Source organism: Streptomyces sp. NPDC102514 (assembly GCF_055584525.1).
Genome location: NZ_JBVJLW010000005.1, coordinates 57,451 through 170,083, shown reverse-complemented (window position 1 = coordinate 170,083; position 112,633 = coordinate 57,451). Strand labels below are relative to the sequence as shown.

The 112,633-nt window shown below is 71.1% G+C and carries 100 protein-coding genes and 1 pseudogene (2 of these 101 running past the window's edge); 50 read left to right on the top strand and 51 right to left on the bottom strand.

From position 1 onward, the window contains the following. Positions 1–698 carry the 3' portion of a PHP domain-containing protein gene (locus tag ACZ60E_RS15215; RefSeq protein WP_469440729.1) on the top strand. The gene continues 1,048 nt to the left of window position 1, outside the view, so the window shows 698 of its 1,746 coding nt (coding positions 1,049–1,746); its start codon lies beyond the left edge, outside the window; it ends in the stop codon at positions 696–698. Beyond that, positions 695–1,201, top strand: a complete 507-nt coding sequence (locus ACZ60E_RS15210; protein ID WP_469440727.1) for a hypothetical protein — start codon at positions 695–697, stop codon at positions 1,199–1,201. Before ACZ60E_RS15215 ends, ACZ60E_RS15210 begins: the two co-directional genes overlap by 4 nt. Here ACZ60E_RS15210 and ACZ60E_RS15205 read toward each other — a convergent pair. Further along, positions 1,176–1,376, bottom strand: a complete 201-nt coding sequence (locus ACZ60E_RS15205) for a DUF397 domain-containing protein (protein WP_469440725.1) — start codon at positions 1,374–1,376, stop codon at positions 1,176–1,178. The genes ACZ60E_RS15210 and ACZ60E_RS15205 overlap by 26 nt on opposite strands. After that, positions 1,373–2,200 (bottom strand): helix-turn-helix domain-containing protein, encoded by an 828-nt coding sequence (locus ACZ60E_RS15200; protein ID WP_469440722.1) that lies wholly within the window; start codon positions 2,198–2,200, stop codon positions 1,373–1,375. Before ACZ60E_RS15200 ends, ACZ60E_RS15205 begins: the two co-directional genes overlap by 4 nt. A gap of 113 nt (positions 2,201–2,313) precedes the next feature. Between ACZ60E_RS15200 and ACZ60E_RS15195 the strand changes: the two genes are divergently transcribed. Further along, positions 2,314–2,775 carry an ATP-binding protein gene (locus ACZ60E_RS15195; RefSeq protein ID WP_469440720.1) on the top strand — a complete coding sequence of 154 codons (462 nt, stop codon included), beginning with the start codon at positions 2,314–2,316 and terminating at the stop codon, positions 2,773–2,775. On the opposite strand, the gene ACZ60E_RS15190 is transcribed toward ACZ60E_RS15195, so the two are convergent. Further along, positions 2,750–4,048: a TolB-like translocation protein gene (locus tag ACZ60E_RS15190; protein WP_469440718.1), complete on the bottom strand. Its 1,299-nt coding sequence runs from the start codon at positions 4,046–4,048 to the stop codon at positions 2,750–2,752. The genes ACZ60E_RS15195 and ACZ60E_RS15190 overlap by 26 nt on opposite strands. A 300-nt stretch (positions 4,049–4,348) precedes the next feature. Here ACZ60E_RS15190 and ACZ60E_RS15185 point away from each other — a divergent pair, with 300 nt between their 5' ends. Continuing rightward, positions 4,349–5,344: an AraC-like ligand-binding domain-containing protein gene (locus ACZ60E_RS15185; RefSeq protein ID WP_469440716.1), complete on the top strand. Its 996-nt coding sequence runs from the start codon at positions 4,349–4,351 to the stop codon at positions 5,342–5,344. On the opposite strand, the gene ACZ60E_RS15180 is transcribed toward ACZ60E_RS15185, so the two are convergent. Further along, a complete protein-coding gene (locus ACZ60E_RS15180; protein WP_469440714.1) occupies positions 5,341–5,775 on the bottom strand; it encodes a hypothetical protein in 435 nt (144 codons plus the stop codon). The genes ACZ60E_RS15185 and ACZ60E_RS15180 overlap by 4 nt on opposite strands. 230 nt (positions 5,776–6,005) lie before the next feature. Between ACZ60E_RS15180 and ACZ60E_RS15175 the strand changes: the two genes are divergently transcribed. Continuing rightward, entirely contained in the window at positions 6,006–6,665 is a 660-nt protein-coding gene (locus tag ACZ60E_RS15175; protein WP_469440713.1) for a TetR/AcrR family transcriptional regulator, read from the top strand. A gap of 90 nt (positions 6,666–6,755) precedes the next feature. Here the strand turns inward: ACZ60E_RS15175 and ACZ60E_RS15170 are convergent, their stop codons facing one another. The 4 genes from ACZ60E_RS15170 to ACZ60E_RS15155 form a co-directional block, all read right to left on the bottom strand. After that, the gene (locus ACZ60E_RS15170) at positions 6,756–7,127 is read right to left on the bottom strand and encodes a hypothetical protein (RefSeq protein WP_469440711.1); all 372 of its coding nucleotides are present in this window, start codon (positions 7,125–7,127) and stop codon (positions 6,756–6,758) included. A 307-nt stretch (positions 7,128–7,434) separates the two neighbouring features. Beyond that, positions 7,435–8,526 carry a WxL protein peptidoglycan domain-containing protein gene (locus ACZ60E_RS15165; RefSeq protein WP_469440709.1) on the bottom strand — a complete coding sequence of 364 codons (1,092 nt, stop codon included), beginning with the start codon at positions 8,524–8,526 and terminating at the stop codon, positions 7,435–7,437. Positions 8,527–8,639: 113 nt separating this feature from the next. Next, positions 8,640–10,619 carry a purple acid phosphatase family protein gene (locus ACZ60E_RS15160; protein WP_469440707.1) on the bottom strand — a complete coding sequence of 660 codons (1,980 nt, stop codon included), beginning with the start codon at positions 10,617–10,619 and terminating at the stop codon, positions 8,640–8,642. A gap of 141 nt (positions 10,620–10,760) precedes the next feature. Beyond that, positions 10,761–12,026, bottom strand: a complete 1,266-nt coding sequence (locus ACZ60E_RS15155) for a HupE/UreJ family protein (protein ID WP_469440705.1) — start codon at positions 12,024–12,026, stop codon at positions 10,761–10,763. Between the two features lie 181 nt (positions 12,027–12,207). Between ACZ60E_RS15155 and ACZ60E_RS15150 the strand changes: the two genes are divergently transcribed. Next, a complete protein-coding gene (locus ACZ60E_RS15150) occupies positions 12,208–12,894 on the top strand; it encodes a type 1 periplasmic-binding domain-containing protein (RefSeq protein WP_469440704.1) in 687 nt (228 codons plus the stop codon). Here ACZ60E_RS15150 and ACZ60E_RS15145 read toward each other — a convergent pair. The 6 genes from ACZ60E_RS15145 to ACZ60E_RS15120 form a co-directional block, all read right to left on the bottom strand. After that, positions 12,891–15,818, bottom strand: coding sequence for a glycoside hydrolase family 2 TIM barrel-domain containing protein (locus ACZ60E_RS15145; protein WP_469440703.1), 2,928 nt, complete (start codon positions 15,816–15,818; stop codon positions 12,891–12,893). The genes ACZ60E_RS15150 and ACZ60E_RS15145 overlap by 4 nt on opposite strands. Positions 15,819–15,830: 12 nt before the next feature. After that, positions 15,831–16,691 (bottom strand): carbohydrate ABC transporter permease, encoded by an 861-nt coding sequence (locus tag ACZ60E_RS15140; protein ID WP_469440701.1) that lies wholly within the window; start codon positions 16,689–16,691, stop codon positions 15,831–15,833. Next, positions 16,688–17,713 carry a carbohydrate ABC transporter permease gene (locus ACZ60E_RS15135; RefSeq protein WP_469440699.1) on the bottom strand — a complete coding sequence of 342 codons (1,026 nt, stop codon included), beginning with the start codon at positions 17,711–17,713 and terminating at the stop codon, positions 16,688–16,690. The genes ACZ60E_RS15140 and ACZ60E_RS15135 overlap by 4 nt, the downstream gene beginning before the upstream one ends. Before the next feature lie 20 nt (positions 17,714–17,733). Then, positions 17,734–18,999: an ABC transporter substrate-binding protein gene (locus ACZ60E_RS15130; RefSeq protein ID WP_469440698.1), complete on the bottom strand. Its 1,266-nt coding sequence runs from the start codon at positions 18,997–18,999 to the stop codon at positions 17,734–17,736. A 252-nt stretch (positions 19,000–19,251) separates the two neighbouring features. Next, positions 19,252–20,544, bottom strand: coding sequence for an ROK family transcriptional regulator (locus tag ACZ60E_RS15125; RefSeq protein WP_384799709.1), 1,293 nt, complete (start codon positions 20,542–20,544; stop codon positions 19,252–19,254). 219 nt (positions 20,545–20,763) lie between these two features. Next, positions 20,764–21,249 carry a MarR family winged helix-turn-helix transcriptional regulator gene (locus tag ACZ60E_RS15120; protein ID WP_469440696.1) on the bottom strand — a complete coding sequence of 162 codons (486 nt, stop codon included), beginning with the start codon at positions 21,247–21,249 and terminating at the stop codon, positions 20,764–20,766. A gap of 93 nt (positions 21,250–21,342) precedes the next feature. Between ACZ60E_RS15120 and ACZ60E_RS15115 the strand changes: the two genes are divergently transcribed. After that, positions 21,343–22,248, top strand: coding sequence for an alpha/beta fold hydrolase (locus ACZ60E_RS15115; protein WP_469440695.1), 906 nt, complete (start codon positions 21,343–21,345; stop codon positions 22,246–22,248). A gap of 11 nt (positions 22,249–22,259) precedes the next feature. Here ACZ60E_RS15115 and ACZ60E_RS15110 read toward each other — a convergent pair whose 3' ends face one another. Next, entirely contained in the window at positions 22,260–23,504 is a 1,245-nt protein-coding gene (locus ACZ60E_RS15110) for a D-arabinono-1,4-lactone oxidase (RefSeq protein WP_469440693.1), read from the bottom strand. 271 nt (positions 23,505–23,775) lie between these two features. Here ACZ60E_RS15110 and ACZ60E_RS15105 point away from each other — a divergent pair, with 271 nt between their 5' ends. From ACZ60E_RS15105 to ACZ60E_RS15085, 5 genes are all read left to right on the top strand, one after another. Then, positions 23,776–25,131 carry a radical SAM protein gene (locus ACZ60E_RS15105; protein WP_469440691.1) on the top strand — a complete coding sequence of 452 codons (1,356 nt, stop codon included), beginning with the start codon at positions 23,776–23,778 and terminating at the stop codon, positions 25,129–25,131. Between the two features lie 245 nt (positions 25,132–25,376). Continuing rightward, the gene (locus ACZ60E_RS15100; RefSeq protein ID WP_384799695.1) at positions 25,377–26,903 is read left to right on the top strand and encodes a cellulose binding domain-containing protein; all 1,527 of its coding nucleotides are present in this window, start codon (positions 25,377–25,379) and stop codon (positions 26,901–26,903) included. A gap of 325 nt (positions 26,904–27,228) precedes the next feature. Further along, positions 27,229–28,359, top strand: a complete 1,131-nt coding sequence (gene rsgA / locus ACZ60E_RS15095) for a ribosome small subunit-dependent GTPase A (protein ID WP_384799692.1) — start codon at positions 27,229–27,231, stop codon at positions 28,357–28,359. Positions 28,360–28,469: 110 nt separating this feature from the next. Beyond that, complete coding sequence (locus ACZ60E_RS15090) at positions 28,470–29,858, top strand: bifunctional transcriptional activator/DNA repair enzyme AdaA (RefSeq protein ID WP_469441195.1); 1,389 nt, start codon at positions 28,470–28,472, stop codon at positions 29,856–29,858. Further along, on the top strand, positions 29,855–30,334 hold the full coding sequence (locus ACZ60E_RS15085) for a methylated-DNA--[protein]-cysteine S-methyltransferase (protein WP_384799688.1): 480 nt from the start codon (positions 29,855–29,857) through the stop codon (positions 30,332–30,334). Before ACZ60E_RS15090 ends, ACZ60E_RS15085 begins: the two co-directional genes overlap by 4 nt. 15 nt (positions 30,335–30,349) lie before the next feature. On the opposite strand, the gene ACZ60E_RS15080 is transcribed toward ACZ60E_RS15085, so the two are convergent. Next, entirely contained in the window at positions 30,350–30,718 is a 369-nt protein-coding gene (locus ACZ60E_RS15080; RefSeq protein WP_453793412.1) for a PPOX class F420-dependent oxidoreductase, read from the bottom strand. A gap of 113 nt (positions 30,719–30,831) precedes the next feature. Here ACZ60E_RS15080 and ACZ60E_RS15075 point away from each other — a divergent pair, with 113 nt between their 5' ends. Continuing rightward, positions 30,832–32,100 (top strand): SGNH/GDSL hydrolase family protein, encoded by a 1,269-nt coding sequence (locus ACZ60E_RS15075; protein WP_469440683.1) that lies wholly within the window; start codon positions 30,832–30,834, stop codon positions 32,098–32,100. 5 nt (positions 32,101–32,105) lie between these two features. Here the strand turns inward: ACZ60E_RS15075 and ACZ60E_RS15070 are convergent, their stop codons facing one another. Beyond that, complete coding sequence (locus ACZ60E_RS15070; RefSeq protein ID WP_469440682.1) at positions 32,106–32,588, bottom strand: DUF456 domain-containing protein; 483 nt, start codon at positions 32,586–32,588, stop codon at positions 32,106–32,108. Between the two features lie 59 nt (positions 32,589–32,647). Further along, a complete protein-coding gene (locus tag ACZ60E_RS15065; protein WP_453793414.1) occupies positions 32,648–33,673 on the bottom strand; it encodes a winged helix-turn-helix transcriptional regulator in 1,026 nt (341 codons plus the stop codon). 405 nt (positions 33,674–34,078) lie between these two features. Between ACZ60E_RS15065 and ACZ60E_RS15060 the strand changes: the two genes are divergently transcribed. Both ACZ60E_RS15060 and ACZ60E_RS15055 read left to right on the top strand, forming a co-directional pair. Beyond that, the gene (locus ACZ60E_RS15060; RefSeq protein ID WP_469440680.1) at positions 34,079–35,959 is read left to right on the top strand and encodes a protein phosphatase 2C domain-containing protein; all 1,881 of its coding nucleotides are present in this window, start codon (positions 34,079–34,081) and stop codon (positions 35,957–35,959) included. 63 nt (positions 35,960–36,022) lie between these two features. Further along, positions 36,023–37,765: a pyruvate dehydrogenase gene (locus ACZ60E_RS15055; protein WP_384799670.1), complete on the top strand. Its 1,743-nt coding sequence runs from the start codon at positions 36,023–36,025 to the stop codon at positions 37,763–37,765. Between the two features lie 31 nt (positions 37,766–37,796). On the opposite strand, the gene ACZ60E_RS15050 is transcribed toward ACZ60E_RS15055, so the two are convergent. Beyond that, positions 37,797–39,209, bottom strand: coding sequence for a helix-turn-helix domain-containing protein (locus tag ACZ60E_RS15050; protein ID WP_469440677.1), 1,413 nt, complete (start codon positions 39,207–39,209; stop codon positions 37,797–37,799). Between the two features lie 383 nt (positions 39,210–39,592). Here ACZ60E_RS15050 and ACZ60E_RS15045 point away from each other — a divergent pair, with 383 nt between their 5' ends. From ACZ60E_RS15045 to ACZ60E_RS15035, 3 genes are all read left to right on the top strand, one after another. Then, entirely contained in the window at positions 39,593–40,237 is a 645-nt protein-coding gene (locus ACZ60E_RS15045) for a hypothetical protein (protein ID WP_469440675.1), read from the top strand. A gap of 106 nt (positions 40,238–40,343) precedes the next feature. Continuing rightward, positions 40,344–40,868: a hypothetical protein gene (locus tag ACZ60E_RS15040; RefSeq protein WP_385836837.1), complete on the top strand. Its 525-nt coding sequence runs from the start codon at positions 40,344–40,346 to the stop codon at positions 40,866–40,868. A 695-nt stretch (positions 40,869–41,563) separates the two neighbouring features. Beyond that, complete coding sequence (locus ACZ60E_RS15035; RefSeq protein WP_469441193.1) at positions 41,564–41,980, top strand: ATP-binding protein; 417 nt, start codon at positions 41,564–41,566, stop codon at positions 41,978–41,980. 52 nt (positions 41,981–42,032) lie between these two features. Here ACZ60E_RS15035 and ACZ60E_RS15030 read toward each other — a convergent pair whose 3' ends face one another. Both ACZ60E_RS15030 and ACZ60E_RS15025 read right to left on the bottom strand, forming a co-directional pair. Further along, positions 42,033–43,064 carry a DUF2637 domain-containing protein gene (locus ACZ60E_RS15030; protein ID WP_384799658.1) on the bottom strand — a complete coding sequence of 344 codons (1,032 nt, stop codon included), beginning with the start codon at positions 43,062–43,064 and terminating at the stop codon, positions 42,033–42,035. Between the two features lie 322 nt (positions 43,065–43,386). Next, positions 43,387–44,289 carry a (2Fe-2S)-binding protein gene (locus tag ACZ60E_RS15025; protein WP_469440672.1) on the bottom strand — a complete coding sequence of 301 codons (903 nt, stop codon included), beginning with the start codon at positions 44,287–44,289 and terminating at the stop codon, positions 43,387–43,389. A 749-nt stretch (positions 44,290–45,038) separates the two neighbouring features. On the opposite strand from ACZ60E_RS15025, the gene ACZ60E_RS15020 reads away from it, so the two are divergent. Beyond that, entirely contained in the window at positions 45,039–45,875 is an 837-nt protein-coding gene (locus tag ACZ60E_RS15020) for a GntR family transcriptional regulator (protein WP_469441191.1), read from the top strand. Positions 45,876–46,129: 254 nt separating this feature from the next. Here ACZ60E_RS15020 and ACZ60E_RS15015 read toward each other — a convergent pair whose 3' ends face one another. After that, complete coding sequence (locus ACZ60E_RS15015) at positions 46,130–46,903, bottom strand: hypothetical protein (protein WP_384799649.1); 774 nt, start codon at positions 46,901–46,903, stop codon at positions 46,130–46,132. Positions 46,904–47,093: 190 nt separating this feature from the next. Beyond that, entirely contained in the window at positions 47,094–48,863 is a 1,770-nt protein-coding gene (locus ACZ60E_RS15010) for a PucR family transcriptional regulator (protein WP_469440671.1), read from the bottom strand. A gap of 356 nt (positions 48,864–49,219) precedes the next feature. Between ACZ60E_RS15010 and ACZ60E_RS15005 the strand changes: the two genes are divergently transcribed. The 5 genes from ACZ60E_RS15005 (at position 49,220) to ACZ60E_RS14985 (ending at position 56,462) form a co-directional block, all read left to right on the top strand. After that, positions 49,220–50,110 (top strand): FAD binding domain-containing protein, encoded by an 891-nt coding sequence (locus ACZ60E_RS15005; RefSeq protein WP_453793421.1) that lies wholly within the window; start codon positions 49,220–49,222, stop codon positions 50,108–50,110. Further along, on the top strand, positions 50,110–50,730 hold the full coding sequence (locus ACZ60E_RS15000) for a (2Fe-2S)-binding protein (RefSeq protein WP_384799640.1): 621 nt from the start codon (positions 50,110–50,112) through the stop codon (positions 50,728–50,730). The genes ACZ60E_RS15005 and ACZ60E_RS15000 overlap by 1 nt, the downstream gene beginning before the upstream one ends. 2 nt (positions 50,731–50,732) lie before the next feature. Beyond that, positions 50,733–53,156 carry a xanthine dehydrogenase family protein molybdopterin-binding subunit gene (locus ACZ60E_RS14995; protein ID WP_469440669.1) on the top strand — a complete coding sequence of 808 codons (2,424 nt, stop codon included), beginning with the start codon at positions 50,733–50,735 and terminating at the stop codon, positions 53,154–53,156. Positions 53,157–53,426: 270 nt separating this feature from the next. Next, positions 53,427–54,884: an NCS2 family permease gene (locus ACZ60E_RS14990; protein ID WP_384799634.1), complete on the top strand. Its 1,458-nt coding sequence runs from the start codon at positions 53,427–53,429 to the stop codon at positions 54,882–54,884. 414 nt (positions 54,885–55,298) lie between these two features. Beyond that, positions 55,299–56,462 (top strand): XdhC family protein, encoded by a 1,164-nt coding sequence (locus ACZ60E_RS14985; RefSeq protein ID WP_469440666.1) that lies wholly within the window; start codon positions 55,299–55,301, stop codon positions 56,460–56,462. Between the two features lie 35 nt (positions 56,463–56,497). Here the strand turns inward: ACZ60E_RS14985 and ACZ60E_RS14980 are convergent, their stop codons facing one another. Further along, positions 56,498–57,157 carry a TOPRIM nucleotidyl transferase/hydrolase domain-containing protein gene (locus ACZ60E_RS14980; RefSeq protein ID WP_469440665.1) on the bottom strand — a complete coding sequence of 220 codons (660 nt, stop codon included), beginning with the start codon at positions 57,155–57,157 and terminating at the stop codon, positions 56,498–56,500. A gap of 145 nt (positions 57,158–57,302) precedes the next feature. Next, entirely contained in the window at positions 57,303–58,397 is a 1,095-nt protein-coding gene (locus ACZ60E_RS14975; RefSeq protein ID WP_469440663.1) for a saccharopine dehydrogenase NADP-binding domain-containing protein, read from the bottom strand. Between the two features lie 90 nt (positions 58,398–58,487). Here ACZ60E_RS14975 and ACZ60E_RS14970 point away from each other — a divergent pair, with 90 nt between their 5' ends. Then, positions 58,488–59,087 (top strand): TetR/AcrR family transcriptional regulator, encoded by a 600-nt coding sequence (locus ACZ60E_RS14970; protein ID WP_384799622.1) that lies wholly within the window; start codon positions 58,488–58,490, stop codon positions 59,085–59,087. Positions 59,088–59,276: 189 nt separating this feature from the next. Here ACZ60E_RS14970 and ACZ60E_RS14965 read toward each other — a convergent pair whose 3' ends face one another. Together ACZ60E_RS14965 and ACZ60E_RS14960 are read right to left on the bottom strand one after the other, a co-directional pair. Next, on the bottom strand, positions 59,277–59,717 hold the full coding sequence (locus tag ACZ60E_RS14965) for an SRPBCC family protein (RefSeq protein WP_469440659.1): 441 nt from the start codon (positions 59,715–59,717) through the stop codon (positions 59,277–59,279). A gap of 52 nt (positions 59,718–59,769) precedes the next feature. Further along, entirely contained in the window at positions 59,770–61,209 is a 1,440-nt protein-coding gene (locus ACZ60E_RS14960) for a Gfo/Idh/MocA family protein (protein ID WP_469440656.1), read from the bottom strand. Between the two features lie 67 nt (positions 61,210–61,276). Between ACZ60E_RS14960 and ACZ60E_RS14955 the strand changes: the two genes are divergently transcribed. The 6 genes from ACZ60E_RS14955 (at position 61,277) to ACZ60E_RS14930 (ending at position 66,865) form a co-directional block, all read left to right on the top strand. Beyond that, positions 61,277–62,578: an ABC transporter substrate-binding protein gene (locus ACZ60E_RS14955; RefSeq protein ID WP_469440653.1), complete on the top strand. Its 1,302-nt coding sequence runs from the start codon at positions 61,277–61,279 to the stop codon at positions 62,576–62,578. Next, the gene (locus tag ACZ60E_RS14950; protein ID WP_469440650.1) at positions 62,575–63,516 is read left to right on the top strand and encodes a carbohydrate ABC transporter permease; all 942 of its coding nucleotides are present in this window, start codon (positions 62,575–62,577) and stop codon (positions 63,514–63,516) included. The genes ACZ60E_RS14955 and ACZ60E_RS14950 overlap by 4 nt, the downstream gene beginning before the upstream one ends. Beyond that, positions 63,513–64,406 carry a carbohydrate ABC transporter permease gene (locus ACZ60E_RS14945; protein ID WP_469440647.1) on the top strand — a complete coding sequence of 298 codons (894 nt, stop codon included), beginning with the start codon at positions 63,513–63,515 and terminating at the stop codon, positions 64,404–64,406. Before ACZ60E_RS14950 ends, ACZ60E_RS14945 begins: the two co-directional genes overlap by 4 nt. Beyond that, complete coding sequence (locus ACZ60E_RS14940; RefSeq protein WP_469440644.1) at positions 64,403–65,026, top strand: hypothetical protein; 624 nt, start codon at positions 64,403–64,405, stop codon at positions 65,024–65,026. The genes ACZ60E_RS14945 and ACZ60E_RS14940 overlap by 4 nt, the downstream gene beginning before the upstream one ends. A 171-nt stretch (positions 65,027–65,197) precedes the next feature. Continuing rightward, the gene (locus ACZ60E_RS14935) at positions 65,198–65,971 is read left to right on the top strand and encodes a hypothetical protein (protein ID WP_469440642.1); all 774 of its coding nucleotides are present in this window, start codon (positions 65,198–65,200) and stop codon (positions 65,969–65,971) included. 276 nt (positions 65,972–66,247) lie between these two features. Then, positions 66,248–66,865: a sigma-70 family RNA polymerase sigma factor gene (locus tag ACZ60E_RS14930; protein ID WP_469441189.1), complete on the top strand. Its 618-nt coding sequence runs from the start codon at positions 66,248–66,250 to the stop codon at positions 66,863–66,865. A 70-nt stretch (positions 66,866–66,935) separates the two neighbouring features. Here ACZ60E_RS14930 and ACZ60E_RS14925 read toward each other — a convergent pair whose 3' ends face one another. Next, on the bottom strand, positions 66,936–68,375 hold the full coding sequence (locus ACZ60E_RS14925) for a COG1470 family protein (protein ID WP_469440640.1): 1,440 nt from the start codon (positions 68,373–68,375) through the stop codon (positions 66,936–66,938). Positions 68,376–69,036: 661 nt separating this feature from the next. Here ACZ60E_RS14925 and ACZ60E_RS14920 point away from each other — a divergent pair. Together ACZ60E_RS14920 and ACZ60E_RS14915 are read left to right on the top strand one after the other, a co-directional pair. Then, entirely contained in the window at positions 69,037–69,714 is a 678-nt protein-coding gene (locus ACZ60E_RS14920) for a hypothetical protein (protein ID WP_469440637.1), read from the top strand. A gap of 490 nt (positions 69,715–70,204) precedes the next feature. After that, complete coding sequence (locus ACZ60E_RS14915) at positions 70,205–70,558, top strand: hypothetical protein (RefSeq protein ID WP_469440635.1); 354 nt, start codon at positions 70,205–70,207, stop codon at positions 70,556–70,558. Between the two features lie 215 nt (positions 70,559–70,773). On the opposite strand, the gene ACZ60E_RS14910 is transcribed toward ACZ60E_RS14915, so the two are convergent. Together ACZ60E_RS14910 and ACZ60E_RS14905 are read right to left on the bottom strand one after the other, a co-directional pair. Continuing rightward, positions 70,774–71,190: a hypothetical protein gene (locus ACZ60E_RS14910; protein WP_469440632.1), complete on the bottom strand. Its 417-nt coding sequence runs from the start codon at positions 71,188–71,190 to the stop codon at positions 70,774–70,776. 242 nt (positions 71,191–71,432) lie between these two features. Further along, on the bottom strand, positions 71,433–72,764 hold the full coding sequence (locus ACZ60E_RS14905) for a matrixin family metalloprotease (protein WP_469440629.1): 1,332 nt from the start codon (positions 72,762–72,764) through the stop codon (positions 71,433–71,435). 262 nt (positions 72,765–73,026) lie between these two features. Between ACZ60E_RS14905 and ACZ60E_RS14900 the strand changes: the two genes are divergently transcribed. Further along, the gene (locus ACZ60E_RS14900; RefSeq protein ID WP_469440627.1) at positions 73,027–73,935 is read left to right on the top strand and encodes a hypothetical protein; all 909 of its coding nucleotides are present in this window, start codon (positions 73,027–73,029) and stop codon (positions 73,933–73,935) included. A 21-nt stretch (positions 73,936–73,956) separates the two neighbouring features. On the opposite strand, the gene ACZ60E_RS14895 is transcribed toward ACZ60E_RS14900, so the two are convergent. From ACZ60E_RS14895 to ACZ60E_RS14885, 3 genes are read right to left on the bottom strand one after another with little or no spacing between them, the layout of a single operon-like run. Further along, the gene (locus tag ACZ60E_RS14895) at positions 73,957–74,631 is read right to left on the bottom strand and encodes a response regulator transcription factor (RefSeq protein WP_469440625.1); all 675 of its coding nucleotides are present in this window, start codon (positions 74,629–74,631) and stop codon (positions 73,957–73,959) included. Continuing rightward, positions 74,607–75,800, bottom strand: a complete 1,194-nt coding sequence (locus ACZ60E_RS14890; protein ID WP_469440622.1) for a hypothetical protein — start codon at positions 75,798–75,800, stop codon at positions 74,607–74,609. Before ACZ60E_RS14890 ends, ACZ60E_RS14895 begins: the two co-directional genes overlap by 25 nt. Then, complete coding sequence (locus ACZ60E_RS14885; RefSeq protein ID WP_469440620.1) at positions 75,797–77,011, bottom strand: sensor histidine kinase; 1,215 nt, start codon at positions 77,009–77,011, stop codon at positions 75,797–75,799. The genes ACZ60E_RS14890 and ACZ60E_RS14885 overlap by 4 nt, the downstream gene beginning before the upstream one ends. 251 nt (positions 77,012–77,262) lie before the next feature. Between ACZ60E_RS14885 and ACZ60E_RS14880 the strand changes: the two genes are divergently transcribed. Next, positions 77,263–78,123, top strand: a complete 861-nt coding sequence (locus ACZ60E_RS14880) for an esterase/lipase family protein (RefSeq protein ID WP_469440618.1) — start codon at positions 77,263–77,265, stop codon at positions 78,121–78,123. A 308-nt stretch (positions 78,124–78,431) separates the two neighbouring features. Here ACZ60E_RS14880 and ACZ60E_RS14875 read toward each other — a convergent pair whose 3' ends face one another. The 3 genes from ACZ60E_RS14875 to ACZ60E_RS14865 are packed head-to-tail and all read right to left on the bottom strand — an operon-like array spanning position 78,432 to position 80,868. Then, complete coding sequence (locus ACZ60E_RS14875) at positions 78,432–79,712, bottom strand: MAB_1171c family putative transporter (protein WP_469440616.1); 1,281 nt, start codon at positions 79,710–79,712, stop codon at positions 78,432–78,434. Next, entirely contained in the window at positions 79,705–80,307 is a 603-nt protein-coding gene (locus ACZ60E_RS14870; protein ID WP_469440615.1) for a ParH-like protein, read from the bottom strand. Before ACZ60E_RS14870 ends, ACZ60E_RS14875 begins: the two co-directional genes overlap by 8 nt. 60 nt (positions 80,308–80,367) lie before the next feature. After that, a complete protein-coding gene (locus ACZ60E_RS14865; RefSeq protein ID WP_314410503.1) occupies positions 80,368–80,868 on the bottom strand; it encodes a helix-turn-helix domain-containing protein in 501 nt (166 codons plus the stop codon). 235 nt (positions 80,869–81,103) lie between these two features. Between ACZ60E_RS14865 and ACZ60E_RS14860 the strand changes: the two genes are divergently transcribed. The 7 genes from ACZ60E_RS14860 to ACZ60E_RS14830 all read left to right on the top strand — a co-directional run bounded on the left by ACZ60E_RS14860 (position 81,104) and on the right by ACZ60E_RS14830 (position 90,236). Further along, entirely contained in the window at positions 81,104–82,993 is a 1,890-nt protein-coding gene (locus ACZ60E_RS14860) for an AfsR/SARP family transcriptional regulator (RefSeq protein WP_469440614.1), read from the top strand. A gap of 142 nt (positions 82,994–83,135) precedes the next feature. Next, positions 83,136–84,257: a radical SAM protein gene (locus ACZ60E_RS14855; RefSeq protein ID WP_469440611.1), complete on the top strand. Its 1,122-nt coding sequence runs from the start codon at positions 83,136–83,138 to the stop codon at positions 84,255–84,257. Next, on the top strand, positions 84,254–84,991 hold the full coding sequence (locus ACZ60E_RS14850; protein ID WP_469440609.1) for an iron-containing redox enzyme family protein: 738 nt from the start codon (positions 84,254–84,256) through the stop codon (positions 84,989–84,991). The genes ACZ60E_RS14855 and ACZ60E_RS14850 overlap by 4 nt, the downstream gene beginning before the upstream one ends. After that, positions 84,988–85,230 carry an aroma-sacti cluster domain-containing protein gene (locus tag ACZ60E_RS14845; RefSeq protein WP_384799559.1) on the top strand — a complete coding sequence of 81 codons (243 nt, stop codon included), beginning with the start codon at positions 84,988–84,990 and terminating at the stop codon, positions 85,228–85,230. Before ACZ60E_RS14850 ends, ACZ60E_RS14845 begins: the two co-directional genes overlap by 4 nt. Positions 85,231–85,308: 78 nt before the next feature. Then, entirely contained in the window at positions 85,309–88,815 is a 3,507-nt protein-coding gene (locus ACZ60E_RS14840) for an adenylate/guanylate cyclase domain-containing protein (RefSeq protein ID WP_469440607.1), read from the top strand. Next, positions 88,816–89,661, top strand: a complete 846-nt coding sequence (locus ACZ60E_RS14835; RefSeq protein WP_469440605.1) for a S8 family peptidase — start codon at positions 88,816–88,818, stop codon at positions 89,659–89,661. Continuing rightward, complete coding sequence (locus ACZ60E_RS14830) at positions 89,658–90,236, top strand: GAF domain-containing protein (RefSeq protein ID WP_384799550.1); 579 nt, start codon at positions 89,658–89,660, stop codon at positions 90,234–90,236. Before ACZ60E_RS14835 ends, ACZ60E_RS14830 begins: the two co-directional genes overlap by 4 nt. A 357-nt stretch (positions 90,237–90,593) precedes the next feature. On the opposite strand, the gene ACZ60E_RS14825 is transcribed toward ACZ60E_RS14830, so the two are convergent. The 14 genes from ACZ60E_RS14825 to ACZ60E_RS14760 form a co-directional block, all read right to left on the bottom strand. Next, a complete protein-coding gene (locus tag ACZ60E_RS14825; RefSeq protein WP_469440602.1) occupies positions 90,594–91,703 on the bottom strand; it encodes an MsnO8 family LLM class oxidoreductase in 1,110 nt (369 codons plus the stop codon). Positions 91,704–91,738: 35 nt separating this feature from the next. Beyond that, complete coding sequence (locus tag ACZ60E_RS14820; protein WP_469440600.1) at positions 91,739–92,245, bottom strand: flavin reductase family protein; 507 nt, start codon at positions 92,243–92,245, stop codon at positions 91,739–91,741. Beyond that, positions 92,242–93,327: an MsnO8 family LLM class oxidoreductase gene (locus tag ACZ60E_RS14815; RefSeq protein WP_469440598.1), complete on the bottom strand. Its 1,086-nt coding sequence runs from the start codon at positions 93,325–93,327 to the stop codon at positions 92,242–92,244. The genes ACZ60E_RS14820 and ACZ60E_RS14815 overlap by 4 nt, the downstream gene beginning before the upstream one ends. Then, a complete protein-coding gene (locus tag ACZ60E_RS14810; RefSeq protein ID WP_469440594.1) occupies positions 93,324–94,661 on the bottom strand; it encodes an MFS transporter in 1,338 nt (445 codons plus the stop codon). The genes ACZ60E_RS14815 and ACZ60E_RS14810 overlap by 4 nt, the downstream gene beginning before the upstream one ends. After that, positions 94,658–97,411, bottom strand: a complete 2,754-nt coding sequence (gene lanKC, locus ACZ60E_RS14805) for a class III lanthionine synthetase LanKC (protein ID WP_469440592.1) — start codon at positions 97,409–97,411, stop codon at positions 94,658–94,660. The genes ACZ60E_RS14810 and lanKC overlap by 4 nt, the downstream gene beginning before the upstream one ends. Before the next feature lie 103 nt (positions 97,412–97,514). Further along, a complete protein-coding gene (locus ACZ60E_RS14800; protein WP_267029434.1) occupies positions 97,515–97,709 on the bottom strand; it encodes a hypothetical protein in 195 nt (64 codons plus the stop codon). A gap of 240 nt (positions 97,710–97,949) precedes the next feature. Then, on the bottom strand, positions 97,950–98,777 hold the full coding sequence (locus ACZ60E_RS14795) for an SAM-dependent methyltransferase (RefSeq protein ID WP_469440588.1): 828 nt from the start codon (positions 98,775–98,777) through the stop codon (positions 97,950–97,952). A 112-nt stretch (positions 98,778–98,889) separates the two neighbouring features. Continuing rightward, positions 98,890–99,648 (bottom strand): enoyl-CoA hydratase/isomerase family protein, encoded by a 759-nt coding sequence (locus tag ACZ60E_RS14790; protein WP_469440585.1) that lies wholly within the window; start codon positions 99,646–99,648, stop codon positions 98,890–98,892. Then, positions 99,645–100,934 (bottom strand): cytochrome P450, encoded by a 1,290-nt coding sequence (locus ACZ60E_RS14785; protein ID WP_384799524.1) that lies wholly within the window; start codon positions 100,932–100,934, stop codon positions 99,645–99,647. Before ACZ60E_RS14785 ends, ACZ60E_RS14790 begins: the two co-directional genes overlap by 4 nt. Positions 100,935–100,994: 60 nt before the next feature. Next, the gene (locus ACZ60E_RS14780; RefSeq protein WP_469440582.1) at positions 100,995–102,368 is read right to left on the bottom strand and encodes a cytochrome P450 family protein; all 1,374 of its coding nucleotides are present in this window, start codon (positions 102,366–102,368) and stop codon (positions 100,995–100,997) included. An 8-nt stretch (positions 102,369–102,376) separates the two neighbouring features. After that, a complete protein-coding gene (locus ACZ60E_RS14775) occupies positions 102,377–102,937 on the bottom strand; it encodes a GTP-binding protein (RefSeq protein WP_384799518.1) in 561 nt (186 codons plus the stop codon). Positions 102,938–102,940: 3 nt separating this feature from the next. After that, positions 102,941–103,327: a DUF742 domain-containing protein gene (locus ACZ60E_RS14770; RefSeq protein ID WP_384799515.1), complete on the bottom strand. Its 387-nt coding sequence runs from the start codon at positions 103,325–103,327 to the stop codon at positions 102,941–102,943. Beyond that, entirely contained in the window at positions 103,320–104,165 is an 846-nt protein-coding gene (locus ACZ60E_RS14765; protein ID WP_384799512.1) for a roadblock/LC7 domain-containing protein, read from the bottom strand. The genes ACZ60E_RS14770 and ACZ60E_RS14765 overlap by 8 nt, the downstream gene beginning before the upstream one ends. After that, positions 104,162–105,349 (bottom strand): ATP-binding protein, encoded by a 1,188-nt coding sequence (locus tag ACZ60E_RS14760; protein ID WP_385837165.1) that lies wholly within the window; start codon positions 105,347–105,349, stop codon positions 104,162–104,164. The genes ACZ60E_RS14765 and ACZ60E_RS14760 overlap by 4 nt, the downstream gene beginning before the upstream one ends. A gap of 396 nt (positions 105,350–105,745) precedes the next feature. Between ACZ60E_RS14760 and ACZ60E_RS14755 the strand changes: the two genes are divergently transcribed. Both ACZ60E_RS14755 and ACZ60E_RS14750 read left to right on the top strand, forming a co-directional pair. Beyond that, a complete protein-coding gene (locus tag ACZ60E_RS14755; protein ID WP_469440575.1) occupies positions 105,746–106,726 on the top strand; it encodes a helix-turn-helix domain-containing protein in 981 nt (326 codons plus the stop codon). Continuing rightward, positions 106,714–107,175 (top strand): cupin domain-containing protein, encoded by a 462-nt coding sequence (locus ACZ60E_RS14750; protein WP_385837167.1) that lies wholly within the window; start codon positions 106,714–106,716, stop codon positions 107,173–107,175. The genes ACZ60E_RS14755 and ACZ60E_RS14750 overlap by 13 nt, the downstream gene beginning before the upstream one ends. Here ACZ60E_RS14750 and ACZ60E_RS14745 read toward each other — a convergent pair. After that, positions 107,174–107,299, bottom strand: a pseudogene (locus ACZ60E_RS14745) (CorA family divalent cation transporter); the annotation flags it as partial. The gene ACZ60E_RS14750 and the pseudogene ACZ60E_RS14745 overlap by 2 nt on opposite strands. A gap of 150 nt (positions 107,300–107,449) precedes the next feature. Here ACZ60E_RS14745 and ACZ60E_RS14740 point away from each other — a divergent pair. The 6 genes from ACZ60E_RS14740 to ACZ60E_RS14715 form a co-directional block, all read left to right on the top strand. After that, positions 107,450–108,220 carry a helix-turn-helix transcriptional regulator gene (locus ACZ60E_RS14740; RefSeq protein WP_384799494.1) on the top strand — a complete coding sequence of 257 codons (771 nt, stop codon included), beginning with the start codon at positions 107,450–107,452 and terminating at the stop codon, positions 108,218–108,220. 248 nt (positions 108,221–108,468) lie between these two features. After that, positions 108,469–109,518, top strand: coding sequence for an iron-siderophore ABC transporter substrate-binding protein (locus ACZ60E_RS14735; RefSeq protein ID WP_469440572.1), 1,050 nt, complete (start codon positions 108,469–108,471; stop codon positions 109,516–109,518). Further along, positions 109,515–110,558, top strand: a complete 1,044-nt coding sequence (locus ACZ60E_RS14730) for a FecCD family ABC transporter permease (protein ID WP_469440571.1) — start codon at positions 109,515–109,517, stop codon at positions 110,556–110,558. The genes ACZ60E_RS14735 and ACZ60E_RS14730 overlap by 4 nt, the downstream gene beginning before the upstream one ends. After that, complete coding sequence (locus ACZ60E_RS14725) at positions 110,555–111,616, top strand: FecCD family ABC transporter permease (RefSeq protein ID WP_469440569.1); 1,062 nt, start codon at positions 110,555–110,557, stop codon at positions 111,614–111,616. Before ACZ60E_RS14730 ends, ACZ60E_RS14725 begins: the two co-directional genes overlap by 4 nt. Further along, positions 111,613–112,479 (top strand): ABC transporter ATP-binding protein, encoded by an 867-nt coding sequence (locus tag ACZ60E_RS14720; protein WP_469440567.1) that lies wholly within the window; start codon positions 111,613–111,615, stop codon positions 112,477–112,479. Before ACZ60E_RS14725 ends, ACZ60E_RS14720 begins: the two co-directional genes overlap by 4 nt. Further along, on the top strand, positions 112,476–112,633 hold the 5' end (the start) of the coding sequence (locus ACZ60E_RS14715) for an MFS transporter (protein ID WP_469440565.1). The gene runs 1,141 nt beyond the window's last position; only the first 158 of its 1,299 coding nucleotides appear in the window; its start codon is at positions 112,476–112,478; the stop codon falls past the right edge of the window. The genes ACZ60E_RS14720 and ACZ60E_RS14715 overlap by 4 nt, the downstream gene beginning before the upstream one ends.

The following is a 112,633-nucleotide window of genomic DNA, read 5'->3' as shown; positions in this document are numbered from 1 at the left end:
ACTCCGACTCCCACCAGGTGTACGCGGACACCGCGGCGCGCGGCGGCGGCGACTTCAACACCGACGGCCGCTACGGCGACCCCGTCTACAACGGCCAGATCGACGTCACCCAGGGCGACTACTGGCCCGGCCAGTACAGCAGGACCCACGTCGGCGCCGAGGACTTCTCGTACGCCGCCGTGATGGACGGCATCCGCGCCGGACGTGTCTGGGTCGACCACGGCCAGCTCATCAGCGGCCTCGACGTCCGGGTCTCCGGCGGCGGCCGCTGGGCCACGCTCGGCGGCGCGCTGCACGTCAAGAAGGGCACGAACGTCACGCTGACGGTCGACATCGCGCTCGCCCAGGACGCCAACTGGGCCGGTTTCATCCCCAAGTTGGCCCGCGTCGACGTCATCCAGGGCGATGTCACCGGCCCCGCCGCCGACAAGGACACGCTCGTCGCGCCGACCACGAAGGTCGTCAAGTCGTACGAGGTGAACAAGACGACCGGCACGGTCCGGATCACGTACACCCTCGGCCGCGTCGACCGCCCGCTGTACCTGCGCCTGCGCGGCTCCGACGGCAACCGGTCCGCCGTCGGCGCGCGCGGTGCGGCCGTCGACCCCGCCGGTCCCGCCATCGACGTCGTCGGTGACGCGGACCCGTGGAAGGACCTGTGGTTCTACTCCAACCCGGTGTGGGTCCTCCCCGCGTGAACCGTCCGTCTCACATCAGCACGATCGACGCCGACGTACGCGAACTGCGCGCGGCCGACCACCTGCTGCTGGAGCTGGCAGCCGAACTCGTCCTCCCCGACGGCGCGTTCGGCTGCACGCACCTGATACGCGGGGAGCGGCCGAGGGTGGTCCTGTCGATCACGTCGGCCTCGGAGGACACCGCGCGACTCCTGTCGGCCAAGGGGTACGAGGTGACGGCCGGCGCACCCGACGAGGTGGGCCGGGCCGTCGTCTACCCGGGCTCGGCCGAGCTGACCGGCACGCTGACGATCGCGGAGCTGCTGGCACGCTCCGCGATCAGCCGGGTGGCGGTGCTGGGCTCGCCCGACGCACCCCCGCCGGGGCAGGCCGTGGTGACCCGGGATCACGTACGCCCGCAGTGGCAGGACGGCGAGCTGGTCCTGACCCTGCAGCCGGCGGTGGGCGGGGTGCTGGTCCCGTTCGAGGTCCCGGACCCTACGCCGTGCTGCGCGGACCACTGACCCGCTGGATGAAACTGCCCCAGGCGTCGGGGGAGAGGGCGAGCTGCGGCCCGCGGGCGTTCTTGGAGTCACGGACGTGGATGGTGGCGGCGGGGCAGACGGCGACTTCGACGCAGTCGTCACCATCGCTTCCGCTGTAGCTGCTCTTGAACCAGGTCAGTTCAGTGATGCTCATAGCGCTCCTAGCGTCCTCTGCAGCAGGCTTCGGGAATCGTCCGGAGTGAGAGCCTGTGAACGCAGTTTCGCATAGCGCATGTGGAGGACACTGATCGATTCAGGGTCGGCGATGAACTGGCCGGTTCGCTGTCCCTCGCAGTATCCGAACCATTCGTTCTCGGGTGTTTCGGACAGTCGGATGGGGCCGTCGAGACCGGCGTGAACGCTGGTGGTCACAGGCAGCAGTTGCAGTTCGACGTTGCGCAGTTCGCTGACTGCCAGTAGATGGTTGACCAGTTCTAACGTGACCTCCCGGCCGCCGGTCCCGCGCTTGATGACCTGCTCGTCGATGATGAAGTTGTACCCGGTGTTGGGTCGCTCGGTGAGGAGGCGCTGGCGCTCTGCTCGGGCGGTCAACTGGGCCTCGATCTGGGCGTCGGTGAGGACAGGCACCCGCGCGTTGAACAGCGTGCGCGCGTAAGCCTCAGTCTGCAGAAGTCCCGGCACCAGCCGATTCTCAAACGTATAGAGGCTGATCGCCTGCTCCTCCAGGTCCGCCCATCTGCGGAACCAAGAAGCCAGGCCCGGCTGCCTGGTCGCATACTTCGCTGCCGCCCGGAGCACTCCGAACGCATCCAACACCTCCTCCGCCCGCTCGACATACACCCTCGGCGGCAGCCGTCGCCCCTGCTCGATCGACGCCACCGTCCCCGGCTGGTACCGCACCAGCGGTGCGAACTCCTCCTGCGTGAGCCCCGCCCGCTTGCGGAAAGCCTTGTGGACCAGACCGAACGTCTTCAGACTGTCCGACGGTTCGGGCTCGTTCGCCGTGCTGTTGGTCATGACGCCATGGTCACGGAAAGTCACTCCGACTGTCCACAGAGTGAACTCGTACAGGGTGCACCGTACGAGTGTTGGTGCTGGTGGAGCGCCCGGCAGCCCGGGACCTTTGACCCATGCAAGGACGAATCGGGGTCCAAGTCCCCGTCACCGTACGTACGTTCACCCAACTCTTCAGCTGCACCCCGCGAGGGGCCCGGCTCGCGCGCCGACTGGTCGCGAACCGGATGGACGTGTGGGGTTACGCGTACGACAGCGAGGCGAGCGAATCCGTCACCCTGGTCGTCGCCGAGCTGGCGGCCAACGCGGTGACGCACGGCCGGGTCAAGGGCCGCGACTTCCGCGTACGGCTGCTGATGCGGGCCGGCGAGGACGTCGTACGCGTGGAAGTGGCCGACGGCCTGACCGAACGACTCCCCGTACTGCGGGAGTCACCAGGCCCCGACGAGGACGACGAGGGCGGACGCGGCCTGCTCCTGGTCGACGCGCTGTCCGAGCGGTGGGGGACAGCGCTCTGCACGGGAGGGACGTACAAAAGCGTGTGGGCGGAGATCAGGGTGCCGGGTCCACGGAGTTGATGGCCGCCCGGAGGCGCAGCCACATCGGATCTGTCCCGGCCGCGGTGACCACGGTCTCCAGATCGTCCGCTTCCCAGTCGCGGGCTCCGTCGGTGACGACGAGATGCGGCTCCGGGTCGCCGTCGTCGGGAACCTCGGAAGTGGCGTCCAGGAACGCGGTGACCGCGGAGATCGCCGTACCGCCGTACGTGGCAAGGGACTCCGCGGAGCCGGAACCACTGGAACGAACGGCCAGGAGCACGAGTTCGCCTCCGCCACCGGCGACGACCAGTTCGCCCGTGGCGGTCGCGCCCAGTGCGGAGACCCGCGAGCCGGTCAACGCGGCGTGCTCGACGGCGTGCTGCGCGTCGAGGTCGATCTCGACGAGCGCCCCCGTGGGCGTGCCGACCCAGAGCACGCCGGGCCGGGCTCCGAACACGATGTTGTGCCGCGACCAGGCGCGCTGCTGGGCGACCCACTCCGGCGGGTACGGGTAGCCGGGGCTGGGTTCGCCGAGAGTCGTCGCCAGCACGCGGCGCAGCGACGGGAACTCGAAGACCGCCAGCGAGTTGTCGTACGCGTTGCCCCGCACCGCGACATGGCGTCCGTCCGCGCTGAAGAGCGGCGTCTCGTAGCCGTCGGCGTCGAGGATCAGCGCCCGGCGCAGCACGCGCATCGCGGCGGGCGTGGTCTCCTGGTCGACCCGGGCGAAGAGGCCGTGTGTCGCGCCCTGGTCGCTGGAGAGTGTCATCACCAGCCCGCCGCCGGGATGCTCGGCGACCCCGGTGTCCCACCGAGGGCCGGTGCGGACGGCGCCCGAGGCGAGGTCGAGAGCGTCGGAACGCTCCCACGCGTCCTCGCCCCCGCCCGACGACGGCGTCGCCCACAACGTCCGCCCGTCCGGGCTGAACGCCAACCTGTCATAGGAGGCAGTCGGCGGAACACCTCCCGGATCGGCGATCCCGGCGACGCCGGTGAGCCCTGCGGCCCCGGCGGGAGTCCACCGCACCGTGCCGTCCTCGTTCGCCACCATGAGCAGCGGCTGGACCGGATGCCATGCCACGGCGGGTGTCCGCTTGTGCCGGTTCCAGCCGAAGGCATCGTCGTAGGCCTCCGACTCCGCGCCGACGGAGCCGAGTTCGCGCAGTTCCCTCGCCTCGCGACCCCAGACGCGGACCGCCGGGCGTTCCGCTTCCAGGCCGGCGATCAGGGGCAGCCGTGGATGGCATACGAGGCGCTCCACACTGCGCCCGTCGCCGACGCGTACCTGTGCCACGTTCTCAAGATCCGTCACGGCGGCAGCGTAGTTGTGCCCACTGACAACGCATGTCCGGTCCCGGTCCCGGTCCCGGTCCCGGTCCCGGTCCCGGTCCCGGTCCCGGTCCGGGCCGGGTCCGGTGGCGAGCAGTCGGCTGGAACTGTGGTGAGGGCTCCAGCCGACGTCGCTCCCCCAAGACGAAGGTAGGGGGGAGAGGGCGTGCGGAGTCTCCAGTTCCCGCCGAGGTCGTCGCCTCTTCGCGCCCCGTGTACCAAGTGACTTCCGCGTACACCGGTCGATATACCGTTACATGCCCGGCCAACAGGGAGCTGCCCCATGAACGGTGGCGTTTTACACGTACACCAGGCCAGTGTCGGCGAGTTGGAGACCGCCGCGTCGACGGTTCTCGCTCCGCTGGCCGTGACAGCCGTTGCGGGACCGGACGCCGAGGGGCACGGGAGGGCGTTCCGGGCGGACATCGACGCGGCGGCGGTCGGGCGCGCGGCGGTGGCGCGGATTCGGGGCTCCGCGCATGTGGTCCGGCGGTCGACCCGGGCGATCTCGTCCACGGACCCCGAACTGCTGAAGATCACCCTGCACGGGTCGGCGGAGCCCGCCGCGGTGGATCAGGGCGACATCTTGTCCCATGCCCACCTGGGTGACTTCGTCGTTCTCGACATGACGCGCCCCTACCGGCTGGCCGCCCCCGAGGGGTGTGACGTGCTGGCCGTCGGCATCTCGCGTGCCGAACTGGGGCCGCACGCAACGGCGGTGGCCGGCCGGGCGGGCCGGCGGCTGCCCGCCGGCAGCGGTGCGCAGGCGGTGTTCTCCGGGTTCCTGCGCGGACTCGGTACCCACCTCGACGAGCTGACCGGCCCCGCACAGGCCCATGTGGGCGACGCCCTGGTGTCCCTCCTGATCGCGGCCTTCACCGGGGCGGAGCCCGGCCGGGCGGACACGGCCACCGAACTCGTCGACCGCATCCGGGTCTACGCCCTGGCGAACATCTCCGACCCGTCCCTTTGTGTGGAATCGGTCGCGGCGGCTCACGGGATCTCCGGCCGCCAGCTCCACCGCCTTTTCGGGCGCTCCGGAACTCCGTTCGCGACCTGGCTGCGCGCCGAACGCCTAGGCCGCGTACGCCGCGACCTCCTCGACCCGGCCCACGACAGCCGCACGACGGCCGCGGTGGCCGCCCGCTGGGGCATCCACGACCCCCGCCACCTGGCCCGCGGCCTCAAGACCCACTACGGCCGAACGGCCCGGGAACTGCGCCGGGACCGCTGGCCCGAGACCGCTGAGCCGCGGCGCGCCGACCTGCGACCGGCCTAGGCACAGATAAGACTCCTGACCTCCTGGAAGGCCTCGTACTCGGCCTTCTGGTCCACCGGCAGCTGGTAGAAGCCCGCGGTGATCTTCGGGACCGACGGGATGACGGACAGCCGGAACTTCTGCCCGTCCGTCGTCTCGATGCGGAAGCGGCCCTGGAGGTCGCGCTTCTTCGTGGCACCCCGGTTCGCGTCGGAGATGGTGACCGGCGTGCCCGCCGTGACGCGGCCGTTGTTCTCGTCGACCGGGACTATGACGAGTTCGGTGCTGCCCGGTCTGAAGCCCACGGCGTAGTTGTAGACCGTGGTGCTGCGGTAGACGATGAAGTTCCGCTCCTTCATGTCCGAGGCGTAGACCTTGGTGTACGCCTCGCCGTCGGGTACGGCAGCGTCGAAGGCCGCGTGGATCTCCGCCTTGAGTTGTTCCTTGCTCACCACAGTGCGCACTCCTCGTTCGGTACCGGACTACGGGAATCGGCGTTGACTGTACAGCTAGCCAACAAAAAAATTCCAATCCTGACAGTCCTCAACTGCCTTGCTTGGGTGGGCAGTTACCGTCGACCCCCCGGCTGCCGAAGGGGCTTCGGGGCGCAGCGGTGACAATGGTCCTGCCGGGCCCGACCAGCCCGGCGCGGGACCAGGGACGAGCGGGAGTGGGGTGGCACGTGTCGCCACGGTCGGCGGAGGCCAACGAGGAGTTGAGGGCGCAGTCGCGGGAGAGGATTCTCGTGGCGGCCCTGGAGGTCTTCGCCGAGAAGGGCTACCACGACGCCACCATCTCGGACATCACCGCACGGGCAGGTGTCTCGCGCGGGCTGCTCACGTACTACTTCCCCGGCAAGCAGAACCTGGTCGACGAACTGCTCGACCGCTACCTCGACGGGGTCTCCGCGCTCGCGGACGTGACCGGCACCCCCGACGAACGGCTGGCCGCCATCATCGACGGGGTCATGGTCCTGGCCGCCGCGACGGTCCCGGTGCAGCGGATCACCCTGAGCCTGGTGATCAATCCGGCGACCCACCCCCTGTTCGCGGCGGCCGAGGCGCGCAAGGAGGAGCGGGTGGTGGCGCTGGAGGACGGGCTGCGGGAACTGTTCACCGCACGCGGGGCCGAGGATCCGGCGGTGGAGGAGGTCCTGCTGCGCAGCGTCCTGGAGGGCGTCATCTTCAAGACCGCCGTCTACGGCGGCCAGTACCCGACGGAACCGATCCGCCGCCGTCTGTACGCCCTCTACGGCCTGCCCGCGCCCGAAGCAGAACTGCCACTGCCCGCGGGCCCGCCCCGGTCGAACCGGATGCGGGCCGCGCGGGCTCTCGGCGACTGAGGCCGGCGTACACGACGGCGTAAGAACTCGGGCCGGGCTTCCCCCGTGGAGGCCCGGCCCGAGTGGTCTAGGCGTGACGCGACACGGGTCCTACGGCTGGAGCGTGATCGAGTTGATCGGCGTCATGTCCTTGTCGATCGACCATCCGCCACCCGGAAGGTTCCCCTCGCAGCCCGTGCCGTTGTAGCCGGTACAGGTGCTCATGGTCGCGCCACCGGTCTGGTTGTTCAGGATGCGGTGGACGCCGTACATGCCGCTGAGGTTGTAGGTCCCGTAGTTGTAGTAGACGTGCGACGGCTGATCGTTGTTCCAGCCCGCGTCCTGCGGATAGATGCAGACGTATCCGTCCTGGCAGCCGTGGTAACTACCCGCTGCGGAGGCGTTGGCGGCGGTCGAGCCGACCGTGGTCAGCACACCGAGCGCGAGTGAGACGGCTGCCGCGGCCCTGGCGATCCTGCGCATGAATGGTGATCCCCTCGTGAGTGACTGTGTTCACTGCGAAACGTACGAGGGACCTGGTGCATCGAGTACCTGACAGATGTCAGGGTCAGCCGCCGGGTCAGTCGGTCCGGCTGCGGACACCTCCTCCCGCTCCACCGATCGTCGTCGACCTCGACAGGCTGCGCCAAGCTTTTCAGGCTTGATTGAAACGCTTGACCCCGGTAGCCGCGTCACCTGTGGTGTCCACCCCGGCCTCGGCCGAAATCGACCCACTGGACCGGCACCCTTCACAACGTCATGTCCAGCCCGACCATGAGGCGAGCGGTACTCAAGCCCGCTGTTCGGCCCGGTCGCGCAGGGCCTGTTCGACGGCTTCCTGGACCCGGGCGTCCTCGCGCTGCTTGCGGTGGGCCCGGCTGCGGCGGCGTAGGACGTACGCGGCCGTGGCTCCGGCGAGCAGGACGGCGATCAGCAGGACCAGGGTCCAGGGGACGGCCCAGCCCGTGGTGGTGGCCTCCACGGGCTTGAGGGAAGCGGTGGAGCCGGCGGCGTCCGTGATGACGGGGGTGACGGTCGCCTTCGCGGTGAGGCGGATAGCGGCGGTCACGTCTGAGACCGGGACCGTGACCTTCCAGCGTTCGCCGGGGAGCAGTTCCGGCGGCGCGGCGACCTTCCCGGCCCGGGTCTCCAAGGTGCCGAACGGGCCCGTCAGCGTGACCTTCTGGGCGGCGGAGAGCAGGGCGTTGCCGGTGTTGTGGAGTGTGTACGTGACCGTCGTGTCGCCCTGGCCGAAGGGGTTCGCCGTGCCGTGGTAGTCGACGTGCAGGTTCTCCACGGCGAGCGTCGGCTTCAGGGCGCCGCTGACCCGCAGCTTGATCCGGATGCCGAGGCGGCGGTCGACCGCGATGCCCTCGGTGTCGTCGGGCTGCTTGAGCGAGGTGAGGATGCCGCCCACGTAGTCACCGGGGGTGGCGTTGCGCGGGACGGCGACGGTGAAGGGGATCTCGGCCGTCCTGCCGGGGGCGATGCGGACCGTGGCGTCGGTGGCGCGGACCCAGGCGCCGATGCCGAGGGACTTCTTCTCCCGTGTGAGGAGGTCGAGTTGGCCCTTCTCGGTCGTGTAGCCGTCGGCCGCGTACAGCGCCAGCGTGAGCGCGTTCTTGCTGTGGTTGGCGACGACCATGGCGTCCTTGACCTGGCTGCCGGGGTTGACGCCGTAGCTGAAGCTGGACCGGTCGTCCCCGTACCCGTTCGCGGCCGTGCGGACCGTCCAGGTCACGTCGCCGTCGGCCGCTCGGGCGGACCCCGTCGACGTACCGGCGAACGCGAGAGCCGCCAGCAGTACGAGGACCGCGTGACGCAGGATGACCTGGCGCGGGGCGGCGGACAGTGTGCGGCGGGGTGCTGGGGACGGGTGCATGGCGGGGCTCTCCGGGCTTGGGTGCTGCTGGAAGGGGCGGGGCAGGCGGCCAGGCGGTGCGGTGGCCGCCTGCCCCGCGGGTGGAGCTGGTCAAGCGGGTCGAACGGGTGCGATCAGCTGCTCAGCGCGGTGATCGTCAGGGTGGCGCGGTAGCCGCCCTTCTGGACGCTGTCCGGGATCTTGAGGTCCAGGTCCGCGCCCAGCTTGGCCTTGCCGCGGGCGTGACCCTGGTCGGCCGAGCCGAGGCCGCGCGAGACGGACAGGCCCTTGCCCTGGTCGTCCCAGCCCGAGGCCACGGAGGCACCGGCCTTCGCGCCCGCGCCCTGGTCGAGGATGTACGGCGACCAGCCCAGGTAGGAGCCAGGGAAGGTCTTGTCGGCGTCCTTGAAGTCGCTCACGCCGGCCGACACCGACCACGGGGAGAGCGAGCGGCGGGAGTCCGTCACGAGGATCGGGTTGATCTTGCCGGAGGCGGTGAAGTGGTCGCCGGTCTCCTCCTTGGCGGTACCGAGGTCCACCAGACCGTTGTAGCCGTCGATCGTCCAGCCGAACTCGCCCGGAGCCGCGTTCGGCACGTCGACCTGGAGGGACTGGCCGTCACCGTTGTACGGGTGGACGCTCACCTTGTCGACGATCGAGCCGACGGGCTGGCCGGCGGTGGTGTTGTTGCACCAGCTGCCGTGCTCCACCTCGGAGTTGGGGGCCGCGCAGGTGCCGCTGCGGATGTTCTCCACGACGAGCTTCTCGTTGCGGACCTGCACCTTGACGTAGCTGCGGACGTGCTCCTGGTTCTGGACGGAGTTGTACCAGTAGCTGTCCGGGTTCAGCGGGTCGGCGCCGTTGCCCGCACCGCTGGTGCCGCTGCTGTCGGGCTTGGTGATGTCGTAGTACTTCGAACCCGAGGCCGAGTTGGCGGTGACGTACAGGACGCCGCCGGGGCCGGGGTACACGTCGGAGGCGCCGGGCTGCTCGTCCTTGTCGGCCTTCTCACCGTTCTTGATGAGGTAGCTGCGCGAATAGCTGTGGTCGTGGCCCTGGAGCACGATGTCCACGCCCAGCTTGGAGAACGTGGTCGGGAAGTCCACGCGCCGCGCCTTGTTGTCGCCGTCCTTGGCGTGCGAGGCGGGGGAGTAGATCGAGTGGTGGTAGACGAGCACCTTCCACTTGGCCTCGGAGCCGTGCTGGTTGATGACGTCCGTGACGTACTTGGTGTGCGCCTCGTCGCCGCCGCCACCCTGCGAGGTGGCGTAGCTGTTGCTGTTCAGGTCGATGAACAGCACATCCTTGTAGATGTACCAGTAGTCGCCGCCCGAGGTGTTGGAGGCGGGGTTGCCGTTCGAGTAGTACGCGCCCGACCGGTCCGTGTTCGGCGTGGAGAAGTGCTGCTCGTACGCCTTGCCGCCGACGTCGTGGTTGCCGATGGTGGCCGCGAACGGCACCTGGCGCAGCTGGTCGGGGGCGAGGAACGCGTTCCACTGGGACTCGTTGTTCGCGCTCTCGACCTGGTCGCCGCCGGAGACGAGCAGTTCGGCGTCCTTGTTGGCCTTGGTGGCCACGTCGAGGGTGTCCTGCCAGCCCGCCTGGTCCTTGGCGGTGTCGCCGGAGGAGCCGATCTGCGGGTCGCCGAGGAAGAGGAAGTCGTACTCGCCCTCGAAGTCCTGCGTGCGGAACGCGTACGCGGTCGACCAGTTGCCCTCACTGCCGACGCGGTAGGAGTACGCGGTGTTCTCCTTGAGGCCGGTGATGGTGGCGTGGCGGTTGTAGCCGCCGCTGGTGGCGATGTTGGCGCCGCCCAGGGCGTCGAACGTGGCGGCGTCGGCGGGGAACACTCCGGCGCCGACCTGCGCGGTGGGAGCCACCTGGATCTTCTGCGTGGTGTCGGCCGAGGAGTACCAGCTGACGGTCCGCTGGGTCTCGTTGGCGCCGACACCGAGGACGATGCCGGTGAGGGTGGCGGAGTCGGCGGCGACCGCGGGGGTCGTGAGTCCGCCACCGCCGAGGGTCAGGATCAGGCCCACGGATGCCGCGACGGCGGTGCCTGCCACGCGGCGTCGCATCGGCCTGCCGGCCGGTGCGAAGAGCTTTGTTCTCATGACGTGTCGTTTCTTCTGTTCTGCTGTGTGCGTGCGGTGTGCACGCAGTGGAGATCGTCAAGCTTTCGGTGCCAGGTAAACCCCGCATAAATGCGGGTGCGGGGTCTGCTGAACATCCAGGTCACAGGCTGAATTTCCAGGTCACAGCCCGAACGTGCGCTGTACGAACCAGACGAGACCCATGGCGGCGACACCCGCGGAGATCGTGCCGGTCGCCCACAGTCCCGCCCGGCGGGAACGGCGCCGCAGGAGGAGAAGGAGCGGGAAGACCACGGCGATGATCGCCAACTGCACGGCTTCGATACCGACGTTGAAGACGAGCAGTGACCACAGCAGGGTCCACGACCAGGCCGCGTCGATACCGAGAGCGCCCGCGAAGCCCAGCCCGTGGACCAGGCCGAAGCAGAACACGACACCCAGCCGCGTCCATCCGGCGCGGTCCAGCGCGAAGTGGCCGCCATGGCCACCGTCCGGGGCCACCGCCAGGTCGGTGACGTGCACCCCGCGCTGCCGGATGCGCCACAGGTGCCAGCCCGCGACGACCGCGATGGACAGCGCGATGACGGGTTCCACGACGCTCCCGGGCACGTCCACCAGGCCCAGCGCGGCGAGCAGGAACGTCACCGAGTGGGCCAGCGTGAAGCTGGTGGCGGCCAGGACGATCTCGCGCGGGCGCCGCGATCCGGCGATCAGCGCGAGCAGGAACAGGATGTGATCGACGCCGGTCAGCAGGTGTTCGGCGCCCAGGCGGAAGAATTCCCAGAACCGCTCGGTCCAGGACTGGCCGAGGGAGAAGGACGGACGGGCGGCGTCGAGGGCCGCGCTGCCGCTGCGACCGCCGACGTCGTACGTGGCGATGGTCTTGGTGCCCTTGACGTACTCCTCGGCGTCCGGGAAGAGGCCGCTGCGGATCTCGTGGTCGACGGTGACGTGGCTGTCGCCCGCCTCCGCGCACGTCCAGTCGAGGGTCAGCAGGGCGTAGGGCACGCCCTCCTCCCGGCCCATGCGGAAGCCGCCGGCGGTCTGTTCCGGCCGGCAGGCGTCGCCGCCCGCGGTGACCGTGAAACGCCGGGTGACGTAGTCGACGGCCGTCGCGTGGTGGGCCTTGAGCGCCGCGGCCTGCGCGTCGGTGTCCCCGGCGTCGAACGCCTCGGTCCCGGCGCGGAAGAGCGGGTCGTCGTGCCCGGCGTCCGCGGCGGACACCACCAGGAGGTCGTACTCAAGTTTCAGCTCGGTCCGCAGCCGGCCGTCACCGTCATCGCCTCCGGCTGGGGCTGCGGCTTCGGTGACATGGACGTACACGGTCGAGGTGAAGCCGTGCGCGGAGGCGGGCCGGGCGGGGCCGAGCAGGATGAGGAACACCGCCACGGCGAGAACGGCCAGGGGGCGGCGAACAGGGTGTGACATGGGGCTCCTTGTGGTTGCCCGTGCACCGTCCTGGTCGGGGGTGAACCGATGGGGGCCGTTCGGCGAACCGTGGGGGAACACCTGATCGATCAAGCCCGCGCGGATGGAGATGCTGGTCGGAGGGGGCGCAGGATGTCGGCGTACCCACCCCTGTCACGCCCTGTCACGGAGGACGATCGACTTGCGCCGCCCGCTCCTGACCGCCGCCGCACTGGCCTCGACCGCGGTCGCGGTCGCCGCCCTCGCCACCGGATGCGGCGGCGACGGCGACGACTGGTCGCAGCCGCACCCGCGGCCCTCCGCCGTCGGCGCGCTGGGCGCGGGGTTCGTCGACCCGGCCGCCTCGCCCGCGCCGGAGGCGACCGTCACCCCGCGGCCCGGTTCGTGGTCGGCGGTCCGGCCCTCCGAGGGCTACCGGGTGGTCCTGCTGACAGCGGGCGACGACCGGCCCACGAAGAGGCTCGTGACCGCCGTACGGGAGTGGGCCGACCGTGAGCAGGTGGACCTGCGCACGGAGACCGTGACCGAGGCCTCCGACATGGTCCCCGCCGTCGACAGGGCGATCGACCTGGGCCCCGACCTCGTGGTGAGCGCGGGCAACGACCTGATCGACGCGCTGGCGACGGTCACCCCGAACCATCTCTCCCAGCAGTTCCTGGTGGTGGGCGCGGAACTGGCCGAGCCCACCCACAACGTGACCGCCGTCGACTGGTCCGGAGCGTCGTTCCGCGGGGAGGGCCTCGGCATGTCCTCGACCTACGACCCCGAGTCGTTCACCGCGGCCCGCTGCGCGGCGGCGGTCCGCGCGGGCACGGCCGCGGTGCTCTCCGGCTGGACCGGGATCGTGGTCTGGGTGGACGACTTCTAGTTGTTGATCTCGGAGAACACGAACGAGAACTCGGTCGGCCGTACCGCCAGTTGATACCGCGGCAGCGGGCCCGGACCGCAGGACTGGGAGCCGATGCCGTGCTGGCCGTGGTCGAGGTTGACCCACACCGTGTCGCCGGGCGTCAGGTCCGTCAGGTGCCGCGCGGCGTCCAGCTGCTCGCTCGTCCAGCGGCGGGCCGTGAACCAGAACGGCACCCCGCCCTCGACGCGCAGGGCCGGGAAGTCCGGCCCCCGGCCGATCTCCGCCCAGCGGACGCCGGCGCGGGCGCCGTTCTCCTGCGGCCGGACGTACGGCGTCTGCAGATCGTCCACCGTGGACTCCCAACGGCCCAGCATGGAAGCCGAGTCGGTGTCCGGGTAGCCCTCACCTGGGCCGCCGCCGTGCCACCTCACCCGGTCGGCCGCGGTCAGCCCGAAGCGGATGCCGAGCCGTGGCAGCGGCACCTGCCAGTCGCCCTCCGGCGTCACCGACACGGCCAGCTTCAGCCTCGTCCCGTCGGAGGTCCACCGGTAGACCGTGCGCAGAGCCAGGTCCGACGCGGCCGGAGCCACCCGGGTCCGCACCGTCAGGGCGTCGTCCGACAACTCCACGGCGTCCAGGCGGTGTTGCATCCGGTGCAGCCCGAGCTTGCGCCACAGCACGCCGTGGCGGATGTCCGGCTGCCAGGGCGCGCCCTCGTCGTTGTCGGTCAGGGCCCGCCACACGTCCAGCTTCAGGTCGCCGACGTCGATCCCCCCGACGGTCACCGGCTCACCCGTGCGGGCGGAGAACACGGCCGGTCCGAGCGTGACGCGCCCCCGGCCGTCGAGGACGGGACGCCTGCGGGCCGTGACACCGATCAACTGCCTCGGTGCACGCCAGAGTTGGACCCACGCCACCACATGCCCCTTCGGCCCCCAGGCCGTGTCCCCGGCGAGCACCGCCCGGACCGTCCACCTGGTCTCCGTCCCGCGCACGTCCACCGGGGGCTCGGGCAGCTTCACGTCGGCGGAGTCGCCCGGCGCGAGCGCGGGCACGCTCAGGACGCCCGTCCCCACCGTCTCGCCGTCGACCTCGTACGACCACTCGAAGGCCAGCGCCGACAGGTCCGCGAAGTCGTACCGGTTGGCGATCCGGACCACCCCGTCGACGCCGTCCCCCTCCATACGGACCGGCTCGACGACCTTCTTGTACTCCAGGAGTCCCGGCGAGGGCGTGCGGTCCGGGAAGACCAGTCCGTCGCAGACGAAGTTCCCGTCGTGCAGCTCCTCGCCGAAGTCACCGCCGTACGCGAAGCCGTACCGCTCGTCCTTGACGCCGTGGTCGATCCACTCCCAGACGAAGCCGCCCTGGATACGGTCGTGCGTCTCGAAGAGCCTCTGGTAGTCGGCGAGTCCGCCCGGTCCATTGCCCATGGCGTGTGCGTACTCGCACTGGATGAAGGGGAGTTGGCGCCGCTTGAGGGGGCCGCCGTCCTGGCCCCTGCCGATCCGGTCGACCTCCGCGTGGTCCGCGTACATCCGTGAATACACGTCCGTGTCACGGCAGTTCCAGTCGCCCTCGTAGTGGATGAGCCGCGATCCGTCCCGGCCGCGGATCCACTCGGCCATGGCCGTCAGGCCGCGTCCGGTGCCCGCCTCGTTGCCCAGGGACCAGAGGACGACCGAGGGGTGGTTCTTGTCGCGCTCGACCATCCGGGCCGCCCGGTCCAGGAGCGCCGGGGTCCAGCGGTCGTCGTCCACCGGGTTGTCGCGCCAGGCCTGTTCGGTGAACCCGTGCGTCTCCAGGTCGCATTCGTCGACGACCCACAGCCCGTACTCGTCGCACAGGTCGAGGAACGCCGGGTGGGGCGGGTAGTGCGAGGTGCGTACGGCGTTCAGGTTGTGCCGCTTCATCAGCAGCACGTCCTCGCGCATGGTCTCCAGGTCCAGGGCGCGGCCGTGCTCGGGGTGCCACTCGTGCCGGTTCACGCCCCGGAAGAGGATCGCCCGGCCGTTGACCTTGATCAGGCCGTCCTCCAGCGCGACCGTACGGAAGCCGATCCGCAGCGCGACCCGCTCCCCGGGCGTGACCAGCGTGGCGTCGTACAGGTGCGGAGTCTCCGCCGTCCACGGCCGTACCGGCACGGTGATGGCCTGGCCGGTCTCGACATCGATGTCCAGGCCCGGCACGACGATCCGGCCGTCGACGTCGGAGTCGACGCGCAGGGTCCCGGTGCCCTCGCGATGGTCGTACGAGGAGTGCACGAAGAAGTCCAGCGCGCTGCCCGCCGGCCGGTGCAGCAGGGTGACGTCCCGGAAGATGCCGGGCAGCCACCACTGGTCCTGGTCCTCCAGGTACGAGCCCGCCGACCACTGGTGGACCCGGACGGCGAGCACGTTCCCGGTGGGCTTCAGCAGATGCCCGACCGTGAACTCGTGCGGCAGCCGGGACCCCTTGAACTCCCCGATGTCCGTGCCGTTCAGCCACACCCGGGCGCAGGACTCGACCCCGTCGAACCGCAGGACCGCGCCCCCGGCGGACCCCTTCGCGTCCGAGACGTCGGGCCAGTCGTCCGGCAGGTCGAAGTACCGCAGATGGTCACCGGTCGGGTTCCGTGTCGGCACCCTCGGCGGGTCCACCGGGAAGGGATAGAGGTGGTTGGTGTAGATCGGCGCACCGAAGGCCCCGTCGCCCTGGAGGACCCAGTGCCCGGGTACCGCCACCTCCGCCCAGTCCCCGGAGTCGTACCCCCGCCCGGCGAAGGAGTCGTCCTCGGCGTCGGCCGTCGCGGACAGGCGAAAACGCCAACTGCCGTTCAGCGGGAGGGAGACGGCGTCGGAGGACGCGTACCACGCCCGGGGCGGCAGCGCGCCGCTCCCGGGCGAGACGTCCTCGACGTACGAGCACTCGGCGGACGGGGACGAGGTGGTGCGGACAGACATCGTTCTCCTAGGTCAGCCCTTGATGCCGGTCTGCGCGACCCCCTGCACCAGCCAGCGCTGGAGGAACAGGAACACGAGCACCAGGGGCAGGATGGACACTGCGGTGGCCATGAAGATCAGATGGAAGTTGACCGTCTGGTTCGTCATGTACGAGGAGAGCGCGACCTGCACGGTCCACGCCTCCTGGTCCTGGCCGATGACCAGGGGCCACAGGAAGGCGTTCCAGCCGCTGATGAAGGTGATGGTCGCGATCGCGGCGAAGAAGTTCAGCGAGTTGGGCACGACGATGCGCCAGTACGCACCCCAGTACCCGAGCCCGTCCACGCGCGCCGCCTCCTCCAGTTCTTTGGGGAACCCCAGGAAGTACTGCCGGAACAGGAAGCAGGTGAAACCACTGAAGAGCCCCGGAACGATGAGACCTTGCATACTCGACACCCAGCCGAGCGACGAGACGAGCACGAAGCTCGGTACGAAGGTGACGGCGGCCGGCACCATCAGGGTCACCAGGACAGCGTAGAAGATCTTGTTCGCGTGCCGGTACGGGATCCGGGCGAGGCCGTAGCCGGCGAGCGAGCAGACCAGCAGTGTGCCGAGGGTGTGCAGGATGCCGACGACCGCCGAGTTCCCGAGGGAGCGGCCGAACGGGACCGTCGTGTCGTCGAACAGCTCGGTGACATTGCCCCACCGGACGGTGGTGGGGAACCACTGCCAGTTCTCGCCGGTGATCTCGGCGTCCGTGGACAGGGCGTTGCGGACGATGAGGTAGAAGGGGACGAGGAAGAGCAGGGTGCAGACGGCGGTGGCGAAGTAGAGGCCCGCGGAGCCGAGTACGCCCCGTCGGCCGCGCTTGCGGGTCGGGACGGCGGTGGTCATCGGGAGTCGTCCCCCTTTCCGAAGCCGAGGAACCTGCCCTGGAGCAGGGTCACCATGCAGATCAGCAGGGTCAGGATGACCGCGCCCGCGCTGCCGGCGCCGTAGTCCTGGTCGTCGCCCAGCGCCGTGTAGTACAGCTCGACGAGCGGCGGCCGCCCCCACGTCGTCTTCGACAGCAGATTGAAGAACTCGTCGAACGCCTGGTACGCGGCCACGAGCAGCAGCAGGATCACGGCCGTCGAGGTGGCCCGCAGCTGGGGCAGGGTGATGTGGCGGAAGGTCTGCCAGCCGGGCTTGGCGCCGTCGATCGCGGCGGCCTCGTACAGCACGGGCGGGATGTTCTGCAGGGCCGCCAGGAACAGGATCATGTAGAAGCCGGCCTGGAGCCACAGGCGGACGGTCACGATGACCAGCCAGTACCAGGGCGGGTTCGGGTTGGCGAGCCAGGCGATGTTCTCGACGCCGAACCAGCCGAGGACGGTGTTCATCATGCCGAAGCGGACTCCGCTGAAGAGGGACATCTTCCAGATCAGCGAGGCGGCGACGAAGCTGCACGCCGTCGGCAGGAAGAACACCGACCGGAAGAACGCCTTCATGAAGCGCAGCCGGTGCACCATCAGGGCCAGGCCCAGCGACAGCGCCCAGGTGACCGGCACGATGATCGCGGCGAAGACGGTGAAGGTGACGAGGGAACCGGTGAAGTCGCCGTTCGTCAGCATCAGCTTGTAGTTGTCGAAGCCGATGAACTTGTCGGGGGTGACCGTGTAGCGCGCCTCGAAGAAGCTGAGCCAGGCGCTCCACCCGATGGGGATGTAGACGAAGATCACCAGGCCGATGAGGAACGGGCCCGTGAAGATCCAGAAGCTGAGCGTGCTGCCCCGCACGCCCTTTCGGGAGCGTCCGGCTGCCGGCCCGGGGGCCTTCGCGGAGGCGGGGCGGCCGGCGTCACGCGTCGGAGCGGTCGAGGCGGTCGAGGTGGTCGGAGCGGCCGGAGTGGCGGGAGGGGGCGGGGTGGTCGACATGGCGCTGCCTGTCCGCCGGCCTATCCGAACAGCTTCTTGAGTTCGCGGTTGACCTTCACGTCCGCCGCGTCGAGGGCCTTCTCCGGGTCCATGCCCTTGCGGACCGAGTTGGCGATCACTTCCTCCAGCGCCGTGATCATCGCCTGGGTCCAGGAGATGTTGTCGAAGCGGCCGTAGTCGGTGAAGAGCTTGACGCCCTCGGCGGGCAGCCCCGACTTGAGCTTGGTGGCGGACGCGGCGAGCGAGATGCGCGGCGGTATGTGGAAGCCGTAGCTGAGCGCCCAGTCCTCCTGGTACTTCTTCTGGTCGATCCACAGCCACTTCACGTACTCCTTGGCCAGGTCGACGTTCTTGCCCTTGGCGTTCACGAACATCGACCAACCGCCGTTGTACACAGCGGGTTTGGCGCCGGAGGCCGCCGAGGGGAAGGGGAAGATCCCGAGGTCGTCGCCGAGGGCCTCCTGCATCACGGGCATGGCCCACATCCCGCACCACTGGATCGCGGTGAGGCCCTGGACCAGGGCGGAGGGGTCCCAGTAGTCGGCGGGCGCGTCCAGGAGCAGATGCCCACTGGTGAACATCTTGCGGTACGTCTTCAGCGCCGCGGCCACGTCGTCGGTGTGGTACGCGATCTCGTTCCTGTCGTTCAGCTGGTCGGCGCCGGCCGCCCAGACCAGGGCGTAGTTCGTCGACACCATGTTGTTGCCGAGGAACAGGCCCTTCACCTTGTCGGTGGTGAGCTTGTCCGCCGCCTCGGCCAGCTCGTCGAGGGTCTGGGGCACCCCGAGACCGGCCTTCTCCAGCAGTGACTTCCGGTAGAAGAAGAACTGCGGGTCGTCGATCATCCGGACGCCGTAGACCTTGCCGTCGACCGTGTGGGACTTGATGTCCGCCGGATTGAAGTCGTCCTTGACCGGGCCGAGGATGTCGTCGAGCGGCGCCACCTGACCGCTCTTGATCAGCTGGAGCTGGGGGTGGAACTCGAAGACGTCCGGGGCGTTGTCGGTGAGCAGCGACGAGAACAGCTTGCTCTCGAAGTTGGTGCCGGTGATCCACTGGGTGGTCACCCGGGCCTCGTCGTAGGCCTTGGCGTACCGCTTGATCGCTCCCTGCGTGCCGTCCTCGCCGTACGCGTGGAAGTACTGCACGAGGCCCTTGCCCGAACTGCCGCCGCCCTCACGGCCGGTGTTGCCGCCACAGGCGGCCAGCGGGCCGAGGGCGGCGAGGCCCGCGGCGGCCCGCAGTACGGAACGACGATCCCAGTTACTGCTGCTCAATGCCGACATTGTGACGTCCTTGTCTCTTGTACGGCTGTGATCCCGGTACGGCTGCGGCTCGAAATCGCTGTGGGGTGCGGGACGTTAACCTTCGGCTAATGCTTCGGCAAGGGGTTGGACGAAGTCTGTTCGAAGCGTTGCGCGGCGTCCGGAATGCCGGACGCAAAGGTGTGCAGGCCATGCATCAATGGCCCCGGTGCCGCTGTTCCCCACTGTCCGGACCGGCCGGATCCGTACCGCCGTTGCAGCTGCACACGGCCGTCACGACGTCGGTGCGGTACGGCTCCTCGCGGGGGCGGTGGGACGCGGCGCGGTGGCCCGGCCGCCCGGGGGCCGGTCGGGGCCCGCGGACTTCGGGGGCTTCGGGCCCGCCGAGTTGAGGGTTCCTTCGAGTGCGAACGTCGCCGCGCCCAGGCAGACCGGGTCCGTGGGAATGGGGGAGAGGACGATCTCGGTGCCGGCCAGCGGCCGTTTCAGCGCACGCCGGGCCACGGCCCCGCGCACCTCCCGCAGCAGCGGCTCACCGAGCGTGGCCGCGACCCAGCTGCTGAGCACGACCACCTCGGGGTTGAGGAGGTTCACCAGGTCGGCGATGGCGGCGCCGAGAAAACGGGCGGTGTCCCGGACGACCTCGACGGCCACCGGGTCCCCGTCGGCGACCGCGCGGGCGAGCGCGTCGATCGTGGCCGTCTGGTCCTCGGGATGCAGCAGCGGGCTGCCGGGGCTCGACTCCCGCAGGTTCAGCATGATGCCGGGCGCCCCGACGTACGTCTCCACGCAACCGTGGTTGCCGCAGTGGCACGGCCGCCCGTCCAGGACGAGAGTGGTGTGGCCCCACTCGCCCGCGCTGTTGCTGACCCCGCGGTGCAGCCCGCCGCCCAGGACGAGCCCGGCCCCGACACCCGTGCCGAGGTTCACCACCACGGCGTCCCCGCGCCCGCGCGCGGCCCCGAACCACAGCTCGGCGACCGCGCAGGCGCGCAGCGGATTGTCCAGATAGAGGGGGTACGCGATGTGCTCCGCCAGCAGGTCGAGCAGCGGCACGTCGTGCCAGTCCCAGTTCGGCGCGTACTCCGAGACACCGGCCTCGCGGTCCACCTGCCCCGGCACGCTGACACCCACCCCGAGGACGCGCGCGCCCTCGATCCCGGCCTGCGCTACCACCGAGCCGACGGCCGAGGCGACATGCCCGACGACCTGCTCCGGACGGATCTCACCGGGGCGCATGTCCTCGTCCGCGCGGGCCAGCACGTCCAGTGCGAGATCGAACAGCTCGACACGGACGTACGTCTCCGCGATGTCGACGCCGATGAGCGCGCCACCGGACGCGTTGACGGCGACGAGTCCCCGCGGGCGGCCACCTGCGGAGTCCTCGAAGCCGACCTCGGTGAGCATCCCGAGATCGAGCAGCTCACCGACGAGTGTGGCGACCGTGGCGATGCTCAGTCCGGTCGCGGCGGCCAGTTCCTGCCGGGAGGTGGGGGAGTGGGCGATGATCTGGCGCAGCACCCCGTAGCGGTTCGCGGTGCGGATGTCGCGTGATGTGCGCTTCACCAGAACGTGCCCCCTCGATCCCTCCGCCCCGCGGCCGGCTGAAGGTTCGGCCCACGCGGGGACATGACGGAACCCGACGGGCCCCGGCGCCGCGCAAGGCTATGACCGCCGCGCCCTTTCGACAACCCCTTAGGAAAGGGGCTTTACAAAGTCCCTCATGGTCACGCGACCGCGTGAAGGGGCGGTGCCGACGGCGTCGCGGAGATCCCTGGGCGTCCCCTAGGTGTTCGGATCGCGCGCGATCCAGCCCGGTGAATCGAGGCGGATCGCGTTGTCCCCGACCAGTGCGCGCAGGGTCTCCTCGACCGCCGTGAGCGAGGCCGCGTCCGCCACGGCGCTCACCTGCTCCTCCCACTGCTCGCGCAGCTCGTCGAAGATCGCCTCGCCCTCCCGCAGCAGGGAGAGCCCGTGCTCGGTGACGCGGAGCCGCATCAGCCGGCGGTCGGCGGTGTCGGGCTCGCGCACGACGTACGCGCGCTCCTCCAGGACGGCGATCGTCTTGGCGGCGGCCTGTTTCGTGACCGACATCCTGCGGGCGAGTTCGGAGGCGTTGTCCGCGCCGGACAGGATCGAGTGGAGGGCGAAGTCGTGCACCGGCCGGACGTCCTCGTACCCGCGATCGGCGAGTTCGGTGGTCGCCCGATCCGCCAGGGTGCGGAAGGCGGCGAGCAGGAGCAGCGCGAGGTCGGCGCCTGATCTGGACATGTCGCCAGCATACGGCCACCTTTGACATCGACAACCTCGTTGTCTATCGTATTGGACAACGAGGTTGTCCATCTAGACGTTTCAGGAGCCCCCGTGACCACGACCCTGCCCTCCGAGCCCTCCGGCGCGACCCTGCCGGGCATCACCCACCACCTCGCCGACCTCAACGGCACACGCCTGCACTACGTCTCCGCGGGCACCACCGGTTCACCGATCCTCCTGGTGCACGGCTGGCCGGAGACCTGGTGGGCGTTCCGCAAACTGATACCGCTGCTCGCGCGGTCCCACCGCGTCCTCGCCCTCGACCTCCGCGGCTTCGGCGACTCCGGCAACGCGGCCGACGCGGCCTACGGTGAGAAGGTCTCCGCCGAGGACCTGCACCACCTCGTCGGCCACATCGGCGCGGGCCCCGTCCACCTCGTGTGCCAGGACATCAGCGGCGGCACCGGCTTCCGCTTCGCGGCCACGCACCCCGAGGACGTCCGCAGCTTCACCGGGATCGAGACGACCCTCGCGGGATACGGGCTCGAAGCCCTCGCCGACGTGAACCACTCCGGTTCCTGGCACGTCGGGTTCCTCGGCGCTCCGGGTGTCCCCGCGATGCTCCTGCCGGGCCACGAGCGCGAGTTCCTGGCCGACTGGGCCTTCCCGCTGATGAACGGCACGGAAGGTGCCATCAGTGACGCCGACGTCGACGAATTCGTCCGCACCTACGCGCGACCGGACGCCTGGCGGGGCACCGAGGGCCTCTACCGATCCGTCTTCGCCGACGGAGGCGCCATCAGGGCCCTGGCCGAGTCACGTCCGCTCACCGTCCCGGTGCTCACGGTCGAAGGCGCGAGCCACCCCTTCACGGAGAACGCCTTCCGCCAGGTGACCGCCGGTGAGATCACCGCGGTGCGCCTTGAGGGGGTCGGCCACCTCGTCGCACAGGAGGCTCCGGAAGCGCTCGCGACGGCGCTGCTGGAGTTCACCGGGCGGGTCGACGACCACACGTAGGGAGGCGCCGCTCAGGACCCGAGGACCGAACCCACGAAGTCGTTCCGGAACGTGCCCGTCGGGTCGAGGTCCTCCACCAGGGCCTTGAAGTCGGCCATCCGCAGATAACGTCCGCGCAGGTCAGAGGCCTCCGTCGTGAACACCTTCCCCCAGTGCGGACGCGCGTCGAAGGGCGCGAGGGCCTCCTCCAGCCGCCGCACCACGGGCAGCACGGCCGCCGTGTCCTCGACCCAGGTGAAGTGGAACGCCACCGTGTCCCGCCCGTACGCCGGGCTCAGCCACTGGCTGTCCGCGGCGACCGTGCGCACCTCGCAGATCTGCAGCACCGGCGCCACCGTCCCGCGGACCGCGTCGACGGCATGCAGGGCGTCGACGGCGTACGCACGCGGGAGCAGGTACTCCGACTGGAGCTCGGCGCCGCTGCTCGGGGTGAACTCGGGCCGGAAGTGCGGCAGCCGCTCGTGCCAGGGTCCCGGCACGCCGAACTGCTGCGTGCAGTTCACGGCGGGCATCCCCGGCACCGGATGCATCGCCTCGGTGGCGGGCTCGGCCCACGGGAAGCCGTCCCACGGCGCGTCCGTACGCCGCTTCACCCACGCCTGTACGAACCCCGACCGCTGCCAGTCGGTGAACAGACTCACGCTGTACGCCGACGCCGACACCGTCTCGAAGTCCAGCCCGGCGAGTGGCAGCGGGCCGAACACGTGCTGGGCGACCTCGAAGTCCGGCTCCAGGTGGAGGGTGAGCGCCGTGACGACACCGAGGGCGCCCAGCGAGGTCACGGCACCGTCGAAACGGGCGTCGTCGCGGTTGATGACCAGGACCGACCCGTCGGCCAGGACCAGCTCGACCTCCCGTACGGGGGAGGCCAGCGAGCCGTTCGCGTTGCCCGAACCGTGGGTGCCGGTGGCCACCGAGCCCGCCACGGAGATGTGCGGGAGCGAGGCCATGTTGGGCAGGGCGAGACCGTGGCCGTGGACCGTCCGTGCCAGCTCCGCGTACCGGACGCCGCCGGCCACCCGGACCGTACGGGTCGCCGTGTCCACGTCGATGGACGGGGGGAGTGCGGTGAGGGAGAGCAGGGTGCCCTCGGGGCCGGGGTCGGCGATCAGGTTGAAGGAGTGTCCGCTGCCGAGCACTCGGGCGTGGGGGCTGCGGGCGATCAGGGAGCGGAGTGCGTCCACGGAGCGGGGGTGCTGCAGTTCCTTGGCGGAGTACGTGATGTTCCCCGCCCAGTTCTTCAGGGCCTCAGCCATCCCTCATCCTTCCGGAAAGTCCTCCCTGGAACCTACCTCTCCGTGACCTGCGGCGTCGTCTGCGGCCCGGTGGGGGCCGATCGCGCAGTTCCCCGCGCCCCTGAAAGATGAAAGGCAGGGGCGCAGCCCCGCTTTTCAGGGGCGCGGGGAACTGCGCGGCCAGCCCCCACCGGCCCGCAGATCACCACCGCCGTGAAGGGGCCCCGGCACAGCCCCTCTCGGAGGCGGGGCATACCGTGAGGAGTCGAACACCGCACGCGAGGAGGACGGGATGGGCAGCCGAACCGCGCTGGTCGAGGATCTGATGGAAAGGTTCCCGCACGTACCGCGCGAGGCGGTCTTCAAAGAAGACCTGCTCCGCGGGGGTGTGGCCTTCGACGACTCCGCGCTCAGCGACAACGAGGGCGGGGACGTCAAACCGAAGTCCTACTTCATCTTCTCCTTCGACCACGGCACCCTGCCCGAGCTGGGCGAGGCCGCCCTGCGCCGCCCGCCGGAGGAGATCATCCTCACCGGCGGCCCGTACGACCTGCGACGGACCGTCGTGTCCGTCCGCGTGAACCCGGCCTCGCCCTACCGCGTCGCCGCGAGCCCCGACGGCATGCTCGGGCTGTACCTCGACGGGAAGCGGATCTCGGACGTCGGGGTGCCGCCGATGCCGGAGTACTACCGGCACAAGCTCTCCAACGGGAAGTCCGTCATGGAGGTGGCCCCGACGATCCAGTGGGGCTACCTGATCTACCTGACGGTCTTCCGCGTCTGCCAGTACTTCGGCGCCAAGGAGGAGTGCCAGTACTGCGACATCAACCACAACTGGCGCCAGCAGAAGGCGGCGGGCCGCCCGTACACCGGGGTGAAGGACGTCGACGAGATCCTTGAGGCGCTGGAGATCATCGACCGGTACGACACGGCGAAGACGTCCACCGCGTACACGCTGACCGGCGGCGCGATCACCTCCAAGCTGCAGGGCCGCGACGAGGCCGACTTCTACGGCATGTACGCCAAGGCCATCGAGGAGCACTTCCCCGGCCGGTGGATCGGCAAGGTCGTCGCCCAGGCGCTGCCCCGCGACGACGTGCAGCGGTTCAAGGACTACGGCGTGCAGATCTACCACCCCAACTACGAGGTGTGGGACGAGTACCTGTTCAAGATGTACTGCCCCGGCAAGGAGCGGTACGTCGGCCGCGACGAGTGGCACAAGCGCATCCTGGACTCCGCCGAGGTCTTCGGCGCGCGCAATGTCATCCCCAACTTCGTCGCGGGCGTGGAGATGGCCGAGCCCTTCGGGTTCAAGACGGTCGACGAGGCGATCGCGTCCACGACGGAGGGGCTGCGGTTCTTCATGTCGCAGGGCATCACGCCCCGCTTCACCACCTGGTGCCCGGAGCCGACGACCCCGCTGGGCAAGGCCAATCCGAACGGCGCGCCCCTGGAGTACCACATCCGGCTGCTGGAGGCCTACCGGGCGACGATGGACGACTTCGGGCTCGCCTCGCCGCCCGGATACGGCCCGCCCGGACCGGGCAACGCCGTGTTCTCGGTCAGCTCCTTCATGGACAGCCTCCCGGCGAACGCGCCGGTGGGCAAGGAGAAGGAAGCGGGTACGGACGAGGTGTCCGTGGCCTGAGTGGCAGGGTGGCCGACAGGGTTCGAAGGGTGGACCGAGGGGCTGATGGGGACGTACGGCTGAGGCCGATGGGCCTGGTGGGGCATGCGACCGGCGGTAACCGGATCTGGTGGTGCCGCTTGTCAGTTGTGCAGGAACCGTGAAAAACTCTGCCCTTCGCGAGACGTCCCCTTCAACTCCCGTATTAAACGGGTGAGTTGAACCCCACTTGAGCCCTCTTCTGGATGCAGGTGAAACCCCCACCCATGCCAGACCTGCCGACCCCTCAGGACGCCGCCGAGGCAACCTTGTTCTCGGAGTGCTGGGACGCGGTTCTTTCCTACGCCGACCTCTGCACCGGCGGCTCCGCCGACGCACGCCCCCTGGCCTCCGAGGCCTTCTCCCGCGGCATACGCGAAGCGCGTGCCGCGGAGGCCGAGACCGGCGGCAAAAGCTTCGGACGCCGGGCGCGCGCGCCCAGGCTGCCCCGCATACCGCTCCTCCTGACCGCCGTACGACAGACGACCATCGCCTGGGAGGCCCAGGGGATCGGTGACCGGCTCGTACCCGAACTGCGGCTGTGGCTCAACTCCGAGCAGGCCGAACGCTTTTCCGGCCCGCCCCTGCACCGGCCGCTCGCCCTGCGCGGGCTGCGGGACATGCAGGAACCGGACGCCGCGCTCCTGTGGCTGACCGAGGTCGAGGCCATGCCGACGGCCGCGGTGGCCCGCCGGCTCGGCCTCGATCCGGCCGGCGTCGCCGAGGAACTGCAGCAGGTGCGCGGCGTGTTCCGCGACCGCTGCCACCGCAACCACCTCGACACCCCGCTGTCCGAGGAGTGCCGCAGTTACGCCCGCCTGCTCGACGCGGTCACCCGCTCGCCCGCCGCCGACGTCCCGGACGACCTGTCCCGGCACCTGGCCCGCTGCGTCGAGTGCGCCGAGGCCGCCGCCTGTCTCAAGCACAGCGGGGGCGGGCTGCCCTCCGCGCTCGCGGGCGGAGTGATCGGCTGGGGCGGGCTCGCCTACCTCGAACGGCGGCGCAGGGCCGTCGAGTCGGGGCTCAGCCGCAGCGCGGCCGACGACACGGAGGAAGCCGCCGCCTGGATGAAGGACAGCGGCGGCCGGCCCCGGATCGGACGCGCCGGACTGCTGGCCGTGGCCGCCGGGGTCTCACTCCTCGCACTCGTCGTGACCCTGGTGCCCTTCGGCTCCGGCGACGACGGTACCGAGACCGCCGCGGAATCGGCGGGACGCCGGCCCGTGGGGGAGCAGGTGCCCTCGTTCGACGGCCTGCCGTCCGACTCCGGGTCCGGGTCGCTGGGCGAATCGACGTCGTCCACGGCCTCCCCGAAGACACCGAAGTCCAGCGCCGGGGAGGGCGCCGGTGCGGGGTCGAAGTCGGAGAAGGAGGCCCAGGGCGACTCCTCGTCCTCCGCCGAGGAGGACGACGTCGTGCCCAACCCCAGCGAGCCCGCGGTCTGCCACGCCCGGTACGACCTGGTCAGCGAGTGGCCGGACGGCTTCCAGGCCACCGTCACCGTCAAGTCCGACTACGCCCTCGACACCTGGCGCGTCGGCTGGACCTTCCGCGACGGCCAGAAGCTGACGCAGATGTGGGACGGCAGCTTCGACCAGAAGGGCTCCCGAGTGACGGCGAGCGCCGCCGACTACAACAAGTCCGTCGCCGCGGGCGGCTCACTCGCCGTGGGCTTCCTCGCATCATGGCGCGACGAGAACTCGGCGCCGGTCGACTTCACGTTGAACGGCCGCAGCTGCACGCACTCCAGCTGAGGCGTACCAGGCGTACGAGGCTGAGCTGAGCCGAGCGACGGGGCCGACCGGGTCGTGAAAACCGGTTGGCCCCGTCGCGAGAGCGGGCTAGGGTCACCTTGTTCGAGCGGCGGTTCCGTACCGCGCCGCCGATGTCGTGCCGATGGTGTCGTACCACCGGTGTCGTACCGATGTGATCAGGGAGGTGTGAACGATGGCTGTCTTGGCGATGGGCGCTGCCCGCATCCGGAAGTGCATCGAATCCACCTCTGTGGTCACCGGCTGACACCCTTCTTCTCCGCGCCCGAGTGCGCGCGGCCGGGGCCACCCTTCGAAGGGTCACCCCTTGTCTTCCTCCTCTTCACCCCTTTCCTCCTCCTCCGCTTCCGTGTCGTCCGGCCATCCGCTGGCGCCCTACGGCTGGGACGACGAGTGGGCCGCCGCGTTCGCGCCCCATCGTGAGCGCGGGCTCGTGCCCGGGCGGGTCGTGCGGGTCGACCGCGGTCAGTGCGATGTCGTCACCGCCGACGGGCCCGTGCGGGTCGACACCGAGTTCGTCACGCCGAACGACCCGCTCCGGGTCATCTGCACCGGCGACTGGGCCGTCGTCGACCCCGGCGGGGACCCCCGCTACGTACAGACGTATCTGCCGCGTCGTACCGCCTTCGTGCGGTCGACCTCGTCCAAGCGGTCGGAAGGGCAGATCCTCGCCGCCAACGTGGACTTCGCGATCATCGCGGTGTCCCTGGCGGTGGAGCTGGACCTCGGCCGGATCGAACGGTTCCTGGCGCTGGCCTGGGAGTCCGGGGCCCAGCCGCTGGTCGTGCTGACCAAGGCCGACCTCGTGCCGGACCCGGTGGGCCTGGCCTACCTCGTGCAGGACGTCGAGACCGCGGCGCCGGGCGTGCAGGTGCTGGCGGTCAGCTCCACGGACGGGGACGGGCTCGACGTGCTCGGTGCCGTCGTCTCCGGCGGGACCTCCGTCCTGCTCGGCCAGTCCGGAGCGGGCAAGTCGACGCTCGCCAACGCGTTGCTCGGGGAGGACGTCATGGCTGTCCAGGCGTCTCGTGACGTCGACGGCAAAGGCCGGCACACGACCACGACCCGGAACCTGCTGGTGCTTCCGGGCGGGGGCGTACTGATCGACACCCCCGGTCTGCGCGGGGTCGGGCTCTTCGACGCGAGCAGCGGCGTGGGGCAGGTGTTCTCCGAGATCGAGGAGCTGGCCCGGGGCTGCCGGTTCCTCGACTGCGCGCACGTGGCCGAACCCGGGTGCGCGGTGCTGGAAGCGCTCGAATCCGGGGTGCTGCCCGAGCGGCGGCTCGACAGCTACCGCAAGCTCCTCCGCGAGAACCAGCGGATCGTGGCCAAGACCGACGCGCGCGTCCGCAACGAACTGCGGCGGGAGTGGAAGCGCCGGGGCGCCGAGGGCCGGGCCGCGATGGAGGCCAAGCGCGGCAACCGGGCCTGGCAGTGAGATGTGCGGGGGCGGGCGAAACCGCCCGCCCCCGCACACCGGGGTACCGGGAACGTGGCGTCCGAAATCCGCCAGCCCGCAGGTCGGCGGGGGCGCAGACTGGAAGGGTGATCGACGAGGAGACGGGATACGGAGCCGTACGCAGCCGGGACGCCCGGTTCGACGGGGCGTTCTTCTTCGCCGTGCGGACGACGGGCATCTACTGCCGTCCGAGCTGCCCGGCGGTGACGCCGAAGCGGCAGAACGTGCGGTACTACGCCACGGCCGCCGCCGCGCAGGGCTCCGGCTTCCGCGCCTGCCGCAGATGCCGCCCGGACGCCGCGCCCGGGTCCGCCGAGTGGAACGTACGCGCCGACGTCGTGGGACGCGCCATGCGGATGATCGGCGACGGGGTCGTCGACCGCGAGGGCGTCGCCGGGCTCGCCGTCCGCCTCGGCTACAGCGCCCGCCAGGTGCAGCGGCAGCTCACCGCCGAACTGGGCGCGGGACCCGTGGCCCTCGCCCGCGCCCAGCGGGCCCACACCGCACGGGTGCTCCTGCAGACCACGGAGCTGCCCGTCACCGAGATCGCCTTCGCGGCCGGCTTCGCGAGTGTGCGCCAGTTCAACGACACGATCCGGACCGTGTACGCGTCCACACCGACCGGGCTGCGCACCTCGGCGCACCGCGGTGGCACACGTCCGGCGGCCACCCCCTCTGCGGGCATCCCGCTGCGCCTCGCCCACCGCGGCCTCTACCAGGCCGCCGCCGTCTTCGACCTGCTCGGCGCCGAGGCCGTACCGGGCGTCGAAGAGGTGACGGGCGTCCCCGGGTCCCGTACCTACCGGCGGACCCTGCGGCTGCCGTACGGGACGGGCGTCGTCGCCGTCGGGGAGCGGCCTGCGGACGCGTCCGCCCACAGCGGCGGCTGGCTCGACGCCCACCTGCACCTCACCGACCTGCGCGACCTCACCACCGCCGTGCAGCGGCTGCGCCGCCTCTTCGACCTCGACGCCGACCCGTACGCGATCGACGAGCGGCTGGCCACCGACCCGCGGCTGGCCCCGCTGGTCGCCGCCAGGCCGGGGCTGCGTTCGCCCGGCGCCGCCGACCCGGAGGAACTGGCCGTACGCGCGCTCGTCGGCCCCCGCGAGGCCGAACGGCTCGTGCGGACGTACGGGAAGGCGCTGGACCCGCCCTGCGGGACGCTCACGCACGTCTTTCCCGAGCCCGCCTCTCTTGTGGGGGCGAGCGGCACCCTGGGCGCCCTCGCCGCGGCCCTCGCGGACGGCACCCTGCGGCTCGACGCGGGCGCCGACCGGCAGGCCGCGCGGGCCGCCCTGGACGCCCTGCCCGGCCTCGACGCCCCCGTCGTGGCCGTCATCCGTACCCGTGCGCTCGGCGACCCCGACGTGGGCCCGCCCGGAACGCCGGTCCCCGACACCTGGCGGCCGTGGCGCTCCTACGCCCTGCGGCACCTCGAAGCGGCTGCCCGGCAGCCGGGAAGCGAAGACAAGTGACCACGTACCACACCTCCCTCGACAGCCCCGTCGGCGAACTCCTGCTCACCGCCGACGAGTCCGGAGCGCTGACCTCCCTGTCCGTGCCCGGCCAGAAGGGCGGACGCACGGTCGGGCCCGACTGGCGGCACGCGCCGAAACTCTTCACGGAGGCCGAGCGGCAGCTCGCCGCCTACTTCGCCGGTGAACTCACCCAATTCCGGCTGCCGTTGCGGACGAGCGGCACCGAGTTCCGCGAGAAGGTCTGGGACGCCCTCGACTCGGTCCCCTACGGCGAGACCACCACGTACGGCGAGATCGCCGCGCGCATCGGCGCCTCGCGCATCGCCGTACGGGCCGTCGGCGGAGCGATCGGCGCCAACCCGCTGCTGATCGTCCGCCCGTGCCATCGCGTGATCGGCGCCGACGGCTCCCTCACCGGATACGCGGGCGGGCTGGAACGCAAGGTCCGGCTCCTCACCCTCGAAGGCCGCTGAGAGATAGGTCCCCGGTCAGTCCTCCAGGCCCCAGCTGTGGATCCGGCGGGGACGGACGCGGATCAGCTCCTCGCTGAAGTGCGGGCCCAACTCGTGCGGTCCGGTCAGGAGTTCGGCGTCCCCACGGATGTCCACCCCGCGTACCTTCCAGGGCCGGAGGCTGACGATGTCGTCGACGACGAGACCGACCTTCGGATTCTTCTGGAGGTTGCGCCACTTCTTGGTGGTTCCCATGGCATAACCGCCGATGAGGATCGTCCCGTCGTCCTGCGGAAAGAAGCCGACGGGGTTCGCCTGCGGCTGGCCGTGCTGGTCGACGGTGGCGAGGCGGCCCAGCCGCTGGGACTTTAGGTACGCCCGTTCGGCTTCACTGAATGCGGTCATGTCAGCAGCCAAACACGGTTTTCCCGCCCTCCGCACCGGATCCTGACCCCGGGCCCCCGGCACCTGTACCCCGCGGGCCCCATTCGGGCTCCGTCGGTGGAAGGCAGGAACGCATGGTCGAGGTCGGACGAAGAGGCGCCTGCCGGGCCCTGACCGCCGTGGCCGGTGTGCTGGCGCTCACCCTGATGGGCACGGCAGCCGCCCACGGAGGACCCCCGGCCGCCGCCGACCGCACGGGCGCGCGGGCCGCCCCCCAGCACTGGACCGGCACCTGGGAGGCCGCCGCCTCCGGCACCGCGGCCCCGCTCCCCGGCGCCTCGATCCGCAACGTCGTCCGTACGAGCGTCGGCGGTACGGCCGTCCGCGTACGGATCTCCAACCGGCTCGGCACCCTGCCGCTGGTGCTCGGCGCGGCCACCCTGGCCAGACAGCAGCCGAACGCGCCCAAGAGCCCGAAGGCCCTCTCCGGCACCATGCGCACCCTCACCTTCGGCGGCCGGAAGAAGATCACCGTGCCGGCCGGCAAGGACGTCGTCAGCGATCCCCTCACCCTGAGCGTCCCCGCCGCCACGAACCTCCTCGTCACCCTCCACACCCCCGGCGACTCGGGCCCCGCGACCTACCACCGCGACGCGCTGCAGACCAACTTCCTCGCCCTGGACGGCAATCGGGCCGCGGAGGCGGGCGGCGCGGCCTACAAGGCCACGACCGGCTCCTGGTACTACGTGACCGGCGTCGACGTGCTCCGTCCGCAGACACCCGGCAGCGTGGTCGCGCTCGGCGACTCCCTCACCGACGGCTCCGGCTCGACACCGAGCGCCAACCGCCGCTGGCCCGACCGGCTTGCCGAGCGGCTCCGCGCCCTGCCGGCCGAGCGGCGGCAGGGCGTACTGAACGCGGGCGTCGCCGGCAACCGGCTGCTGCTCGAAGGACGCGGGCCCAGCGCGCTGGCCCGGCTCGACGCCGACGTGCTCTCCCGCACCGGGGTGCGCACCCTGATCGTGATGGAGGGCGTCAACGACATCAAGAGCGCGCCCAACCAGACCGACCCGGCCGCCCTCGGCGCCGCGTACCGCGAGATCGTCCGGCGCGCCCACGCCCGCGGGATCCGGGTCGTCGGCGCCACCGTCACCCCGTTCGGCGGCCACGGCAGCCACACGGCGGCCCGCGAGCGCGTACGCAGGTCCGTCAACCAACTCATCCGTACCGGCGGGCTGTTCGACGCGGTCGCCGACTTCGACGCCGTCGTCCGCGACCCGTCCCGACCGGACCGCATGAGGGCCGCCTACGACCCCGGGGACCATCTCCACTTCAACGACGCGGGCATGCGCGCCCTGGCCGACAGCGTCGACCTCACGGCCCTCGCCGGCCTCTCCCGGTGACCCGGTCAGCCCCAGATGACGGCTCCCAGCCACGCACCCGCGATCAGCAGACAGGCGAACAGCTCCACCAGCACGCTCGTCCCGCCCCGGCGCATCACCCTGCGTACGGAGGCCATCGCGTCCCCGTGGCCACCGAGCCGCAGACGTTCGGCGAGGTAGACGCCGCCGAGGCAGCCGGGTATCGCGCCGAGCACCGGCACCAGGAAGAAGCCGAGGAGCGCGCCGACGCCCGCGTACACCGCCATCCGGGGGGTGGCGCCGCTCGCACGCAGCGTGCGCGGCGGCAGCCACCAGCGGATCACCTGGACGACGGGGAGAAGGGCGGTGGCGCCCACGAGCACACCCCAGGAGAGCGCCCGCGGCTCCTCGAACGCCCACCACAGGACAGCGGCCCACACGAGCCACGACCCCGGCGCGCCGGGCACCAGCACCCCGCTCAGGCCGAGCAGCAGCACCACACCGACCAGCAGGAGTTCCCACGCTCCCATCTGCCCAGGGTGCCCCAGGACGGGGGAACGCGCAGGTCAGACCAGGCCGGTACCGCGGTCTAGCCCTCCTCGCCGCGGGCCACCCAGCCCTTCTCGTACGTGTGCCAGCCGAGCTGGAGGCGGGTCGTGACGCCCGTCAACTCCATCAGCCGCTTCACCCGGCGCTGCACGGTCCGCAGCCCCAGGTCGAGCTGTTTGGCGACGCTCGCGTCGGTCAGCCCGGCGAGGAGCAGGGAGAGGATCTCCAGGTCGGTGCCGTCGGGCCCGTCCCGTTCCTCCTCGACGACGGTGGCGGGCGCACCGGGCGCCGCGGGCACACCGAGGCGCAAGGGCAGCGCGTCCCGCCACACCGACTCGAACAGACCCGACAGCGATTCGAGCAGCCCGCTGGCGTGCACCACGAGCGCGGCGGGCTCCAGGGCCTGGGAGGTCAGCGGCACCATGGCGAGGGCCCGGTCGACGATCACCAGCTTGGTCGGCACCTCGTCCACGACCCGTACGCGCTCGTCACGGCCGAGCGCCGCGGACAGTTCGGCGATGCCGCCCGGCAGATGCAGGACCGACCGCTCGACGACCACGCGGTAGCGGACGCCCCGGTCGGCGGCCTGCTCCTCCGCGTCGTTGTCCGTGCCGGAGACGACCACGGGGTTGCCGGTGACCAGCGCGCACACCTCGTCGCTCGCGCCGAGCTGGAGTTGCAGGAACCGCTGGGCGACCGCGGCGGCGCCGGTCACCACCTCCACCAGGTCGACGGCGGCGGGTTCGGTGGCCTGCGCGCGGTACTCCTCGGCGAGCAGCGCGGCCGTCAGCTCGGCCTGGTCCAGTTCGTGGCGCCGCTGGGTGAGCAGCGCGCCCAGTGCGACGCCGGGCGGCGCGGCGACCCAGCGGCCGGAGCGCGCCGACGACTGGGCGGCCAGCCCGTGCCGCTCCAGTCTGCGCAGCGCGCGTTCGGTGTCGTGCTCGCCGAGCGTGAGCCGCCGCGCGAGATCGGGCACGTCGGCGGCGCCCACGGACACCAGGGCCCGGTACGCCGACTCGTGTGTGTCGTCCAGCCCCAGTGCTGCCAGACCTGTCGCTCCGAGCATGCGGCGCCGCCCCTCCCCGAACACCGGCCGTGGCGGAAAACGGCCACGGCGTGAAACCGCCTCCGCACATCATCGCCGTACCGTCCGTGTCTCTGCCAAGGTGGCGCCGGGACGGTACGGGGCGCCGGCCCCGGCGTGGACGGGCGAGGACCGGCCAATGACCGGGAGTACGGGGCTCCGGCGGATATCCCGGACGGCAGGTGGAACCCGTCCGGTGCACACAGCTCGGTCTCGGGTGAGCAGGTCGCACCCGGGGCCGGAAGGGCCGGTTCCGTGAGGGATCCGGTCATACAGGCGCCGCCGGGTGGTTCTCCCGTGGGGGGTGGGACTGCCCGGCGGTCCCGTATCGCTGGTTTTTCCCGATGCCCCGTTTTCATCTGGCCTCAGCGGTGGACAATTACGGGCATGAGCCAGCAGGGGGAGAGGCCGACCGGTCAGCAGGACGACTGGTGGGGGCAGCTGTACGACGACTCCACGGGGGACACCGGGCCGACGCCCGCAGCACCGGACTCCGTGGACGACCGCTTCGCCTCGGCGACAGACACACTGGGCACACCACCACCCCAGAGCCCCGGCGTCCCACCGCCCCGTCAGGGGCGCGGGGAACTGCGCGGCGAGCCCCCACGGCCGGCACCCGACGCACAACCCGGCGGTACGCCCGCTGACGGCCCCGCGCCCGCGCCCCCTCAGGGGCGCGGGGAACTGCGCGGCCAACCCCCACGACCCGCACCCGACGCACAACCGGGTCCGCCCCCGACCGGCTCGTCGGGCCCGAGCACAGGGCCCCGTGAGGGGCGCGGGGAACTGCGCGACGAGCCCCCACGACCCGCACCCGACGCACAAGGCGGTACGCCCCCGCCCTGGTGGCCTCCGAACACCCCCGCGGTGGAGAGCCGCCCCGCCGCCGACCCGCGCACCCCCGCCGAAGCCGCAGGCTCGGAGACCGACCCCCTGTGGCGCAGCGGACTGCAGCGCCAGCGCGCCCCCTGGGAGGCCCCTCCCGCCAACCCCCCGGGCCCGGCCACCTTCCCACAGGACCAGGGCCAGGCCATGTCCACGGAAGTACCTCCGCCCGCTGCGGAGGCGCAGGCGCGTGCGGAGGCGACGGACCCCGGCAACCGTCCCACCACCTGGCCCCAGCCCCCCGGCGGCCCCCCGACCATCGGCCCCCCACCCACGGTCGGCACCCCATCCGTCCGCCCCGACACCCTGCTCGACATCCCCGCCGACAAGCCGTCCGCCCAGGGAGACCAGGGCGACCTGCGCGTGCCCGAGACCCCGACCCCTCTCGACCACGTCGGTTCCGGCCCGCCCACCTACGACGCCGAACCCACCGCGCTCCCGCCCGCCGACCCGGACGACCTCGACGACCTCGTGGCCGACACCGTGCTGGACGGGGCGTCGTACGGCACGCACACCCTGCGGGCCGTGTCCGTGCGCGGGGACTCCGCCCGGTTCCGGGGTGAGCCGCGCAGGGACTCCCTGCTCACCGCCCGCTTCGGCACCGGCGACGACGCGCTCGTCCTGGTCGCCATGGCGACCGGCGCGCGCGCCACCCCCGACGCCCACCGCGCCGCCGCCGAGGCCTGCCAATGGATCGGCAGGGCCGTCGGCCGCAGCCACGCGCGACTGGCCGAGGACATCAGGGCGGCCCGCCGCGGCGACCTGAAGTCGGGCCTGCACCGCCTCACGGACCGCAGCCTCGGCAGACTGCGGGCCAGCGCGGTCGAGCGGGGCGTCGAGCCCGAGGAGTACACCGCGAGCCTGCGCTGCCTGCTCCTGCCCGCCGACCCCGAGTGCCGTACACGCGTCTTCTTCGGCGTCGGAGCGGGCGGCCTGTTCCGCCTGCGGGACGGCGAGTGGCAGGACATCGAACCGCGCGTCGCCGACACCACGGGCGAGGCCGTCGTCGGCTTCGGATCACTGCCCCACGGAGCGCCCCACGAGACACCGCGCGACGCGCCCCACGAGACGCCCGACGGCGACCGTCTCACCATGGACCTGGGCATCACCACACCCCCGAGCCCGTACGAACCGGCCCCCGAGCCGCCGCCCCGCGACCCCTTCCGCTTCCGTGCCTCCGTCGCCCGCCCGGGCGACACGCTGCTGCTGTGCAGCGGCGGGCTCGCCGAACCCCTGCGCGGTGAGCCGCGCCTGGTCGAACACCTCACCTCCCGCTGGTCGGGCGGCGAGCCGCCGGGCGTCGCCGCGTTCCTCGCGGACAGCACGGTCCGGGTCAAGGGGTACGCCGACGACCGGACGGCCGCCGCCGTTTGGGAGGCGTAACCGCGCCCGTTGTGAACAGATGGGACCTGAGGGGATCCCGTGACAGCGAAGGGCGTGTGACTCATGGCCAAGCAGAACGTCGCCGAGCAGTTCATCGACATCCTCGTCCGCGCCGGCGTCAAACGCCTGTACGGAGTCGTCGGCGACAGCCTCAACCCCGTGGTCGACGCGATCCGGCGCAACTCCGCCATCGACTGGATCCATGTCCGGCACGAGGAGACGGCGGCCTTCGCGGCGGGCGCCGAGGCCCAGATCACCGGCGGCCTCGCCGCCTGCGCGGGCTCCTGCGGCCCGGGGAACCTGCACCTCATCAACGGCCTGTACGACGCCCACCGCTCCATGGCCCCCGTGCTCGCCCTCGCCTCGCACATCCCCTCCAGCGAGATCGGCCTCGGCTTCTTCCAGGAGACCCATCCCGACCAGCTGTTCCGCGAGTGCAGCCACTACAGCGAGATGATCTCCAACCCGCAGCAGATGCCCCGCCTCCTGCAGACCGCCATCCAGCACGCGGTCGGCCAGAGCGGCGTGAGCGTGGTGACGCTGCCGGGCGACATCGCCGACCAGCCCGCCCCGGACAAGGCCGCCGAGACCGCCCTCGTCACCTCCCGCCCCACCGTGCGCCCCGGCGACACCGAGATCGACAAGCTCGCCGCGATGATCGACGAGGCCGACAGGGTCACGCTCTTCTGCGGCAGCGGTACGGCGGGTGCGCACGCCGAGGTCATGGAGTTCGCCGAGAAGATCAAGTCCCCGGTCGGGCACGCCCTGCGGGGCAAGGAATGGATCCAGTACGACAACCCGTACGACGTCGGTATGAGCGGACTCCTCGGGTACGGCGCCGCCTACGAGGCGACCCACGAGTGCGACCTGCTGATCCTGCTGGGCACCGACTTCCCGTACAACGCCTTCCTCCCCGACGACGTCAAGATCGCCCAGGTCGACGTACGGCCCGAACGGCTGGGCCGTCGTTCGAAGCTGGACCTCGCGGTGTGGGGCGATGTGAAGGAGACCCTGCGGTGTCTCACCCCGAGGGTGAGCCCCAAGACCAACCGCCGCTTCCTCGACAAGATGCTCAAGAAGCATTCCGCGGCGCTCGACGGAGTGGTCAAGGCCTACACCCGTAAGGTCGACAAGCACGTCCCGATCCACCCGGAGTACGTGGCCTCCGTGCTCGACGAACTCGCGGACGACGACGCCGTGTTCACCGTCGACACCGGTATGTGCAACGTGTGGGCGGCGCGTTACATCACGCCCAACGGTCGCCGCCGCATCATCGGTTCCTTCTCGCACGGCTCCATGGCGAACGCCCTGCCGCAGGCGATCGGCGCCCAGTTCACCGACCGTGGCCGCCAGGTCGTCTCGATGTCGGGGGACGGCGGATTCTCCATGCTGATGGGTGACTTCCTCACCCTCGTCCAGTACGACCTGCCGGTGAAGGTCGTCCTCTTCAACAACTCCTCGCTCGGCATGGTCGAGCTGGAGATGATGGTCGGCGGGCTTCCGGCGTACGGGACGAGCAACAAGAACCCCGACTTCGCCGCCGTCGCACGGGCCTGCGGTGCCTACGGCGTACGCGTCGAGAAGCCCAAGGAGCTGGCGGGCGCGCTGAAGGACGCCTTCAAGCACAAGGGCCCCGCCCTCATCGACGTCGTCACCGACCCGAACGCCCTGTCCATCCCGCCGAAGATCAGCAAGGAGATGGTGACGGGCTTCGCCCTGTCGGCGTCGAAGATCGTCCTCGACGGGGGAGTGGGCCGCATGGCGCAGATGGCCCGCTCCAACCTCCGTAACGTGCCCAGGCCGTAGGGAGCTTGCGGAGGGGTCTCGGTTCCGGTCGTCAGTCGGCGGGGATCCACTTGCGCTCCGAGCCCTCCGTTCCGTACCAGTAGCGCGGCAGGCCCTTGATGGCGCTCGTACGGAACGGACGGCCGTGGTCGTCGATGCGGACCGTGCCGGTGCGGCCCTCGGAGGACCAGTCCAGCTCCAGGTACCAGTCGCAGCCGCAGCTCTCCGTCTGGGCGGTGACCAGCAGGACCTCCGGGTCCGAGGCCGACACCCGGTAGGGCATCCGCACGGCCGGGATCGGCGTGCCGGTGTCGTTGCCGGGCACCGCGCGGGCGATCGGGCGGTCCTTGTCCAGGTCGACGGCGAAGGAACGCGGGGTGATGGAACCGCCGCAGCCCTGGTCCATGGCGTACACCGTGCCGGGATCGGGCGCGGTACGGCCGACCACCCGGACCCGCAGATCCGTCAGGACGACGGCGGTCGAGGACCGGCCCTGCACCGAGATCTCCACGTCGGTCTCCCGGCCGTGCACCGCGCCCTGGGTCGCCGCCCAGGTTCCGGCGTCCTGCGGGGCCGGGGGCGGCGGGACCTGCGCCGGGTCCTTGCGGATGACGTAGTCGTGGCCGCAACCGAGCTTCCAGGCGTGCGAGTTGGCGGTCCAGGTGAGGGGCGAGGAGACGCTTCCGCTGCCGTTGGGCTTCTGTTTGCCCTTCGTGCCCTTTGAACTCGAAGGCGCTCTGCCACTGGGGGACTTGGACGCCTTGCCCTTGGCGCCAGCGGAGGGCGAGGCGCTGCTCCCGCTGGGGGAGGGGCTCGTCGACGGCCGGTGACGGGTGTCGGTGGTGGCCGTCGTGGGGGACGGGCGGAGGGTCCCGGAGGCCTCGTCGGAGGACCGGTCGCCGGAGAGGGCCGACAGGCTGCCCAGCATCAGAAGCAGCGCGGACGCCGCCGCGACGGTGACGGTGATCCGCCGCCGGTACCAGACGGGGCGGGGGCGCGGGGTGGCTGCGCCGGCTCCGGCGCCCGTGGCGGGGACGGCGTCGGACACGAGGCCGTCGCCGGCGTCGTCCACGGGGTCCGGCTCCTCCGGCTCGTCCGGCCCGTCCGACTGTGGTGCGTCGTTCTCCGTCGAGGTCGAGGTCGGGGGCAGGTCCGAGGCCGGGGTCGGGTCCGATGTCGGGTCCTCCGGCGTGCCGGGCGTGCGTGGCCGCTGCCGGGCCGCGACCGCCAGGATCCACCGGCGGTGCAGTTCGAGGCGTTCGTCCGGCGTCGCCCCGCACAGTACGGCGAACCGTTCCACGGGTGCGAAGTCGAGCGGTACCGCGTCACCGGCGCAGTAGCGGTGCAGCGTCGAGGTGTTCATGTTCACCCGGCGCGCCAGGGCGCCGTAACTGCGGTCCGTCCGCGCCTTCAGACGTCTCAGCAGTGCCGCGAACTCCTCGACGTCCTCGTCCCGAGTCGCCACCGTTCCCCCGTACTGGTCGCCCTACTGGTCGTCGCCCCCGGCCGAGGGGCCTGTCCCGTCCGGGACGAGCATCCCAGGCACTCCATATACCTGCACGTCAAGGGGGATGGGATGGTTCCACCGTGGCGGAAACGGCGTCTCCTGTTGCGCACGCCCCGAGTGACGGCTGATGCTTCTGGTGTCGCACCGACCGCCGCCGGACCGACCAGCCGACGGCAGCCCACGCAGGGCCTTCGCGACCACACCCACCACTTGTGCAGGCGCTTCGCCATGCACACGGAACGGCCATGTACACGGAACGGCCATGTACACGGAACGGCCATGTACACGGAACGGCCATGCACCCGGATCGTGCAGGCATTCAGACCCAGGGGGACAATCCAATGAGCAAGCGCACCCGAGGCGTGGCGTTCACCGCACTCGCCGCCGCGGCCCTCGCCGTCGGCACGGTACTCGCCGGCCCGGCCGGTGCCGTCGTGAACACCTCGGCACCCGTCTCGGTGACGGCGAACGGCACGCCCAGGTTCCTGTCGGCCGCCCAGCTGCCGCCGCACCCCTCGTCCGCCTGGACGGCGGGCAAGGTCACGCCGGGTGTTCCCGGCGAGCTGGCGTTCTGCCTGGAGGACGCGCTGCCGGGCTACGACTCCTCGTACCGGGATTTCCGTACCGACCTGGAGACCAACGCCCAGCAGCTGACCATCGTCGTCGGCAGCAACGCCAAGGCCGATGCCCTGGCCAAGCGGCTGAACAAGGAGATCAAGGCCTGTGAGGCCAAGGCCGAGCAGTCCGATCCCGAGGTCGAGGCCACCCTGAAGGACTACGGGAAGCTGCCGGTCGAGGAGGGCGCCCACGTCTACGGGGTGCACACCGAAACCTCCTGGGGCGCCACCGACATCAACCTCTACTCGGTCGGCCGGGACGGCCGGGCCGTCACCGTCGTGAAGTGGGGGCAGATGGGCGACTTCTCCGACGCGCCCGTGAAGGCCTTCAAGAAGACGACGGCCACCGCGGTCGACAAGCTCTACTGACCGCCACCGGAGCCGGGGCCGCCCTCACGCGACGGGGGTCGAGAGGGCGGCCCCAATCACCATGACCGACGAGCACCACGACCACGAAAACGGGGAACACAGACCGATGAACAGCAACAGCAGCGCCGCCGGCACCACCGCAGGCAGGCGGGGACGCCGTGCCGCTCTGATCGCCGGCCTCGTCGCCGCGACCGCCCTGCCGCTCGCGATCACGGCGTCGGCCGAGGCGACCTCGGCCGGGTCGACGGCGGCGAGCGCCGCGTTCCGCCCGGTCAGCGGGCAGCCGTCGAGCCCGGTGACCCGGATCGCCGACTTCTACGGCGCGTACATCGACGCGCAGAGCGGCCCGGGCGAGGGCGGCAACCTGGTCACCGAGCTGCGGAAGTACTACGTGGACGCCGACCACCTCAAGGAGATCGAGGCCTGGGAGGACGCCAACCACGCGGACGGCGTCCTGCGGGCCCAGAACGTGCCGGCGAAGTGGACGGTCACCGACAACGGCAAGGCGGACCACTCCGAAGCGGTCGTGACGATGACCTGGGGGGACAGGACCACGACCAAACTCGTCGTCGACATGAACCGTGACCACGAGATCATCCACATCGGGGACAAGGGGATCAGCGGCAAGTAGGCGAAAGCAACGGCCGCGTACGTCCGACCCGCGTACGTCCGACTCGTGTACGGCCGGTGCGGCAGGCGGCTGTCGGCGGATGGACCGAGCGCCGACGACCGTACCGCCAGCCGAAGACATCGGCGCGAAGCGGTGTGCGCCCGTCCGGTACACCGCTGCCCGGCGCCGCACCTGGACGGCGCCGCCTCCCGCGCGGGGGCCGCCCCGCCCGCCCGGGTCGCGACCGTCGCGGGAGGCGGTCGGCGGGGCGTCGGCGCCGCGTCCGGCGGTCCGTCCGCCGGGTGGCCGGAGTCCCCCGTGTCACCAGTGCGTTCTCCGGCCGTCCCGGCGGGAGCGTACGCAGTCCGCCGCGCGGCACCCGCCCGCCGATGTCCGACGCACTCGCCCCGCCCACCGCTTCCCGGCGTCGGCGGGGCCCTTCCGAAGCCTTCGCGGGTGTGATCCGCCGCCGGACGGCCTGCCTCGTACGGCCGTCAACGACCCACGTACAGCCAGTTATTGAAGAATCGACATGTCTGCCTGGTTTCCTGGCGGGGCATGCATTCCGTGAACGTGTTCGAGCAGGAGGGGTACCGAGAGCGGCGGGGGTCATGAAGAGGTATGCGCGAGGAGGCGGTCCCGTCTTATCCGGGGCCTTCTCGGCGGAGACGGTGAATTCGGCCACGACCGTGGAGGACACGGCGGACACGGCGGAGATCGCATTCGACCAGCAGGGTCTTCAGGAAGGCTTGTCGCATCTGAGGCGCAGGCTCCGGCGCTGCGATCTCCGGGCCGTGCCCGAGGTCCGCAGGGCGCTGCGGGAACTGCTCGCCCACTGGGGGAGGCCCGGCAGGTCCGAGACGGCAGAACTGCTCACCAGCGAGATCGTGACCAACGCGCTCGTCCACACCGATCAGGAGGCGCTGTTCACAGCGACCGTCGGCCCGCGCGGACTGCGGGTGGAGGTACGGGACTTCGAGGCCCGCAGGCCGAGGATACGGATACCGAACCCGGACGAGGGCACGCACGGCAGGGGCCTGATCCTGGTGCAGTCGCTCGCCGACGCGTGGGGCGTACGCATGCACGGGGTGGGGAAGGCGGTGTGGTTCGAACTGGATGGGGGCGCGACATGAAATGCCGCGCCCCCATCCAGAGTCGAGGCCGTTGAGAAGCCCCGGGTCGTGCTCAGCCGAACTGCTGCTCCAGGTCCTTCAGCTTGCGCTCAAGGGAATCGAGGCGAGGGAGGGCCATTGTGTCGTCCTCCGCGGTGAGATCGACTGTCCCCGAGTCCCCGCTTCGCCGGACCGGCTGCAACGAGGGTCGGGCGCGGGAAGGTAGTTCCGGCGTTGATATGGCAGGCTCCGAGGTGACCTGAGTGGCCGGTTGGGCCGCCTGCAGTTCCGCCTGACGGCCGCCGCGGCCGAGCGCACCGCGGTGGCCGCGGGTGATGGCCTTGATACGGGCACGGTCCAGCTTCTCCTGGTCGCGCCGGCGAAGGCGGTTCTGCTCCTTCTCCCGCTTGTCCTCGCGCACTTCCTCGACGGCCTCGTCCAGGCTGCGCACGTTCTCCAGGAGCATCAGCGACCAGGCGCCGTACGTCTCACGAGGGGCGCGCAGCCACCGTACGATCCGGATCTGGGGCAGCGGCCGGGGCACCAGGCCCTGCTCACGCAGAGCGGCGCGGCGGGTCTGCTTCAGCGCGCGGTCGAACAGGACGGCGGCCGACAGGGACATGCCGGCGAAGAAGTGCGGAGCGCCCGCGTGGTCGAGGCCCCGGGGGGCGTGCACCCAGTTGAACCAGGCAGCGGCGGCCGCGAACGTCCACACGAGTATCCGGGAGCCGAGCGCCGCGTCACCGTGGCTGGCCTCGCGCACCGCGAGCACGGAGCAGAACATGGCCGCGCCGTCCAGGCCGAACGGCACCAGGTACTGCCAGCCGCCGGAGAGGTTCAGATTCTGCTCGCCGAAGCCGACCAGGCCGTGGAAGGAGAGTGCGGCGGCGACCGCGGCGCAGCAGAACAGCAGTACGTAGGAGGCGGTGCCGTAGATGGCCTCCTTGCGCCTGCGGCGTTCTTCCGTGCGCTCCCACGAGTCTTCGGCGTGGGTCTTCTCCCCGGCGCGCTTGCCACGCGCGAGCACCGCAACCGCCGCCAGCAGGCCCAGGAGCAGCACGGCGCCGGGTAGCAGCCAGTTCAGCGATATGTCGGTCAGTCTCATCTGGGGTCCCTTGCATTGGGATAGGGCGTAACGCCCGTCATAGTGGCCCAATCCCGCGGGTCCTCAGGGGGTTTCGGGGCAAGAGGCCGCCAAGAGAGTGCAAGGGGATGCGCGTGGGCGGCATTCTCCTCGAACTGCCGCTTGAGGAGCGGGAGTTGAGTTCGAGTTAGATTACCCGTACGGGTGGTTCCACGGAAAGTTCCTGCGCCAAGTGAGGATATTGTGAACCAGCCGTGACCTCAGCACCGGCGTTTACCGCAAAGAACCCGGGGCCGGGCCGAGTTGATCTTACCCGGACGCGGAAGGTGATCTTGCGCGGGGCTCAGGCCGCCTCCGCCGCCTCCGCCTCTTCTGCCTGGGCCGTCAGCTTCGCGATGCGCACGGCCTCGCTGTTCCGGGGGCAGTTGGCGCAGGTGTCCTCGGCGTCGAGGGTGTAGTAGAAGCAGCAGCTGGCCCGGTCCCGGGTGGGCAGGCACTCGCCGTTCGAACCGGTCACCTCACGGAAGCCGGCCGTGCCGACGTACGGCTTGGTGGTGCCGGGGAACAGCCGCTCCAGCTCCTCGGTCGCACGCTCCTGCTCGCCGAGCAGACCGGCGACGTGATGAAGGCTCTCGACGACCTCGTCGGTCGCCATGGCCCACAGGGCGCGGCCCCGGCGTCGCATACGCGGGCCGAAACCGCTCAGGACCGGCTCCAGGTGCTCGGCGACGGAGGCCCGCACCTCGGCGCGCAGGGCCTCTTCGTCCGGAACGACACGGGCGCCGGGCAGTGTCGCCGCCGGGTCGTCCGGGAGGCAGGCGAATGTGCCCACGCGCACCGCGATACGGCCGGGCATGCGCTGGAAGGTGACGTCCTGCACGGGGAAACGGGGGACGCGGCGCAGCACGAACCACGGAACCGTGATCAGCAGACAGGCCGGCCAGGCGTACCGGTGCAGACCGAAGCTGGCGATGACGTCCGGGCGTGCCCGCCGGCCGTGGTCGGCCAGCACCTGCTCGTCGTCCCACGCGAGAAAGGACTCGAACTCCGGCCCCGCCTCCGCGAGCCGCGCGACACCGACCCGCCCGTCGCCCGTCGGGGCGGGTTCGCCCGGGGCGAGCTCCGTCACGCCCAGGGCCGGGAACACCTCGGTCATCCGCGTGTACGCCTCGGTGAGGGCCGAGTGGGCCGGGTGCGCGCCGCCGGGGGTCACGGGCGCAGTCGCGGCCGGGGCGGGAGCGGACATGCAAGGACCCCGTTTCTCGATCTTCGACAGGTAAGGCTTACCTTACCCGATAGGGTCGAGGTTTACCCTGTTCTGTCGGGGTCACGACGGACCCACCCGACATTCCCACCCGCACACCCACCACCAGCGCCACCCCGGAGGAGGCTCCCATGCAGAAGGCCGGTTCGCGCGAGGGACATGACGCCGTCGGAGCGTCGTCTTCGGGGACGGGTCCGATGGGGGCGCGACCGGTGGGGGAAGGCCCGGTGGGCGCGCGGCCCGCGGAGGACCGCCTGACGGAGGCGCGCTCCGAGGGAGGCCGTTCCGAGGGTGCTGCCCCGCGGGTCCCGCAGCAGGCGCGGGCGGAGAGCCGTCGTGGCGACAGCGGTGGCGGTACGCGCGGGGCCGGTCGTGACGCGGCCCCCCGGGGTGGAACCGCCCCGGCGGCTCCCGTCGCGCACGCGGCCCGTGGCGAGCACACCCACAGCGAGACGCCGATTCCCCAGCCGCGGATCGCGCGCGAGGGCTCCTCGGGTGCCGGTGGGGGCCTGCCGGGCGAGGCGTTCGTACCCGGAGGCGGTGCGGCCGGCTTCCCGCGCGGCGCCCGTGACACCGACGCGCGCGACGCGTCGACCGCCGTACCCGGAACCGAGGGCCGCGAAGCGGCAGCGCCGCCCGGCGCTCCCGAGGGCCCGGAAGCGCCGGGCGGCGCGGGTGCTTCCGGCGGCCCGGGTGTGCCGGATGCCCGTGTGTCCTCGGCCCCGGGAATCCTGGGCGGTCCCGGCCGCACCCCGGCGTCATTAGGGACACCCGATGTCTCCGATGCCGTCGGAGCCCCGGAAGCCCCGGGAGCCTTGAACGGCCCAGGCGCCCCCGGCGGGCGCGGTGGACGCGGTACGCCGTCGGGGCGCCGTGCACCCGATGCCCGTAAGGCCTCGATCGGACCCGTGTCCGGGCCCGTCTTCGCCGTCGCGGCTCCCCGGCCCGTGATCCAGCGGGTCTCCGTCCGCGGACAGGTCCTCGACGCCTTGCGGTCCGCGCTCGTCGCCGGTGACCTCGCCCCCGGCGAGGTCTACTCCGCCCCCGCGCTCGGCGAACGCTTCGGCGTCTCCGCGACCCCCGTGCGCGAGGCCATGCAGCAACTCGCGAACGAGGGCGCGGTCGAGGTCGTACCGAACCGCGGCTTCCGCGTCATCCGGCGCGGGGCCCGTGAACTGGCCGAACTGGCCGAGATCCGGGCGCTCGTCGAGATGCCGGTGATGCTGCGGCTGACCCGTACGGTGGCGGCCCCCTGCTGGGCGGAACTGCGACCGCTCGCCGACGCGACCGTGGCCGTGGCGGCCACCGGTGATCTCGCGCGCTACGCCGAGTCCGACCGTGTCTTCCACGCGGCGGTGCTCGCGCTGTCGGGCAACCGTCAGCTGGTGCAGCTCGCTGACGATCTCCATCGGCGGGCGCAGTGGCCGATGGCGGGGGTGTCCGCTCGGCGGCCGCGTGCGGACCTTCTGGCGGATGCCGGTCAGCACACGGCGCTGCTGGACGCGTTGTCCGGCTCGGACGTGCCGACTGCGCAGTCCTTGATACGGGACCATTTCGGCGGCGCCTAGCGGGTCCCCTCCGGGGTGGGGGTGGGGGTGGGGGCGGGGTGTCGTTCGTCTGCGGGCCCGGTGGGGGCTGGTCGCGCAGTTCCCCGCGCCCCTAAAGGCAAAGGACTGCGCAGTTCCCCGCGCCCCTAAAGGCAAAGGACTGCGCAGTTCCCCGCGCCCCTAAAGGCAAAGGACTGCGCAGTTCCCCGCGCCCCTGAAGACGAAAGACTGCGCCGTTCCCCGCGCCCCTAGGAGCGCGGGGAACGGCGCAAGTGTCATGCCGTGGCTGCCGGGGGTGTCAACTGGGCTGCCAGCCATGTCGGTACGCCGCCCAGGAGTTTGAACAGGCGTCCCGCTTCCGCCCGGAGCCGGGATGCCTCCGGTTCGGATTCCGCGTCGGCCAGGGACGCCAGCGCCGGGGCCGTACCGACCAGGTAGCCCAACTCCTCGCGGATGCGCAGGGATTCGGCGAAGCCGTGCCGCGCCTCCGCCAACTCGCCCTCGCGCAGCGCGAGTCCGGCCAAGTGGCGCCAGGTGAAGGACAGCAGCAGCGGGTCGTCGTGCGCGGTGGCGCCCGCGTGGGCCCGGCGATAGGCCGCGCGCGCGGACTGCGGCGAGTGCGCCAGGTTCTCCGCGAGCAGCCCGCGCCGGAAGTCCAGCAGCGCCCGCCCCTTGGCGCCCGGCGCGATCAGGGCAGCCGCCCGGCCGAGCGCGGCCCGTGCCTCGTCGGCGCGGTCGCGGACCGCGAGCAGCGTGGACGCGTACGCGAGCTGCCCGCGCTCGCACGCCGCCGCCCCCCGCTCGTCGTCGCTCTGGGCCAGCGCCTCCGCCGTGCGCAGCGCGTCCTCCGCCTCCGCCCAGCCCTGCTCGGTGTAGAGACAGCGTTCGACGAGGAGTGACGCTCTCTGGAGAGCCGCCGATGCCGTGTGTGGTTCCAGGAGAGCGGCCGCGTCGGCCCAGCAGGCGCGTGAACGCAACCGCCATACCGCGGTCTGGAGTGGATCGTCCCCTGCAGCAGTTCCGTAACCAGACATGGCGGGATACGCCACGTTGCCCTCCCCGAGCACGCCATTGAGCTGTTGAGTGGTGGCGGCATCTCAGCACGAATCAGCGCGCCCGGCCAAGGGGGTGGGTGAAGGATTTCACAAAGTCGTGGGGCAGAGAAGAGACTTGGTGCCCCTTCGGGGCTTACTGCCGCGTCCGGGCGAGGGGGACCCGGCCGCCCGCAGTGCTGTGACCTCAGCTCATCCGCAGCGCGAGGAAGAAGTCCAGCTTGTCCTCAAGGCGGGAAAGATCTCGGCCCGTCAACTGCTCGATACGCCCGACCCGATAGCGCAGTGTGTTGACGTGCAGATGCAGCCGGGCCGCGCAGCGCGTCCAGGACCCGTCGCAGTCGAGGAACGCCTCCAGCGTCGGGATCAGCTCGGCGCGGTGACGGCGGTCGTACTCGCGGAGCGGGTCCAGCAGCCGGGCCGTGAAGGCGCGGCGCACGTCGTCCGGTACGAACGGCAGCAGCAGTACGTGGGACGCCAGCTCCTGGTGGCCCGCCGCGCACACCCGCCCGGGCCTGGCCGCGGCCACCCGCCGCGCGTGCCGCGCCTCCTCCAGCGCGCCCCGCAGACCCTCCGCGGAGTGCACGGCCGCGCTGACGCCCAGCGTGAGCCGCCCGTCGCCGTCGAGCCCGGCCGACAGCGGCTCGCGTACGGCCTCCAGGATCGCGTCGGCGAGCAGGCCCGTCTCCGAGCCGTCGTGCTCCGAGGAGACGGCCGGCAGCGGTACGAGGGCGACGGCCTCGTCGCCCGTGTGGGCGACCGCGATCCGGTCCGAGGGCTCGGGCCCCGACGACAGCGGGTCCACGAGGATCTCCTCCAGCAGCGCCTGCGCCACCGGACCGCCCGCCAGTCCTCCCGCGGGCCCCTCGGTGCGTCTTCCACCGCCGGCGGACTCGGCCGGGAATCCCGCGGGCCCGCCCTTCGTCCCGTCCCATTCGACGCGGGCGACCACGACCTGCCAGTGCGGGGCCGCGCCCAGCCCCGGCAGCAGCACGGGCGCCGCGACCCGCAGCCGCGCCGCGATCTCGGCGGGCGCGGCGCCGGTCTGCACCAGCTCCAGCACCTCCTGCGCGAGCCTGCGCCGCACGGTGCGCGCCGCGTCCCGGCGCTCCCGCTCCACGGCGATCAGCTGCGTCACGCCCTCCAGCAGGTCGAGCCGCTCGTCCGGCCAGTCCCCGGCGTCCGCCTCGACCGCCAGCAGCCACTCCGACAGCACCGTCTCGCGTACGTCACGCGCACCCGCCACCCCAGTCGCCCCAGCTGTCCCCGTCGTACCGCGTCCGCCGCCGCGGACCGGGAACAGGGAGTACGTGGCCGGGCCCAGCGTCACCCGGTGCGGGCCGCGGCGGCCGGTACGGACCGCCGCCAGGTGCTCACCGGCCAGCGCGGCGCACACCCCCGCGGGCAGCTCGGTCTCCGCGAGGCGCGAGCCCGCGATGAGGCGTCCGGCGGGGGAGAGCACCCAGGCCCGCAGGTCCAGATCGGAACCGAGCAGGTCCAGGACCACGTCCGGGCCGCCGCCCGCCGGGCCGGAGGTCATCATCCGGCGGTGCCGGTCCACCACGGCCGCCAGGTCCCCGGCACGCTCGCCCGACACCTGCCGTACGACGTGCTCGGTGATCGTCGCGAAGGCCACCGACTCGTTGACGGCGAACAGCGGCAGCCGGTGCTGCGCGCAGGCCGCCACCAGATCGTCCGGGATCGCGCCCAGCTCGGCCTCGCCCGCCGCCAGCGCCGTGACCCCGGCACCCGCGAGGAGCCGTACGAAGGGCTCGGAGTCGGCCGGGCCACGGCGCCAGGCGAGACCGGTGAGGACCAGCTCACCGCCCGACAGATAGCGGCTGGGGTCCCTCAGGTCCGTGGTCATCACGCCACGCACCGTGCGGTCCAGCTCGTCCTGGCCGCCGAGCAGCCGCAGGCCCAGCGCGTCCGTGTCCAGCAGTGCGCGCAGCCGCATCTCGTCGCCGCCGTTCTGTCTCGAAAAATTACGATGGATGGGGAACCGGTGGAGGGGGTCGAACCGATGAGGGGGAGGGAGGAGGACTCGTTCCGGCCGGTGGCCGACGCGCAGCGGGCTGCGTCTGACGTTTCCCAGGGAAAGCCAAGAGGTTACTGATGACCTCCATTCATACGAATCTACAAGATGCGCGCCCTGGCCAGCCAACTCCTTCATGGTTTCGGTGACTGACCCCGTTGGCGGAACGCGCTGTGTACTGGCTCCCATCCACGTGAACACCTCATGAACGAGCCCGGGCCGCCGCACACGATCTGGCTTGATCAGCACCATCAACGAGACGAAGAAGAGAGCCGGTCATGGACTTCCTTCGCCCCGCCAGCTGGGAGGAAGCGCTCGCCGCGAAGGCAGCGCATCCCACAGCTGTGCCGATTGCGGGTGGCACCGACGTGATGGTCGAGATCAACTTCGACCACCGCCGGCCCGAGTACCTGCTGGACCTGAACCGCATCGGCGAGCTGGGCGACTGGGAGGTCGGCGAGGAGTCGGTCCGCCTCGGCGCCTCGGTCCCGTACTCGGCGATCATGGACAACCTCCGCGGCGAGCTGCCCGGCCTGGCCCTGGCCTCCCACACCGTGGCCTCCCCGCAGATCCGCAACCGCGGCGGAGTCGGCGGCAACCTCGGCACCGCCTCCCCGGCCGGTGACGCCCACCCCGCCCTCCTCGCGGCGGGCGCCGAGGTGGAGGCCGAGTCCGTACGGGGCTCGCGGCTGATCCCCATCGACGCCTTCTACACCGGGGTCAAGCGCAACGCCCTCGCCCCCGACGAGCTGATCCGCGCCGTCCACGTCAAGAAGGCGGACGGCCCGCAGCAGTACTCCAAGGTCGGCACCCGCAACGCCATGGTGATCGCGGTGTGCGCCTTCGGCCTCGCCCTGCACCCCGCCACCCGCACGGTCCGCACCGGCATCGGTTCGGCCGCGCCCACGCCCGTCCGGGCCAGGGCGGCCGAGGAATTCCTGAACGCGGCGCTCGAAGAGGGCGGCTTCTGGGAGAACGGGAAGATCATCACCCCGTCGGTGGCCAAGCAGTTCGCCGAGCTGTGCTCCGGCGCCTGCAACCCCATCGACGACGTCCGGGGCACCGCGAGCTACCGCCGCCACGCGGTGGGCATCATGGCCCGCCGCACGCTGACCTGGACCTGGGAGTCGTACCGCGGCACCGCCGCCCGCACGGAGGGAGTCGCGTAATGCGCGTCAGTTTCACGGTAAACGGCCGTCCGCAGGAAGCCGACGACGTGTGGGAGGGCGAGTCCCTGCTGTACGTACTACGGGAACGCATGGGCCTGCCGGGCTCGAAGAACGCCTGCGAGCAGGGCGAGTGCGGCTCCTGCACGGTCCGCCTCGACAACGTTCCGGTGTGTTCCTGTCTGGTCGCGGCCGGACAGGTCGAGGGCCGCGACGTCGTCACGGTCGAGGGCCTCGCGGACTTCGCCAGGCAGCGCGCGGAACACGGCGGCTGCGCCTCCGGAGCCCACGAAGGCTCTGGAGCCGCGGGAGCCCCCGGCGCCTGTGGTACGCCCCTGGACGCGGCCAAGCGCTGGGAGGCGCGGCCCTCAGACTCGCAGACCGGCGAGGGCGCCGAACTCGCCCCCATCCAGCAGGCGTTCATCGACGCCGGAGCCGTCCAGTGCGGCTTCTGCACCCCCGGCCTGCTGGTCGCGGCCGACGAGATGCTGGAGCGCAACCCGACCCCGACCGACGCGGACATCCGCGAGGCGCTCTCGGGCAACCTCTGCCGCTGCACCGGCTACGAGAAGATCATGGACGCGGTCCGCCTGGCGGCCGCCCGTCAGGGAGAGGCGGTCTGACGATGGCTACCGACACCACTGCCGACGCGGCCCGCGCCACCGCTCCCGTCGGTACTCCCACGAAGGTCACCCAGGGTTCACGGACCAAGGGCGGCATCGGCGAGTCCACGCTGCGCCCGGACGGCACCCTCAAGGTCACCGGCGAGTTCGCGTACTCGTCCGACATGTGGCACGAGGACATGCTCTGGGGCCAGATCCTGCGCTCCCCGGTCGCGCACGCCGAGATCCTCTCCATCGACACCGGCGAGGCCCTCGCGACGCCCGGCGTCTACGCCGTCCTGACGTACGACGACCTGCCGACCGCGGTGAAGAACTACGGCCTGGAGATCCAGGACACCCCGGTACTCGCCCACGGCCGCGTACGCCACCACGGCGAGCCCGTCGCGATCGTCGCCGCCGACCACCCCGAGACCGCCCGCCGCGCCGCCGCCAAGATCAAGGTGGAGTACAAGGAGCTGCCGGTCGTCACGGACGAGGCCTCGGCCACCGCGCCGGACGCCCCCCTGATCCACGAGGGCCGCGACGACCACCACATCGGGCACGTCTCCCACCCGAACATCGTCCACCGTCAGCCCATCGTCCGCGGAGACGTCGGGGCGGCCCGTGAGCGCGCCGACTTCGTCGTCGAGGGCGAGTACACCTTCGGCATGCAGGACCAGGCGTTCCTGGGCCCCGAGTCGGGCCTCGCGGTACCGGCCGAGGACGGCGGCGTGGACCTCTACGTCGCCACCCAGTGGCTGCACTCCGACCTGCGCCAGATCGCCCCGGTCCTCGGGCTGCCCGAGGACAAGGTGCGGATGACACTGTCCGGTGTCGGCGGCGCGTTCGGGGGCCGCGAGGACCTGTCCATGCAGATCCACGCCTGTCTGCTGGCGCTCCGCACGGGCAAACCGGTCAAGATCGTCTACAACCGCTTCGAGTCCTTCTTCGGCCACGTCCACCGCCACCCCGCCAAGCTCCACTACGAGCACGGGGCGACGAAGGACGGGAAGCTGACCCACATGAAGTGCCGGATCGTCCTGGACGGCGGCGCGTACGCCTCCGCGTCCCCGGCGGTCGTCGGCAACGCGGCATCCCTGGCGGTCGGTCCGTACGTCCTCGAAGACGTCGACATCGAGGCCGTCGCCCTCTACTCCAACAACCCGCCCTGCGGCGCCATGCGCGGCTTCGGCGCGGTCCAGGCGTGCTTCGCCTACGAGGCGCAGATGGACAGGCTCGCCGACGCGGTGGGCATGGACCGGGTCGAGTTCCGGCAGCTCAACGCGATGTCGCAGGGCACGCTGATGCCCACCGGGCAGCCCGTCGACTCGCCCGCCCCCGTCGCCGAACTCCTGCGCCGCGTCAAGGCGATGCCGATGCCGCCGGAGCAGCAGTGGCTCGCGGCCGGCGAGGCGGCGGACGTCCGCCAGCTCCCCGGCGGCCTCTCCAACACCACCCACGGCGAAGGCGTCGTACGGGGTGTCGGCTACGCGGTCGGCATCAAGAACGTCGGCTTCTCCGAGGGCTTCGACGACTACTCGACCGCCAAGGTCCGTATGGAGGTCGTCGGCGGCGAACCCGTCGCGACCGTCCACACCGCCATGGCGGAGGTCGGCCAGGGCGGGGTCACCGTCCACGCACAGATCGCCCGCACCGAGCTGGGCGTCGCCCAGGTGACGATCCAGCCGGCGGACACGCAGGTGGGCTCGGCCGGTTCGACGTCGGCGTCCCGCCAGACGTACGTCACCGGCGGCGCCGTGAAGAACGCGTGCGAGCTGGTCCGCGAGAAGGTCCTGGAGATCGGCCGCCGCAAGCTCGGCACGTACCACCCGGCCTGGGCGAGTGCCGAACTGCTCCTGGAGGGCGGCAAGGTCGTCACCGACGGCGGCGAGGTCCTGGCCGACCTGGTCGACGTACTCGAAGACGAGTCGGTCGAGGTCGAGGAGGAGTGGCGGCACCGGCCGACCGAGGCCTTCGACCTGCGTACCGGACAGGGCAACGGACACGTCCAGTACTCGTTCGCCGCCCACCGCGCGGTCGTCGAGGTGGACACCGAACTGGGCCTGGTGAAGGTCATCGAGCTGGCCTGCGCGCAGGATGTCGGCAAGGCGCTCAACCCGCTGTCCGTCATCGGCCAGATCCAGGGCGGTACGACGCAGGGCCTGGGCATCGCGGTGATGGAGGAGATCATCGTCGACCCCGTCACGGCGAAGGTCAGGAACCCCTCCTTCACCGACTACCTCATCCCCACGATCCTCGACACGCCGACCATCCCCGTCGACGTGCTCGAACTCGCCGACGACCACGCGCCGTACGGGCTCCGCGGCATCGGCGAGGCCCCCACCCTGTCGTCGACCCCGGCCGTCCTTGCGGCGATCCGCAACGCGACGGGTCTGGAGCTCAACAGGACACCGGTCCGCCCGGAACACCTGACGGGCACGGCGTAGTCCGCCCGACGCTCGTGGGCGCGCGTTCCGCCGCCGCTCCGGGCAGGCTCCCGCCGTTGCTGTGGGCAGGCGTTCCGCAAGGGCGGGACGGGTGGGCACAGCGACGGCCACCCCGGTACCGGGCACCCGTTCGATCAACGGCACCCGTTACCGCGCAAGTACAGCACCGCGTCTCGTCTCGGGCCGTCCCCCGGGTCGTGCACCTTCCCAAAACCCGCGCAAGCAGAAAGCACGGCGCGGGTGCCCCTATGAACCTTGGGAGAAGGCACCATGACCCAGCAGTCACTGGAGCCCAGGACCACCGCCGACGACGCGGGTGAGGGAACCCGCGTCCCGGCCGGCCGGTCCTGGCTCGACCGCTACTTCCACATTTCCCTGCGGGGAAGCACGGTCGCGCGTGAGATGCGCGGCGGCGTCACGACCTTCATGGCGATGGCGTACATCCTCCTCCTCAACCCCCTGATCCTGTCCGGCAAGGACGTGGCGGGGGACACGCTCGGCCGGCAGGCCCTGATCACCGCGACGGCGTTCGCCGCGGCGTTCACCACGCTGCTGATGGGCTTCTTCGGCAAGGTGCCGCTGGCCCTGGCCGCCGGACTGTCCGTCTCCGGTGTTCTCTCCTCGCAGGTCGCGCCCCAGATGACCTGGCCGCAGGCCATGGGCATGTGCGTGATGTACGGCGTGGTGATCATGCTGCTCGTGGTCACCGGACTACGCGAGATGATCATGAACGCGATCCCGCTGGCGCTGAAACACGCGATCACCATGGGCATCGGGCTGTTCATCGCGCTCATCGGCCTGGTGAAGGCGGGCTTCGTCCACCAGGGCAAGGCCACCCCGGTCTCGCTCGGCGCGACGGGCGAACTGGCCGGCTGGCCGGTGCTGTTGTTCGCCGTCACGCTGCTCGCCATCTTCATGCTCCAGGCGCGCGGCGTCCCCGGCGCGATCCTGATCGGCATAGTCGGCGGAACCGTACTCGCCGTGGTCCTCAACGCCCTCGACGTGATCGACCCGAAGCAGTGGGCCAGCGGGGCGCCCGAACTGCACGGCAGCGCGGTGTCGATGCCCGACTTCTCGATCTTCGGTGACGTCGAGTTCGGCGGCTGGGGCGAGGTCGGTGCGATGACGGTCGGCATGATCGTGTTCACGCTCGTCCTCGCGGGGTTCTTCGACGCGATGGCCACCATCATCGGCGTCGGCACCGAGGCGGGCCTCGCCGACGACAAGGGCCGGATGCCGGGCCTGTCCAAGGCGCTGTTCATCGACGGGGCGGGCGGGGCGATCGGAGGGGTCGCGGGCGCCTCCGGGCAGACGGTGTTCGTGGAGTCGGCCACGGGGGTCGGCGAGGGTGCCCGAACGGGGCTGTCCTCGGTCATCACGGGCCTGTTCTTCGCAGCGTGTCTCTTCTTCACCCCGCTGACGGCGATCGTCCCCGGTGAGGTCGCGGCGGCGGCCCTGGTCGTCATCGGCGCGATGATGATGATGAACGCCCGCCATGTGGACTGGGCCGACCGCGCGACCGCGATCCCGGTCTTCCTGACCGTCGTGATCATGCCGTTCACGTACTCCATCACGGCGGGGGTCGCGGCCGGGGTCATCAGTTACGTCGCCATCAAGATCGCGCAGGGCAGGGCGCGCGAGGTGGGCGCCTTCATGTGGGGCTTGACGGCGATCTTCCTGATCTTCTTCGCCCTGAGCCCCATAGAAAGCTGGATGGGCATCCACTAGACGCTCCGCCGGGTGCGCCGGTGATTGAACCTGCGGCCCGGTGGGGGCTGAGCGCGCAGTTCCCCGCGCCCCTAAAGCCCAAAAGCCGGGGCACACCCCCACCCCGTAAGGGGCGCGAGGAATGGCGCGCCCAGCGACAACGCACCGAGCTTTAAGGGGCGCGGGGAACGGCGCGCCCAGCCACGACGCACCCGCAGCCGACGACGAGCCCCGCCCCCCCCAAGGGGCGCGGGGAACGGCGCGCCCGGCCACGACGTACCGGCAGCTGACGACGAGCCCCGCCCCCGAAGGGGCGCGGGGAACGGCGCGCCCGGCCACGACGCACCGGCAGCCGACGACGAGCCCCGCCCCCAAGGGGAGCTGTGAACGGCGCGGCCAGCGACAACGCACCCGCAGGGAAAAGGAGACCGGGACATGCTGGACATTGCCGAAGACCTGCAGCGGTGGGCCGCGGAAGGCCGCGACTTCGCCGTGGCCACCGTCGTCGCCGTAGGCGGAAGCGCACCGAGACACCCCGGCGCCGCCCTCGCCGTGGACGCCGCCGGCACGGCAATCGGCTCGGTCTCCGGCGGCTGCGTGGAGGGAGCCGTCTACGACCTGTGCCAACAGGCACTGCACGACGGGCAGCCCGTCCTCGAACGCTTCGGGTACAGCGACGAGGACGCCTTCGCCGTAGGCCTGACCTGCGGCGGCATCATCGACATCCTGGTGACCCCGGTGCACACCTCCTCACCCCTCCGCGAGGTGCTCGCCTCGGCCCTCACCGCAGCCGCCGACGGAAACGCGGCGGCACTCGCCCGCATCGTCTCCGGCCCGGCGGAACTACGGGGCCGCGCCCTCCTCGTACGCCCAGACGCCCTGTACGAGGGCGGCTTCGGCGCGCACCCCGAACTGGACCGCACCGTGGCGCAGGAGGCGCGTGCCTTCCTGGACGCGGGCCGCACCGGCACCCTGGAGATCGGCGAGCAGGGCTCCCGCTGCGGAGCGCCGCTCACCGTGCTCATCGAGTCGTCGGTCCCGCCGCCCCGGATGATCGTCTTCGGGGCGATCGACTTCGCCGCGGCCCTGGTCCGTATCGGCAAGTTCCTCAACCACCGCGTGACGGTCTGCGACGCGCGCCCCGTCTTCGCGACGGCCGCACGCTTCCCGGAGGCGGACGAGATCGTCGTGGAGTGGCCGCACACCTACCTGGAACGCACGGAGGTCGACGCGCGCACGGTCCTGTGCGTCCTGACCCACGACGCCAAGTTCGACGTACCGCTCCTCGCGCTCGCGCTGCGGCTGCCGGTCGCGTACGTGGGGGCGATGGGTTCCCGCCGCACCCACCTCGACCGCAACGAACGGCTCCGTGAAGTGGGTTTGTCGGAGCGGGAGTTGGCCCGGCTGCGGTCGCCCATCGGCCTCGACCTCGGCGCCCGTACGCCCGAGGAGACCGCCCTGTCCATCGCCTCGGAGATCGTCGCGAACCGGCGGGGCGGGAGCGGGGTGTCGCTCACCGGCGCACACACGCCGATCCACCACGACGCGTCGCAGATGCCCGTGCCCACGCCGATGCGGCGAGTCGGGGCGGTGGCCTGACACTCCGGCCGACGCGGTGTGTCGGACGTGGGCGATCAGACGTGGGCGAGCAGCCGTTCCAGCGGGGGCGGCGTCCGGTCGAGGTCCAGGCTCGCGACGAGTTCCTGCGCGTACTGGGCCTTGCGGCCGGCATGCGTACCCATGAAGCGGTGGAGATGCTGCTCCACGGTCCATCCCCGCTGCGCGGGCTGGTTCTGGAGGGTGCGGAACGCGCGCAACTCGCCCTGTTCCTCCACCACTTGCTGGATGACGTCGGCGCCCAGGGAGCGGATGAACTCGTCCTCCAGGTCCGCGTGGCACAGGAAGAACCCGAGCGACTCCAGCCCGTCGGTCGTCAGGCCGGAGCCGATCCCGGCCCGTTCGAGGGCCCGCCGGAAGAACCTCTCCTCGGCCACGTCACACAGTCCGGCGAGCCGCACGTCGAGTCCCTGCGGCCCGCACAGGTCCACGAACCTGCCGACGCTCATGGCGCCCCCGAGCGGCACCACCGAGACGCCCTCCTCGTCGAGGTCCCGGCCGAGCCGGGCGGCCAGCGCCTCGACGGCGACCTGGTCGCTGCCCCCCTCGACGAGCACGACGGTACGCAGCCCGGCGCCGGCCGCCGCCTCCCGCGCGCTCGTGCCCGCTTCCGCCGCCCCCGCGCCGCCGGCCGCCCATTGGACGACTGCCTGACGGAACCGCCCCATGTCGTTCATGGGTCCCAGTCTCGCAACTCCGGGCGGACTCGTTCCACAGACTTTCGCCGAGGCGTACCGCGGGAGTCCCGGGGGCGGCCCGCGGGGAACACGCGTAGGGCAACGCACGCAGGGGAGGGGCGTCGGGGAGGGGCCCCGGTGACCGTCAGCCGGGCAGGGTGAGGGCGAAGGTGCCCGACTCGGCGAGCGCGCGCAGGAACTCGGGCGCCGCGAAGGCTTCCGCGGGGGCCAGCACGCCCGTCTTCGCCGGTCCCTCCCCGCCCGCCAGCCGCAGCGCGGCCTCGACCGAGACGACAGCCCCGGCCCGCCAGATGTCCCTGCCCCGGACATGGGCGTTGCGCCCGCCACCGGCGGCCCCGGTGACCTGGACCGCGACGGTGAACTCGGTCTTCGCGCGCTCCTGCGGACTCACGTCCACGCTGCTGAAGATCTGCTCCTCCTCGAAGGTGGAGGCGGTCAGCTGGACCTCCACGGCCCGGGCCGGAACATGGCGCGGGACCGTGACGACCTCGCCCGAGGGGAAGGGCGCGATCGTCGTACGGGGTCCGACGGGCGGCGGGAACGGGAAGACCGCGTTGCGGATCTCCACGGGTCCCACCCGCTGTGCCCCGTCCGTGAAACCGATGCGGTCGATCTCACCGATCAGCAGGTTGGCGGTGTTCACGGCGCCCTGGGTCATGCGCCAGCCCGTGACCGCGTAACCGACGGTCACCTTGTCCACGTCGGGCAGTCCCGCCGCTGCCGCCGCGGCCAGCAGATCGCCCAGTCCGCCGTAGAAGCTCATCTGCGGGACGAGGACCGCTCCGGTGCGCTGGGCGGTGGCCTGGAGGGAGTCGAAGAGGTACTTCACATGGTGCGGCTCGATCGCGTGGTCCACGTACGCGGTGCCGGTCTCCGCCGCGGCGGTGGCGACGGGTTCCCCGGTGGTGGTGAACGGCCCCGCGCAGTGGATGATCACGTCGGCGGTCTCGGCGAGCGCGCGCAGGGCGGGGCGGTCGTCGAGGGGTGCGTGCCGGACGCGTACGAGATCCGGGGCCGCGAGTTCGGCGGCGACCGCGTGCAGGGCCCGCTCGTCGCGTCCGGCGAGGATCACGTGCTGCTGCCGGGCGAGGAGTTCGGCGGTGACGACCCTTCCGGTGTGCCCGGTGGCGCCGTAGACCGCGAAGAGGGGTGCCTTTCGTGCCGTTGCGCGGGTCGTCGTGGATGACGTCGTCGGTTCCGGTGTTGCCTGTGCCGTCATGGCGAGGCTCACTTCCATACCGAGGGTATGTAATCGGATCGGCTAAGTTACGTACCCTCGGTATGTCTGTCAAGGGAGTTGATGAGCCGGATGGTCCGACGGACCCAGGCCGAACGATCCGGCGCGACCACCTCCCAACTGGTCGACGCGGCGACGGAGTTGTTCGGCAGCCACGGTTTCGCGGGTGCGCCCCTCGACGCCGTCGCGGCCAAGGCGGGGGTCACCAAAGGGGCCGCGTACCACCACTTCCCGGGCGGCAAGACGGCCCTGTTCCACGCCGTCTTCGTACGCCATCAGGAGTTGCTGGCGGAAGCGCTGTTCCGGGCCGGAGCCGCCGCGCCCGACCCGCGTGCGGCGCTCCGTGCGGGCGCCCGGACGTTTCTCGAACACTGCCTCGACCCGGGCTTCCAGCGTGTCGTCCTCCTCGACGCCCCGTCCGTCCTCGGCTGGGAGACGGTGCGCGAGATCGAGTACGAGCACGCTCTGCGCGTCCTGCGCGAGGCCATGGAGCACGCGGTACGCGAGGCCGGCGGCACACCCGACGCGGCCCTGACGGCCCGCTGCCAGCTCGTCTTCGGAGCCCTGTGCGAGGGAGGCATGCTCCTCGCCCGCGCGACGGACCCGGAGACGATGCTGGAGGTGGTGGTGGCGGAGGCGCTGAGACTCCTGGGCGACGAGACCCCCGCGTGACAGGTCGCGACTGGTCACGACACATGTCAGGTCACGACGCATGACAGGTCACGACGCATGGCAGGTCACGACGCATGGCAGGTCAAGCCACATGACAGGTCACGACGCATGGCCGGCCAAGACACACGACGGGCCAAGACACATGGCAGGGCAACACACATGACAGGCAGCGGCTGACGGGCTCAGCCCTCAGGGGTGTGACAGCAGCTGGTCCACCGCCCGTCCGAACATCCACCGGCCCGCCCGCCCCAGTACGGGGTCGAGGGCGCGAGGCACCCCTCGCACCCCCAAGTCCTCCCGCCACCGCACCTGCGAGCCGCCGCCCGCCGTCGGCCGTACCTCGATCTCGGCCCACCCGACGACGAGCCGGCCGCGCTTGACGAGCCGGCACAGTCCGGGTGTGCGATCCAGGGGTGGCCGCCAGACGACGACCTCCATACGGTCGTCGAACGCCACCGGCCCCACCCCGGTACGTGCCACGAACACCGTGCCCGCCCCACGCGGCGGCAGCGTGACGACCCGGACCCGCGTCAACGGCACCACATCGGCATGCCGCTCCCACAGGGTGAGCCGCCGCCATGCCTCGTCGGCGTCCAACATGGTGTCCCGACACACAAGAAAGAGAGCCATCCCTGGATCGTAAGCACACAGCTGCGACAAACACGCCGTTGTCGCAGCCGCCTCAGACGTCCAGCAGATCCCGCACCCGGACCGGCACCCCCGTCACGAACGACTCGTTCGCCGCGAGCCCCGTCACCAGCGACTTCGCCCCGTCGCGCGCGTCCGCCGCCCGGCCCAGCGGGTCCGGGGCGGTGCGGTGGGGGCCGAACAGGTCCTGGAGCATCCGTACGTCTCCGCCGCCGTGGCCGCCCTCACCGGTCGGCACCTTCACCTCGCGCGGCCGTTCCCAGTGCCGGCGCAGCAGCAGTTCGGTGCGGCCTGCCTCGTCGCCCACGTCCGCGCCGTGCAGGACCGCGCTCGCGCCCTCGGCCCGTACGCCGGTGTGCCCCTCGGAGCCCTCGTCGGTACGAGTCCCGGGGCGCGACCACGTCGACTCCTCGACGAGCAGTTCGAGCCGGCCCTCGCTGCCGTTGAACGCGACGCGGTAGCCCTCCCAGGGGGCGTACGCCGTGAGGTGGTAGGTCAGGGACGCCCCGGACGCGTACCGCACGAGGACCGCCATGTCGTCCTCGATGGTCACGCCGGGCCCGAACACGTTCTGGTCGCGGTGGTAGCCGTCCTCGCCCTCGGCGTCCAGGTACAGCGCGCCGAGCACGGGCGAGTCCGCCAGGTGCACGGCGAAGGTGTCGCCCTGAGCGGCGGGGGAGCCGTGCGCGCGGGTGTAGGGCCGGGCCAGACCGCGTCGCCCGCCCGCCTCGTCGCCGTAGAAGAAGAGGCCGCCCTGGGCGAAGACGGTCTCCGGTTCGGTGCCGAGCCACCAGTTCACCAGGTCGAAGTGGTGCGTCGACTTGTGGACCATCAGGCCGCCGGAATCGGCCTTGTTGCGGTGCCAGCGCCGGAAGTAGTCCGCGCCGTGCCGCAGATCGAGCAGCCACTCGAAGTGCACCGAGCCGACCTCGCCGATCTCCCCGGCCGCGATGAGTTCCCGTACGGCCGAATGCACCGGGTTGTAGCGGTAGTTGAAGGCGACCCGCACCTCGCGGCCGGAGCGCTGCCGGGCCGCGAGGATGCGGCGCGCGCGGTCGGCGTCCGTCGTCATCGGCTTCTCGGTGACCACGTCGCAGCCCGCGTCCAGGGCGCGCACGATGTAGTCGTCGTGGGTCCGGTCGACGCTGCACACCACCACGAGGTCCACCCGCTCGCGCCGCAGCATCAGGTCGAAGTCCTCGGCCGCGTACGCCGGTACGGGCTCGCGGCCGGGATGGTCGGCCGTGAGCCAGCCGTTGTGGACCGCCATCCGGTGCGCGTTGACGTCGCAGAATCCGACGAGGTCGACGCGGTCCGCGTACGGTCCGGCCAGCGCCTGGGTGAACAGCCGGGCGCGGGCGCCCAGGCCCACCACGGCACAGCGGCGACGCGAAGCGGAATCCGTCCGGGCCGCCCCGTACGGGTCCGTGTGAGGGTCCGCGTAAGGGTCCGTGCAGGGGGCTTGTTCTGACATCAGGACCATCCCTAGGGTCGTCGGGCAGGGGGTGGAAGCGCTTTCTGACGAATGAGGTGACCCACTCATGCCCGGAAACAGGACAAGGAAGTCCTGGCGGCCGCGCATCGCGGCGGCCACGGTGCTGCTGGTGTCCTGCTCGCTCCTCACCGGCTGCTCGGGGCCGGACGGGGCGGGCGGCGACGGCGGCAGGGTGGTCCTGCGCTACACCTGGTGGGGCAACCCGGACCGGGCGGCCAGAACCCAGGAGGCCGTCGACCTCTTCGAGAGGAAGCACCCGGAGATCGAGGTGCAGACGTCGTTCTCCGGCTACGACGCCTACAAGCAGAAGCTCGCCACCCAGGCGGCGGGCGGCGACGCCCCCGACGCCATGCAGCTCGACTACCGCATGATCGACCAGTACGCCTCCGGAGGCGTCCTGCTGGACTTCGCCGAGCAGCGCTCCGTGCTGGACACCGGCGAGTTCGACGCGGGCCTCCTCGCCACCGGGAAGGTGGACGGCAAGCAGTACGCGATCCCGCAGGCCCGCGGCACGGAGACCGTGGTGTACGACACCGCGCAGTGGAAGAAGTCCGGGGTCGCCCTGCCGCGCGAGGGCTGGACCTGGAGCGAATGGGCCGACGCCATGCGGGAGTTGGCCGAACGGACCGGCAGGCCCGGCGCCACCGACCCCGGGCAGAGCGAGGACGCCTTCGAGGTCTGGCTGCGCGGCCGGGGCAAGAGCCTCTACACCGAGGACCGCCGGCTCGGCTTCACCGTCGACGACCTGACCCGCTGGTGGACCTTCGCCGACAAGCTCCGCAGGGAGGGCGCCGTCTCGCCCGCCGAGCAGACCACCCAGCTCGACGGCACGGTCGAGAACACCCCGCTCGGGCGCGGCAGGGCGATCTCCGACAGCAACTGGGACGCGCCCTCCAGCGGGTTCGTCGCGCTCGTGCCCGACGGGGTCACCCTCGCGCCGATGCCGTCCGGCGAGGACGGCACCCCGGGCCAGTACTTCAAGCCCTCGATGTTCATGGGCGTCGCCGCCGACACGGGCCATCCGAAGGAGTCCGTGCAACTCGTCGACTTCATGCTGAACGACCCGGACGCCGCGAAGATCCTCGGCGCCACCCGCGGCATCCCCGTCAACGAGTCGCTCCGCGAGTCGATCGCCCCCGGCCTCAAGGACTTCGACAAGACGGTCTTCGACTACCAGGCGTCCCTGGAAGGAGACCTCGAAGCCCCTCCCCAGGCCCCGCCCTCGGGGGACAGCGCGCTGCAGACCACCTTCCAGCGGGACTACGACCAGGTGTCGTACGAGCGGATGTCGCCCCGCGAGGCGGCCGAGGACTACGTCACCGAGGCGAAGGCGGAGCTGAGGTCATGACCACCACCACCGACACGCCCGCGACCGCCCCCGCCGAGAAGGCCGTTCCCGCGAAGCGGCCCGGCGGACGTCGACGCGAGGGCGCAGCCTGGGTGTTCCTCTCCCCATGGGTGCTCGGCGCCGCCGTGCTGACCCTGCTGCCGATGGTCGTATCGCTCTATCTCTCCTTCACCGACTACGACTTGTTCAACCCGCCCCACTGGGTGGGCCTGCGCAACTACACGCAGATGTTCACCGAGGACCCGCGCTACTGGCGCTCGGTCGGCGCGACCCTCACCTACGTCGTCATCGCCGTGCCCCTCCAGCTCGGCCTCGCCCTCGTCGTCGCGCTCGGCCTCAAGTCCATGCGACGCGGCCGGGGTTTCTACCGCTCGGCGTTCTACGCCCCCTCCCTGCTCGGCGCCTCCATGTCCATCGCCCTCGTGTGGCGGGCGCTGTTCAACGACGGCGGCACGGTCGACAACCTGCTCGGCACCGGCGGCTGGGTCAACCGGCCCGGCTGGGCGCTGTTCGCCGTCGCCCTGCTGACGGTGTGGCAGTTCGGCGCCCCCATGGTCATCTTCCTCGCCGGACTCCAGCAGATCCCCACCGAGTTGTACGAGGCGGCGTCCGTGGACGGGGCGAGCAGGTGGCGGCAGTTCCTGTCCATCACCGTGCCCATGCTCTCCCCGGTGATCTTCTTCAACCTGGTGCTCCAGACCATCCAGGCCTTCCAGGTCTTCACCCCCGCCTTCGCGGTGAGCGGCGGCAAGGGCGGCCCCGCCGACTCGACGCTCTTCTACACCCTCTACCTCTACGACCGCGGCTTCGTCGCCTCCCACATGGGCTACGCCTCCGCGATGGCCTGGGTCCTGCTGATCGTCATCGGCGCCGTCACGGCGGTGCTGTTCCGCACGTCCCGCACCTGGGTCTTCTACGCGTCCGAGGGGGACCGATGACCACCTCGACCACCAGCACGGCCTCCACAGCCCCTACGGCCTCACCTGTACGCAGGCCGGTCGCCCGGCGCCGCGTCGCCCTGCACCTCGGCGCCCTCGCCGCGCTCCTCGTCATGCTGTACCCGCTGGCCTGGCTGCTCGCGACCTCGCTCAAGCCCGCCGACGAGGTGATCGCCAGCCTCGACCTGCTGCCCGGCAGCCTGGAGTGGTCCAACTACTCGACCGCCCTCGACGGGGTGAACGACGTCTCCGTGTGGCGGCTGCTCGGCAACTCGCTGCTCATCGCGGGCGGCGCGGTCGTCGGCAACGTACTCAGCTGCTCCCTGGCCGCGTACGCCTTCGCGCGGCTGCGGTTCCGCTTCCGCGGGCCGCTGTTCGCCTTCATGATCGCGACGATCATGCTGCCGCACCACGCCGTGCTGATCCCGCAGTACATCATCTTCAACCAGCTCGGCATGGTGAACACCTACTGGCCGCTGATCCTGCCCAAGTTCCTCGCCACGGAGGCGTTCTTCGTCTTCCTCATCGTGCAGTTCATGCGGGGGCTGCCGCGCGAGCTGGAGGAGGCGGCGCGGATCGACGGCTGCGGGCCGTTCCGCAGCTTCTTCCTCGTCATCCTGCCGCTGACCCGGCCCGCGCTGATCACCACGGCGATCTTCACGTTCATCTGGACGTGGAACGACTTCTTCACCCAGCTGATCTACCTCTTCTCGCCGGAGAAGTTCACGCTCACGCTGGCCCTGCGGTCGTTCGTGGACGCGTCGAGCACCTCGGCCTTCGGCCCGATGTTCGCGATGTCGGTGATCGCCCTGCTGCCGATCGTGCTGTTCTTCCTCGCCTTCCAGCGTTTCCTGGTCGAGGGCATGGCGAACTCCGGGATCAAGGGATGAGCGGGAGCCGAGGGGCGGGCGGCGGGCAGGCCCGGGAGCCGGGTGAGGTCTTCGGGCCGCGCATGACGCTGTTCGCCGACGTGCTGAGCGTGGGCGTGTGCACGGCCCTCGCTTCCCTGCCGGTCGTCACCCTGCCCGCCGCGCTGTCCACGGCGTGCGCGGTCCTGCGCGGCGCCCGCGAGGACCGACCGGCCACGGCGGGCCGGTATCTGACGACCCTGCGACGACGGCTGCGCCCCGGCGACCTCGCGGCCGGAGCACTGGTCCTGGCCGGTGTCCTGCTGCTCTGGGCGGACCTGGCCCTGGCCCGCGCCGGACTGCCCGGCGCCCCGCTGTTCGCCGTCGTCGCCGCGGCGATCGGCGGGTACGCGGCTGTCGTCGGCCTGCGTGCCTGCGGGCGCCCCGAGTCCCTCACCGACTGGCGGGCGGCGGTGGCCGGCGCCGCCCGGGACTCCGTCGGGGACGCGGGCGGCAGCGGCCTCGTCCTGCTCGCCCTCGCGGCGGCGTTGATGTGCGCGTGGATGCTGCTGCCGCTGGCGTTCCTGGCACCGGGTCCCCTGGCGATGGCGCTGACGGCGGTGGACGTACGGATGCCGACGCGGGGGGAGGCCCGCGCGTGAGGGCGGGGCTGCTCATGTGGGGGAGCGGGCGCGGACGTCGGTTCGGACGCGGGTGAAGTTCCGGGCCTGCCATGTGTTCTGGATCACGCGTCGCGTGTTGAGGGTGGGACGGGGGCAATTCCCGTACCTCACCACGACGCACGCGCGACGAATGCGAGGATGAGGCCCGTCATGACTGCTGGGTGGGGTGTGCGCACGGTACGGGCCGCGGTGTTCGCGGTCGTCTGTGTGCTGCTCGCCGCCCTCGGCCACGTGCTGATGTCCGGCGCCCCGGTGGCCTGGTGGACGATGGCCGCCGGGACCGTGGCGACGGGCGGCGCGGGCTGGTGCCTGGCCGACCGGGAGCGCGGACTCCCGCTGATCGTGTCGGTGGTGGTCGTCACCCAGGGCCTGCTCCACTGGTCGTTCTCGCTCGCGGGGTCGGCCGCGGGGGCGGTGGCGTCCGGCCGGGGGACGGGGGCGGCGCACATGTCTTCCATGGACGCCATGGATGCGCTGGGTGCCACGAACATGTCGGCCACCACCATGTCGACCACGGACATGGGGTCCATGTCGTCGATGGGGCACATGGGTTCAGGCCACATGGCCGCGGCGCACATGGGCGCCGGGCACATAGGGGCGGGCCATATGGGCTCGGATGCCATGAGTCAGTCGGCGCACACCATGGACGGAACGTCCTCGCTCGGCATGCTCGCCGCCCACCTGTTGGCCGCGCTGCTGTGCGGTCTGTGGCTGGCGTACGGCGAACGCGCCGCCTTCCGCATCCTGCGCGCGGTGGCCGGACGGCTGGTCGCCCCCCTGCGGCTGCTGCTCGCGCTGCCCACGCCCCCGCACCGCCCGCGCATTCGCGCCCGCCGCGGTTCCTCCGACCGTTCGCCGCGGCGACTCCTTCTCGTCCACGCCATCACTTCTCGGGGTCCGCCCGTGGGCTCCGCTGCCAGTTGAGACAGCCGGATCCCCGAGGCGTCGCCCTGCGCGCCTCGGGCCTCGGCCGTACCTCCGTGTACGGCCGCACCCCCTCGCCGGACCGACGTGCGAGCGCGCCATGGGCGCGCACCACGCGTACGCGCCCGTCGGTCCGGATCACGGATGACCCGAGAAGGACACCTGGTGATCACTCCTGCCCCGCCCGTCCCACACGGCGGAAGCGACAGCGGCGACGCGAGCAACAGAAGCGGCGCGAGCAACAGCGGCGACGCAAGCATCGGAAGTGACAGAAGCATCGGAAGTGACAGAAGCGGCAGTGGTGGTGAGACTGCGGCATCCGTCGACGAGTCGATAACCGCCTGGGCGCTGGCCGCCCGGGGCGGCGACCCGGACGCCGTCGAGCGTTTCGTGCGCGCCCTGCACCGTGACGTCGTGCGCTATGTCGCGTACCTCTCCGCCGACCCCCAGGCCGCCGACGACCTGGCCCAGGACACGTTCCTGCGGGCGCTCGGCAGCCTGCACAGATTCGAGGGCCGCTGCTCGGCCCGTACCTGGCTGCTGGCCATCGCGCGCCGCGCCGTGGTCGACAGCCTCCGGTACGCCGCTGCCCGGCCCCGCCTGTCCGACGTACCGGACTGGCGGCTGGCGGTCGAACGGGCCCAGCCGCGCGGCCTGCCCGGCTTCGACGACGGCGTCGTACTCTTCGATCTGCTGGCCGCGCTGCCGGACGAGCGCCGTGAGGCGTTCGTGCTCACGCAGTTGATGGGGCTGCCCTACGCGGAGGCGGCCGTGCTCAGCGACTGCCCCGTGGGAACGGTCCGCTCCCGGGTGGCCCGCGCCCGAGCCACCCTCATGGACCTGCTCGCCGAACCCGACGCACTCGCCACCACACCCGCAGCCCTGGCTGCTTGACGAAGCTGACGAAGCAGACGGAAGGGGGTGCCGGCAACCGGTGCCGGCACCCCCTCCCGTCCTCGGTGGTTCACACCGTGAGCTTGATCGCTTCGAGCCAGAGGTCGTTGTTGTGGGTGCCGGCGTAGGTGAAGTCGAACCCGGACTTGGGGTCGTCGCATTCCAGGCCGAGCCAGGCGTCGTTGTGGACGTGGGCGGTCTGGCAGACGCTGCTGGCGCCGCCTCCGACGTTGATGGTGAGCCCCAGCATGTTCGGGGCGTCCTTCTTGGTGCTGCCGACGTAGTTGTCGATACCGTCGGCGGCGCCCGACCACGGCTCGGGGAAGTGCCCTTCACCGTTGGTGGAGTCGGGGTTGTGGACGAAGGCGGCGCTGCTGGTGCCCTTGGTTCCGGACACGGCGATGTTGACGGCCTTGAGCGGCGTCTCCTCGCCCACTGTGCCGGCCGTCTCGCCGTCGCACACGGCGTCGGTCCAGCCCTTGCCGGACACGTAGGCCCGGTAGCAGATGTGCCGTCCGGTCGGGTCCTGAGCGGCGAGTTTCTGGACGGCGGTGGCCGCCGTCCGCTCCGGGGCCTTGGTCTCCTTGTCCTCGGAACCGCCGCCCCCGCCCCCGCCTCCGCCCCCGCCTCCGCCCGCCTTCTGCGTCTCGGTCGCGGCCGGGGGCGCCGTGGGGACGGAGGACGGGGCCTTCGGCGCTTCGGGGGTCGGTGAGAGGGAGGGAGCCAGGGTGCTGATGCCGGCTTCCTGGATCTTCTCGGTGGCGGAGCTGCGGACGCTGGGCTTGTAGGCGATCCACAGCATCACGAAGGTGATGGCGAGTGCCATGAAGATGCCGAGGAAGGTGGCGAGCCAGCGCGGCAGGAAGCCTTTCTGGACGTACGTGCCTTCGACGTCCAGCGGGTCCACCCCGGACCGTTGGACGGCCAACGTGTAGGGCCGGGATTCCTTCGACCCGAACCAGATGATCTGGCGTGGCTTGAGCGTCGTCTTCACGAACGCCGCACGCCCCGGCTCGATCTGCACGTTCGACGGATGGATGTCGTACGACAAGTGATCGCCGTTGTCGGTGCCGCCCACCGACGCGGTGAGCTTCGTGTTGCCCAGGTTGTCCACGGCCAGCTTCGGACGGCCCCGGAAGCGGCCCTTCACGGTCGGCGGCACCAACTCCGCCCGCACCTCCGTGAACGGAGTGATCGTCAGATTCCCCTCGGGAACCGTCGTCGCCTCCGGATGCTCCGTCGGCGTGATCCGGACCGCGTACGCATTGGGTCCCGCCGTCGCGTCCGGCGTACGCGGCGGCGCGAACGTCACCTGCACGGAACCGGTCGTCCCCGGATAGAGCCGCAGCACCTGCGGCTCCACCCTCGCCCACGGCGCGAGCGGACCGACCGCCTCGAAGCGGTACTCGTCCACCACGTCACCGGTGTTGCGCAGACGCAGCCGCACCGTCGTACTGCCACCCGGGTCCACGGTCGCGGAGGCGGGTTCCAGAGAAGTCCAAAGGCTCACTCTCGGACGTTAGACGCAACGCGGGTACCGAGTCAGGTAGCGCCGGGGCACGGAGACTGCCCTCGGAGACGCGCCGGACTGCCCCCGCACCGGACTGCTGCGCTCTGACCAGTCACTTCGCGTGCAACTCGTGCATGTGCGTGAAGTTCCTGCCGTAGATGGTGCCGACGAGGGTGGGGGCGAAGAGAACTACGGCCCAAGCCGAAATCTTCCTTGCATTGTTGCGGGCGCCTGTTGACAACATGGGTCGCCGCGAGAACGGAATCCTGATGAGCTTTGGCAGCCCAGAGGAACGCAGCGATCTCATTGGCGGATTGTGCTCTGGCCAGGCCTGGATGGCCGCATGTCGAGCTACGCTCCGACGATCGCGCTCGTTGATGGCTCCCTCGTGCAGGCGCATCAATGCGATGAGAAGCGGAGTAGCCGAAGTCGCCCGGGTAACGGAAGGTCTTATGTGGCGAAAGGCGTAGGTCACTTACGTAGTCGGCGCGAAGCAGCCTCCTGCTGACGCCCGATTAGTGACGTGTACCGCATGGCCGCGGCCGGAAGCGGTCTCTCATTCCCCCAGTGACTTGCTACCTCGTGGCAGTCCCAGCATCGTGGTAGAGCTTGGCGCCCTTCCCGGACGATCCTCCTGAGACGAGAAGATGAGGTGACAAGAATGTCCCTTCGCCTGCCCTGGTCAAAAGGTATCGACGCGGGTATCCCACATGATCGGACTCGGCACGGTGTGCCGCGTGGCCCGGTGGCGTTCGATGGGGATCCGATTGGCCCTGCGAAGGTTCTGGAATTGGTGGAACAGCCGAAGAAACCGTTGCATACCGTCGTCGACCGGGACACTGTCGCGGGCGGCGCACTCCACATCTTCAGCGACCTGGACGATGCCCAACAGCATTGCCTCGCCCGAGCGTCCGCGTCAAAGGCGACTCTGCTTTCGGAACCCACCAAAGGCTCCAGGTCGGTCGCAGCGGCGGCCGCGAGTGGCTGTCGGATCGAGGGAGGTGGATCCAACCCTCTACCCGCCGGGTCGGGAGTTGTCGAGTTCTGGGAACACGAAAACCTCGGTGGCTGTGGATGGCGCGCACTGGACACCACGAGCGGTGTCGCGGATCTCTCCAAGCTGTGGTCCTGCGGCTTTCTCTGGTGGGGATGGAAGAACGCCGCTAACACCATTTCGTCTGTCGACGTGATGACCTCCTATTCGGCCATCACTCTCCAGGTCACACCGTTCCCCGAGGACGGAACGCTCTGGCTTGAGCACCGTGTTCGAGTAGACAACCTCGGTAAACGTGGGTGGAACGACCGAGCGCGGTTCTGGTTCCGATGGTGCTTCGCCTGAGTGCCCAGTGCCCGCGAGGGACTTCTCGACCAGCCGTCGGGGTGTGACCGGTACGCGTGTTCTCCATATCGCCACACCATGGTTCTGTGCAGACACCGATGGTGATAGTAGCGAATCCGCTTTCTTTTCCTTGGATGTATTCGGATCGCTCCATACCCACGCTCAAGGATGGAGCTACTGCTGCGACGGAAGCGGACCGTTCTGTATTGGTTTCATTAGTGACTGGTTGGGCAAGTGTGTTCGATACGGAACGTCATCACTCCAGCAACTTCTCAATCAGTCCCTAGCGTAGTTCAGTCAGTCGCTCACATCGGGCGAAGCCATGACCATGGTCGACCACGCGACCGTGTGATAGTCCCGGTCATCCAGATCACTGGCTTGTTTCAGCGTAGACGGATACGACTTCTTTCGTATTGACCCTCCCGTCTGTCTGGAGGACCCTGCGTGTGGGAAACGAGATATCTGGGCAGAGCCTCAATCGAGGAGAAGCATGAAGAACGTCACGGCTCAAATGGATGTCAGGATATCCGGTATGCCCCAGAGGGTCTCGGGGCTCGGGATGTCCATGGATCGTGTAGGGCGTATCGAATTCGATGCGACCTTCCCGTTCGAGGGGCTGACCAAGGCCCAGAAGGACCTAGAAATAATCAGCGCAAAATTGCGCGACCACCCGAAGGAGTTTCAAGCACTTCTGCAGGAGACCATCAAGGGTGACAGGTCAAAGATCCTCGACATGGTCAAGGAGTTGGGCCTCACCGAGGAGGACTTTCAGGAGCAGGGCGGGGGTATGTTCTGGGCTGTCGTGATCGTAGGCGTTCTCTGCTGCGCCAGTGAGGCACGCTGAGTCTACTTACAGATCGCCGAGATTAGACCCTGGACGTAATTAGGTAAGTGCGAGGTTGGCAAGGAACCACGAGTGGGCATGGATGGCGCCATTGGCCTGGTCGAACTCCTCGATTGGCGAGAAGGAGCGGGTTCGGAACGGCCGCAGTGACCATCGAGACTGTCTCTCCTGGTGATGTACCGTAATCGGCGCACATCGGCACTCTGATCCGTCGGTCAGGTCCCCGTGCGTTCGAGTTCGGCCCTGCCACCGGAGAGACCGGCCCGTGGGCCATCGTCCGTGACGGTCACCTCAGCCAGCCGGAGGCCGAGCGCGGCGGCCCCGCCCTGTGGCTCCGGACCGTCCTGCGTGGGCCGGGCGTCGACAGCCGTCTGTACGCGGTCCAGCAGAGCCGGCGGGGCGGGGGAGCCGAGTACTTCGCCGCCGGTCACCGACAGTTCCAGCTTGCCGTCGGCCACGGTGGGCGTGACCCGGATCGTGGCCAGGCCGCCGTGGACGGTCAGATCCAGGGTTCCCGCTGTGGGGTTGGTGGTGATGCCGGAGATCATGGCGGCGTCCTTGCCGTCACCAGAAGCCATTCGCCGCGTCATGGCCTCGGTGGAGACGTCAGCGGTGACGTGGGAGCCGGACACGGTGGTGGTGTGCCGAGCTCGGTCGACGGTGACGTCGGACAGCCGGGCTGTGACCGATACGTCGGTGTAGCTGGCAGCGTCGGTGCGTCCCGAGACCGTCTGTCGTCGTGGCGGGCGCTCTCCTGACGGACTGGGGGCCGGTGGTCATGGACGGCGACCGGGAGCTGGCCCTTGACCCGCGTACCGGCGCGGTCCGGACTGCGCGCAGCGACCTCAGAAGCGGACACACAGAAGCTGTTCGCCTACCACCAAGCTTCGACGGCGGTCTGGTATTCGGGTGACGCGACGAATCCGATCAGGGCGTCCTGCTGGTTGAGTCCGCGCATCAGCTGATCGGTCCAGTCCTGCCATCCCGCGGCATCCGGCTGCCGGCGCAGGTAGCGCTGGTAGAGATCGCGGCTGTGGTTGCGGCAGTACTCCTCGGACAGCACGAAGCCGCGTGCGACCTCGAAGCGCGGCATGCCGTCCCGCATGCGCTGACGCCAGAAGTCGAGACCCCCGGCGTCCGGAGGACGGCCGAGCAGGCGGCGGTAGAGGGAATCGATGAACGCGTCGTCCGACGGGTACTTGGCTCGGTACTCGGCGCCGTCGAGGAACGCGACGATGGCCGACTGGCATCCCATGCCCTGCTGCAGCTGGCCGCGCCAGCCGGCCAGGCCCGCGTCGCCAGGTGCCCGGTCCAGCAGAGTGAAGTACAACTCGGTGGCGATCTGTCCGGAGTGCTCCTCCGAGTAGCAGAATCCGCGGGCCACATCCTGGGGGCCGGCACCTGAGAACAGGCTGCGGACCCAGCCGTCGAGACCGTTGTCGTCGAAGCGGCGCCCGAGTACATCGCGGTAGAGCGACGCCACCCAGATGTGGCGCCGGTAGACCGCGCGGATCCCCGCGCGGTCGTCCGCGGCGGGGACCGACGGCGTCGGATAGAAGGGGTTCATCGTCGAACTGGGCACCGAGGTGTGATCCAGCCCCAGCGAGTGACCGAATTCGTGCACCATGACCGTCAGCAGGTCGAAGCCATTTCCGGTGAATCCCTCCTGCCAGGTCTCGTCCTCGTCGAAATGCGCGTCTCCGGCCAGTGTTCCGGCATTCGGTGGCGGGAAGAACGCGTGTGCGAGGACACCTCCGGGTCCGTCGAACGGGAAAGCATCGCCGTGCTGACGCGCACCGAAGAGGATTTCGACGTCGGGCTCCCCATCGGTCTCACGGAATATCAGCGGAACCACCGATGCCCACCGATCCCAGGCCGTCGAGATAAGGCTGCGTTGACGCCCTGAATCCAAGTCGGGAGAGAGGTTGTTGATGCGATAGGTGATGATTGCGTGATCCCATACGGTACCGAAGGCCACGAAGGTCCCGAGGCCGCCCTCACGGGCGCCTTTCCGGTCCGGGAACCCGCAACGCGGCCGTTCGAAGACCTTCTCCGTTTCGGCGTCCAGCGTCCCGGTGGCCGGCAGCAGGGCCATGGCCTGGCAGGCCCGCACGGCCGCCGGGCCCTGAGGTGAGTCGAGGGCCACTTCGACCGGGAGGTAGCCGAACTGCCGCAGATAATCGAGCGCACGTTTGTCGTCGGGCATGGTGATCACCTGTCCCTGGCTCACGCTTCTGGATTTCGCAGCATCCTGCGGGGGCAGCGCGTTGGCCAGCCCCGGGGAGCAGGAATCCCGCCTCTCACTTTTGGTGAAGATTCATTTCTTGCTTCCGCAGGAATCAAGAGCTTTCGAACGCGCGATCCCGTCGGCCTTCTCTACGCTTAATGGCGGGTTGACTGGAACTCGGCGGAGAGGGACGCTCCCTGCGACCACGCTCCGCGGAGGAAAAAGGGAGGGGGATTCCGCTATGGAAATCGACGCGGACTCGGCAACGTTCCTCTATGTACATGGCGCCGGCAATAAGCCGCCGGAGGACGACCTCAAGCGTGCCTGGGACGAGGACTTGTTCGAGCGGGACATGGGTGAGCGGACTCGGATGGTCTACTACGCCGACCTGCTGCACGACCACCCGTCCGCGATCGCGGCCGACGCGTGCGGCGCGAGCGGTGCGTTGGGGGCGCTCGTGTCCGAGGCGTTCGCCGACACCGCAGTCGTCGAAGACACCCAGGTTCGCGAGACGTTCGGCAAGATGACACCGGATGGACAGGAATTCGCCCTCGCTCTGACCGTCAGCATGGCAGCCCGCGCCGCGAGCACGACCGGCTTCGCCCCGACCGCGGGCGCCCGCCCGGCTGCCGACGTCGCCGCGCTGCTGCCGTTGCCCGCCCCGCTGCGTCGCCTTCTGCTGCGCCAACTTCTGAGTCACCTCATCCCGGATGCCAACGGGTACTTCTTCACCGACGCCCGGGACAGGATCAGGGACCGGCTACGCAGGGTCCTCGGCGCCGTGAACGGACCCGTTGTGGTGATCAGCCACAGTCTGGGCACCGTCGTCGCCTATGACGTGCTGAGCGAGGTCGGATCTGCTCGGAAGGAGATCCCACTGTTCATCACGCTGGGTTCGCCACTGGGTTACACCGAGATCCAGGACGTCATCACGCGCCCTCTGAAGGTTCCCGTCCCGGTACGGCTGTGGACGAACTTCGCCGACCCGCTCGACCTCGTCACCCTGGACACCACCCTGGCCGACGACTTCAGGACCGGGGCGAAGGTGATCGCCGACATCGCGATGGACAATCCCTCGCCGAACAACCATGCGGCCTGCGGCTATCTGCGATCCCGGCGCGTGCGTGAGGCTGTGGCCGAGGCGACGTAGCACGGCCTCGCGTGGTCCGGTTCAGTTCTTGTTGAAGGCCGCCGATTCGTAGCCCGTGATGTCGTCGGGGGTCACCAGGCCGTCCTCGATGGCCCGAGCCAGCATGTCGGCCTTGGTCGGGGCGGTTCTGCCGACCTGGGCGTACTTGACCCTCGCCCGGCGGATGTAGATGTCCACCGTGTGGACCGAGACGCCCATGCGCCGGGCCACGGAGGCCTTCGACATGGACTGGAACCACCATAAGAGAGCTGTACGTTCCTGGGAGGAGAGACGGGGCCGGCTCGCGCCGCGGTCGCCGACGAGGACCCCGGCGGCGGTCGGGGTGACGTAGGGCCGGTCGCCCGCTGCCGCCAGCACCGCGTTCACGAGGTGCGCCCGGCCCTCGTTCTTCGCGACGAACTCGCACGCGCCGGCCTCCAGCGATTCGAGGACCACCCGCTGCTCGGTGAACTGCGAGAAGGCGATGACCCGTTGACCCGCCGCGGCCAGCGTGGCGATGTCGTCGACGACGAGGCGGCCGTGCAGGTTCAGATCGAGAATGAGGACGTCCACGGCACCGGGCCGCACATCCACGGCTTCGCCGGTGTGCCGTACGGAGATCCGCGGCTCCTGGGACAGCCAGGCCTGGATGCCTTCGATGACGACCGGGTGGTCGTCGACGACGGCGACGCTCAGGGAGCCGGACGTAACGGCCACCGGGTTTCCCACCACAGCTGCTCCTCCTCCTGGTCGTACATGGAGGAGGTGGTGAGAAGGCCCGGCGGTTCCACACGCGTCTCAGCGGGCGCGTCGGCCACCACGCTCACCGCGACCTCCTCGGGTGTGGTCACCACGGTCAACCGCGCCCGGGTAACGGCGGTCGCCAGGACCAGCAGGGTCCCCTCCGCCAGTTCGCGGCGGACGGGCGGGGGCAGGTCGGGCAGTTCGCCGTAGCTCAGCAGGGTGACGCGTACGCCACGCCGCTCGGCGACGTCGGCGCAGGCCCGCAGCTCGTGCAGGAGCGGGTGCGGGGTGTCGTCCGTCTCCACGAACAGCCTGCGCAGGCGGGCCGCCTCGACGGCCGCGCGGCGGCGCACGACGGTGTCTCCCGGGTCCAGGCGGCCTTCGGCGAGACCTCGCAGCAACGGTTCCACCCTGATGCGCAGGTACGCGTAGCGGCGCCGGCGCTCGGTGTGCACGGTCTCGTCGGCGGTATCCCGGGCCAGGTGCTCCGCCTGCGCGGCGGCGGTCTCGGTGGCCTCCCGCGCACCGTCGGCGAGCTGCCTCACCAGATACGCGAAGGTCAGCTGGATACCGGCGGTGACGTACACCGAGGCCAGCAGACGGGAGAGGGTGACGTTGTCGAGTGCGCCGTCGGCGGCCAGGAAACCCACCGTGACGGCCGTGTTGGCGCCGAGCAGGGCGATCAGTTCCCACAGCGGGCGCTGCATCAGGAGCAGCATGCCGAACCAGCCCACGGTGTTCCACGCCCAGCTCACGTCGCCGATCGCCCCGCCCGGCGGGTAAGCGGTGGCGGCGGCGACGCCGGTGAGCAGCGCCGCCCCCGCGAGGATCCGCGCGGTGCGCGCGCCGAGCGCGGAACGCAGCAGCAGGACGGAACCGATCGTCTGGATGAGCGTGAGGGCCAGCCAGGCACCGGCGGCGACGGCCGGCGGCTCGTACACCGACCAATTCCTGAGCACCCGCACGGAGTCCAGACCCAGGTGCCAGACGCCGACGATCGCGACCAGCCCGATGTCGACGACCCTGCCGAAGCGGGTGGCGACCACGCCCTCGCCGACATCCTCGACGGCAGTCCCGACGGCGTTCGCAGCGGCGGCTTCGGTGACGTCCTCAGTGACGTTTTCGACCGCGTCGGCAGTCATGGTTCCCACCTCAGCACGACGCGTGTGCCGGAGCCGGGGGACGACGTGGCACGGGCGCTGCCGCCCACGGCGGTCATCCTGCCCTGCACCGATTCGCGCAGACCGCGCCGGTGAGCGGGAACGGCCGCAGCGTCGAATCCGCGTCCGCTGTCGCGTATTTCGACGGCGACGCCCCCTTCCCCGACGCGTCGGGCCGCGACCCGGGCGGCGTGGGTGCCCGCGTGCCGGGCCACGTTGGCCAGGGCCTCGGCGGCGCCGTGCGCGAGAGCTTCCACGACCTCGTGGGGCAGGTCGAGCGGCGGCACGTCGAACTCGACGTCCAACGCGGGCAGGCCGACGTGCCGCGTCAGTACGACGGTACGCAGCGCGACATCCAGTGGTGCCGGGCTGTGTGCCACGGCGCGTGCCGTGTCGGGGTGTGCCTGGAGGCCCTCGATGACGGCCAGGTCGGCCGCGGCCCGTTGCGGCAGCGCGGCAGAGCCACGGGTGATGCTGCCGGTGCCCACCATGGTGAGCGTGGCGAGCACGGTGTCGTGCAGCAGCCGCTGCTGGTCCAACTCGTCGGTGCGGGCGGCGGACCGGGCACGTTCCGCCGCGCGGGCGGACGCCTCCTCGGACAGTGCGAGGTCCGCCCTTCGCGCTCCGCGTCGCAGCAGGGCCACGACAGCGGCGGCGAGCAGCCCCTGGAGCACCAGCACCACGGAGGCGTCCCGTAGGCCGGCGCCCACCGCGTGAGCCGCCGCGATGGCGATCGTCGAGGCCGCCGCCAGCGGCAGGCGCAGCGTGAACTGGGCGATGAGCACTCCGGTGCGGGCGACCATGTCGATCCATCCGGAGCCCGCACTGGCTTGAAGGACCTCGGCAGGGACCAGGCCGCCCTGCGCCAGGCAGAGCGCCACGACGATGACGCTGTCACCGGCGTAGAGCCAGGTACGAGGATGCGGCCTCAGCGTCAGAACGGTGAACAGGCCGCTCCACAGCAGCAGTCCGACGACCGCGACGGCCACCCACACCGACCGGGCGGGCGGTGCGAAGCCGACCACGGCGACCAGGGCCGCGCCGAGGGCACCGGCCGCACGCAGGACAGCGGCCAGGCGGGCGAACCGGCGCCGGAGTTGGAGCTGGGCGGGTCCCTGCGTCGTAGCGACGCTTCCACCGTGGGGATTCCCGCTTCCGCCGAGAAAGGCAAGGGGATTCGCCCCGTTCCTCACAGTGCTTCCCCCGCGTTTTCCCCGCATACGGATGAGATCGGTCCGTCAGCGTAGACGAACCCGACCGCGCACGACAGAGGCGAAGAGGCGCGGAGGAGTGGGACATGGAGGAGCAGGGGCGGGCGCGGGGGCCGGTTGCGGGGACGGTGGGCTGTCACGCGTTCGCGTGACATGTATTTCTCCGGGCGGTCCCTTAATTTCAGACCAAGAGTTCAGCAAAGGCAACTCATCACACATCACGGGGAATTCACATGCAGAGGTCATTGAAGCGGCTCACGCTGTTTCTTTCCGCGGTGCTGGCACTCGCCGTCACCATGCTCACGGTGACGCCGGCCGGCGCGGCGCCGAGCCACTCGGACGGATCGGGCAACCGGGTCATCTTCGTTCACGGGTTCGCGCCTACCGGAAAGCACGACTGCGCCAAGTACTTCTCGTCCGCCCGGAAGCATTTCAAGAACAAGAACTGGAAGGGCAACCTGCTCACCTTCGGTTACTACAAGGGTGACAAGAACTGCTCGTACACGTACAAGAACGGCACCCGCAACAAGTCCCTCAACACCGTGGCCAAGGTGTTCGCGAACTACGTCGCCGACAACTACTCCAACAAGAACAAGAAGGTCGACGTCGTCGCCCACTCCATGGGCGGTCTCATCGTCCGTGCCGCCCTCTACCACAGCAGCAAGGGCACCCCGGGCTTCCCGAAGAAGCTCTACATCGAGGACGTCGTCACCCTCGGCACCCCGCACGGCGGAACCAAGGCGGGCTACGCGTGCAGCGGGATCTTCGTGCAGTGCAAGGAAATGAAGCCGAGGAGCGCGTTCCTCAAGAGCCTCGGAACGGCCATGCCGAAGTCCAACAAGCGAACCGGCTGGACCACCGACTGGACCACCGTGTCGTCGTACAACGACGGAGTCGTCTCCGAGGCGTCCGGTATCGCCGGCATCGCGAAGCACGAGGTCCAGTATAAGGCCGGAATCAGCCACAACGAGCTGAAGACCGTCCACACCGGAAGGCACAAGAGCAGGATCAAGCACCCCAATTGGAGCGCATGGTCCAAGCGTGTCTCTCCCGTGGAACAGGCACGGCTGTCGGTGCTTCTCTCCTCGATGTGATCTCCGTTTCCCACGCGAACGAAAGAACGAAAGAACGAAAAAGCGAGTGAACGCACGCGCGGCCGCACGCACGACCGAACCGGATTCCGGTGACATACCGCGGGGAGTGTCTGCGTGACGCGTAATGCGCAATAGAGATGCGGCCGTCCCATCAGGGGCGGCCGCATTGATCTGCCGTCGCGACTGCCGAGCGCGGGTGGCGGGGGTGAGCAAGAAATGCACGCACCCCGGCAGGAACGCCGGGGTCTCGTACGGCCACGGGGTGCCAGGTATCGCCGGTCACGGACCGCCTGGTGGCCTGCTCGTGTTCACCGTGACCGCGGTCCGTCCTGGAGCCCGGCGATGTCCGTGCGGGCCCGGACGCGTGCCGCGGCGACCTCGGGTGAGGACACGAAAGCGGCCGTGACCAGGAGGAGCCATGCCGTCTCGGCGGCGACGGTGTTCGCTATCTGCTGCGACACGGGGCCGGAGGGGTGCGGGCCGGCCGGGGCCCGCCCGGCCCGTTTGCCCTCCAGGGCGGCGGCGATGGTGGCGGCCTCCGCGACGGCGCGGACTTCCGCCGACCGCTCACCAGGACCGACGGGACCGACGGGACCGGCGGGGTCGACGGCCGTCCCGCCGGTCCCGGTGGGTGCCGCCCGGCCGGTGGCGTCGGCGGGGAAGTACGGACGCAGGGCCAGGTGCCCGTCGCGGATCTCTATGACCCGCCGGTAGAGGTCGAACTCCGCCCGCCACAGCACCGGGCGGCGCGGGGCGGCGGGATCGAGCGCTATCTGGGGCAGTTCGGTGCGCAGCGCCGACCACAGCGGTTCCAGGGCCCGGTGCGTGCGGTACGCGGACAGCCAGCGGCCGGGCGCGGCGAGGGGCCCGCCGGACGCGCTCGCCCACCAGGTCGCGGTGGCCCCGCCGGTGGCGAGGGCGGCGGTGACGGCGCCCAGCACGCTGCACACCGCGTCCTCGCTGGCCGTGTGGAGTCCCTGGGTCAGGTTCATGGGCACGTACGTCAGGACCCACAGGGTCCACACGATGCCGAGGAGCGCGGCGAAGGTCATCAGCCGCAGTCCCGTCCGCATCGGTCCCGCGGCCACCTGCCGGGTCTGCCGGACGAGTTCACGGGTCAGGACGAGCAGGCACCAGGTGCCGTACGCGGCGAAGAGCACGTTGTAGACGGCGAGGAACCACCGGCGGTCCGGTGGGGCGGTCGCCAGCCCGCTCTCGGCCCTGACGCCCGCCATGAGCAGGACGGCGGCTCCGGTCACCAGGACCGCCGCCGCGAGCCGGATCTGCCGCCCCTGCGCCTTGCGGTCGGCGGCGGCGGGCCTGAGCGACAGCCCCACCAGCAGCAGCATGACGTGCGCGAAGCTCTTCAGTTCGTGGGTGATCAGCATGACGACGGTGTCCAGCGGTGCCAGGTCCCGCAGGGCGGACATCACGACGGGGGCCCTGAAGAGCATCGCGGCCCCCATGCACCCGGCGAAACCGGCGATGTACCGCTGGGCGGGGTCGGAGCCCCGCCAGATGATCAGCGCACGGTAGAGGGCGAAGGAGAGGAAGAGGGCGGCGGCGACGAGACTGCCCAGGTCAGCCATCGGTGCCGTCCGGGCCGTCGGTGCCGTGCGGGCCGTCGGCGCCGTGCGGGCCGTCGGTGGGCCGGCCGTCCCCGGCGGGTTCCTGGTTCCCGGTCCGTCCGAACAGGGTGTGCAGTCGCGGCCATTCGGGCCCGGTGGGTCCCGTCCGGGCGAGGTGCGCCGCACGGGTCAGGATGAGCGAGGCGACCAGTTCGGCTTCCTGCTCCTGCGGTTCGGTGTACACGCTGCGGCTGAGGACGCGTCGTACCAGTGCGGGAGGTAAGTCGGGCAGCAGGACCCGGGCGGCGGCCGACGAGGCGGGCGCCGTCTCGTAGTGGCCGCAGATGACGTGGGCCGCCTCGTGCAGCAGGATGTGCTGCTGGTGCAGCGGCGTGGTGTCGGCGGCGTACACGATGTAGTCGGCGCGGTCGGTGGTGATCAGCACTCCGCACGGGATGTCCGACGTGGAACGGACCGGCATCAGTTCGATGGGCCGGCCACGCATCCGCGCGAGCGCGCCGATGAAGTCGGCCGCGTCGAAGGGGGTGGGCAGGTCGAGCCCGTCGACGATGCGCCGACATCGCCGCCGCTGCCGCCCTCGCCGGTCACTACGCACACGCCGTCCTCTCGCCGCCGCCGGAACTCGCGAGTCCACCGTTCTGAGCCCACTCGCCGGTTACGGTCCGGCGCCGCCCGCACCCTTCTCGCGGCGGGCGATGACGTCGATCATGTCGCTGATCGTGCCCATGCCCTCGGGCGAGAGGTTGACCGCGCGCAGTGCCACGCTGCGCACCTCGGCGTCGCGCAGCGCGTCGAGCAGTTCCAGCTGTTTCGCGATGACGGCGCCCTGTTCGTCGTCGAAGAAGTAGACGACGGGTACGTCGAAGAACTTGGCGAGGGATTCGAGGTGGCGCTTGGTGGGGTTTCCGCGCCGTCCCGTCCGCAGCTGCCACAGGTAGGTGGCGGAGAAGCTCTCGCCCGTCGCCTCACGGCAGGCGCGGGCGACCTCCTCGTGGCTGTACTGCTCGCGGTTGGGTCGCCGCACGACCCGGAACAGCGCGTCGATGCGGTCCGCCAGCATCGAGTCCGACGGTGTCGACGCGGGTCCGCTCTCGCCCATCACGTGCCTTCCGCCCTTCGGTGCCGCCTCGGTGGGTCGACCGTACGCGTCGTTCATCCTAGCTGACGCTCCTCGTCGACGGACAGACCGAAGACGAAGGCATACCGGGAAACCGTGATGACACGCAGACGACAACTGGCGTTCTCATGGTGGCAGTTGAGCGTGACCGTCATCCGGTGATCACCGTGGGGAGTGTGGCGCATACTCGCCGTTTACCCATGCCCAAGGCATCTGGTATATGTCAGCGTCTTGATACATTCATCTCAGCTCATGACCGAAGGGTGGACCGGATATGGGCGAACCACCGTGCACCGGCTTGCGGTTCTCCGTCCTCGGACCGTTGTCCGCACACGCGGCGGACGCGGCCGGCGGACACGTCCTCCCCCTCGCACTCGGACCGCTCAAACAGCGGCTGCTCCTGGCCATGCTGCTGTGCCGCCCCCGCACACCCGTCCCGCTCGACCTGCTCACCGACACACTGTGGGACGGCGAGCCGCCCCGGACGGCCCGGAAGAACATCCAGGTGTACGTATCGGCCCTGCGCCGGCTCCTGGACTCCGTCGGCGCCGGTGACCGGCTCGTCCACCAGGCCGGCGGCTACCTGCTGCGGGTGGACGACGACGAACTCGACGCCCTGCGCTTCCAGCGCCTGGTCCGCGCCGCCCGCGAGGCCACGTACCAGAACGACCTCGCCCAGGCCTCCGGCATGCTGCGCGAAGCGCTCGGTCTGTGGCGCGGACCCGCACTGCACGACCTGCGGTCCTCACCGGCACTGCGGTGCGAGGCCGACCGGCTCGACGGCCGCCGTCTGCAGGCGTACGAGAGCTGGGCCGAGACCGAACTGCGGCTGGGCAACTCCTACGAGGTGGCCGAGACCATCGGCGAACTCGTCGAGGAGCACCCCGAGCGCGAACGGCTGAGAGCCGCCCAGATGAACGCCCTCTTCGACCAGGGACGCCAGACCGAGACCCTCGCCGCCTACGAGGGCCTGCGCCAACTCCTCGCCGCCGAATACGGGTTGCAGCCGAGTCCGGCACTCCAGACGCTCTACCGGTCGATGCTCTCGGGCGGGGGCGGCGCCACCGGCGGCGTGTTCGGCCACGCCGGCACCCGGCACGGACACCGTCCGGACTGGCGGCCGGCCACCCTGCTGCCGCCCGACCTGCCCGACTTCACCGGCCGCCGGGAGCAGTTGCGCACACTGCTCGCCCTCCTGGCCCGCGACGACACGGGCCCGCGGCTGGCGGTGGTGACCGGGCCGGCCGGGACCGGCAAGACCGCGCTGGCGGTCCACGCGGCGCACCGGCTGGCCGACGCGTTCCCCGACGGCAGGGTGCTGATCCGGATGCGGGACACGGCGGGCCGGGCCCGGCCGACCGTTTCGGTACTGGCCGAACTGGCCGAACTCGTGGGCTCGCCCACGCCGTCCACCGCACGGACCGCCGGCGCGCCGGAGCCGGACCGCACGGCGGCGGCCTGGCGCGGCTGGCTCGCCGGGCGGAAGGTCCTGGTCGTGCTGGACGGCTGCGCCGACGAACCGAGTGTGCGACCGCTCGTGCCCGACACCGGGGCCAGCGCGGTCCTGGTCACCGCGCGGACCCCGCTGGCCGGACTGACCCCGGCGCACCGGCTGGAGGCGACGGCGTTCGACACCGCGGAGTGCCTGGAACTGCTCGGCAGGATCGTCGGCCCCGCCCGGCTCGGCGCCGGCCGGGAGGCCGCGGTGCACATCGTCACCGCCACCGGGATGCTGCCCCTGGCGGTGCGCGTGTGCGGTCTGAAACTCGCCGTACGACGCCATCTGCCGCTGGACGAGTACGCCCGGCGGCTGGCGGACAGCCGGACGGTGCTCGACGAACTCGTCGCGGGTGACATGGACGTACGGCCACGGCTGGCGAGCGGCTGGCAGGACCTGTCCCCGGCGGACCGCTCGGCGCTGTGTGAACTGGCCGGCCTGCCCGAAGGCCCCTTCACCCTCGCCGAGGCGGCCGCCCGGCTCGGCAGCGGACAGCACGAGGTGCTCCGCCGGCTGGAGTCCCTGATGGACTCCGGAGTGCTCCTCACCCCGGACAGCGAGATCACCGCCCACGCCGCACGGTACGAACTGCCGCGGCTCATCAGGGTGTTCGCCCGTGAACAGACCGCCCTGCGACAGCCGCCGGTCACCCGGATACCCGCCTGAACCACCCGCCGGACTCCGCCGCCACCTGGGCCTTTACCGGATCCCAACCGCTACGGTCCTCGTCCCGAACCGTCCTGGCCGACGCTTCGGAGGAGGCCGCCCCCACAGACGGCCGACCCCACGGACGGAGGGTGAGCACGCCATGCAACTCGCCGAACTGATGTCCCTCCGCCCGGTCCCGTCCGCGGGCCTGCTGGTCACCGTCACCGGGCGCTGCCCGCTGCACTGCGCGCACTGCTCCACCACCTCGACCATGGCCTCCCCCGAACCGGACTCCGCCCGGCTCCTGAGGTTCGTCGGTTCCTTCGAGGCCACCGACCGCCCCGAGGTCCTGATGCTGACCGGCGGTGAACCACTGCTGCGCAGCGACCTCACCGCCGAACTGGCCGGCCGGGCGCGCGCCGCCGGCACCCGGGTCGCACTGCTCACGGGTGCCTGGTTCGCCGCCCGCGGCGCCGGGAACCGCCCCGGACCCGGCGGGCCGGACCGTGCCGTGATCCCGCCCGCCGTCATGCGGGCGATCGGCGCGCTCGACCACTTCTCGGTGAGCGTCGACGCCTTCCACGAACGCGAGGTCCCCCGCGCCCGCGCCTTCTCGGTGGTGCGGCAGGTCCTCGACCGGGGGATCGCCTGCAGCTTCCACGTCGTGGGCGACGGACCGCGGGACCCCTACCTCGCGGACGTGACCACCGACATCCGCCGCACGTTCGGCGACCGCGTCCCCATGCTGGTCAACTCGCTGCGCCCGGTGGGCCGCGCCGCCTCCTGGGCCGCCGCGAAAACCGTCCCCGCCCCCGACCCCGGCCGGGTGCGGCCCTGCTCGATGGCCGCCTGGCCGGTCGTGGCGGCCGACGGCACCATCCTGGCCTGCTGCAACCAGCACACCGTCGACCGCCGGCCGGCCCCCGCCCACCTGACGGTCGGCCACCTCGACGGCAGCGACTGGGCCTCCGTGAGCCGGCGCGTACGGTCGGCGCCCGCCCTGCGGATGATCAGGACGGTGGGGCCGGGCCATCTGACCGCCCGCTACGGCACGGCGGCCGGTGCCGGTCCGCGGCCGGGGTACTGCGACGGGTGCCGTGCTCTGGGCGAGCACCCCGAAGTCCTCGCCGCCGCGGACCGGCTGGCCGGCGGCCCGGCGGGTGCGCTGCTCGATCACCACGTCGCGCAGCGGCAGCGGGAGGCCGGCCCGGTGTCCTTCGTACGCCGGCACGGCACGGCCGGGTACGAGGACCTGGTCGCCCTGCCCGGAGCACCCCGATGAGTCCCGCGGTGAGCACCGCGGTGAGTGCCGCCGCCGGCCTCCGGGCGCGGCTCGCGCTCACCGAGCCGATGGTGCGGGCGGCCACCGACGCACTGTGGCGGCCCACCGGACTCGCCCCGCGCTACGCGACGTACCTCGCGGTGATGCACGGCGTGATCCGGGCCTCGGTCCCGCTCATGGAACGCGCGGCCACGCTGTGCGCGGCGCTCCGCCCGCACGATCCGGTCGCCGCACCGCTGGAGCGCTACCTCCGGGTCCACGCCGAGGAGGAACGCGGCCACGACGACTGGCTGCTGACCGATCTCGCCGCGCTCGGCGACATCGCGCTCGGCGACACCGCGGCGGCCGTCGCCGGCGAGCAGCCGCCGCCGTCGACCGCCCGGTTCGTGGGAGCCCAGTACTACTGGATCGAGCACCACCACCCGGTCGCCCTGCTCGGATACATCGCCGTACTGGAGAGCAACGCCCCCGCTCCCCGGCTCGCCGACCACATCGCCTCGTCGGGCGTCCCCGAGGCCTCGCTGCACACCGTCCGCGCACACGCCGAGCTGGACGACGGACACACCGCCGACCTCTTCGAGCTCCTCGACGCCCTTCCGCTGACGCCTGTCCTGCGGCGGGCCGTCACCACGAGCGCCCTGCACACCGTGGACGGCCTCATCGGGCTGTTCGCCCGGATCGCAGGGGAACCACGCCCGATCCGCCGCCTCCCGGGAGGAACGCACCCGTCATGAGCGAACACCTGGAAGAACCCGTGGCAGCCGGCGGTCCCGACGACCGCGGGGACGACACGCTCCGCGCCCTGGAGATCCACGGCTTCGGACTCGCCGCACTGACCGACGAACAGCGCCAGGTGCTGCGGGACCTGAGCGCGGAGGAGCTCGAACTCGTCCTCGACCTCAAGGGCCGGCTCGACGAGGCGGGCCCCGAGGTGCAGGCGCACAGCGAGATCGCCGGCGGAGCGCTGTTCTGACACCGGGGCCCGTGCGGCCCAGCGCACTCGCGCACCCGCGCCGACCGTCCGCGAACCGTCAGCCAGGAGGAGTCAGCCATGCGGTGTGCAGCCTGCGACCGCGCGATGCCGTCCGGAGCACGCTTCTGCCCGTCCTGCGGCGTGCCTGTCGGCCGCGCGGGCGCGGCGGCCCCCGCCGAGGAACGCAAGATCGTGACCGTCGTCTTCTGCGACCTGGTCGGCTCCACCGCGCTCTCCGGAGTACTCGACCCGGAGACCCTGCGCACCGTCGTCCTGCGGTACTTCGACCGGATGCGGGCGCCGCTGGAGGAGTGCGGGGGCACGGTCGAGAAGTTCATCGGGGACGCCGTCATGGCCGTTTTCGGGGTGCCCGTCACCCACGAGGACGACGCCCGGCGGGCGCTGTCCGCGGCGCTCGCCATGCTCGACGCGGTACACGACCTCAACGAGAACGAACTGCACCCCACCCTGGGCATCCGGCTGGCCGTGCGGATCGGAGTCAACACCGGACCCGCCGTCACGAGCACCGACGTGTCCACCCGGCAGGCCCTCGTCTCCGGGGAGACGGTCAACGTCGCCGCCCGGCTGGAACAGCACGCCGCCGAGGGTGAGGTCCTGATCGGTCCCGAGACCCGGCGGGCGGCCGGCCCCAGCGCCCGCTCCGAGCCGGTCGGCCCGCTGCGGCTCAAGGGGAAGACGGCGCCGGTGACCGCGTACCGGCTGCTCGCCGTCGCCGAGGACGACCCGCGGCTCTCGCGCCGCTTCGACGTGCCCCTCGTCGGCAGGACGGCCGAACTCCGCGTGCTGCGGCAGGCGTTGCGGGACGCGACAGGGCGGCACGACGCACCGAACGTCCTCGTCGTGCACGGCGAGGCGGGCATGGGCAAGACGCGTCTGGTCCACGAGTGGCTCAGGGACACGGGTCCCGCCTGCGCCCAGGGCTCCGGCCGTTGCCGTCCCTACGGCGAGCACGGAAGCCTCGCACCGCTGGCGGACGCGGTGCGGGAGGTGCTGCGGGACTTCCCCGGCATACGGGATCCGGCCGGAGCCGAGAGGGACACCGACGAGGACACCGATGAGGACACCGCCGAGCGCGACGAGGTCAGACAGGCCCTCGCGCTGCTCGCCGGCGGTCTGCTGGAGGACGGCACGCCGAACCCCTCGGTGGACGACACCTGCGCCGCGGCCGGCGACCTCCTGGCCGCGCTCGCCCGCAGGCGGCCGGTCGTGCTGGTGGTGGACGACTGCCAGTGGGCCTCGGACGTGCTGCTCGACGTCCTGGGCACACTCGCCGCGGACCTGACCGCCTCGCCCGTACTGTTCGTCTGCCTGGCCCGTCCTGACCTCCTGGACCGCCGCTCCGAGTGGGCGTCGACCGGGCGGGCCACCAGGTCGCTGCCCCTGCCCGGCCTGACCGCCCACGAGGCCGCGACCGTCGCGGAGACCCTCATGGAGGTGGGCGCGCACGGTTTCGGCGAGGCCGTCGCCGAGGACACCGCGGCCGGGTCCGGCGTACCCGCGCACGTGCTGGAGGCGGCGGGCGGCAACCCGCTCCACCTGGAGCACCTGGTCGCGGCCGTCATGGAACACGGGTCCGGCTACCGGGCCCGGGGCGCCGACGGGTTGCCGACCACCCTGCAGGCCCTGCTCGGCGCGCGAATCGGTGCGCTCGGCCGGGCCGAGCGCACCACTTTGGACCTCGCGGCCGTGGTGGGGCGGGAGTTCACCGCCGACGACGTGGCCGCGCTGGCCGAGCGCGACCACGACGGTGTGCCCGCGGACGTCCTGGCCGGCGCCCCGGCGGGCGGTGACGCCGTGCCGTCCCTGCGCCTCGGTGTCGAGGCCGCGCTCGTGCGCCTGCGCGGGCACCGGCTCGTGGACGCGCCGGACCCGCCGGACGCGAGCGGACGGGAGACGCCCGTGCTCCGGTTCAGCAGCGGTCTCCTCCACGAGGTCACCTACCACTCCATGGCGAAGCGCGCCCGTGCCGAGCGGCACGAACACCTCGCCGCACAGCTGGCCACCCGGTCGCCGGACGCGGCCCTAAGCGGCGAGGACCGCACGGAGAACCGCACGCAGGACCGCACGGTGGAGGCGAGCGCGGCGATGGCCGGCCACCTGGAGCACGCCTACCGCTACCGGACCGAACTGGGCATCACCGGGCCCCGTACCGAAGCACTGCGGCGCTCCGCCGCCCACCTCCTGGTCGAGAGCGGCACCCGTGCCCTCGCCCGCTCCGACCTCGCCTGGGCGGACGGCCTCCTGCGCCGGGCCCTCGGGCTGGCCCGGGACGGTGAGCCCGACCGGATCGCCGCCACCCGCGGACTCGGCGAGGTCTGCCTCGCCACCGGTCGCACGGACGAGGGCTGCTCCCTGCTGCGGGACGTCCTGACCGCGCCCGCCCCGCACACCGTCGAGACGGCGCACATCGCAGAGACCGCACACACCGTCGAGACCGCGCACGCGCGCCTCGCGCTCTCCGTGGTGTCCGCGGACCTCGCGGGCGGCACCCCGGGCGAGACCGCCCAGCGGACCATGGCGGTCTTCGAACGGGCCGGCGACGAACTCGGCCAGGCCAGAGCGGCCGTCCGGCTCGCACAGGAGCGCCAGTTCGAGGGGCGGCACGAAGCCGCCGACCTCCTCCTGAGCCGCGGCCTTGAGCACGCACGGCGTTCGGGCGCCGAGCCCGAACGCGCCCTGGCGCTGGGAGCCATGGGCATCTCCCTGTGGCGTGGTCCCGAACCCGTGCCGGGGGCGACGGCCCGCGCGCGGAAGCTGCTCGCCGAGCACGGCGAACAGCGGCCGACGGTCCGGCTGACACTGAACTGCCCGCTGGCGGTGCTGTTCGCGCTCGGGGAACGGTGGCAGGACGCGCACACCTGCCTCACCCGGGTACGACGACTCGTGGACGGCCTGGGCTACGCCGAGGGGGCGGTGGTGCTGCCGCTGTTCCACGCCACCGTGGAGGCCCTCGCGGGCGACGAGCGGCACGCGCTGGAACTGCTCGACGAGGCCACCGCCGCCGCGCACGCGCTCAGGGCCGACGGACTGCTGGCCGCGCTGCACCGGGAGTCGGCGCGGCTGCTGCTGGACGCGGACAGGGTCGACGAGGCGGTGGCCCATCTGACCGCGGCCACCGGTCCGGACGGTGCAGGCGGTCCGGACGGCCCGGACGGTGCAGGCGGTCGGGGCACCGCCTCGCCCGCCCCGGCGGCACCGGCCCGCTCCGACGCCGCCGACCTCGACGGACTGCTGGCCCGCATCGCCGTGGCCGAGGGCCGGCCCGCGGACGCCGTCGCGCTCTCCGAACGCGCCGTGCGCCACGCCGTCGGCACCGACTCGCCGGTCGTCAGGGCGATCGCCTGGCTCGACCGGTCCGAGGTCGTACGGCGGACGGGCGGGGCGGCGCAGGCGCGCGCGGCGGCGGAACGGGCCGTCACCTGCTTCGAGTCGAAGGGGCATCTGCCCGGTGTGCGCCGGGCCGCGGCGGCCCGCGACGCCCTCGACGCCACTCCCGCGCGTACCGGCGGCGGCTCCCGCCCCGGCACGGCTCCTCTCCCCGACCGGACACCGAAGGGCCCCTGAATGGACACGGTACAGACGGCGCCGCGCCGCCCCGAACTGGTGTGGAGCCTGCGCGGCAGGCGACCCGAGGACATCGGGGTCACCGCCGACGAGGAGCGCCCCGGGTCGGCACGGGAGGGGGCGGACGCCCGCGGACGCGGTGTCCGCGTGTGTGTCGTGGACTCCGGTGTGGAGGCCGGCCATCCGCTGGTCGGCCGGGTCGACGGCGCCTGGGCCGTGACGAAGGACGAGCACGGGATCGGCGTCACGGAGACCGCGGCCACGGACAGCTGCGGTCACGGCACGGCCTGCGCGGGGATCATCCGCAGGATCGCGCCGGAGTGCGAGCTCTACAGCGTGCAGGTGCTCGGCAGGACGTTCGGCGGGACCGGGGACGTCCTGCTGGCGGGCCTCAGGTGGGCGATCCACGAGGGTTTCGACGTCATCAACCTGAGTCTGTCCACGACCCGGGCACGGTTCGTCGAGGAACTGCGTGTCCTCGCCGACGAGGCGTACTTCCGCCGGACCGTCATCGTCGCCTCGGCCCACAACTCCACGGTGGAGAGCTTCCCCTGGCGGTTCGCGTCGGTGATCTCCGTGGGCAGCCACGCGGAGGACGACCCCGACCTGCACCTCTACAACCCCAGTCCGCCGGTGGAGTTCTTCGCTCCGGGCCAGAACGTCCAGGTCGCCTGGCTCGGCGGCACGACGATCCGCACGACGGGCAACAGTTTCGCGACGCCGTACATCACGGGACTGTGCGCCCGTGTCCTGTCCCGGCACCGCAGGCTGACGAGCTTTCAGCTCAAGAACGCGCTCTACCTTTCCGCGGCCAACGTACACACCGGCATGAGGGGTGCTTCGTGAACGACGACAACGCTGAGACCGACGCGGCGAACGACCTGCTCTCGCAGGAACTCCTGCGGTCCGTGGTCGACGTGGCGCGCGCCATCTTCGGTGCCGCCGCCAGCTCGGTGTTCCTGCTGGACGAGGCGCGGCAGGAACTGGTCTTCCAGGCGGTCTCCGGGCAGGGTGAGGACGTTCTGGTGGGCCGGCGTTTCCCCGCGAAGAGCGGTGTCGCCGGCTGGGTGGTGATGTCCGGCGAGCCCGTCATCGTGGACGACCTGTCGCACCGCTCCGACTTCGACCGGGCGTTCGCCGAGTCCACGGAGTACGTGCCCGACGCCCTGATGGCGGCTCCGCTGACCCACGAGGACCGGATCCTGGGCGTGCTGGAGGTCCTGGACCCGGCTCCCCAGTCCCGGTCCAGCCTCGACGAGCTGGATCTGCTGGCGCTGTTCGCCCGGCAGGCGGCCTTCGCCCTGCGGGTGGTGCTCGACCGCCGGCGGCGCGCGGCGGGACCGGACCTCTGCGGCGAGGACCTCGCGGCGGCCCTGCGCATGGCGGAGGACCTTCGCCGCCTGCTGGGAACATCCACCTGACGGTCCGCCGACCGGCCGACCGAATCGACCGAATCGACCGGCCGACGGGCACCGGGACGGGGCTCGGAAGTCCGCAAGTCCGCAAGTCCGCAAGCCCGCAAGCGTCAGGCGGGAGCCTGCCGAGGGCCTGCGGGCGCGGCTCGGACCGGGGGAGGGGGCGGGGCGGGCCCACGAGGGGGGCGCCCTGCGGGGAGGGCGGCGCGGATCCGCGCGGGGCCCGTGGAGGACAGCGCGGGTCCGCGAAGGGGGCGGCCCCATGGAGGGCGCGGCGCGGGGGCGGCCCGGAGGCGGCCCGGAGGTGGCGCAGTTCCGCGCGGGATGGGCGCGGCCCCGAGCGGGCCCGTACCGGCGGCTCCCTCAGCGGGTGAGCCGTCGCTCCGGGGCCGCCGTCGTCCGTCCGCGTGGTTCCCGCGGGGGCGTGTGCCGGGCGGTCGCCGCCAGACGCAGCGTGCGGCAGCGTGCGGCGCCGGTGAGTTCGTACGGCACCAGCATCAGCTCGTCCGCCCCCGACCGGCGGGCCAGCGCGTCCAGTTCGGCGTTCACCTTCGCCGGCGCGCCGAGGACCACCTGGTTCTCGTCGAGGGTCCGGCGGGCCACCTGGAGGGCCCGGGCCGGGGACAGCGTGGTGTCCGCGGCGGCCTCCCGGTAGGAGCCGCCCAGCCGCGCCGAGGCGTCGAGGGCCAGCGTCTCGGCCTCCTCGTCGGTCTCCGCGCAGACCACGTTGACCGAGACGACGAGGTACGGTCGTCCGCCCTCCCGTGCCGCCCGGAAGGCGGAGCGGTAGTGGGCCGTCGCCGCCGGGCGGCACTTGGACCGGCCCAGGTGATGGCCGTAGGCGAACGGCAGCCCCCGCTCCGCGGCGATCCGCGCGCTGCCCTCGCCGGCGCCCAGGACGTGGACCTCGGGCGGGCTCGACGGACGGGGCGTCAGCGGCAGCGTGTGGAAGCGGTGTTGCTCCGGTCCACGGTCCAGCAGAAAGCCCAGGAGTTCGTCGATCCGCTCCGGGAACTCGGCCGCGCCGAGCGGATCACGCCGCAGGGCCGCCTCCATGAGTCCGTCCGGCCTCACGGGCCCGGCCACGGACCGGCCGAGGCCGAGGTCGATCCGTCCGGGATACATCGCCTGGAGGGTGGCGAACTGCTCGGCGACCGTCAGAGGAGGGTGGTTGGGCAGCATCACCCCGCCCGAACCCACCCGGATCCGCTCGGTCCGCGCCGCGATGTGCGCGATCAGCACAGCGGGTACACCGCTCGCGGTCCGGTGCGAGGAGTGGTGCTCGGCGACCCAGAAGCGCGCGTAGCCGTACGCGTCGGCCGTCTCAGCGGTGTCCACCATGTCCTGGAACGACCGCTCGGGCCCGGTTTCCGGGAGGCGGCCCCCGAGTTCGAGCACGGACCGGGGCACGGGCGGGACAGCCGGCACGGTCGGGTCCGGAGCGTCCTCGGTCATCGGGTCGGCCACGCTCATGCTTCGCTCCGGAGTGTGTGGTGGACGGGATCGGGTCACGGCCGGAAGGAGCCGGCGAAGTAGGTCAGGGGCTCGCCCGGGGTGCCGCGGGCGAGGTCGCGCACCTCGCCGAGCAGGATGGAGTGGTCCCCGCCGTCGTACACGGCGGTCAGGGCGCACTCCAGCCAGGCCAGTGCGCCCGTGAGCAGCGGCGCGCCGGTGACGCGCCCGGTGAATGTGTCGACCGTGTCGAACGCGCCGGGTCCCCGGGGCCTGCGGTGGTCCGCGAAGTACCGGGCCAGGTGGTCCTGGCCGGAGCGGAGGATGGAGACCGCGAAGTGCCGCTCCGCGAGCACGGTCGCGTGCACGGCCGCGGTGCGGGCCACGCAGACCAGGACGAGCGGGGGGTCGAGCGAGACCGAGGTGTACGAGTTCGCCGTCATCCCCTGGGGGAGGTCCCGCCCGGCGCTGACCACGGTCACTCCGGTCGCGAACTGCCCGAGCACCGTGCGCAGGGCGTCCCGGGTGGCGGTGCCCGGTGCGGGGGACGGGGTGCTCCTCATCGGTGGGCCGTTCGCCGGGCCGGTGACGTCACGCGGGCCCGTGCCGTGTGGCGCAGCGTGCGGGCGCGGGCCTTCCCGCCGACTTCGAAGGGCGCGATCATCAGCTCGTCCGCGGCGAACAGGTCGGCCAGCGCCTCCAGTTCGGCGCCGACCTTCGCGGGTGAACCGTGCACCACCTGGTACTCGTCGAGGATCCGGCGGGCCAGGTGTTCCTCCCGGGCCGGGGACAGCGGGCCCGGAAACGCGGCGTTGCCGGAGTGGGCGGCCATGTGGACGGCGGTCCGCAGGGCCAGCGACTCGGCCAGTTCGTCGGTCTCGGCGCACACCACGTGGACCGAGACGGCGAGGTGGGGCCGGGAGCCGTCCTGCCCGGGGTGGTCCGGATCCGGCCGGAACGCCGCCCGGTAGCCCTCCACGGCCTCCGGGCGGCAGACGGAGCGGCTGAGGTGGTGGCCGTAGACGAAGGGAAGTCCGCGTTCCCCGGCGAGGCGGGCGCTGGTCGTGCCGGCGCCCAGGACGTGGACCTCGGGCGGGGCGGCGGGTCGCGGTGTCAGCGGCAGGGAGTGGAAGCGGTCGCGGTCCGGGCCCCTGCCGAACAGGACACCCAGCAGTTCGTCGATCTGGGCGGGGAACCCGGTGCCGGCCCCGGGGGCCCGCCGCAGGGCCGACTCCAGCAGCCGGTGGCCTTCGGTGCTGCCGACGGAGGGGCGGCCGATGCCCAGGTCGATGCGCCCGGGGTGGAGGGTCTGCAGGGTGGCGAACTGCTCGGCGACCGCGTAGGGCGGGTGGTTGGGCAGCATCACCCCGCCCGAACCCACCCGGATCCGCTCGGTGCGCGCCGCGATGTGTGCGATCAGCACGGCGGGGGCGCTGCTGGCGCTCGTGCGCACGGCGTGGTGCTCGGCGACCCAGAAGCGCCGGTAGCCGTGTGCGTCCGCGGTCCTGGCCGTGTCCACCATGTCCCGGACCGCCTGCTCGGCACTCGTTCCGGCCGGATGGCCGCCCCGTTCGAGCACGGAGAGCGGCAGGGACGGTTCGACGGGGTCCGCGGACCGCGGCGCGTGCTGGGAGGTCGTGGTCATGCGTCACTCCGGGTGGGCTCCTGGGGAGCGATGGGGGCGGCGGTCGGCGTCGGCAGGGTGAAGGCCAGGAGCGCGAGCACCAGGTAGGAGACCGCCAGGACCAGGGCGGTCACCGCCAGCGAGCTGGTGGTCAGCAGCAGCGCGGCGGCCAGTGGCGCGCAGGGCTGGAGCAGCTGGACGACGAAGTCGTTGGCGGTGGTGACGCGGCCGTAGATCTCCGGGGGGACCGAGGTGGCCATGACGGAGACGACGGCCGCGTTGATCGCCGGGACCAGCAGGGACATCGCGGAGAACGCGGCGACGAACGCGAGGGTGCTCCCGCTGAGCCACGCGAGCGTCAGGAGGGCGCCGGCGGCCGCCGGTCCCGAGGCGACGAGGACCGGCAGGGGCAGTCTGCGCTGGAGGGTGGGGGCGGCGAGCGAACCCAGCAGCCCCGCCACGGCCGCGCTGCTGAACGCGTAGCCGACGGCCGCGGCTCCACCGGGCCGGTCGCCCACCCCGAGCATCAGGGCGGAGCCGAACATGCTGAAGACCACGGTCATACCGCTGAAGAAGACGGTGGAGCGGCGCAGGAACGGGTCGTGCGCCAGGTGTCGGAAGCCGACGGTCAGCCGGTCCCGGAACCCCGCCGCCGGGGCCTGCCGCACCGGCTCCGGACCGGGCGGGGCCGGCGGGGCCGTGGCGGGTTCCGGTGCCGCGGGGGCCTTCGGCGGCGCGGTCGCCGCCCGTTTGCGCGACACCATGGCGGCGACGCAGAGCGCCGACGCCAGGAAGGTGACCGCGTCGACCGCGAAGGGCAGCGCGGGGTACACCCCGACGAGCAGTCCGCCCGCCGCGGGGCCCGCCATCGACACCCCGTAGGCGCGGGCCTGGTTCAGTGACACCGCCGAGGGGATCTGCTCGCTGCTGACGACGCGCCGGATCAGCTGGAACTGCGACGGCTTGAACACCTCCATGGCGCTCGCGGAGGCGATGACCGCGACGATCGCCAGCCACATCGGCAGGGGCCCCGCGAGCAGGAACAGGGCCACGGACGCGGAGACCACCAGGCGCACGAGGTCGCAGGCGATCACGAGCCTGCGCTGGTCCTGGTGATCGCTCAGTATCCCGGCGGGGATGCGGACCAGCAGGCCGGTGACGGCCACCACCGTGGTCACCGCGGCCACGGAGGTGGGGGGATGGCCCCCGGCCAGCAGGACGAGCGGCAGCGCCACCCCGGCCATCGAGGAGCCGAAGCCCGACAGCGTCTGCCCCACCCACAGCAGCCGGAACTGCCGGTTGTGGCGCAGCACCGAGGTCCGGCCCCCGTCCGCCCGCACGGCCTCGGTGGTCACGAGCCGTCCCCCGGGGCGGGCCGCGCGCCGGTCAGCAGGTCGTCGAGGAGGAAGTTCCGGTTGGTGCGCCGTCCCGGGGCGGCGTGCCGGAGCCGGTCGAGGAACAGGGCCACGCCCGCCGAGCCGCTCGCGAGGTCGCAGGATTCCCGCAGTGACTGCTCTCCGGGGAAGACGACGCCTTCGGGGCGCCGCAGGGTGTGGCAGAGCACGGCCTCCGCCGCCCGCTGCGCGTCCCCGAGGAGTTCCGGGTCGCCGAGGAACTCGTACGCGTCCAGGAGGGTGTTGCCCAGGCCGCTGATGCCGTGGAAGAGCTGGGGGAGACCGGTGTACTTGCGGCGGACGTCGGGGAGGACGCGGTCGACTTCCTTGCGCAGCCGGTCCTCGCCGGTGACGTCCCAGTAGCGCAGGAGGGTGGTCAGCACGCCGGCCGTGCCCGCGTCCCAGTAGTGGCGCCGTACCCGCGGGCCCTCGCTCTGCGCGAACGACGGGAAGGACAGCACTCCGCTGGTCGAGTGGATGGGGTGGGAGAGGTCGAACTCCAGCGCCGCAAGCCCGAGGTCGAGCAGCCGCCCGTCGCCGGTGGCCCCGTGCAGGGCGAGCAGGAACATGGCGACGCCGGACGCGCCGTAGCCGTAGCCGACCGGGATCCGGTCGGCCGAGTCGGGCCAGTGCGCCCGGCCGTCCTCCCAGCGGGCCTCCGCCGTCAGACGGTCGCCGATCGCGACGGCGCGGTCGAGGAACTCCTGCACCCCGTGGTCGCGCCACAGCCGCAGACAGGCCATGCCGTGGCCCGCCGCGCCGGTGAGGACGCCGGGTTCGGTGTGCAGCAGCGGATGGCCGCCGGCCTCGCGCAGCAGCCGGACCGCCTGGTCCCGGTGGCCCAGCGCGGACAGCGACCAGGCCACGCCCGCCGAGCCGTAGTAGAGGCCGGGGGGCAGCGCGTCGTGGTCGGTCGGCCGGCGCAGGGTCCACGAGAGAAGGGCGTCGGGAATCTCGTGGCCCAGGGTGTGCATGGCGTACAGGCCGCCGTGCGCGCCGTGGGCGAGGGAGAGCGGGTTGGTCTCGAAGACCAGGACGTCGGCGGGCAGGAGCCGGTCGTCGCGTTCGACGGTCGCGGTCCCCTTCATGTAGTCGACGACGCCGTCGAGCACCTCGGTGATCCGCTCGTGCAGGGGGGTGCTGTGTTCCGGTTCGGGCCGCAGCCGGTGGGCGAGCGGCGGCGGCCGGCGCCAGGCGGTGTCGAACGGCAGCCCGGCTATCCGCCGGCGGAGCACGGCCGGGTCGGGCAGTTCCTCGTCCTCGCTGTAGAGGTCGCTGATCAGGGAGGTCAGTCCGGCGGGCAGGTCGAGGTCCCGGGCCACCTCGGTCATCAGGCGCAGCGGGAGTTCGTGGTCGACCATGTCGTTCTGCTGGCAGGCGATCATGGTGGCCAGCATCAGGCCGCCGAGCGCGTAGTAGTCGGTGCGGCGGTCGCCGTGCTTGGCGGCCAGCGCGCGCCGGGTGACCATCCCCGGCGTCATGAGCCCGGCTCCGGGGGCGCCGTCCTCGTGGAAGGCGGACTCCAGGTCGATGACGCGGATCCGGTCGTCCGGCGTGACCATGACGTTGGTGGGGGACAGGTCGCCGAGGACGATGCCGCGCTCGTGGCAGACCGCGATGGCGTCGGCGAGCTGCAGCCACACCCGCTGCAGGCGCTGGTAGTAGGCGGTCAACCGCTCGGCCGACAGGTCGAGTTCGAACACGGGGTTCTCGGTGGTCACGATCAGTCCCAGATGGCTGTCCCCCACCCATTCCTCGACGAGGTAGGAGTGTTCCCACTGCCGGAAGAAGTCGAGGGGGCGGACGAAGAACCCGCTGTCGGCCAGTTCCGTCAGCAGGTCGTACTCGTGGCGCAGCAGTACGACCGCGTCGAGGCCGTCGGGCCCGACCTCCACACCGGGGCGGGCCTCGCGCAGCACGACGTCGGCGCCGGTGACGGTGTCCACCGCGCGGTAGATGCCGCCGCGGTTGCTGAAGGCGATGGCGCTCTCGATCTCGTACCGGCCGTTCAGTACGCGCTTCGCCGCCGGCGCGTCCGGTTCCTCCGGGGCCGCGGCGGGGGGCGGGCCCTCGCCGGTCACGGGATCCGTGGTCCACTCCGGCATGGACCAGTACGGGGTCCGGGTGTCGAGGACCAGGGCCCCGTCGGGGGACTCGATCAGCAACTCCCGCACGCCCAGCGGCTGGAGCCGGAACCTGCTGGTGAAGCCGCCGTAGCGGTACGAGACGACGCGGGAGCCCGGGTAGCGGCGGTCCGACAGGACGTACGGGCCCTCGAAGCCCCGCAACGCTTCGGTGAGCCCGCGGGCGACGTCGTGGAAGGACGTGACGTCGGGCGGGTAGACGGTGATGAACTTGCCGCTGGCCGGACGGGAGAAGGACTTGCTGTTCAGCTCGCGCACCTCGGCGGGGTCGATCAGGAACTTGAAGCGCACGCCCGCGTCGCGCAGCACGGGCAGGCTGCGGCGCAGGGTCTCGGCGCTGGTCCGCGAGGTGGCGGAGACGTGGAGTTTCCAGCCCTGGCCGAGTTCGGGTGCGCCGGGCGGGTCCCCGACGAGCCAGTGTCCGTGGCGCCGCAGCCGCCAGTTCCCCGGCATCGCCGCACGGAACTCGGTCAGATGGGCGCTGCCGGGCTGGCGGCGGACGGGGTCCTCGAACCAACGGGGGTCGTACCTCAGGTAACGCAGCATCGTGTTCCAGGGGAGCTGCATGCCTACGGGGTCCTTTCTCGTCCGCGTCCGGCTACCGGGCTCGACCGCCGGCCGGGCCGGTGGTCCACCACGGCCCGGCCGGCGCCGTACTACTGGGGGTGCGTCACGAGCAGAGCGAGCCGTTGCAGGAGCTGCAGCTCCCCGCCGCCGGGTCGTCGATGATCCCGGCCTGCGACGCGTCCTCGATGCCCTGCAGGCCCAGGACCGCCTCCGCGGAGTGCGCCTCGACCTCCGGCTCCTCCTGGGACTGCGCGTCCTCGACGACCTCTTCGGGGGTGGGTTCGATGTCCTCGGCCATGGTGGTCCTCCGATGGGTTCCACGGGCCGGACGGCGATCGCCGACCGGTCCCACCGAAGCTAGGCGGGGTCAATTCGGGATCGGTGAACCACCGGTATGCAAGTGGTATGTGCACCCAGGAACGGACCCGCGGCCGGGGGCCCGACCACGCCGAGGGGAGGTGGAAGGCGCCGATGAACCGGCGGTCTCCGGAGGACGGGTGGGCAGATCACCCCTGCGCGGAGTCGTCCGGGGGTCGTGTCATGCCTTTCGTGCCAGTCCGGCGGCGATGAGCTGCTCCCAGACCGTGAACTCCCGTTCCGCGCCGTTGCTCCACGGGTTTTCGGTCCGGTCGGGGCGCCACAGCGGCGCGGGGACGATTCCCGGGTCGAGGATCTCCAGGCCGTCCAGCAGCGTCGCTATCTCCGCGTCGGTACGCCACCGGCCGCGGCCGAACGTCCGCTGGAGGACTTTCTCGGCCTCCTCGGTCTCCTGGTTGTCGCCCGAGCGGAAGTGACTGACGAAGAAGTGGCTTCCGGAGGGCACGTGGTCGCGCCAGTGGCGGACGATGCCGGCCGGGTCCTCGTCGTCGTTGACGTGGTGGAGGATGGCGCTGAGGATGACGGCGACGGGCCGGGAGAAGTCGATGACTTCGATGGTGTCGCGGTGGGTGAGGATGCTTTCGGGGTCGCGAACATCGGCCGCGACGACGCGGGTCCGATCGTTGTTCTCCAGCAGCGCGCGACCGTGGACCAGTACTTGGGGGTCGTTGTCGACGTAGACGACCCGGGAATCCGGGGCGTGCCGCTGCGCGACCTGGTGGACGTTGTCCGCGGTCGGCAGACCACTGCCCAGGTCGATGAACTGCCGGATGCCGGTGGTCGTCGCGATCTCCCTGATCGCCCGCGTCAGGGCCGCGCGGTTGGCGAAGGCGACGGTCACCGAACCGGGCAGGTCGCGCTTGAACACGTCGCCGATCTCACGGTCCGCGGCGTAGTTGTCCTTGCCGCCGAGCAGGTAGTCGTAGACGCGAGCGATGCTGGGCCTGGTCGGGTCGATGGAGGAGTGTTCGTACGGCACGGTGTCCATTCTTCCCGCAACATCGCCCGCGCTCAGGCGTTTTGGGGACAACCGGCCGGTCGGGACGGCGCGGACGCACTGGTCGGAGTGGGTCCGCGCCGTATCAGGGCTGCTTCCAGGGCTACTTGAGGGTGTTGGACAGAAGGTGGGAGTCGAGGAGGGAGACGTTGGCCGTGCCGGTCTGCGCGTAGCCGGCGAGCATCCGCTTGGTCAGGACGAGGGTCTCGGGCGAGCGTCGGGCGAGCGGTCTCGTCCACGCGTCGACGGTGCGGTCCAGTCGGTCGGAGGGAACCACCTTGTGGAGCAGGCCGATCCGGTGGGCGGTGGAGGCGTCGAAGACCTCGCAGGTGAGCGCCAGTTCGCGGATCGGTGCGACGCCGACCTCGGAGATCAGCCGGCCCAGGGCGCCTCCCCAGGCGGGCGGGAGGCCCAGCGCGACCTCGGGCATGCGGAACCGGCAGGTGTCCGAGCCCGCCCGCAGGTCGCAGAACGCGGCAAGGGCGAGTCCGGCGCCGACGACCCTGCCGTGGAGCCGGGCGATGGTGACGGCGTGGGTGTTCTCCAGGGCGTGACAGAGGCGGTGGGCCTTGTCCACGGCCCGTCGCAGGGCGGCGCCGGACGGGTCGGCGTTGACCGCGTCCAGGTACTCGCCGCGGTCCGCTCCGGTGCAGAAGTCCGGTCCGAGGGAGGACAGGACCAGGACACGGACGTCGGGCCGTCCGTGCAGGCCGTCCAGGAGGGCGATGAGGTCGTCGATCGCGGCGGCGCTCAGGACGTCGTCCTGCCCGTCGGGATTGAGGCGTACTCGCAGGACGGGACCGTCCTGCTCGGTGTCGATGGCGGAGGGGCGGACGGCGGGGGGCGGCAGTATGTGGTTCATGCGAGGGCGACGTCCAGGTTCAGCAGACGCCTGAAGGCCACCCTGGGTGCCCTGAGCGGGCGTCGGGCCAGGGTGAGGCGGGGCAGGCGTCCGACCAGTTGGCGCAGGAGGGTGTGGGCTTCGAGCCGGGCCAGCGGGGCGCCGAGGCAGTAGTGGATGCCTCCGCTGAAGGCGAGGTTGTGGAAGGCCTTGCGGTGCGGGTCGAACCGGTCGGGATCGGGGTGCCTGGCCGGGTCGCGGTGGGCGGCGCCCACCATGAGGTGGACCATGTCGTCGGCGCGGACCTCGACGCCGTCCAGCAGGCCGTCGCGTGCGGCGACCCGGCTGATCACGTGGGCCGGCGGGTCGTAGCGCAGTGTCTCCTCCACGAAGGCGGGTACCAGGTCGGGGCGGGCGGCCAGCAGGTCCCAGCGTGCGGGGTCCTCGACGAGGAGGAGCGTCATGGTCGACAACAGGGTCGAGGTGGTCTCCAGAGCGGCCAGCAGGACGAACAGGACCAGGAAGTAGACCGCCTCGTCGGCCTTGTCCCGGTCGGGCTCCATGGCGTCCCAGGTCGTGATCCAGCGCGAGACGGGGTCGTCGCCGGGGTGCCCGCGCCGGTCGCGGATGAGCTCCATGAAGTAGGAGCGCAGTTCGGCCATCGCCACGTCGGACCGGGCCAACTGGCTGCCGGAGGGCAGCAGTTCCTGGGTGAAGACCTGTTCATGGGTCAGTTCGCGCAGCCGTGGCCAGTCGGCCGACGGCAGGGCGAGCCAGGCGCCGATGGTGGCGATCGGCAGTTCCTCGCTGACCAGGGCGGCGAAGTCCGCGTGCTCCTCGCCGTCCCTGAGGCGTTCGGCCAGGGTGTCGAGGAGACCGTCGGTGAGCCCGAGGACCGTCCGGCTCATCTGCTGGATGGCCGTCCGGTCGAATCCGCCGGCCGCCCGGCGCACCCGGGTGTGCTCCGGTGGGTTGAGAGCGGGCATCGTGCTGCCTATCTCGCGCGAGGACGGAGCACTCCAGCGGGTGCGGGGACCCTGCCGGTCGCGCCAGCTCTTGTCCGGCTCCAGCCACTCGGCGCTGCGCAGTACGCGGTCGCAGGCGTCGAAACTGGTGACGAGGAAGCCGCCCCAGGGAGCGGGGCGGACTCCTCCCTTGGACCGTAGTTCCGTGTAGAAGGGGAAGGGATCAGCCTGTCCTTCTGCCGTCCGCAGACGGGAGAAGAGGGAGACGGTGGCGCGGCGGTCGGACGACGACGTCGTGAGGCTGCCCACGGTGGCGGCTCCTTTCTGAGCAACAGCCGCCATACGTACCCGTGGGGTTATTGAAGCATCCAATAACACTGTGTCCTCATAGGGTTACTTACGTCACTCACCCCTGGTCCATGCCAGGAACCGACTGAAAAGACCGGACTTGGCCTTGGACGCGGAGTGCCCTGCCGGCTGCTGGTACGAGGCGGTGGAGTGCTGCGCCGCGTGCGCCGGCGAGGCGTCCTGGGACCGGGAGGACTCCGCGCCGGTCTGGGTCGCGCTGCGCGGGGTGAACCGGATCGGGACGCTCACCAGGGACCGGCTCCACGGCGCGGGCACCCAGGCGAGGTCCTGGAAGCGGACGCGCGTCTCGACGTCGGGCAGCCGGTTGAGGAGCGACTCGACGGCGGTGACGGCGATCATGAACGCCGGGTCCTTGGCGGGGCACGCGTGCGGTCCGGCACCGAAGGCGAGGTGGGCCTTGCCGCTGAGCTGCTCGCGGTGCTCGGTCAGCTTCGGGTCGGTGTTGGCCGCGGCGAAGGAGATGACCACCGGGTCGTTGGCGCGCAGGACCCGGCCGCCCAGGTCGACGTCGTGGGTCGGGTAGTGGGCCGCGTAGTTGGCGATCGGCGCGTAGTTCCACAGGGTCTGGACGACCGCGTCCTCGACCGGGAGTCCGGCCGGCCAGTCCTCGCCGAGGTACAGCGCGCTGCTCGTGCCGATGGCCGCGGCCAGAGGCGCGGTGCCGCCGGAGAGCAGGGTCACGAGCTGGTGCAGCACCTCCTCGTCGGTGAGGCCCGCGGTGTGCTGCATGAGCCGCGTCGTCACGTCGTTGCCGGGCCGGCGGTGCTTGAGGGCGATGAGTTCGCCGAGCGCGCCGCCCAGGACCTGGTCGGCGCCGGGGGTGCCTTCGAAGATGCCGCTGATGCCCGCGATGACGCGGTCGCCGATCTCGGGCGGGCAGCCGAACAGGTCGCTGAAGACGAGCAGGGGCAGCGGCTGGGCGTAGTCGGCCATCAGATCGGCCTGGCCGCGCACGTCCGAGGAGAACTGGCTGATCAGGTAGTCGGCGGACTGCTGGGTCTGCCGCACGAGCTGGAGTTCGTCGACGCTGGCGAGGCTGTCGGTGACGGCCTGGCGGAGCCGGGCATGGGCGGCACCGTCGCTGAAGAGGGCGTTGGGCCGGTAGCCCATCATGGGCAGTGCCGGGCTGCCCGCGGGGACCCGGCCCTCGTTCAGCGCGTTCCAGCGGCGTGAGTCGCGGACGAAGGAGGCCGGGTTCTGCAGGATGTACAGGGCCGCGTCGTAGCTGGTGACCAGTTCGACCTCGACGTCGGGGGCGATGTCGACGGGGGCGCTGGGGCCGAGCGAGCGCAGGTGGGCGTAGTGGCGCTCGGGGTCGGAGCCGAACTCGGGGCCGAACAGCTGGGTGTTGCCGTGCGCGGGGCACCCGGGCGGCGGTGTCGCGTGGGAGTTGATCTGGTGTTGCATGCCGGCTCCTAGCCGAGTATGGACATGAGGTGCTGCACGAGGGTGATGAGGGACTGCGCCGAGGACGTGCGGTCGCGTACGTCGCAGTGCACGATCGGGGTGTCCTCCGCGAGGTTGAGCGCCTCGCGGACTTCGTCGAGCGGGTACTCGACGGTCCCCTCGAAGTGGTTGACGCCGATGGTGTACGTCAGGCCGAAGCGCTCGACCAGGTCCAGGATGGGGAAACTGTCGTGCAGTCGGGTGGGGTCGACCAGGACGAGGGCGCCCAGCGCGCCCCGTGACAGTGCTTCCCACATCTCCTTGAATCGTTCCTGCCCGGGGGTTCCGAAGAGGTACAGCACGAGGGTGTCGCTGAGGGTGAGACGGCCGAAGTCCATGGCCACGGTGGTGGTCGTCTTGTTCGGCGTCCCCGACAGATCGTCGAAGCCCTCACTGGCCTCGGTGATCTCCTCCTCGGTCTGCAACGGTTCGATCTCGGAGATGCTGCCGATCAGGGTGGTCTTCCCGACCCCGAAATGACCCACGACGAGGATCTTGACCGAGTTGGAGGTGTCTGGATTCAGATACACGGCTTACGCTCCGAATTTGGTTCTGAGGCCATCCAGCACGGCGCTGAGGAGTTCGCGTTCGGCTCGTTCGACGCGGGGAATGGGCTTGCGTACGAGAATGAGGCCGTCCTCCTCCAGCTGCGCCAGCAGGATCCGCACGATGCCCAGGGGCAGGTGGGTGTGGCCCGAGACCTCCGCCACCGACAGGAATCCGTCGGCGACCAGATTCATGACCTTGCGTGCCTCGGGTGACAGGGCACGCGCGGCCGCCGACGAGCCGCTGTCGTGCGCGGTCACCAGTGCGGTGTGCTCGTACTCGTGGTCCGAGGGGAGGCCACGCCCGTTCGTGATCACGAAGAGAGGGACTAATGGGGTGGTGAGCTCCAGCTCCTCGTCCGATCCGTCAGACATGGTCGGCCCTCTCTCCCCGGCTCTCAGGCGCCAGGATCCCGGGCACGGCGTCGCACAGGCGCGTCGTGAACTTCTCGATGTCACAGGCGTGTTCGGCCGCGGCGGCCAGGAAGCCGTCGTCCCCGGCCGCGATGAGGAAGATCCAGCCGTGCTGGTACTCGATGACCGTCTGCTGCCATTCGGCGTCCTGGGAGCCGCCCGCGAAATCCGCCGCCGCACGGCTGTAGGCGTGAATGCCGGTCATGGCCGCGGACATCGTGTCCGCGAGATCCTGACCTATCCCCGAGGTCGCCCCGCGCGGCAGACCGTCGGCGCCGAGCAGCAGCGCGTGCAGGGCGCCGTCCACCTCGTCGACGACCTGGTCCAGCTGCTCGAGCACGAAGTTCGAACCGCCGGCCTCGACGCGCTGGGGCCGCACGGCGTCGCTCGTCCGGGAGGGGTCGTCGAGACCGGCCCGCGGCGGTGACGTCAGGTTGTTGCCCAGCCTGGCGACCAGCCGGTTCATCCGGAACGACAACTGCTGCAGGTCGACGTCCGGTTCCGCGGCGGCGGCCAGATAGGCGCCCTGTCCCGCCCCGATGAGGAACACCCAGCCGTGGGAGAACTCGATGACCGTCTGGTTCCACTGCTGTTCCTGCGCCGCGCCGACGAAGTGCGCGGTGGCGCGGCTCAGCGACTGCATCCCTGACATGGCGGCCGAGATCGTCTTCACGTCCTTGTCGGTGAGACGGTCCGTGGCCCCACGCGGCAGCCCGTCCGCCGACAGCACGACGGCGTGCCGGGCCCCGGGGACGTTGTCCACGATGTCCTTGACCATCCATGACATGTCTGTGGTCATGCGTCCTCGGTCCCTTCGGACGACGGGGTCTCGACAGCACGGCCCGACATGGTGCCCCGCTGGATGGCGGCCAGGCCGCCGGCCCCCCGGGCCTTCTTGAACGGGCGGGTGGCTCCGCCGGTGGAACTCCCGGTGTCAGTGACGCTCGCCGTGGGGGACTGCCGCTCGCCCCGCTTGGGCAGACCGTGCACCGTGCGGCTCTCGGGTTCGTCCTCCCTGGTGGGGATACGCCGGATCCGGCGCACCGGGGCTTCCTGAGCGGGGGCCTGCGGGGTCTCTTCCATGGTCCACAGCTCCTCAGGCAGCAGGACGACGGCCCGGACGCCGCCGTACCGGGAGACTCCGGTGACGTCCACCTTGAACCCGTACTGGCTCGCGATCAGGCCCACGACGGGGAGACCGAACTTCGGCTGGGCGCCGAGCTGGGACAGGCGGGGGGCGGTGGCGCCGGACAGCAGCACGGTCGCCTTCTGCCGGTCCTCGTCGTTCATGCCGACACCGGCGTCGTCGATCACGATGCACAGGTTCTTCTGCACGCGCTGGAACGTGACCTCGATGGGTGCGTCGTGCTGCGAGAAACTGGCGGCGTTGTCGAGCAGTTCGGCGACGGCGAGGGCGACGGGCGAGACGGCGGACGCCTTCAGCGCCATCCCGCTCTGCTGCATGATCTCGACGCGGTTGAAGTTACGGATCTGCCCCTGGGCGTTGCGGACCACGTCGTAGACGCTGGCGGGCTGGCTGCGGCGGCTGAGAGGCGCGCCGCACATGACCGCGATGCCCTGGGCCTTGCGGGCCATCTGGGCGGTGGCGTGGTTGACGTCCAGCAGGTCGGACAGGACCGCGTGTCCGCCGTGCTTGCGCTGGATGCCGTCCAGGAGCGTGGTCTGCTCGGCCGCGAGGCTCTGCAGGAAGCGCACCGCGCCCTTGAGGACCGCCTTGGTGCTCTCCTCCGCCGTCCGTTCGGCGTCCCGCAGCGCGTCGTCCTGCTCGGCACGGAACTTCTGCAAGTCGCCCAGAGCGGTCGAGAGCCTGCTCTGGGCCTCGGCCAGCCGGTGCGCCGACTCACTCTCGAACTGTCGTTTTCTTGCTCCCAGAGCTCTGTTGCGGACGACGAGTGCTAGGACTGCGGCGGCGGCTATCACCGCCGCAGCACCGAGGCACCATATGAGCACGTCTCGATTCATCGATACCTTTCCCGGGGCGCGACATGCAGACATCGCCGGAACGCGCCTCAGAAAGATCCGCAGCGCACACCTTGGGAACTGCATGAGCGCTACTACGAAGAGCAGGCTGGCCTCAGATCACCACAAAGTTGATCAAGGCCGCAGACGCCGCGATGCTATCACCGCGGGCTGCCCCTCCAGAGCGCCCGCTACGCCCTGAAATAGCCTCAACATCCGCTGGAACAAGTCACGTTGCACGCAGAACCGGCCAACTCGGGTCCCCTCGCGCGACTTGAACACGACACGGCTCGCCAGCCTTCAACAAACCTTCACAGCGGCACAGGGGGCAACAGGGGTGCGATCCGCCGGAGTCACGGCGTACCGCCCGGGCGGAAGTGCCGCCGTTATCCTTGACCGGTGATCGGCAACCTTGAGTCGTTCCAGGACGAGTTGGCCGCCAGTGGCTTCCCGCGGCTGGTCAACAAGCTGGCCGGGGCCGGCTTCCGGGGCGGGATCACCACCCGTGCCCTCGGGCCGCTGCGGCTGGTCTCCCTCGACATACCCGAGAGCGCCTGCACCGGGCGGGAGCGCGACGCCTCCGACGGCGAGAACCTGGCGATCAAGGTGATGACCCGGGGCCGCACGCGGATCGAGCAGGGGCGCGGCGACGCCGAACTCGGGCCCACCGACCTGGTGCTGCTCGATCCCACGCGTACGGTCCGGTTCGAGAGCACCGCCGCGGCGCACGTCACCATCCTGGTTCCGCGCCGGGAGCTCCGGATCAGGCCCGCGCAGATCGACCGGCTCATCGGCGTACGCATCGACGGCAGCCACGGCCCTGGCGCTCTCGTCTCCGTGCTGGCCCGGCAGTCGGCGCGGTCGGCGACCGAGTTCCGCGAGGCGGAGGCGCTGCGGTCGGCGGCGGCCGTCGTCGAACTGATCGCGGTCGCACTGGAGGCCCGGCTCGGCGACGAACAACCGGCCCCGGACGAATGGCTGCGGAGCAGGATCACCGGCTACATCGAGGCCCGGCTGGCCGATCCCGATCTGTCCCCGCGCGGCATCGCCGTCGCCCACAACATGTCCGTACGTCGGCTGCACAAGCTGTTCGAGGACCAGCCGCTCACCGTCGCGGCCCTGATCCGCCGTCGCCGCCTGGAGCGCTGCCGGGCCGAGCTGACCGGCAGCGGACGTACGGTCACCGCCGTCGCCGCCCGGTGGGGATTCTCCGATCCCACCCATTTCAGCAAGCTCTTCAAGGCGACGTACGGCTACAACGCCCGTGCACTGGTTACCAGCAACCGTGCACGGACGACCAGGACGCGCACAGCCGGCCCGAACAAGGATGGTGGTGACCAAGACACGCAACAACAAGAGGAGAAGTCGTGGCGAAGGTGAACATCGTCCGCCCCGGTGAGGGCGAGATCCTCGGCAGCGGGGCGCAGCAGATCCGCATCCTGGAGAACGGCGAGCACACCGACCACCGGCTGGGGTTCGCCGAGGTCACCATTCCGCCGGGCACGCCGGGCCCGTTGCAGCATCGCCACGCCCAGCACGACGAGGGCTTCTACGTGCTGGCGGGTACTTTCCGCTTCACCGTCGGCGAGGACCAGTACGACGCCGGGCCGGGCACCTGGGTCATCGTGCCGACCGGGGCGCCGCACACGTTCGCCAACGTCGGCGACGAGAACGCGGTCATGCTGAACACCTTCACACCGGACCTGTACGTGCAGTACTTCCGCGACTTCAAGGCCATGCTCGACTCCGGGCAGCCGGTCAACGCCGAGACCATGCAACCGCTCTGGAAGAACTACGCCACCGAGATCTCGGACGAATACGCCTCGTGAGTCTGTCCCGCCGCTTGAAATTCACGTACAGACTGCCGCAGACAACCCCCATCAGACCGATGGCGAAGGGGTATCCGAAGCTCCAGCCCAGCTCCGGCATGTGCGTGAAGTTCATGCCGTAGATCACAGCTCACGCCCCTGCTCGAACATGAACGCCTCACGCGGGCGCGGGCGCGGGCCCGAGTCATGTGCCCGGCAGGCGGAGGCGGAGGCGGTGCCGGTTCCCGGTGGGACTGCTTCCGCGTGCTCGACCGGTGCCGGTTAGCCTCGGGGGATGCGCGTCACCAGAGAGCTGCCCACGCTCGCCGCGGGCGAGGTGGACGTGCCGTTCGTGATCCAGGGCTACGAGGAGATCGTCACCGCCGACATGGCGTGGAACGAACACTCGCACTCCTGGCACGAACTCCTCTGGAACGAGCGCGGGGCATCCACGGCAGTGGTGGGTTCCCAGGTGTGGTGCATCACGCCGGCCCTGGGGCTGTGGATGCCGGCCGGGCAGCTGCATTCCGCGTCCGCGATCGCGGGTACCTCCTACCGCGCCCACTTCTTCCGTCATGGAACGCTGTCGGCGTTGGCCGACGAGCCCGTGGCCGTGGAGATCACGCCACTGCTCCGCCTCCTGCTGGAGAGGCTGGGGGAGGCGGACCTGTCACCCCGGTCCCGGTCCGTGACCGAGGCGATGGTCCTCGACGTACTGCGGCCGTCACCCCGCGCGCTGCTGGTCCAGCTGCCGACCTCCGCGCTGCTGCGGCCGATCGTGGACGCGGTCCGGGCGGATCCCTCCAACCAGCGGACGCTGACCGGCTGGGCCGCCTCCCTGGGATGCAGCGCGCGCACGCTGACCCGCGCGTTCAGGGCGGAGACAGGCACGAGTTTCGCTCGATGGGTGGCCTCGGTCCGGGCCCAGCACGCCGTGCAGCTGCTGTCCCTCGGGTTCGAGGTCGACGTGGTCGCCGACGCGGTGGGCTACCGCTCGGCGAGCGCCTTCGGGGTGGCCTTCCGGCGTACGACGGGAATGACTCCGGGCCGCTTCCGGGCGCACTGACGCAGGCCGGAGAGGCGGACCGGCTCACGGCATCGACAGCCTCGTACAGGGCCGGTTCATGTCCCGATCGCAACAAGGGCTGTCGAAAAAGCTCGATTGATTCGCCCTCTCCGAATCCATACGCTCATCAGGTAAGCCTTACCTAAGTTTCTGGTGTGTCCGTGGCGCCCCACTCCAAGGCCCGCGGTCCGCGGGCCTTCGTGTATGAGCCCGCCCGGAACCCCTGATGGAAAGTGGAACAAGGGTCGATGAGAAGCCCACGCCTTCGCGCGCTCGCCCTCGCGGCGACACTCCTGCTCGGACTCACCGCCTGCGGCGGCCAGTCCGACGACACGGACGACAACGGCGCCTCGGACGCCGGCGCGAAAAGCTCCGGCCAGTTCCCCGTGAAGATCAAGCACGCGCTCGGCACCACCACCATCCCCGCCAAGCCGAAGCGCGTCGCCACCGTGAACTGGGCGAACGACGAAGTGCCGCTGGCCCTCGGTGTCGTTCCCGTCGGTATGGCCAAGGCCAACTTCGGCGACGACGACGACAACGGGGTGCTGCCCTGGACCGAGGCACGCCTCAAGGAACTCGACGCCAAGACGCCGGTCCTGTTCGACGAGACCGACGGCATCGACTTCGAGGCCGTCGCGGACACCGAGCCGGACGTCATCCTCGCCTCGTACTCCGGGCTGACCAAGCAGGACTACGAGACCCTCAGCCAGATCGCCCCCGTGGTGGCCTACCCCGAGGCCGCCTGGGCGACCCCGTGGCGCGACATCATCCGTCTCAACAGCAAGGCCATCGGACTGGCCGCCGAGGGCGACGACCTGATCGGCGACCTTGAGGGGCAGATAGACAAGACCGTCGCCAAGTACCCCCAGCTGAAGGGGAAGTCGGCGATGTTCATGACCCACGTGTCGTCCAAGGACGTCAGTGAGGTCGGCTACTACACGACCTACGACACCCGCACGCAGTTCTTCACCGACCTCGGCATGAAGATCCCGGCCAGCGTCTCCGGGCCGTCCAGGTCGACGAAGAAGTTCGTGCTCACCAAGAGCGCCGAGCGCATCGACGACTTCAACGACGTCGACATCATCACAGGCTACGGCGACGACAAGGGCGAGCTGCTGAAGGCGCTCAAGAAGGACCCGCTCACGTCGAAGCTGGCCGCGGTCGCAAGGGACTCCCTCTATCTGCTGCCCGGCAGCACCCCGCTGGCCACCGCCGCGAACCCGACCCCGCTCTCCATCCCGTACGTCCTGGACGACTACGTGGCAGCACTCGCCAAGGCCGCGGACAAGGCCGCGTGAGCGTCACCGACATCCCGCGTGCGCCGGACACCGTCCCGCTACGGCGTCCGGCGCGTGTGCGCGTCAGTTCGCTCCTCGCCGTCACCGCGGTCCTGATCGCCGTCATGACCGCCTCCCTCGCCTTCGGTTCCCGCGATGTCGCCTGGTCCGACGTGTGGTCGGCGCTCGGCGGGGCGGACCACACCCTGGAACAGGCCGCGGTCGCCAAACGCATTCCGCGTACCCTCCTCGCCGTCGTCGTCGGCGCCGCCCTCGGACTCGCCGGCGCGGTGATGCAGGGGGTGACCCGCAACCCGCTGGCCGACCCCGGCATCCTCGGCGTCAACATGGGCGCCTCCCTCGCCGTGGTCACCGCCATCGCCTCCTTCGGCCTTGCCTCGGCGTCCGGCTACATCTGGGTGGCGATGCTCGGCGCCGCCCTGACCGCCGCCTTCGTCTACGGCGTCGGCTCACTGGGACGGGGCGGCGCCACCCCGCTGAAGCTGGCCCTCGCCGGCGCCGCCATCTCGGCCGCGCTGGCCTCCCTGGTCAGTGCCGTCGTCCTGCCGCGCAACGACATCGCCGACACCTTCAGGCTGTGGCAGATCGGCGGAGTCGGAGGTGCCTCGTACGAGCAGCTCGGCAGCGTCCTGCCGTTCCTCGCCGTGGGGTTCGTGCTCTCCCTGGCCTCCGCCCGCGCCCTCAACTCGCTGGCCCTCGGCGACGACCTGGCCGCCGGGCTCGGTGAGCGCGTCGCCCTCGTCCGGGCCACCGCCGCACTCGGGGCGGTCGTCCTGTGCGGCGCCTCCACCGCCGTCGCCGGACCGATCGGCTTCGTCGGACTCGTCGTACCGCACGCCTGCCGCCTGCTGGTCGGCGTGGACCACCGCTGGCTGCTGCCGTTCTCCGCGCTGAGCGGCGCCGTCCTGCTGACGGCCGCGGACGTGGTGGGCCGGGTCGTGGCACGGCCGTCCGAGATCGACGTGGGAATCGTGACCGCGCTGGTCGGTGCCCCCTTCTTCATCCACATCGTCCGCCGACAGAAGGTCAGATCCCTGTGACTGCCCCCGCCGTCCCCGGCCAGTCCGTGGCGCGGACCGTCACCCGGGTCGCCCGCACCCGGGTCGCCCGCGCCCGACGCAGGCGGCTGCTCGTCCTCGTGCTGCTGGTCCTCGTCGCCGCCGCGTTCGCCACGACCCTCATGGCCGGGCACACCTACTATCCGGCCCGCGACGTACTGCGCGTGATCATGGGGGAGCAGGTGCCGGGCGCCTCCTTCACCGTCGGTACCCTGCGCCTGCCGCGCGCGGTACTCGCCCTGACCGCCGGATTCAGCTTCGGCATCGCCGGCGTCACCTTCCAGACGATGCTCCGCAACCCGCTCGCCAGCCCCGACATCATCGGCATCAGCGCGGGTGCGAGCGCCGCCGCGGCCATCGCCATCGTGGTCCTCTCACTGAGCGAGACCGAGGTCTCGGTCCTCGCCATCGCCGCCGCGCTCGGGGTGGCACTGCTCGTCTACACCCTCGCGTTCCGGGACGGGGTCGCCGGCACCCGGCTCATCCTGATCGGCATCGGTATCTCCGCCCTCCTCGACAGCGTCACCTCGTACGTCCTGTCGCAGGCGGCCGAATGGGACCTCCAGGAGGCGATGCGCTGGCTCACGGGCAGTCTCAACGGCACCTCCTGGCAGGAGACCGTGCCCGCCGTCCTCGCCGTGCTCGTGCTCAGTCCGGTGCTGCTCTCCCAGGGCCGCAACCTGAACGCACTGAGCCTGGGCGACGACACGGCGTCCGCACTCGGCGTCCGCGTCGAACGCACCCGCGTCGTCGTGATCGTCGCGGCCGTCGGGCTCATCGCCTTCGCGACGGCCGCCGCCGGGCCCATCGCCTTCGTCGCCTTCCTCTCCGGCCCGATCGCCGCCCGGCTGGTCGGCAACAGCGGATCGCTGCTGATACCCGCGGGCCTGGTCGGCTCCCTGCTCGTCCTGGTCGCCGACTTCACCGGCCAGTACGCCTTCGACATCCGCTACCCCGTCGGCGTCGTCACCGGCGTCCTCGGCGCCCCCTACCTCGTCTACCTGATCGTCCGCACCAACCGGGCCGGAGGCTCACTGTGACCGCGTCCCACACCCTGTCCACCGAGAACCTCACACTCGGCTACGGCGACCGTGCCGTCATCGAGGGACTGGACCTGACCCTCGCGGCCGGGCGGATCACGGTGATCGTCGGCGCCAACGCCTGCGGCAAGTCGACCCTGCTGCGCTCGATGTCCCGGCTGCTCACCCCGCGTACCGGGCGGGTCGTCCTGGACGGCAGGGAGGTCCACCGCACCCCCGCCAAGGAACTCGCCCGCACGATGGGCCTGCTGCCGCAGGCGCCGGTCACCCCCGAGGGCATCACGGTGCTCGACCTGGTCGGACGGGGCCGCCACCCGCACCAGCGCGCGTTCTCCCGCTGGACGGCCAAGGACGACGAGGCGGTGGCCGTCGCGCTGGAAGCCACGAGGACCACCGAGCTGGTGGACCGGTCGGTCGACGAACTCTCCGGCGGCCAGCGCCAGCGCGTGTGGATCGCCATGGCGCTCGCCCAGCAGACCGACCTCCTGCTGCTCGACGAGCCCACCACGTTCCTCGACATCAGCCACCAGATCGAGGTGCTCGACCTGCTGACCGACCTCAACCGGACCCGCGGCACCACGATCGTCATGGTCCTGCACGACCTCAACCTGGCCGCGCGCTACGCCGACCGCCTCGTCGCCCTGGCATCCGGCGCGCTGCACGCCGCCGGGACCCCCGAAGAAGTGATGACCGAGGACACCGTCCAAGCCGTGTACGGCATGGAGAGCCGTGTCATCGAGGACCCGATCTCCGGCAAACCCCTCGTCCTGCCCATCGGGCGCCACCACTCGAAGGCCGACGGAATCGGTGCCGGGCACCGGGCGGCGCCGCCCGTGAACGCGCCGAAGGCAGCCGACCGGTGACATCGAGACTCACCGCACTGCTGCCCGACCTCTCGCCCTGGCACACCTCCCGGGACTTCCGCCTCCTGTGGGTACAGGGCCTGGTCACCTACCTGGGCAGTGTGATGGCGCTGATCGCGCTGCCGCTCCAGATCAAGGACCTGACCGGATCACC

What these genes read in the sequence shown, in the direction of transcription:
- ACZ60E_RS14880 (WP_469440618.1), top strand. Translation starts at nt 77,263, where the DNA reads ATGCAGAGGTCATTGAAGCGGCTCACGCTGTTTCTTTCCGCGGTGCTG.
- ACZ60E_RS14795 (WP_469440588.1), bottom strand. Translation starts at nt 98,777, where the DNA reads ATGGACACCGTGCCGTACGAACACTCCTCCATCGACCCGACCAGGCCC.
- ACZ60E_RS14780 (WP_469440582.1), bottom strand. Translation starts at nt 102,368, where the DNA reads ATGCAACACCAGATCAACTCCCACGCGACACCGCCGCCCGGGTGCCCC.
- ACZ60E_RS15195 (WP_469440720.1), top strand. Translation starts at nt 2,314, where the DNA reads ATGCAAGGACGAATCGGGGTCCAAGTCCCCGTCACCGTACGTACGTTC.
- ACZ60E_RS15055 (WP_384799670.1), top strand. Translation starts at nt 36,023, where the DNA reads ATGGCCAAGCAGAACGTCGCCGAGCAGTTCATCGACATCCTCGTCCGC.
- ACZ60E_RS15070 (WP_469440682.1), bottom strand. Translation starts at nt 32,588, where the DNA reads ATGGGAGCGTGGGAACTCCTGCTGGTCGGTGTGGTGCTGCTGCTCGGC.
- ACZ60E_RS15170 (WP_469440711.1), bottom strand. Translation starts at nt 7,127, where the DNA reads ATGCGCAGGATCGCCAGGGCCGCGGCAGCCGTCTCACTCGCGCTCGGT.
- ACZ60E_RS14985 (WP_469440666.1), top strand. Translation starts at nt 55,299, where the DNA reads ATGCTGGACATTGCCGAAGACCTGCAGCGGTGGGCCGCGGAAGGCCGC.
- ACZ60E_RS14890 (WP_469440622.1), bottom strand. Translation starts at nt 75,800, where the DNA reads ATGACTGCCGACGCGGTCGAAAACGTCACTGAGGACGTCACCGAAGCC.
- ACZ60E_RS15145 (WP_469440703.1), bottom strand. Translation starts at nt 15,818, where the DNA reads ATGTCTGTCCGCACCACCTCGTCCCCGTCCGCCGAGTGCTCGTACGTC.
- ACZ60E_RS14790 (WP_469440585.1), bottom strand. Translation starts at nt 99,648, where the DNA reads ATGAACCACATACTGCCGCCCCCCGCCGTCCGCCCCTCCGCCATCGAC.
- ACZ60E_RS15105 (WP_469440691.1), top strand. Translation starts at nt 23,776, where the DNA reads ATGGGCAGCCGAACCGCGCTGGTCGAGGATCTGATGGAAAGGTTCCCG.
- ACZ60E_RS15060 (WP_469440680.1), top strand. Translation starts at nt 34,079, where the DNA reads ATGAGCCAGCAGGGGGAGAGGCCGACCGGTCAGCAGGACGACTGGTGG.
- ACZ60E_RS14975 (WP_469440663.1), bottom strand. Translation starts at nt 58,397, where the DNA reads ATGACGGCACAGGCAACACCGGAACCGACGACGTCATCCACGACGACC.
- ACZ60E_RS14940 (WP_469440644.1), top strand. Translation starts at nt 64,403, where the DNA reads ATGAGCGGGAGCCGAGGGGCGGGCGGCGGGCAGGCCCGGGAGCCGGGT.
- ACZ60E_RS14865 (WP_314410503.1), bottom strand. Translation starts at nt 80,868, where the DNA reads ATGAACGACGCGTACGGTCGACCCACCGAGGCGGCACCGAAGGGCGGA.
- ACZ60E_RS15075 (WP_469440683.1), top strand. Translation starts at nt 30,832, where the DNA reads ATGGTCGAGGTCGGACGAAGAGGCGCCTGCCGGGCCCTGACCGCCGTG.
- ACZ60E_RS14995 (WP_469440669.1), top strand. Translation starts at nt 50,733, where the DNA reads ATGGCTACCGACACCACTGCCGACGCGGCCCGCGCCACCGCTCCCGTC.
- ACZ60E_RS14980 (WP_469440665.1), bottom strand. Translation starts at nt 57,157, where the DNA reads ATGAACGACATGGGGCGGTTCCGTCAGGCAGTCGTCCAATGGGCGGCC.
- ACZ60E_RS15030 (WP_384799658.1), bottom strand. Translation starts at nt 43,064, where the DNA reads ATGAGACTGACCGACATATCGCTGAACTGGCTGCTACCCGGCGCCGTG.
- ACZ60E_RS14915 (WP_469440635.1), top strand. Translation starts at nt 70,205, where the DNA reads ATGAAGAACGTCACGGCTCAAATGGATGTCAGGATATCCGGTATGCCC.
- ACZ60E_RS14850 (WP_469440609.1), top strand. Translation starts at nt 84,254, where the DNA reads ATGAGTCCCGCGGTGAGCACCGCGGTGAGTGCCGCCGCCGGCCTCCGG.
- ACZ60E_RS15205 (WP_469440725.1), bottom strand. Translation starts at nt 1,376, where the DNA reads ATGAGCATCACTGAACTGACCTGGTTCAAGAGCAGCTACAGCGGAAGC.
- ACZ60E_RS14860 (WP_469440614.1), top strand. Translation starts at nt 81,104, where the DNA reads ATGGGCGAACCACCGTGCACCGGCTTGCGGTTCTCCGTCCTCGGACCG.
- ACZ60E_RS14820 (WP_469440600.1), bottom strand. Translation starts at nt 92,245, where the DNA reads ATGAGGAGCACCCCGTCCCCCGCACCGGGCACCGCCACCCGGGACGCC.
- ACZ60E_RS15045 (WP_469440675.1), top strand. Translation starts at nt 39,593, where the DNA reads ATGAGCAAGCGCACCCGAGGCGTGGCGTTCACCGCACTCGCCGCCGCG.
- ACZ60E_RS14800 (WP_267029434.1), bottom strand. Translation starts at nt 97,709, where the DNA reads ATGGCCGAGGACATCGAACCCACCCCCGAAGAGGTCGTCGAGGACGCG.
- ACZ60E_RS15140 (WP_469440701.1), bottom strand. Translation starts at nt 16,691, where the DNA reads ATGACCACCGCCGTCCCGACCCGCAAGCGCGGCCGACGGGGCGTACTC.
- ACZ60E_RS14760 (WP_385837165.1), bottom strand. Translation starts at nt 105,349, where the DNA reads ATGAATCGAGACGTGCTCATATGGTGCCTCGGTGCTGCGGCGGTGATA.
- ACZ60E_RS14990 (WP_384799634.1), top strand. Translation starts at nt 53,427, where the DNA reads ATGACCCAGCAGTCACTGGAGCCCAGGACCACCGCCGACGACGCGGGT.
- ACZ60E_RS14835 (WP_469440605.1), top strand. Translation starts at nt 88,816, where the DNA reads ATGGACACGGTACAGACGGCGCCGCGCCGCCCCGAACTGGTGTGGAGC.
- ACZ60E_RS14840 (WP_469440607.1), top strand. Translation starts at nt 85,309, where the DNA reads ATGCGGTGTGCAGCCTGCGACCGCGCGATGCCGTCCGGAGCACGCTTC.
- ACZ60E_RS14770 (WP_384799515.1), bottom strand. Translation starts at nt 103,327, where the DNA reads ATGTCTGACGGATCGGACGAGGAGCTGGAGCTCACCACCCCATTAGTC.
- ACZ60E_RS15005 (WP_453793421.1), top strand. Translation starts at nt 49,220, where the DNA reads ATGGACTTCCTTCGCCCCGCCAGCTGGGAGGAAGCGCTCGCCGCGAAG.
- ACZ60E_RS14785 (WP_384799524.1), bottom strand. Translation starts at nt 100,934, where the DNA reads ATGGCGGCTGTTGCTCAGAAAGGAGCCGCCACCGTGGGCAGCCTCACG.
- ACZ60E_RS15080 (WP_453793412.1), bottom strand. Translation starts at nt 30,718, where the DNA reads ATGACCGCATTCAGTGAAGCCGAACGGGCGTACCTAAAGTCCCAGCGG.
- ACZ60E_RS15000 (WP_384799640.1), top strand. Translation starts at nt 50,110, where the DNA reads ATGCGCGTCAGTTTCACGGTAAACGGCCGTCCGCAGGAAGCCGACGAC.
- ACZ60E_RS14815 (WP_469440598.1), bottom strand. Translation starts at nt 93,327, where the DNA reads ATGACCACGACCTCCCAGCACGCGCCGCGGTCCGCGGACCCCGTCGAA.
- ACZ60E_RS14845 (WP_384799559.1), top strand. Translation starts at nt 84,988, where the DNA reads ATGAGCGAACACCTGGAAGAACCCGTGGCAGCCGGCGGTCCCGACGAC.
- ACZ60E_RS15160 (WP_469440707.1), bottom strand. Translation starts at nt 10,619, where the DNA reads ATGAGAACAAAGCTCTTCGCACCGGCCGGCAGGCCGATGCGACGCCGC.
- ACZ60E_RS14950 (WP_469440650.1), top strand. Translation starts at nt 62,575, where the DNA reads ATGACCACCACCACCGACACGCCCGCGACCGCCCCCGCCGAGAAGGCC.
- ACZ60E_RS15130 (WP_469440698.1), bottom strand. Translation starts at nt 18,999, where the DNA reads ATGTCGGCATTGAGCAGCAGTAACTGGGATCGTCGTTCCGTACTGCGG.
- ACZ60E_RS15200 (WP_469440722.1), bottom strand. Translation starts at nt 2,200, where the DNA reads ATGACCAACAGCACGGCGAACGAGCCCGAACCGTCGGACAGTCTGAAG.
- ACZ60E_RS14900 (WP_469440627.1), top strand. Translation starts at nt 73,027, where the DNA reads ATGGAAATCGACGCGGACTCGGCAACGTTCCTCTATGTACATGGCGCC.
- ACZ60E_RS14735 (WP_469440572.1), top strand. Translation starts at nt 108,469, where the DNA reads ATGAGAAGCCCACGCCTTCGCGCGCTCGCCCTCGCGGCGACACTCCTG.
- ACZ60E_RS15120 (WP_469440696.1), bottom strand. Translation starts at nt 21,249, where the DNA reads ATGTCCAGATCAGGCGCCGACCTCGCGCTGCTCCTGCTCGCCGCCTTC.
- ACZ60E_RS14970 (WP_384799622.1), top strand. Translation starts at nt 58,488, where the DNA reads ATGGTCCGACGGACCCAGGCCGAACGATCCGGCGCGACCACCTCCCAA.
- lanKC (WP_469440592.1), bottom strand. Translation starts at nt 97,411, where the DNA reads ATGCAGCTCCCCTGGAACACGATGCTGCGTTACCTGAGGTACGACCCC.
- ACZ60E_RS15010 (WP_469440671.1), bottom strand. Translation starts at nt 48,863, where the DNA reads ATGCGGCTGCGCGCACTGCTGGACACGGACGCGCTGGGCCTGCGGCTG.
- ACZ60E_RS14960 (WP_469440656.1), bottom strand. Translation starts at nt 61,209, where the DNA reads ATGTCAGAACAAGCCCCCTGCACGGACCCTTACGCGGACCCTCACACG.
- ACZ60E_RS14875 (WP_469440616.1), bottom strand. Translation starts at nt 79,712, where the DNA reads ATGGCTGACCTGGGCAGTCTCGTCGCCGCCGCCCTCTTCCTCTCCTTC.
- ACZ60E_RS14945 (WP_469440647.1), top strand. Translation starts at nt 63,513, where the DNA reads ATGACCACCTCGACCACCAGCACGGCCTCCACAGCCCCTACGGCCTCA.
- ACZ60E_RS15065 (WP_453793414.1), bottom strand. Translation starts at nt 33,673, where the DNA reads ATGCTCGGAGCGACAGGTCTGGCAGCACTGGGGCTGGACGACACACAC.
- ACZ60E_RS14905 (WP_469440629.1), bottom strand. Translation starts at nt 72,764, where the DNA reads ATGCCCGACGACAAACGTGCGCTCGATTATCTGCGGCAGTTCGGCTAC.
- ACZ60E_RS14965 (WP_469440659.1), bottom strand. Translation starts at nt 59,717, where the DNA reads ATGGCTCTCTTTCTTGTGTGTCGGGACACCATGTTGGACGCCGACGAG.
- ACZ60E_RS14935 (WP_469440642.1), top strand. Translation starts at nt 65,198, where the DNA reads ATGACTGCTGGGTGGGGTGTGCGCACGGTACGGGCCGCGGTGTTCGCG.
- ACZ60E_RS15025 (WP_469440672.1), bottom strand. Translation starts at nt 44,289, where the DNA reads ATGTCCGCTCCCGCCCCGGCCGCGACTGCGCCCGTGACCCCCGGCGGC.
- ACZ60E_RS14825 (WP_469440602.1), bottom strand. Translation starts at nt 91,703, where the DNA reads ATGAGCGTGGCCGACCCGATGACCGAGGACGCTCCGGACCCGACCGTG.
- ACZ60E_RS14855 (WP_469440611.1), top strand. Translation starts at nt 83,136, where the DNA reads ATGCAACTCGCCGAACTGATGTCCCTCCGCCCGGTCCCGTCCGCGGGC.
- ACZ60E_RS14955 (WP_469440653.1), top strand. Translation starts at nt 61,277, where the DNA reads ATGCCCGGAAACAGGACAAGGAAGTCCTGGCGGCCGCGCATCGCGGCG.
- ACZ60E_RS15165 (WP_469440709.1), bottom strand. Translation starts at nt 8,526, where the DNA reads ATGCACCCGTCCCCAGCACCCCGCCGCACACTGTCCGCCGCCCCGCGC.
- ACZ60E_RS15185 (WP_469440716.1), top strand. Translation starts at nt 4,349, where the DNA reads ATGAACGGTGGCGTTTTACACGTACACCAGGCCAGTGTCGGCGAGTTG.
- ACZ60E_RS15100 (WP_384799695.1), top strand. Translation starts at nt 25,377, where the DNA reads ATGCCAGACCTGCCGACCCCTCAGGACGCCGCCGAGGCAACCTTGTTC.
- ACZ60E_RS14920 (WP_469440637.1), top strand. Translation starts at nt 69,037, where the DNA reads ATGTCCCTTCGCCTGCCCTGGTCAAAAGGTATCGACGCGGGTATCCCA.
- ACZ60E_RS14765 (WP_384799512.1), bottom strand. Translation starts at nt 104,165, where the DNA reads ATGACCACAGACATGTCATGGATGGTCAAGGACATCGTGGACAACGTC.
- ACZ60E_RS15040 (WP_385836837.1), top strand. Translation starts at nt 40,344, where the DNA reads ATGAACAGCAACAGCAGCGCCGCCGGCACCACCGCAGGCAGGCGGGGA.
- ACZ60E_RS15110 (WP_469440693.1), bottom strand. Translation starts at nt 23,504, where the DNA reads ATGGCTGAGGCCCTGAAGAACTGGGCGGGGAACATCACGTACTCCGCC.
- ACZ60E_RS14740 (WP_384799494.1), top strand. Translation starts at nt 107,450, where the DNA reads ATGCGCGTCACCAGAGAGCTGCCCACGCTCGCCGCGGGCGAGGTGGAC.
- ACZ60E_RS15135 (WP_469440699.1), bottom strand. Translation starts at nt 17,713, where the DNA reads ATGTCGACCACCCCGCCCCCTCCCGCCACTCCGGCCGCTCCGACCACC.
- ACZ60E_RS15155 (WP_469440705.1), bottom strand. Translation starts at nt 12,026, where the DNA reads ATGTCACACCCTGTTCGCCGCCCCCTGGCCGTTCTCGCCGTGGCGGTG.